Origin of the sequence: Peribacillus sp. FSL H8-0477 (genome assembly GCF_038002765.1) — a bacterium.
Taxonomy (GTDB): domain Bacteria; phylum Bacillota; class Bacilli; order Bacillales; family DSM-1321; genus Peribacillus.
Window position 1 is genome coordinate 575,019 of record NZ_JBBODE010000002.1, and the last position, 115,343, is coordinate 690,361.

Consider the following 115,343-nt stretch of genomic DNA (forward strand, 5'->3'; position numbering starts at 1 on the left):
TGGTTGGCTTTATACATGGTGTGATGAACACCGATAACATGACAATCAGTGGAGAAAGTATTGATTACGGTCCTTGTGCTTTCATGGATTCCTATGACTTGGAAACTGTATTCAGTTCCATAGATGTTCATGGCCGTTATGCTTATGGTAATCAGCCGTATATTGCTGCATGGAATTTGGCACGATTGGCGGAAAGTCTATTGCCATTGCTCGACGATGATCCAGAAAAGGCGGTTGAACTAGCGCAAGCGGAAATATCGGAATTCCATAAAATCTATAATTCTCATTGGATCAATGGGATGAGAGGGAAATTAGGCCTCTTTAACGCAGAGGCAGAGGATGAAGCTCTTATAGAAGAACTTCTCGAACTGATGAAGAAGCATCATGCAGATTACACGAATACATTTCGGGCTTTAACCTTCGAGACTAAAGAGGATTCGGTCCTATTTGGAACTTCAGAGTTTGAACAGTGGCATAGGCGTTGGCTGGCAAGACTTGACCGGCAGCAGGAATCGAATGACTCTTCGAAAAAGCTGATGCAAGACAGTAACCCTGCGGTAATCCCACGCAATCATCGGGTGGAGGAAGCCCTGAAAGCCGCAGTTGAAAAAGGTGACTACAGTGTGATGGAACGACTTCTTGAAGTACTCTCACATCCTTATGCGCATACCGACGAGCAGGCCGAATATGCTACAGTGCCTAAAGAGTGCGGACCTTACCAGACTTTTTGTGGGACCTAATTGATTAAAGAAAAAGTATGCTGCCACACGATTGTGGCAGCATTTTTTTGGAGAAAACAGTTACTTTCGACACACTATAATTATATTAAAAAAGTAAAATATAGAACAGAAGAAGTGTTAATAAAAATAAAATAGTAGGAGTAAAATACTGATTTAGATGATAAAATTAGGATGTGCTAAAAAAACAGAACTTTTTTGTGTAAAATAGACTACTTCTGATTTACTAGAAATGTTTTATAAGAATAATGAGTTCTGTTTAAAAGAAATTGAGAGAAGGTTTTGTTTTTGAAAAGAAATGTTTGGGTAAAAGTTGTTTTTGTGCTGATGTTTTTACTATCAGTCTCTTTAGGAAGTTCAGTACAAGCGGAAAACACGAGTTTTTCTGACGAGGAGATCAAAGCTCCTCAAAGTATTACATTAAGTAAAACAGCTGTATCATTAATAGTATATAAGACGGCTCAGTTAACAGCGACTGTAAATCCAATTGAGACAGCTGATCAAAGTGTTAGCTGGATAAGTACTAACCCGAAAATTGCAACAGTTAATCAAAATGGAGAAATTAAGGCAGTTAAAGTGGGGACAACAATCATTACTGTGGCTTCTAATGATAATCCATTGATTAAGGAAAGTATTAAAGTTACAGTAACGAAAATTGTGCCAACAAGTTTGAAGTTGAGCAAAGCTTCTTTACATATTATAAAAAACCAAACAGTAAATGCTAAGGCGACAATTGCTCCATCGAATGCCGCAAATAAAACTGTTCGATGGAAAAGCTCTAACACTAAGGCAGCAAAAGTAGATTCAAACGGTAATATCAAAGGGATTGCGAACGGTTCTGCAACTATTACTGCAACTGCACAAGATAATAGTAAAGTCTACAAACGAGTAACGGTAAAGGTTTCTACAAAGACAGTAAAAATAAATAAATCAAGCTTAACTGTAACTACAGGAAAAACAGGACAGCTTACAGCAACTGTTTCACCAGCTGATAGCACGAATAAAGGAGTAGTATGGTCTACTTCAAATAAAAAGATCGCAACGGTGAGTAGCAAAGGCAAGGTGACGGGTAAATCGAAAGGTACCGCTACTATTACAGCAACAGTCAAAGGTGCTAAGGCAGTTAAGATTAAAGTAAGTGTTAAATCACCGATTGTTCCAAGTTCGGTAAAGTTAAATAAGACTTCAACTTCAATTGTTCAAGGAAAGACATTAACATTATTGGCAACGGTGAGTCCAAGTAAAGCGGTTAATAAAACAGTGAAATGGTCTTCATCCAATAAAAAAATAGCAACTGTCAGCAGTAAAGGAAAAGTAACAGCTGTTGGTGTAGGTACAGCAAAAATTACCGCTACTACTACAAATGGCAAAAAGACCATGGCAACCATCAAAGTGAAAGCAAAACCTTACGTGAAAACCTTACGTGCAGGTACTTGGAAAGCAGGTAAGGATATAAAAACAGGACGTTACAAAATTACGACAAGTTTCGGCAACGGCAATTTGTTCATCACAGGAAATGATTATTTCGATTCCAATCGCTATATAAATGAAATATTGACTGGCGAAGATGATGGCTTTGGAGTAAAAGTGGTTACAACCGATTTGAAATCCGGAGACGAAATTGAAATATTGAGCTTGGATTCTGTGAAATTCACGCGGATTTCGCACGTTCTATCTAGTACGTTGACGGCTGGTTACCATACAGTTGGGAAGGATATTAAGGCTGGAAAATACAAAATGACAACGCCAAGCGGATCAGGGAATTTAGTTATATACAGGGGAGACAATCTGTTAGTAAATGAAATCCTTTCGAAACAAGCTGATAAATATACCGTTAGAAGTGTGACTAAGACACTTAAAGCAGGAGATCAAATCAATATCTCAAGTTTAGAAAAAGTGGTTTTTACGAAAAAATAAGAAAATAGATAACAGTTTGACCCTATAGAATAGACCGTTGAAAAGTCTACCTATAGGGTATTTTAATCTTAAAAAGGTAAGAAATGAATAAAACAACATTTTTGGAAAAAAGAGCTGCTCTCAAGTCAATTTAGACTTTGAGGACAGCTCTTTTGTTATAAAACTTGCTTCACTTCATCGTATTCTTCATCTGTGAAAACCCGCGAGCGCGTAATGAAATGCTGATCTTCCACGCTATCAAGTGAAAAATCTGGGCCTCTTCCTTCTTGTGCATCGATGATTAGCTGCGTATGCTTCCAATAATCGTATTGGCTTTTATGCATGTAGAAGGGGATAGCACCAATAGTTCCTAGATAGATATCTGAATCGCCTAGTTTAAAGTCTCCTTCTCTATAGCACATTGGAGAAGATCCGTCACAACAGCCGCCAGATTGATAAAACATGATAGGTCCATGTACTTTTTTAATAGTTTCTATTAATCTAAGTGCTTCGTCTGTAGCAATAACACGTTCTATCATGTTTTATCGTATCCTTTCGATTTAGAAGAATCCTTGAGCGTCTTTAGCGTAGCTTACTAGTAGACATTTTGTTTGTTGATAGTGATCCAGCATCATAGCGTGGTTTTCACGGCCGATACCTGACAATTTGAAACCACCGAATGCTGCGCCTGCAGGGTATTGGTGATAAGTGTTAGTCCATACACGGCCAGCTTCGATACCACGTCCTGCACGGTAAGCAAGATCTCCGCTGCGTGACCATACACCAGCTCCTAAGCCGTAAAGAGTATCGTTTGCAATTTCCATCGCTTCATCGAAGTCTTTAAATGTAGTAACAGCAAGAACCGGTCCGAAAATTTCTTCTTGGAAGATGCGCATTTTATTGTTTCCTTTAAATACAGTTGGTTCGATGTAATTACCATTTTCAAGACCGTCAATTTTGTTTTCTGCTCCACCGATTAGTAATTCAGCGCCCTCTTCTTGACCAAGTTGGATGTAAGATAAGATTTTTTCTTTTTGTTGACTAGAAGCTTGAGCTCCCATCATTACTTCAGTATCAAGCGGGTTACCCACTTTAATCGCTTTAACACGTTCTAATGCGCGTTCCATGAATTTATCATAGATTGATTCTTGGATAATTGCACGAGAAGGGCACGTACAGATCTCGCCAGAGTTCAATGCGAACATAACCATTCCTTCGATTGCTTTATCTAAATAAGAATCGTCTTTATCCATAACATCTTCAAAGAATACGTTAGGTGATTTACCACCAAGTTCAAGTGTTACAGGAATGATGTTTTCTGTTGCATATTGCATGATTTGACGACCAACAGCAGTTGAACCTGTAAATGCAATTTTAGCAATACGCGGATTCGTTGCAAGTGGTTTACCAACTTCAACACCGAAACCATTTACAATATTAAGAACACCTGCAGGAAGGATATCTTCAATTACTTCTATTAATACCATAATAGAAGCAGGCGTTTGTTCAGCTGGTTTCATGACGATACAGTTACCTGCTGCTAATGCTGGAGCGATTTTCCAAACTGCCATTAGAATTGGGAAGTTCCAAGGAATGATCTGTCCAACAACACCTAGTGGTTCTTGGAAGTGGTAAGCTACTGTATCGTTATCTAGTTGAGTTGTGCGGCCTTCTTGAGAACGAATAGCACTTGCAAAGTAACGGAAGTGATCGATTGCTAACGGAATATCTGCATTCAATGTTTCGCGGACTGCCTTACCGTTGTCCCATGTTTCCGCTACAGCAAGTTTTTCTAAATTTTCTTCTAAACGATCAGCGATCTTATTTAATAAACGAGCACGTTCAGCTGCAGTAGTTTTTCCCCAAGCTACTTTTGCTGCATGTGCTGCATCTAATGCCAATTCAATATCTTCTGCTGAAGAACGAGCAGCTTTAGTGAAAACTTCTCCAGTTACTGGAGATTTATTTTCAAAGTATTGACCATTTACTGGTGCAACCCATTTTCCCCCAATAAAGTTATCATACTTCTCTTTAAATTGTATAACCGATCCCTCTGTATTCGGATTTGCATAAATCATAGATATTTTATCCCCCAAAATTCTTTTTTGAAACAAACCTACATGTATACGCTCTCATATAATGGTAGTAACGTATAAGGTTTGTTTTCTATTTCTATAATGCCCTCTACCAGGCAAAAATTCAAGAACTATTATGCTAGCATAATTAGTTATGTGTTCAATAATATGGTATCGAACATGTAAGGGGAGTTCGATTTAATGTAGATTTCAGTTAAAATAAATAAATTTGTAACATACCGTACACATGATCCTGCTTATTTTATTGGAATACATATACAAATAGAAGGAATTACTTTACCATTAAAATGTATATTATATAATTTTTTGAAAACCGAATGGAGGAATTTAGCATGAAAAATGTATTTATTCTAGGCGGAACGGGTCTCCTTGGCTACCATACTATTAGAGAATTAGTAAAAAGAGAATATAAAGTTTCTACTGTTTCTTTACCTCCGATGCCGCATCCAGATTTATTACCAACAGGCGTAGACTGTCAGTTAGGTAATATACATGAGATGTCTGATGATGAAGTATTGAAGCTTTTGGAAGGTATCGATATGTTTATCTATGCAGCTGGAGAGGACGAGCGTTCCGTTCCTGCTGAACCAGCTGTTACCTTTTTCTATCAGGCCAATGTCCTGCCTACGCAAAGAATGGCACGCTTAGCTAGAGATGCTGGTGTGAAAAGATTTGTCATCTATGGTTCTTACTTTGCACACTTTGCTGAAAAGTGGACGGAACTGGACTTAAAAGAACAAGCCTACCCTCGAACAAGGCTCTTACAAGAAGAAGTTGCCATATTAGAAGGTAATGGAGAAATGGATGTAATGTCCATTCGACTGCCATATATATTTGGTACGATGCCTGGAAGGCTTCCGTTATGGACGATGTTTCTGCCGCAAATCCAGGGAAAAGAGTTCGTACCAGTATTAGCGGGTGGGACAGCAATGGTCACGGTTCAACAAGTGGCAGAAGCAACCATTGGTGCTTTAGAGTTTGGAAAACATGGAGAGAAATATGCCATTGCGGATACGAATATGAAACACCAAGAATTCTTCCAAATCATTGCGGATTTACTTGGTCAAGAAGACACAATCATTCAAGTTGCTCCATTAGAACAAATGAAGAAAGCTTTAGCGGAGCATGATAAAGAGGTTGCTGCTGCGGGGAAAGAACATGGAATTCATTTAGCCATGACAGCAGAAATCCAAAATCGTGATGCCTTTATCGATCCAAATGACACGATGCCAATCTTAAAATATAAAAAAGACGATGTTCGAGCCGCTATAAAAGAAACGATCGAACTCTGTATAGAGGCTGCAAGGAAGTAAAATTCTAACTTTTCAACAAACAAATAGAATACAAGTATAAGGGAAAAAGTTATGATTTCAATTAATCTATAACTTTATTCCCTTTTTTTGTAAACTTTTACCGATGGTATTCGTCTAGTAAGTAGGAGGGTATGATGAATGTTATAGATGAAAATAACGAGTTAAGTTCAGAGCTTAATATTGTGTATAGATATTTACGGAAATTAGGCATCGCACAGGCAGATGCAGAAGATGCAGTACAGGAAACAGCTTATAAATATTTGTTGTACTATGATACGATTCAAACTTCAAAGATACGGAGCTGGCTGATTCGTGTATCATTAAATTTTTATTATGATCAGTGTCGTAAACAACAAAGATATGAGGTTACTATACCGAAGACAGTAGAGGCGGATATGAACCAGCTTCCTGAGGTGATTTTTCTTGAAAAGGAAAGAAATAATGAGCTTGGATATGCAATTTCTAAGTTAAAACCACATTTTCAAGAGCTTTTACTATTAAAATATCATTCGGGTTTATCGTATAAAGATATTTCTAAATTATTGGAAGTAAAGGTAAGTTCGATTAAGACGAATTTATTCAGGGCAAGAAAACAACTAGCAAAAGTGTATAAGGAGGCAAACCATGAGTGATGATCCAACAAAACCAGCTGAAATTGATTTTTTCACTAATACATCTTTACAAAAGTCTATCAAAAAAACGAAAAAGAAGCAGATTATTATGTATATCTTCATATCGGTTGTTTCTACAACCATCTTGCTGATGGTTGTATTATTAGGAAGTCAATACATACTGAGTAATAGGATTGGAAACCAAGATTCTATTTACTTTCAGATTCACGGAGCAAATATATCGTATGAGAGTACAAGTTATAGCCATAATCTTTTTAGTGTTATTGCAGAGACAACATATAAAAAAAACCTTGGAGATCGTTCAATTACTTGGAATAAAACTACAGAAAAAATTCCTGTATTCGGAAGGAAAGATATGATTGATAATAGCAGTGGAAAGATAGAAGTTAATCATTATAACGAAAAAGCACAACGAACTGTCCGTTATAACAACTTTAATAATGAAAGGAAAATTGATTTTTATTATCCGAAGTTGACCTATGATTATTTACCAGATGAACTTACTATTGCTGTTGGTTTGGATAAGAATCAATTAATTGAAATTGCCCTTTCCTTTAAGGAACCAATTAATGCAGCAGAGCTACAGGAACGGTTAGGGAATGAAAATGTCAATTGGTTATGGGCCGATACAACGACATCAGCTCAAATGGCTAAGATGGAAAAGGAGAACATTGGTGATAGTGTGAAAACGAAGGGTGGCGGGGGTGCTTTAGGATTTAAAGTGGGACAAGAAGCTCCTTATCCCGAGGCATACAGCCAACAGTTCATCAAAAGGTTGGAGGAAATGAGTGTAACCGGCCATCATAAAAATACGATTAAAAATGCTCTGAAAGGAATTGAAGAAAACACTCAAACTTCCAATGGGAAGATTCGTTTTAACGGAGCAGTTGTTACTGGAACTCCAGAAGAACTTAAACGCTTCCAAGATCTTGATTTTATTCGTGCCTCTGTACTTGGTGCTACGATTGATCAATATTAAATTAATGTTACAGAAATTAGAGAATACAGACAGCTGTATTCTCTAATTTTTGTTTTTCCTAAAAATACATTTGTGTTTTTTTAGAATATTTATTATTATAAGATAAGAAAATAAAAAAGAACCACGATTAAGGGACAAATTATTAAATATAAGGGTATATAAGTTTTATAACAAAGAAAATCTATTAGTATAGCGTTTCTTCGCTGCTATTTACCATTCATCTGGAGGAGTTCATCATGTCAAATAAGGAACTAACAAGAGGCCTAGAAGCGCGTCATATTCAAATGATAGCATTGGGTGGAACAATTGGAGTTGGGTTATTTATGGGCTCAGCCAGTACGATAGCATGGACAGGGCCCTCTGTTATGCTAGCTTATGCAATTGCAGGGATTTTTATCTTTTTCATCATGCGTTCGATGGGAGAAATGTTGTATTTAGAGCCAACTACTGGTTCTTATGCTACATTTGCAAGTAACTATATTCATCCATTGGCAGGTTATCTGACTGCCTGGAGCAATTGGTTCCAATGGGTAATTGTCGGAATGTCAGAAATTATTGCGGTTGGGTTGTATATGCAGTATTGGTTCCCAGACTTACCTGCTTGGATTCCAGGTGTAATTGCCATGGTTATGCTAGGGGCTGCAAATCTAATATCAGTAAAATCTTTTGGCGAATTTGAGTTTTGGTTTGCCCTTATAAAGATTATCACAATTATCTTAATGATTATTGCCGGCCTCGGACTCATTTTCTTCGGTTTAGGAAATGGCGGGAATGCAATCGGCTTATCAAATCTTTGGTCAAATGGTGGTTTCTTCACAGGAGGATGGAAAGGTTTCTTTTTTGCTCTTTCTCTTGTTGTAGCAGCTTATCAAGGCGTCGAACTAATTGGTATCACTGCTGGAGAAGCAAAAGATCCTCAGAATACTATTACAAAAGCGATAAAAACCATTATTTGGCGGATACTCATTTTTTATATTGGTGCTATTTTTGTCATTGTTACCGTCTTTCCTTGGGATCAGCTAGATCAAGTAGGCAGCCCTTTTGTCTCGACGTTTGCTAAAGTCGGGATCACAGCAGCAGCGGGTATTATTAACTTTGTAGTGATTACAGCTGCGATGTCTGGATGTAACAGTGGGATTTTTAGTTCTGGACGGATGTTATATACATTGGCACGTAACGGACAAGCTCCAAAAATATTTGCTAAGGTTTCCAAAAATGGCGTACCCGCTTATTGTACAATTGCTGTCCTTATAGGATTAGCAATTGGGGTTGTCTTAAACTATCTTGCACCGCCAGAAATATTTGTGTATGTATACAGTGCTAGTGTCTTACCTGGAATGATTCCATGGTTTGCTATTTTGATCAGTTCGCTGAGATTTAGGAAAGAACGAGCAGCAGACATGAAAGATCATCCTTTCAAAATGCCATTTGCACCTTATACAAACTATGCCACGATTGTTTTCTTACTATTGGTTTTGGTTGGTATGTGGTTTAATCCTAGTACACGTATCTCGCTGATTGTCGGAATTATATTCTTAATTCTGGTAACAGCCAGCTTTTACCTCTTGAAAATGGGAAAAAGGGTACCGCTGGATTCTGATGAGGGATAATTTAGAACAAAAAAGAGGCTGTCCTATTTTAGGACAGCCTCTTTTTCTAATTCTTCTTACTAATAAGACTTACGGTAATCATCACAATGAAATTAACTAACAAGGCAATAATTCCAACATTCAAGTCTTTCGCTGCCTGCGGCAAAAATGGAAGCAGTGTGCCGATTGTGGATTGACTAATCGTTATATAGGTTACAATCGATAATCCAGAGATGATGCCGGTAAGGGCGCCATATTTAGTAACCATGTTTTTTTGTTTTAGACTAAAGAGAAGAGACGGGAAAAGTTGCGTAATAAAGCTATATCCCATAAGAATTAATGCAGACATGGTTTCGCCGCCGTTTAAGGTAAAGTATACAGATACCAGGGCGACGACTGGTACGAGGCATTTAGCTATCCGCATCACGTTTTTATCTGAGGCTCCAGGAAGCAGCTCCTTATATACATTTTTCGCGAGCAGGGTAGAAACACTCATTAACAGCATCGAGCCTGGTACTAAAGCGGTCAGCATCCCAGCAGCGCCAATTATTCCTATAAACCATGGATCGAAGGTTTGTATAGTTAGACGTAATAAGGAAAGATCTGCATCGGCTCCTTGTAATCCAGGTACCTTTAGAATGGCTGCAAATCCTACGAAAAAGACAAATAACAGCATGAGTGTATATAAAGGACTGATGATAGCATTTTTGCGAAATGTTTTTCCGCTCCGTGCAGTATAGACAGCGCTAAAAACTTGCGGCCACATGTAAAAACCAAATACGAGTAAGATAACAGTAGAGATGAACCACGAAACACTAAGCCCTTGATCGGGAAGCTTTAAAAAACCGGGTTTAGCTGAATTAATGGCTTCGAACATCGGTTGAAGACCACCAAAATAATGAATGGGAAGATAGATGCCCAAAAAGGCAATAATGACAATCATCATGATATCTTTAATGACAGCTATCCATGCAGAGCCGTGAATTCCAGAAATCATCACGTAAATAGTCAGGCTGATAGCTCCTAGCCAAACAGCAGTACTCATTGAAATAGCTCCATAAGAAGCTTCTGAAACAATAATTCCTAAACCTTTTAGCTGCACGACAATGACAGGAATCATGGATACGACACCGACAAGGGCCGCCAATATTCCTAAGGAGGAACTCTTATACTTACTTACAAAAAAATCAGACTGTGACATTAATCGATTATCTTTTGCATATTTCCAAATCTCTGGGAGTAACCAATAAGATAGCACATAAGATAATGTAATATATATGAGTACGTATAAAGCAGGTGCACCTTTACTGTAAGCCCAGCCGCTGCCTCCAAGAAATGAAAAGGTGGTGTAAATCTCTCCAGCCATCAATAAAAAGACGAAAATTGTACCAAATCCCCGACCGCCGACTGTCCATTGTTCTAAGTTCATATCTTTGCCTTTTGTAGATCGAATGCCTAGAAAAATGGATAAAATTAAAAATCCTAGAATAATGATCAGTGCGATATTCATTCTTCTTCACCTTCTCGATTTCTTGGATCAAGCTTATACATAACAGCTAAGACGGCGGAAGTAAGGACGACCCACATTGCCATCCAAAACATATAAAAAGGCATTCCTAATACATAGGGTTCAATACGATTAACAAAAGGAAGAAACCCCAAGATTCCGATAAAAGGAACTAAAGTTAGAACATATAAAATCTTCATTTATAAAAACCCCTTTGTCTTAAAATACGCATTTTCTAGTAAAGTAATGTAACGATAATATATAGTAGCTTTCATGATTTGTATAGGAAAAATTTTATTTTAGAAAAATAGGGTACCCCCAGTTTGGGGGTACCCGTATTATCATTTGTTTTTCTGATAATTATATAGAATCACTAAAAGAATAAACCAGAATGGGGTCATCAATAGGGATAAACGTGTAGCTTCTGCAAACAACATTACGATAAGAATAAATAGGAACAACCCTAAAATAACGTAATTGATAAACGGCGTAAAGGGAGCCTTGAATGTTGATACAGCCCTTAAGTCTGGTCGTGTTTTCGTATATCTAATATGAGAAATTAAAATGATACTCCATACCCAAATGAAACAAATGGCAGAGATGGTGGTCACCACTGTAAAAGCTTGTTCCGGGATTATTTTACTGAGCAAAGCGCCAATTGAGACAACAACCGTTGAGGTAATCAAGGCATTACTTGGAACAGCATGTTTATTTAATGCTGCAAATTTACGGGGCGCCTCATTATTGTTACTCAGTGTGAACAGCATCCTGCTGGTAGAGAATAATCCACTATTTCCAGCAGAAGCCGCTGAGGTTAGTACAACAAAGTTAATAATACCTGCAGCAACAGGGATACCAATTAGAGCAAACACCTCAACGAATGGACTGCTCGCAGCATCAAGCTGTGTCCATGGATTTACACAGAGAATGACGAAAATTGCGCCGATATAGAACAATAAGATCCGTACAGGAATTTTATTGATGGCAGAAGGGATATTCTTTTTAGGATTAGCTGTTTCCGCTGCCGTTACACCAACTAACTCCACGCCAACAAAGGAAAAGACAACCAACTGTAAAGAAAGTAAGAATCCAGACATACCATTAGGGAACATACCTCCGTGACTCCAAAGATTGGTGACAGAAACGGTTCCTGTATTTGTTTTGAATCCAATTACTAAAAGGACAACGCCTATAATAATCAAGGCAATAATAGTGACGACTTTAATAAGTGAGAACCAAAATTCCAATTCTCCAAATAACTTAACAGTCAACAGGTTCAAGCATAATAAGATAACCAGGCATCCAAGAGCTGGTATCCATTGAGGAATATCGAACCAATATTGCATATAGACACCAACAGCGATGATATCGGCCATTGCGGTCATAATCCAACAAAACCAATATGTCCACCCTGTTACAAACCCCGCCCATGGCCCAACATATTCAGCTGCGAATTCGGTAAACGAGGTGTACCCTGCATTGGATAAAAGTAACTCTCCTAATGCCCGCATTACAAAAAATAAGGAAATCCCTATAATCAAGTAGGAAAAGATGATGGAGGGACCTGCCAATTGTATGGCCCGTCCAGATCCTAAAAACAGGCCAGTACCAATGGTACCGCCGATGGCAATGAGTTGTACATGCCGGTTTTTTAAATCTCTTTTTAATTCTTGTTTAGCCAATCTGTACGCCTCCGTTGTCAAAAATTCTTAGTTGTAAACTCAAAAAAAAACAATAAAAAAAGAGACTGGAATCTACCAATCTCAAAGGTTTAAGAATAACAAATATTCGTTACTCTTCTGTCCTTTTGCCTGAGATTATGAATCCTTCGGCGCTGTACTTTGTACAGTCTCTCCAGAAGCTGCTCCTGTTATAGTGTAATCCATAACATTCAACGCTTATAGTATGAAGTTGTAAATACTCGCCAGAGATTTTTCTCTCTGAGCAATGAATTATATCGATAAAATATTAATAAATATTATCATTGATTTTAGTTCAGGTCAAATACGATTTAGGATAAAATCTCTAATAAGCCGTTTCGGTTTGCGGGATTATTTAAACAGTCAACAGGAAAAATAAACGTCCAAGGCATACTTACTTCTGGTTCAATGATCAAAGAAGGATGGGTAAATATATGCTCAGCTGCCACATTATCTCCTTCAATATAACGGAGTATAGTGTTATGAAAGGTAAGTGTCTGGTTAGTGAAATTATGAATCAGAACGGTGATTAATAATTCTCCTTTGTAATTCGATGCGTACCAAACAGGAACTAGCTGTGTACGATTAGTATCCGATAGACATGTTTTTGCAAACATTTCTTGGAACATGATTCGATCCTTAGAAGATAGAGCTTTGTCCCATGACGGTTCAAACTTAAGTTGTTGCATATACGGAACCCTCTTTTCTGTGACTACGATTTATTTACTATAATATCACATGCTCTACCAAGACCTGTAAGCAATGCCTTACCCAATCCTCTCCACCTTAATTTTTGAAACGGCTCGAATAGAGGCTTTTTACTCATTTTCGATTTAATAGAGGGAGATAACACCTCTTTTCTGTAAAATAATGTTTTATATTGGTAGAATAGAAAAATATAAGATTATATGTATTGTTTTTCATATTTGAGAAGTATATAATAAGTTTGTGAAATGATTCACAATATACTTTACTGAGGGGGACAATTTAGATGAAAGCAGCTGTAGTAAGTTCAATTAATCCTGGGAAAGTTGAGATAGTAGATAGAGAGGTACCAACAATTGGACCTGGACAAGCACTAGTGGATGTTGAATATTGCGGAGTTTGTCATACTGATTTGCACGTTGTTAAGGGAGATTTCGGTGAGGTTCCTGGACGTGTGCCCGGTCATGAAGGTATTGGAATTGTGAAAGAGATTGCTAATGATGTAACGAGTTTAAAAGTCGGAGACCGTGTAAGTATTGCTTGGTTTTATCAAGGATGCGGAACATGTGAATATTGTTTGACTGGAAGAGAAACGTTTTGTCGAAGTGTGAAGAACGCCGGTTTTAGCGTTGATGGGGCAATGGCGCAGCAGTGTATCGTACAAGCTGATTATGCTGTGAAAGTACCTGATGGGTTAGACCCTGCTCAAGCTAGTAGTATTACGTGTGCTGGTGTAACATGCTATAAAGCAATTAAGGTGGCAGACATAAAACCAGGTCAATGGATAGCGATTTTTGGCTGTGGAGGCTTAGGTAATCTAGCCATTCAATATGCTAAACACGTATTCAATGCAAAAGTAATTGCTATAGACATAAATGATGATAAATTAGAACTTTCAAAAGAAGTGGGAGCGGATCTAGTATGCAATCCTCTTACAGATGGTGATGCTGGAGCATGGATTCAGGATAAAGTCGGAGGAGCCCATGCCGCTGTTGTCACAGCCGTTTCTAAGGTAGCCTTCAATCAAGCTGTAAACAGCGTTCGTGCCGCATCTAAAGTAGTCGCTGTAGGTCTTCCTCCAGAAACGATGGATTTAGAAATTGTAAAAACTGTCCTTGATGGAATTCAAATTGTAGGATCTTTGGTAGGTACACGTAAAGATCTAGAAGAAGCATTTCAATTCGGGGCAGAGGGAAAAGTGGTTCCAATTGTTGAAACAAGATGTCTTCATGAAATAAATGATATTTTCGAAGAAATGGAAGCAGGTAAAATCAACGGCCGTATGGTTATTGATATGCATAAGCATCAATGAAAGCTCTAGATAGAAAAAAACTCATCACTTCCGGCTGGCCGGAATTGATGAGTTTTTTTTTTATAAATATTTTCAAAGAATCTGCACTTTTTAGCAACAATGAGAAAGGATTCGAATATGCATTACCTATACTTAAAATAAAGAAGTGGGGTAATGATATGAGGAACCCAGATAATAAGCAAAACCAGCCTGTAAGTAAACGGAGTGAAAATGGGACCCGGGTCCGTTCAAAAACAAAAAAGAAGGCAACTAACAATAGTATTAAAATTCCAGTGAGACCAGAGGTCTTCCTCTATTTTTTTAAAGACCAAGACTTTGATGGTATAAATAATGTCGAGGTTGCCTTTACTGATGACACGGCAATCATCAGCGGTACAGCCAATAAGTTATTAATGACGATTAATTTTACCTTTGAAGTCAAACCAATAGAGGTAACAGACCGAAAAGTGCTTTTTAAAGTGATTAATATGACACCAGTGAATCAAGACTGGATTAAAAAAGCTATCTTTAAGAAATCTACTTTTCTAACTTATAACCAAGGAAATGTAATCATGGATTTAAATGCCTTTGAGCCTGTGCGGCAGTTTCCTTTTGGAACGTTTACATTATGTGAAATTAAAGATGATATCCTTTGGATAGGAATCAATCTTTAACTTATTTATTCTCCCATATCGATATGTTAAGACCTCCTTCCTTATATAGAAGGAGTTTTTATTTATTGATGAGAAAGAAGGGCAGCTTAACGTGTATACTTTAGATAGAGAGTATGTCCTAGGAGAGTAAAGGAGTGAATTCATGAGAGATCATTATTATGATAAGTTGCTGAATATTAAAACTGGAGGTATTCAGCAGGGATTCAATAAATCGTTTCATCACCATCGTTATGAGCCAACCCCTTTTAGTGCTTTAGAAACGCTATTTGAGGAGTATGAATTAAAAAGCAGTGACCGAATTGTTGATTTTGGGTGTGGAAAAGGGAGGTTAAATTTTTTTATTAATTATGTGTATGATGCAACAGTAGTCGGAATTGATATGAATGAGCTGCTTTATGAAGAGGCTATGGATAATCGGAAAAATTATTTGAAAAAGGTCGACACGGATAAAGAGAAAATTGAGTTTCACTGCTGTTATGCGCAAAAGTACCAAATCAAACCTGAAGATAATCGGTTTTATTTTTTTAATCCATTTTCGGTCCAAGTATTTAATGCGATTGTAAATAACATTTTACTCTCATTAGAAACAACACCTCGTGAGGTAGATTTAGTCTTATATTATCCTTCAGATGATTATATCTATTTCTTGGAAAATCAAACGGTATTCGAATTAAAGAAAGAAATCATTTTACCAGGTTTATATGAAAATAATGTTAATGAACGGTTTTTAATCTACTCACTGTCCTTTGTTTAGATAATCCTCGACGTACATTGGAAATATAATGGTATAATATTACTATTATAGTTACATAGTGAGGTGGAATATCGTTGAAGGCTACATTTACCGATTATGTGAAGCATTTAATGAAAATAAAAACAATTTCAGAACCGACTTTTCTGAAAGATTTTGAACAAGAAAGTCAACAGCTGCATGAGTTAAAAAAGCTTAGCAGAGAGAGCCCAGCTAATAAGAGAACGCTTATCGAACGAGATTTACTTCTCTTAAAACATGGGATTGAAGGGGAAGCTAAGGTTTACTATGAATTAAAAAATTCGTTTATTCCTATGCTTTGTCTGCATGATATTCGCATTCCTTATAAGGATTATTACGCTCAATTTGATTTTGTCATTATAACAAATAAATTGATTTATATTTTGGAAACGAAAAAGCTGAGTGGAGATATAGAAGTGAATGGTGATGGCGATTTTATTCGCATTATCAAGAATAAGCATGGAAATATTATTAAAAAAGAAGGTATGTATAGTCCAATTTCTCAAAGTGAACGACAAGTAAATATATTAAGGGAAGTGTTACTAAGAGAAGAGCTGATTAAAACGTTACCAATTAAATCAGCCGTCATTATTGCGAATCCAAAGTCAATTATTAATAAAACATATAGCCCTAATCGAATTAAAGAGAAGTTATATAAGCACGATCAAATAGGTCAGCTGCTAAAGACTGAGATGGCGAAAGAAAAGGATCGAGATATTTTAGAAAAACAGCAATTTAATATCGCGCGTTTCCTAATGGAAAAACATGAGCCACTTAAGATCGATTATGCCGCAAAATATGCTGTTCATAATATTGAACTGATTCCTGAGGTGGAACTTGCATCCGCTGTTGACACTATTGAACTAGATTCAAAGGAAAAAGATATTTATGCAATGTTAAAGGCTTATCGCTTAGAAACCTCTAGGAAGGGGAATCTAAAGCCTTACTGGGTATTTACGAATAGCGAATTAGATGAAATCGTCGAGCGGAGGCCGAGAAATATAGCCGATCTAATAGCGATAAAAGGATTTGGAGAAACAAAAGCAGCGAAATATGGTGCGGCAATTCTAGAGATTGTGAATAAATAAGCGCGTTCGTGTGAGCTGGTTAAAAGTTCTGAGTATGGAAACACATAGAAACACCTGCGTTGACTTTCAATATTTGGAATACTATACTTTTAGACGAAAAAGAATGAATTAAGTTTATCGGTATTCAAGATGGTTTTATGGATCTTTAGAAGGAGAAAACTATGGAAACTAAAAAAGTGTTACCCGTTCTTTTTTTAGTAATGTTTTTAGTGATGGTTGGATTTGGTATCATCATACCCGTTTTACCATTTTTAGCAGAAAAAGTTGGCGGTAGTCCAACTGAACTTGGAATTTTAATGGCTGTATATTCGTTAATGCAATTATTCTTTGCCCCAATGTGGGGACGTATTTCTGACCGTATCGGACGGAAGCCGGTTATGCTGATTGGAATTGCAGGGCTTGCTCTTTCCTTTTTCATTATGGCAATGGCAGATTCTTTATGGGTCTTATTTGTAGCCAGAATTGTAGGCGGGATTCTTTCTTCAGCAAATATGCCAACGACCATGGCTTATGTAGCAGATATCACGACACCTGAAGAACGAGGAAAAGGAATGGGGATTATTGGAGCTGCTACAGGATTAGGCTTCGTTTTTGGTCCAGCAATTGGCGGGATTTTCTCTAAGGTTAGTTTGAATATGCCTTTTTATATTGCTGGGATTTTCTCGATTATTACATTCTTTTTAGTTGTTCTTTTAGTGAAAGAATCATTGTCAGTAGAAAAGAGAGTAAAACGATCTGATGATAAAACGTCCATGTGGAAGGCCTTTCAGGGACCTGTATCAATCATCTTTATTCTGCAATTAATTATTACACTTTCAATGGCAGGTCTTGAAACGACTTTCGCTTATTTTGCAGCAAAAAGAGCAGGAATTGGTACGGTTCAATTAGGATACATATTTATGATTATGGGATTCGGCAGTGCAATTGTTCAAGGTGGATTAGTTGGACCAATGACGAAAAAATATGGGGAAGGTTCAGTTATACGAGTGGGGATTATTGTGTCAGCTATAGGGTTTATCTTAATATTGTTCTCACATAGCTTCTGGACATCTGCAGCGTTTCTAACCATTTTTGGTTTAGGAAACGGAGTCATTCGTCCTGCCATTTCGTCTCTTTTGACGAAAAACTCAACATCTGGACATGGGAGTGCTACTGGATTGCTTTCCTCATTTGATTCATTTGGCCGTATAGCAGGGCCTCCTATCGGGGGAGCATTATATTCTGTATCAATTGGTTTACCTTATATTTCAGGAGCAATCCTTTCAATATTCGCGTTAGTTCTCTATCAAATTTATCATGCTAAGAACCGTAAGATGAATATGGTCGCTTGAGTGTTTTTAATCTGTGCACATGTGTTCCTTAATCGGACACATGTGTACAGATTTTTTTATTGTGACTATGACTGGAATAATATTGTTAAATAAAGTAGAGATTAATTAAGTACACGTTCTATTCGCAAATATAATGGGGAAAACAAAAACAAAAACATCTGTATAAAGGCTCTAATAGCATAGATTAGACGTGTAGTACTTTTGACGGAATTTTCACGCTCGTCTGATTTAATTCTATTATAAGAATTACCATTGCCGAAACTAAAATTAGAGTGATATAATGTCTCCTATGATTTAAAGTCCAATACAGGAAGTGACTAAATTGTCTAACAATTCAAAAGAAAGTAAATTTGTTCCTTACGTCTCAGCGTCAAAGTCTCTACCAGAGCTAACAGCTACTGCAATTATTCTAGGTATTATTCTTGCTATAGTTTTTGGGGCAGCAAACGCATACTTAGGACTTCTTATTGGACTAACTGTTTCAGCATCAATTCCTGCGGCAGTTATTTCAATGGCAATCTTAAGAGGAGTTTTACGTCGTGATTCAATTTTAGAAAATAATATTGTTCAAACAATGACTACAGCCGGTGAGGCTATTGGAGCCGGAGCTGTATTTACACTTCCTGCCTTATTCATGTGGGATCTAGAAGTGAGTCAATTATTTATTATTTTCGTAGCTCTTACCGGAGGGTTCCTAGGTGTATTTATGATGGTACCCCTACGACAGCTTCTAATTGTGAATGAACACGAAACTTTACCATTTCCAGAAGGAACTGCTTGTGCAGAAGTTCTGAAATCAGGTGAAGAAGGCGGTTCAAATGCAAAATTAATTGGTGTTGGGTTAGTCATCGGTGGTGCGATTAAAGTACTTGGTGATGGTGTTAAACTATTCAAAACAGAAGTTGAAACAAGCATTATAGGATTCAAAAATGCTGTTGTTGGACTTGATGTTTTTCCAGCCTTATTAGGTGTAGGTTATATCATTGGGCCGCGTGTAGCCGGGCAAATGCTTGGCGGCGGACTACTAGCTTGGGTTGTACTTATTCCAGCAATCAGCTTCTTTGGCGGTAATGCTACAGCAGCTATCTTCCCATCGGAAGTTCCAATCAGTGAATTGGATGCATGGGGAATTTGGGATAACTACATCCGTTATATCGGTGCTGGTGCGGTTGCTACAGGGGGATTAATTACCCTAGTTAAAACTTTACCAATGCTCTTTAAATCTGCTATGGATACAGTAAAAGGGTTACAATCCAATAAAGGCCAGCTTAAACCACAGCCTATTCGTACGGAAAGAGATATGCCTGCGAAATATGTTTGGATCGGTATCTTGGCTATCATTCTAATTATTGCTTTTGTACCTGTTACAGATGTTGGATTTATTGGTGCTCTTGCCATTGGAATCTTTGGTTTCTTATTTGTTACTGTAGCTTCTAGGATTGTCGGAATCGTGGGTAGTTCTTCGTCACCGGTTTCTGGAATGACTATTGCGACGTTACTAATTGTTGCTCTTGTCTATTCATCAGTGGGCTACACAGGAATGAACGGTATGGTTGCTGCATTAACAGTTTCAGCAATTGTATGTACGGCTCTTGCGGTTGCAGGAGACGTTTCTCAAGATTTGAAAACTGGCTACATTGTCGGTGGAACACCATGGAAACAGCAAGTGGCTATGATGATTGGTGTCGTTGCATCTGCTTCTGTAATTGGTTTGATCCTTATTCTTATGAATAATGCATATACTATTGGGTCAGCGGAACTGCCGGCACCTAAAGCAGCACTTATGAAAATATTGGCTGAAGGTGTGCTAGGTGGAGATTTACCTTGGACGTTGATCTTTATCGGCGCAGCTATTTCAATCACGCTTGAGTTCTTTGGTTTAAATTCACTGACCGTTGCAGTAGGTATTTACTTACCAGTTCATACTAGTGCGCCAATCATGATTGGTGGATTTGTTCGTTACTTCGTAGAATTCTTTGCTAAAACAAAAGAAATTCTTAAAGAACGTGTAGACAGAGGGGTCCTATTAGCTTCTGGTTTAATTGCTGGAGAATCTTTACTAGGTGTATTAATTGCTGTATTAATTGCTGTTGGAGTGAAAATTCCAGATACAGCCGCAATGGCGAGCAACCTAATACCGCTGATATTATTCTTGGCATTAGCTTTATTCCTTTGGTATGTAGCTAGTAAGAAGAGTAAGAAAAATGTTTAAAAAAAGACGTAAAGAGGAGAAGAACCTATTGAATATGGTTCCTCTTTTGGAGAAACGAGTTACTTTGACTAAGGAGTCCAATGGAGCTTTTTTGATTATCCAAAGGACTAATATAGTAGAGAGATTTACCATTCGTTTCTTCAGACAGCCTGCCGTTCGTCGAATTAAACTCGATAAATTTGGATTATTTGTGATTGAACAGCTTGATGACCACAAGAATGTTCAGCAAATAGCTGAAGAGATGAGTGAACATTTTGGCGAAGAAGCAGATCCTGCCCTGCCACGGCTTGTCAAGTTTTTACAAGTACTGGAAGTTTATGACTGGATTATATGGGAAACAGATGATCCAGTTTTAAAATAAGTTTTCCCCCCATATTCTTTATGGGGGGATTTTTTATGTGTAAGGGATATAATTAGTTTTCTAGAAACATATTGATTTTATAATTATCATTCACTATAATCATTACTGAAAGCGCTTTATTGGTTAAATTTGTAATTGCTATATTTTTTTACTCTTTGTAGAAACCGGTTTCGTTAATTAGAAAGGAGGTTCATAAAACGCTTAATAGAGGGCGATTTCAATAAAACTTATTCTATTTTCGGGGGGAAATATCATGAAATTCAAAAAATGGCTATTAGTCGGTTTTTCATCCTTACTAGTATTTGGAGTTGCAGCATGTTCATCTGATAAGAGTTCAAGTGACGGCGGCAGTAAAGATAAAGAAGTTTCAATTGATTTTTGGGTATTTGGTGCAACTGGTTATGAAGAGCTTGCTAAGGAATATGAGAAAGAAAATAAGAATGTGAAAATTAAAATTAAAAAATCAGAAACGGACGCACATCATAGTAATTTATTTACTGCACTATCTGCTGGAACCGGTGCACCGGATGTTGCGATGCTAGAAGTAGACCAGGTTGACCGCTTCCGGGATGCTCAAGATCGGCTGCTGAATTTATATGATATGAAAGCTGATGAAATAAAGGATCAATACTTAGATTGGAAATGGAAAATCGCTGAAAATGATGGTGGAAAATTTTTAATGGGACTTCCGACAGATATAGGTCCTAAAGGACTTTACTATCGTACTGAGCTATTTGAAGCTGCAGGCCTGCCAACAGAGCCTGAAGAAGTGTCGGCTCTTATCTCTACACCAGAAAGTTTTAAAGAAGCTGCGTTAACCATCAAAGAAAAAACAGGAAAGCCTATGGTTGCGAGTATGGAAATGATGTACCGGGCAAAACTTGATACCTTGGAAGAAAGTTATTTTGATTCAGAAGGAAATCTATTAATTGAAGAATCAGGTAATGGCGTAAAAGGTGCATATGATCAAGCAATTGAAATGAATAAGTTAGGACTAGTAGGCAATTTACCTATGTGGTCGGCAGAATGGGGAAGTGGGGTTCAAAAAGGGGACTTTGCTGTTGAATTAGGCGCAGCTTGGTTTAAAGGTTGGATGGAAGGAAACGCACCAGATGCTGCTGGTAAGTATAAAGTGGCAACATTGCCGACAGAATACAGTGGTAACTGGGGCGGGTCATACATTACCATTCCAAAAGAAACGAAACATCCTCAGGAAGCTTACGATTTTGTAAAATGGTTGGTTTCACCTGACAATCAATTAAAATCATTTAAATCCAGCGGGCTGTTCCCATCTTCGCCGCTAGTGTATGAGATGGATGACTTTAAAGCTTCTACGGATGATTATTTCAGCGGCCAATCGACGCAAAATGTATTTGCTGAATCAGCTCAAAAGATTGGCTATGTCTATAAAGGGAAAAATTATATTACGGTTAATGATGAAATCAATGCCGCATTGACAAATGTTCAAGATGGAAAAGATCCCGAGAAGGAATGGACAGCTGCGATTAAACGTATTAAAAAGGCACTTGATCGCTAATAGGAAAGACCAAATAAAAAATCTGGCGGTTATCATGCCGTCAGATTTGTATTTTTATAGTCTCTGAGGAGGAAGTGAAATGATTCCTTTAGAAGTAAAAAAGGATCCGGTGTCTAGCAAACGTTCTTTATCTGAAAAAACGAAAGATATGATATCAGGCTATTTATATATTTCACCATTTTTTATTATCTTTGCCATTATCGGCCTATATCCAGCGATATTTAGTCTTTTCCTGGCGTTTCAAAAATGGAATGGGATGGGCGAAATGGAGTTTGTGGGGCTTGCTAACTTCAAAGTTATTTTAACAGACCCTTTATTCTGGAAGTCTGTCTATAATACGATTGTGCTTGGAGTTATGGGAACTGCCCCACAGTTGGTAGTAGGATTAGTACTTGCTTTCTTTTTAAATTTAACGTACCTAAGATTCAAAAACTTTTTTCGTATCACGATTTTTATGCCGTACATCACTTCTATGGTTGCGGTTGCTTTAGTATTCAGCGTTTTTTTTAGCAGCAATGATACAGCCTTAGTCAATTACTTAATTGGTTTAATCGGGATTGATCCAGTCAATTGGAAAACATCAGAGTGGGGAGCTAAAATTGCTATATCAACGATGGTGTTTTGGAGATGGCTTGGGTACAATACCATAATTTTCTTCGCGGGAATGCAAAGTATCTCCAATGATTTGTATGAGGCGGCTAAGATTGATGGAGCCAATAAATTACAACAGTTAAGATATATAACGATACCTATGTTAAAGCCGTTTATACTATTGACTGTCTTTTTTTCGACGGTGGGTGCGATGCAGCTATTTACGGAGCCGGCTGTATTTCTTGGTAACGCGGCGTTTTCACGGGATGAGGCACTAACAGTGGTAATGTATTTATACCGTGATGCATTTAGAATTGCTTCATATGGTACGGCGTCGGCGTCGGCTATTATACTGTTAATCTTTATCGTAGGTGCTTCAGCATTGAATATGATGATTACTCAAGGATACGGAAGAAAAAGGGGGAGAAAAGGATGAGTCGAGAGGTCGGAACTAAAAAGTGGGGAATCGGACGTCTGGCCATCTATTTATTCTTAACTGTTATCTCTTTCTTTTCAATCTTCCCGTTTTATTGGATGTTTGTCATGGCTACAAGCCCAAGTTCGGCTTATAATTCGATTCCGCCTACGCTAATTCCAGGAGATCAGTTAGTAGCAAACTTTAAAAAGGTCTTAGAAATGATTCCGTTTTTTCAATCGATGGTGAATACACTGATTGTCTGTCTAGTCGTGACAATTGTTGTGCTGTTTATCAGTTCGCTGGCAGGATTTGCATTTGCGAAATTTAAGTTTCCGGGAAAGAATATTTTGTTTTTTTCCATTTTATTTACGATCGTAATTCCTCCTCAGCTGGGACTCATCCCACAATACTTATTAGTGGCAAAGGCAGGGTTTCTTGATACCTTATTTGCAGCGATGGTTTTGTTCTTTTTAAACCCGTTAGGAATCTTTTTAATGCGGCAATATGTAAATCAATCTGTACCTGATGAATTAATCGAAGCCGCCAAGCTCGATGGATGCTCTAACTTTAGGATTTATCGAAGCGTGGTCTTGCCAATTATCCTTCCGGCTTTTGCAACACTTGGAATTATTGTTTTTACGTCGGTATGGGGAGAGTTCTTATGGCAGTTTACGGTCCTTCGTGATCCGGAATCCTATACCATTCAGGTGGCACTTGCCTCATTAAATAATACCAATAGAGTTGATTTTGGTATGCTTCTGTCAGGGGTGTTCTGGGCGACTGTTCCACTTCTAATCGTCTTTTTAATCTTTAACAAATTATTTATCTCGAGTATTGCTGAAGGTTCAGTTAAGTAGAATGCAGACAAATCAGAAAAACGCTATAGGTAAGCAGCTAGATTTGAGGGAAGCAGGATGACGTTAACAATCCGTGATATAGCACAAATGGCGGGTGTATCAAAAGCAACAGTGTCAAAGGTGATTAATCATTATGAGGGAGTCAACGAACAAACGAAGCGTAAGGTCATGCATATCATTGAAAAGACTGGCTATCAACCTACGTTTTCCGCCAAATCGCTGGCGACCAATAAATCTGGTCTAATTGGTTTGATTTATGCTGGGGAGACGAATGTAAAGTTTAATCATCCTTTTTTTAGTGAAGTTATATCCACTTTTCAAAAGAACATCGTCGGACTTGGCTATGATATTATTATTTTTTCGAATGAACCGTCTGTTCGGAAAAATGTTGATTATTTAGCAAGATGCAGACATTTTCGTCTGGATGGCTGTCTGATTGTAGCTGGTGAAGAGATCGAGCAGGCGGTTATGGAGCTTGATCAGAGTAAAATCCCTTGTGTGGGAATAGATATCAAACTCACTGGAAAGAACTCCGCTTTTGTAATGACAGACAATTTAATGGTCTCTCAATTAGCAGTTGAGCATGTATATGAAGAGGCATGCGGAGAAATCGCTTTTATAGCAGGCAAGAAAACGTCGGAAATATCAAATCTTCGTTTAGAAGGTTTTCTTCGAGCAATGAAGCAACGTAAACAACCCATTCGACCAGAATGGATTGCACATGGAGACTTTTTTGAAAAAAGCGGTTATGAAAGTATGAAGCGCATTCTTCAAAGTCGGGAGATTCCTAAAGCAGTCATTGCAGCTTCAGATATGATGGCACTTGGTGCAATGAGAGCGATTAAAGAAACGGGCAGAAGAATTCCTAGGGATATTAAAGTGGTTGGCTGTGATGATGTGGAGGCATGCCGATATAGTGAGCCTACATTAAGTACAGTCAAACAAGATAAACAAGAGTTAGGCAGGATAGCTGCTAAAAAATTAAATGATCTGATTACTAAAGAAACATGTAGTGAACCATCAATTGTTAAACCGGAACTTGTGATTAGACATTCATCAATGAACAGTATGTGATGATGAATGAGGAGGGTATTCATGTCCACTATTCAATTCCCAAAACAGTTCAAATGGGGAAGTGCTACGGCAGCGTATCAAATTGAAGGTGCAGCAAATGAAGATGGCAGAGGACTGTCAATATGGGATACGTTCTCTAAAATACCAGGGAAGGTATATAACGAAGAAAACAGTGATCGTGCGTGTGATAGTTATCATCGATATGAAGAAGATATACAGCTTCTCGATGAATTAGGAGCAGATATGTATCGTTTTTCCGTTTCGTGGCCGCGAATTTTTCCAAATGGAACAGGAGAGGTGAATCAAAAAGGAGTCGAGTATTATCATAAATTAGTTGATTCCATGATTGAAAAAGGAATTGAACCGATGTGTACTCTCTACCATTGGGATTTGCCTCAAGCCCTCCAGGAAAAGGGAGGTTGGGAAAACCGTGAGACCATTTCGGCCTTTACTGCTTATGCTGAATTTATGTTTAATGAATTTAACGGAAAAATTAAGAAATGGATAACCTTGAATGAACCATGGTGTGCCTCTTTTCTATCAAATTACATAGGTGTTCATGCGCCAGGTAATCAGAACCTTCAGCTTGCGACAGATATAGCTCACCATTTAATGGTTGCTCATGGAAAAGCTGTTCAAAGCTTTCGAAAATCTGGGACAGAGGGAGAAATAGGTTTCGCTCCGAATGTTACTTGGTATGAGCCTTACAGCAGCAAACTGGAAGACATAGAGGCATGTGATCGGGCAAATGGTTGGAATTTAGAGTGGTTTTTTGACCCCGTTTTCAAAGGGGCTTATCCACTATTTATGCTAGAATGGTTTGCAGCAAAAGGTGTAGTACCGCATGTTAAAACAGGAGACATGGAAGCTATTTCTGAAAAAAATGATTTTCTTGGTATTAATTATTACACGGGAAATGTCGCTAGGTATAAAGAAAATGAAGGATTATTTAACTGCGAGAGTATTGATATGGGATACGATCAAACGGACATTGGCTGGTTTATCTACCCGGATGGATTTTATCATGTACTTGTCAAAATTAAAGAATTATATGGTGACGTTCCTATTTATATTACCGAAAATGGTTCGTGTTATAATGATGAACCAGAAAACGGGAAGGTACAGGATAAGAAAAGAATAGACTATTTAAAGCTTCATTTAACAGCGCTGGAAAGATCGATTGAATCGGGTGTAAATGTTAAAGGATACTTGACATGGTCTCTGCTTGATAATTTTGAATGGGCATATGGCTATAGTATGAGATTCGGAATCGTTCACGTCAATTATGAAACGTTAGAGAGAACCAAGAAAGACAGTTATTATTGGCTTAAAGATACAATAGAAAAAGGTTTGTTTGAAGTATAAGCGAGGTCAAGTTAAAACGATGAAAAGTAATTTGAATAAATTTACTTTTCATCGTTAAAGTATGTTATAATTAGACAAACCTTTTAACTGTGTTTTACTTTACTTGGACCAATCACTTTGCTCATTCGTGAGCAAAGTTTTTTTATGTTTATTTTTAAGCATACAAAAAGACAGCCCCTGCAAGCAGGGGCTGTCTATATAATCAGTTAAGATTATGCTTTTTGAACGTTAGTAGCTTGGGGTCCACGTTGACCTTGTTCTACTTCAAAAGTAACTTCTTGGCCTTCATCTAAAGACTTGAAGCCTTCACTTTGGATAGCTGAGAAATGTACGAATACATCGTCTCCGTTTTCGCGTTCGATGAAGCCGAATCCTTTTTCTGCGTTAAACCATTTTACTTTACCTTGTTCCATTTTTGTTGCCTCCTAGTGCTTTCACACATTGTATTACTATCCTTGCTCTCAGTGAACAACGAGACGAAAAGTTAAACTTTTTGTTTTCATTTCTACCGGACAAAAATAATTCTTCTTAAGAATAACATGGATTGTTCTAAAAAGCAAATCAATCAATTATTAATAAGATAGATAGGTAAACAGGCTTAAGATATTTTTGTCGAAAATAGAGGATTTATGGGTCTTAATATGGAAGTCTTTAGGTAGATTATTATTCTTCATTGAACCGGCAGCAATCTAGGAGGTGAATGGAAAAGGTTTTGTTTAATGATATTATTCGTTCCTTTACATTTACGTTTAGAAGAGATGACTAATTACTAGGGGGAAATGATCATGATGAAATTTTTACAGAAAATCGGCCGATCTTTGATGTTGCCTGTTGCCGTATTGCCGGTCGCTGCGATTTTGATGGGGATAGGCTATTGGATTGATCCAAACGGTTGGGGATCTGGCAATGCGTTGGCGGCTTTCCTTATTAAAGCGGGGTCTTCTATCTTAGACCATATTCCGATTCTTTTTGCCGTCGGTGTCGCACTCGGAATGTCTAAGACAAAAGATGGATCAGCAGCTTTAAGCGGACTGGTGGCTTTTTTAGTAGCAACTACGCTGCTGGCACCTGATTCGGTAGCTATGTTAAAAGGAATTGAAGTAGAAAATGTGAACGCTGCGTTTGGTAAAATTGACAATGCGTTTGTAGGAATTATTTCAGGGCTCGTTGCAGCCTTCATGTTTAATCGCTTTAGTCACGTGAAATTACCAGATGCACTTGCCTTTTTTAGCGGAAAACGACTTGTCCCAATCATGACAGCGCTCGCTATGCTTGTTGTTGCCTTATTGTTATTCTTCATTTGGCCGGTTGTTTATACAGGACTTGTTAATTTTGGTGAATTAATTAGTAAATTAGGCGTCCTAGGAGCTGGTCTTTACGGATTCTTTAACAGACTGTTAATTCCAACAGGTCTACATCATGCGTTGAATGCTGTGTTCTGGTTTGATTTAATTGGGATTAATGATATCGGAAACTTCTGGAAAGGCGATGGAATAAAAGGAGTTACAGGCATGTATCAAGCGGGATTCTTCCCTATCATGATGTTTGGCCTTCCGGCTGCCGCATTAGCTATGTATCATACAGCTAAAACAGCAAAGAAAAAGCAAACAGCTTCCTTAATGCTTGCAGCAGGCTTTGCTTCGTTCTTTACAGGCGTAACGGAACCGCTTGAATTTGCCTTTATGTTCCTAGCTCCATTGCTCTACTTAGTTCATGCACTTTTAACTGGCTTGTCCTTAATGATTGCAGCTTTCTTCCATTGGACAGCAGGTTTTACCTTTAGTGCTGGTTTTATTGATTATTTCTTAAGCTTTAATCTTCCGCTTGCCAATCAGCCGTATATGCTGCTTGTTCAGGGGTTAGTATTTGCTGTAATCTATTATTTCTTATTCCGCTTCTTAATCGTGAAGTTTAATTTAATGACACCAGGAAGATCGGATGATATGGAAGAAGAAGAAGAAGTTGTTGTAACAGACAACGCTGCTGCTTCAAGTAATAAATACGCTGATATGGCAGCTCAAATCTATGTGGGCTTAGGCGGACGCGATAATATTACTGCCATTGATAATTGTGTCACACGTTTGAGAATTGAAGTGAAAGACATGGATGTAGTTGACCAAAGAAAAATTAAAGCAACAGGGGTACCAGGCATTAATATTGTCGGTCCTCAAAGTATACAAGTAATCGTTGGTACTCAAGTTCAATTTGTAGCAGATGAAATGGAAAAACTTCATAAATAAATACCAGTGAGAAAAGCCGTTCCTTTTACAGGAACGGCTTTTTCTCTGAATAAAAACGTAAGAGATTTATTATAAACCTTTGGAAACTTTTAGATTTTGATTTAAACTCTTGACTAAAACTGCTATTATCCATATTATATTCACATAACACATAGACTTACTTGGTTTTAAAGAAGGAGAGAAAATTAAATGATACAAATGATCCTAACGGGTTTATTTTGTGGGGCATTACTGGGTTTCGTTATGCAACGAGGACGCTTCTGTCTCACAGGTGGATTTCGGGATATGTATATAGCGAAAGATAATCGTATGTTTTATGCATTATTAATTGCGATAGCGGTTCAAAGTATTGGTGTTTATACGTTAATCCAAATGGATGTTATTCAATTTACAACGGGTGCCTTCCCTTGGGTTGCCGTAATTATAGGTTCTTTTGTATTCGGTATTGGCATCATCCTTGCCGGTGGTTGTGCAACAGGTACATGGTACCGTGCGGGTGAAGGTCTGCTAGGCAGCTGGATAGCGCTTGCTGGGTACATGCTGATGAGCACGATTATGAAATCAGGACCATTAACACCTGTAAACGAATCGATTTCTTCGGTTGTTCTTCCAAAGAATTCAATTGCTGATACAACAGGGATTTCTGTCTGGGTCTTCATTACTATTTTCGCAGCTATTGTTGTCTGGATTATCAGTAGAGAATTAAGAAAGCCAAAGGTTGTAATTCCTTCAATGAAGCCAAAGCGGACTGGGATAGCGCATTTGCTATTTGAAAAACGCTGGCATCCATTCTTCACGGCTATGTTGGTGGGATTAATTGCGATCCTAGCTTGGCCGCTTAGCGAAGCTACTGGCAGAATGTCTGGATTAGGGATTACTACACCTTCTGCAAATATTCTGCAATATTTAGTAACGGGTGATGTTTCTGTTATTAACTGGGGAGTCTTCCTTGTTCTAGGGATTTTCTTGGGTTCGTTCATTGCAGCAAAAGGGAGCCGAGAGTTCCGCTTTAGAATGCCTGATGCTAAAACAGGGATTACGAGCTTTATCGGCGGAATTTTAATGGGCTTTGGCGCTAGTCTTGCCGGCGGATGTTCAATCGGTAATGGTTTAGTTATGACAGCTATGATGACTTGGCAGGGATGGGTGTCCCTGGTCTTCATGATACTAGGAACATGGACTGCATCGTATTTTGTCTTTATACGACCAAATGTAAAAAGAAAAGCGGCAGCTGCACAATCAGCTGTTACTACAGCTTAGGAGGAAGAAAATATGCAAAAAACACTAGAAGTAATGGGAATGGTTTGTCCGTTTCCTTTAGTAGAAGCAAAAAATGAAATGGAATTTCTTAATTCAGGTGATGAATTAATCATTAATTTTGACTGTACACAAGCGACAGAAACTCTGCCGCGCTGGGCTGCAGAAGCAGGACACACAGTAACTAATTACGAACAATTAGATGAAGCGTCTTGGACAATCACTGTTCAAAAAAAATAAATATTAAGTTGGCTCCAGTCTTCGTACTGGAGCCATTTTTTTATTTGGAAAATGAACTGAGGCGTAAATTATGACCTTCTAGACGGGATTATACCCATCACAGACGGGAATAACTAGTTGTGCTCGAATCCAATCAAAATTCTATTTTTGGTCAATATTAAACTGATAAAAAAGGAGACATTATGAAAATCATTTATAGCGAAATCACTCAATTCCGCGGTAGTCACTTTGAATTTGGGTATAAGCAGGGATTAAAGCTGAAAAATTCAATTTCAGTAAAAAATCGTGAAAATCAGTGGAAGGTGCGTTTACCCAGATTCACCATAAAACCAACCGAAGTTGAACAGGTCTTACATGCTTTTGTACCTGGTATTTGGGAGGAGCTGCTCGGTTTGCAGGAGGCTCTTGCTTGGCCTATTGAGAGAGTTTTACAGGAGTTTGGCGGGTACCGTCTGAACTATGTTCATTCTGGCTGTTCTATTCTAACAGGGTCTGATTTTTTAATTCGTAATTATGATTATCATCCGAAAACATATGAGGGGCGTTACACATTATTCCAACCAAGTGATGGGGGATATGCCATGATCGGTCCAAGCCAGAGGGTAACGGGTCGAATGGATGGAATGAACGAAATGGGTCTTGCTATGGGCTATAATTTTATGAACCGAAAAAACCCTGGAGAAGGCTTTATTTGCTGTATGATCGGCAGAATCATTTTAGAAGCTTGTGCAAGTACACGGGAGGCAATCGCGATGTTAAGGGAAATTCCCCATCGACATTCATTCAGCTATGTAGTGCATGATCAAAGTGGAGCAAACTATATAATTGAAACATCCCCACGCGGTGTGGAAGTCCGTCAATCAGATGCATGTACAAACCATTTTGAAATAATGATACATGAAAATCGACGTCATCTTGTTGACTCAAAGCGGAGACTTGAACTATTACAACAAGAGAAGATTACTGAAGCCTATAAGGCCTTTCGATTATTAAATGACACGGACAAAGGAATTTTTTCAGATTTATACAGCAGTTGGGCAGGAACGATACATACCTCAGGTTATCTTACGAAAGAAAGGAAAGTCTGGTTTGCCTTAGGCGGTGATCGCCAGCCAGTGGAATTTGATTTTGCTCATTGGCTTGAAGGGCATGATTTAAAAATGGATAAAGTAACTGGTGAAGTAGAAACTGATCAACCTTTTCTACATATGGAAAAGGCAGATTGGTTTCAATGAAAAGAAGTACGGTATGTAAGAAGGGAATATAAGCTAAACAGAGAATACCTTATATAGATATAATGCTGCCCTTCGCGGGTAAAGGTTGTGAAAGAAATGAAAAACAAGGATGAATATGAACAGGTCGAGCTGGTTGCTGGTCAACTTGATTTGACTAAACCAAGAATTGTGATGTCATATGGGGTAAACATTCAGGGGAAACTGCTGCCATTTACACGTCAGTTGCTTGAACAAATTCAGTCTAAAGAGGTCAATCAAACCGAAGAAGTCATTAATGATTTAAAGAGGCTGATTACTGAACTGGGACAGGATGATGGAATAAACAATCAATCGTTTCTCCGACGATTGTTTAAAAAGAGTGATTCCCTAACCCGTCAGTTGGTTTCTTATCAAAAAGCAAGTGCAGCAGTTGAACAAGCTCGAGTAAAGTTGGATCGGAGTAAAAACTACCTGCTGGCAGATACACTACTTTTAAACCAAATTTTTACTCAGAATAATGAGTTATACCGTGAACTAAATGTCTATTTAACAGCAGGAGAGCTTAAACGACGGGAATTAATTCGTTCTTTGCCCGAACAAAAACGTCTTGAGGACGAGTTTGTAAAACGTCAGGAAGCAGAGCAGCGGCAGCATATTGTCGAAGTTCTTGATAAGCGTTTATACGATCTTAGAGTCAGCATTGAAATTACGAAACAAAATTCAGTTTTGATTAAGCTGATACAAGGCACAAATGAACGCCTTATCGAGAAAATCCAATCGTCTATTTTAACATCTATACCGCTATGGAGGAATCAAGTAGCCCTAAATATAGCTAATCTTCAAAAGCAGGGAATTATAAATTCTGAAAAAAATGCTATAGAACAGCATAATAAAAAGGTACAAGAAACGCAGAAACAGCTGCTTAAAGGGATCCGAGAAGTGATGGATATTCAACAAGATAGTCATGCAAAACGCACTCAAGCTGAACTAGAGCTGTCAACGTTCATGGTCGATGAAAATAGGATGTGACGTATGTATAAAGTGATGATTGTTGAAGATGATGTAAAGATTCGAACGATGATCGGCGTGTTTTTAAAGAAGTGGAACTTTGAATCAATGATTGTCGAAACCTTCGATCAGGTAGACAAGTTGGTGTTACTAGAGAAACCTAATATATTGTTGATGGATATTAACTTACCGAGTTTCGATGGTTTTTATTGGTGTGAAAGAATAAGAAAACAGCAGTGCGCTGGGCTTGACCGTCTGAAATCTCATGGACATTTTTTAAGTATCTCCCCATTTTTGAACCATTTTTTATAGAGAGGGCTTTCACCACTACGAATTACATCGGAATTTAAAAGGGTAGCTGGTAACAAGATGTTTTCTTTTGAAAATCTGAAAGTCTTCTTCCTTCTTTTTTGTATTTGCCTGTAAAAAAATCCCCATTTTACGCACTCCTTAACAGTTGCACGAGACAACTTAGATTTTCTTTTAACTATAAGTAACTATGGTTAAATATACCATAATTTTTCCTTTCATTTTGCAAAGTCAATCTTACATTTTTGTCATAATTGGAGGGTTTAAAGATTAGTAGTTTTAAAGGATTCTGAGTTGTGTAGAGTATGGTCATTTTTAGAAGAAAAGATTTGTCAAATTTTTAGTGAACTCCAATAGAGATTCACAAGTAATTGCTGTATAGTAATAAGTAGTAAAATGGATTAAAGGAGTGAAGAAAATGTATCTCACAATTCAGGAAACTGCAGACTATTTATCACTCCCAAAAGAGTATATTGAAAGTCTTATTATACAAAAGAAAATACGTACTGTTCATGATGGAGAACAGCTGTTAATTTATAAAGATCAATTTAAAACACATTTAGAACAGCTTGAAAAATATAAGATTTTGGCTGAAGAGTGGGCGAATGAGCCAATACCAGAGGATCTAGATATTAAGGACGAGGATTAATAAAGTAAAGGGTGAGCAGGTTAGAATGATAAAAAAAGTTGGTTTGGTTGTTGATGTGGAAACCACTGGTCTAAGTCCAAAAACTGATGAAATGGTTGAAATTGCGGTGAAACTATTTACCTTTGATCAAGATGGCCAAGTGTTGGATATTCTAGATGAGGATGCTTATTTAAGAGAGCCGCTCTCTGCTTCAGCACGAAGAAACTATGAACAGGCATACCATGTTCATGGAATACCATTTGAGGAAGTAGAAGGGAAGAGTTTTTATGATGTTAAGTTAAAAACTTATTTTCATCGGGCGGATGTCATATTTGCTCATAACGCATCTTTTGACCGCAGTTTTATTTATCAGATGTATCCCGAGGTGAATGACCTATCTTGGCATTGTACAATGAGAGGCGTGCCTTGGAAGGAATATGGTTTTAGTAATAGTAAACTATTAACCTTATTACAAGCTCACTATATTACGGATTATCAGTCACATCGTGCAATGGATGATATCACCAATTTGCTAGAGTTAATGAAACAGCAGGCGCCTAGTGGAAAGACTTATCTACAGCAGGTTCTGACAAAGGGACCAATGCGGAAGTATCAACCAGTCTTAAAAGAAAAAGTGTGAAAACGCAAGGAGAATAATTTCTAGTCCATTTCCTAAAAAGTGTGTAAGATAGATGATATAGGAAATAATGATGATGTAAGATTTGGGATAGGAGATAAAGAAGGGATATGACTGAAATCTGGAATTACTTACATAGTAAAGGTTTTTCAAGACTAATTACGCTGCTGATTATAATTGTATTTTTATATAGTATTGGCAATATGATTCATTTGCTTTTGTTTACCTTTATTTTTACTTTCCTAATGGGAAGGCTCCAAAACTTTATATACCTTCAGTTGAATAAATATATTAAAGTCAATCAAAAGTTAGTTATTAGTATTATATATATGATCTTTGTTTCAGCTCTCGGGATCGTTTTATATAAATACTTGCCGGTTATTACACTTCAACTTACGGAGTTAGTAACCCAAATAGCTCATTTCTATATGAATCCCCCAGATATACCGGTGATTCACTTTATTATTGATACGCTTAATAAACTGAACTCTCCGTTAGATATCCCTAAACAAGTTGGGAATGTATACAACTATTTAACTGATATCGGTAAATTGGGACTACAAATCTTCTTATCTCTCTTGCTTAGTTTATTCTTCTTACTGGAGAAGGATAAAATTGCTCGTTTTACTGCTAAATTTAAATATGGGAAATTTAGCGACTTCTTTATTAACATCGAGCATTTTGGCAGTAAATTCATTAACTCGTTCGGTAAGGTTATTGAAGTTCAATTTTTAATTGCTTTGACAAATGCGATACTATCAATAGTTTTCTTGGCGTTAATGGGATTCCCACAATTAATTGGACTAGGAATTATGATCTTTTTCCTAGGGTTAATACCGGTTGCTGGTGTGATTATTTCATTAATTCCATTGTCAATGATTGCCTTCAGCATTGGTGGTATTACGAAGGTCCTTGCTGTTCTGATTATGATTGTAGTCATTCATGCCCTTGAAAGTTATATCTTGAATCCTAAGTTCATGTCAGCTAAAACGAATTTACCAACATTCTTCACTTTCATTGTTCTGTTGTTCTCAGAGCATTTCTTAGGTATTTGGGGTTTAATTATCGGGATTCCGATCTTCATCTTTATCTTAGATATGCTTGAAATTCCAGAAAATATTGAAAAAGTGCCCAAAATAAAATAAAAGAAAAAGATTGCAGAGAAAAAATTCTCTGCAATTTTTTTGTAAGAATTTTGTTGTCTTACAGTTCTGAAAGGACCTTTATACCTTTTTGAAAAGTAAATAAGGGAGATGGTCTTTTCTATCATTAACCAATCTTTAAAGGAATTTGTTGGAATTTTATTGAATATATAATCAAGAATGAGTATAATACCACTTAAGTAAAAAAAGAATTTTCAGAATAATAATTTTATTTTGAAGCCAGGGGGAACATTATGAAGAAGAGATTAGGGCTGTTTTTAGGGATAGCGATATCAAGTCTATTGCTTGTAACGGGATGTGGTAACTCAGAGAAATCCGGCTCAGATGAAAAGGAAAAAACGTTAAAGGTAGTGACCGATGCTGAGTATCCTCCATTTGAATTTAGGGATAAGGGTGAACTCGTTGGTTTCGATGTTGATTTTATTGCTGCTGTTGCAAAGGAAGCCGGTTATAAGTCCGAAGTTGAGCATGTGGCCTGGGAGCCTCTATTCGATGAAATAAAAAGTAAGCGTGCTGATGCAGCTGTTTCAGCTATTACCATTAATGATGAACGTAAACAAACGTATGATTTCTCTGTACCTTACTTTATTTCGACAAATAAAATTCTAGTTCCTAAGGATAGTGCTATTAAATCGGCAGAAGACCTTAAAGGGAAGAAAGTTGCCGTCCAAACGGGAACAACTGGACAAGCTGCAACGGAATCCATTGTTGGTAAAAAGAATGAGAATATCAAGCAGTTTGAGAATAATAATTTAGCCATATTAGAGCTGAAAAGCGGTGGCGCCGATGCTGTGGTGGCGGATAATGCTGTAGTAGAAGAATATGCAAAAAACAATCCGGATGAAGGGTTTACTGTAGTGGAAGATGCAGTGTTTGAAAAAGAATATTATGGTGTTTTATTTCCGAAAGATAGTAAGCTGATGGAAGAATTTAATAAAGCAATTAACACGCTTTATGAAAATGGGACATATGCAAAAATTTATAAAGAGTGGTTTGGCACTGAACCAGATATTGAAACATTAAAATCCCAACAATAATATTCTGATTGCGTAGCTCTCGTCAATTGGTTACGCAATTTTTTGGCTGAAAGGGAGGCAGACAATGGATTTTCGCTGGGATATCATTATGGAATATGCTCCCTATCTTTGGAAGGGAACTTTATTAACAATCGGCTTGTCATTGATCAGTATTTTAATTGGGACAGTTTTAGGATTAGGTATTGGTTTAGGAAAGATGATGAGAAATAAACTTCTATCCTTTCCATTTAAATGCTATATCGCTTTCTTTCGGGGAACACCTTTATTTGTGCAGATTCTTCTCATTCATTTAGGTGTGGTTCCCTTCTTTACAGGAGAAACAAATGGTGTAATCGCTACAATTATTGCTTTGTCTCTCAATGCTGGGGCTTATATTGCAGAGATATTTCGAGCGGGAATCCAGTCCATTGATAAGGGACAGATGGAAGGGGCTCGTTCATTAGGGATGACACACGTACAAGCCATGCGGTATGTTGTATTGCCGCAAGCATCGAAACGGATGATCCCGCCGCTCGGAAATGAATTTGTGGTACTCATTAAGGATTCGTCACTTGCTGCGGTGATAGCTGCACCTGAACTAATGTATTGGGGAAGAGCGATGGCGAGTCAATATTATCGAATTTGGGAACCTTATTTAGCCGCTGCAGTTATCTATTTAATCTTAACCCTATCCATGAGCTTCTTATTAAATCGTTTAGAAAGAAGGCTTGAGACAGAATGATTAAAGTAGAAAATTTAAAAAAGACATTTGGCAAAAATGAGGTCTTAAAGGATATTAATGTTACGGTTTCCCCATCCGAGGTGGTCGTCGTGATTGGTCCATCAGGTTCAGGTAAATCAACCTTTTTACGTTGTATTAATCAGTTAGAAACGATTACAGGCGGAAAGGTCTTTATAGAAGGTACAAATACAACCGATAAAGGCGTAAATATTAATAATATTCGTACAGAAGTTGGAATGGTTTTTCAACATTTTAATCTATTTCCCCATAAAAGTGTGATCCAAAATGTAATGCTTGCTCCATTAAAAGTAAGAAAAATATCAAAGGAAGAAGCCCGTGTAAGAGGGGGAGAACTACTGAAGAAGGTTGGGCTGTCTGATAAGGCAGAAGCCTATCCTAATTCTCTGTCAGGAGGCCAGAAGCAAAGGGTAGCCATTGCAAGGGCATTAGCCATGGAACCGAAAATCATGCTGTTTGATGAACCAACATCTGCTCTAGACCCTGAAATGGTTGGAGAGGTTTTAGAAGTTATGAAGCAGCTGGCGGCTGAGGGAATGACAATGGTAGTTGTTACACATGAAATGGGCTTTGCTAAAGAAGTAGGCGATCGGGTTATATTTATGGATGATGGGGTAATTGTAGAGGAAAATAGCCCAGTAAAATTATTTGAAAATCCACAGAATGAACGAACTAAATCATTTCTAAGTAAAGTCCTATAATTTTAAAAAATCTCAGTTATTTCTGAGATTTTTTTGTTTACTTTATCACTAAAGCCCCAAGTAAAGATTCTGGAGTCTTTCCGAGGACAAGGAGACTAAGTTTAGCATATCCAATTGATTGAAAAGCAGCAAACAATTTCAGTACCTCTGCAGAATCAGGCAAATCTTTAAATTTTTGAATTTCTTGTTGATATAAATCAAGAACGGATGCGGGAACTAAGGACGGATAATACTGGCTAGAATCTTCATCCAATAAAAGAGACCCCATGTAATGATATTTAAATTGTAGTGTGCGAGTAAGATTAATAATGTGAAGTAGTTTTTCAAAAGTAAGCGGATGGTCTAATTTACAAGAATCTAAAGCTTTCTTTGCCTTTATTAATTGCTCAGAGCTAGAAATCGTTATCATGTTTTATCCCCCTTATTATAAATAGGCAAGACACAAAATGTGTCTTGCCTAGTCAATACCTTAGATTAATAATCCCAAGGCTTAGTTAATGGAATTTTAGCAGCAAGTTCTTTGCTTTTTTTCTTTCTTGCTTTACGAACTTCTGCACGTTCTTGTCCAGTGTTAAATAGAAGCTGTTCTTCTTCGGTTTCTGGCTCAACTTGTGGAACTTTAACAGGACGTTTGTCTTCTCCAAGAGCTACAAATGTTAAAAATGCAGTAGCTGCAATACGGCGTTCACCAGTCATCATATCTTCTGCAATAACTTTACAGAAGATTTCCATAGAGCTTGTACCTGTATAAGATACAAATGATTCAACACAGACAGAATCTGTTTGGTGAATCGGGCATAAGAAATCGATTGAATCTGTTGAAGCTGTAACACATTCTTTAACTCTTGAATGTCTACGTGCTGATAATGTAGCAACCGTATCAAGCTTACGCATTAATACGCCGCCGAAAAGAGTATTATAATTATTTAAATCACAAGTTAAAACTTGATCTGTATTAACAATTCGACTTTCTTTTGCTTTTCTTGTATTCATGATATGTTCCTTTCCTGTTACATCATAGGTGAGGACTACTCAAGTGAGTAAAGTTCAAAATTCTTTTACACTAACTAGTTTACCCTCATCAGTAGGGTAAGTAAAATGGTTAAAATTTATACGAGGTATAGCTTTTATCTATGTAATTGCTTTCATGTATGAAAATTTAGAATATTAAAAGACGGCGCTTGTGAGAAGTACGCCGTCTTTCATGAATTATAGCTTATTGACATCACAACTATTAGGAGAAATGGTTTCAATCATAAAGCGAAGCCATTCTTTAGCGGCGTAGGATAAGTATTGCTCTTTACGCCAAATAATACCTAAATTCCAATCTAAAGAAGGGTTCGTTATTTCTACTGCTTGAACTTGATTGGACAATTGCTGGCAAATACTTTCTGGCAGCAGGGCAACTCCCATTTTACACGCAACTAATTCCTCAATAAAATCCCATCTTGAGCTCTCAGACATAATTCTAGGATTAAAGCCTGCTCGATTGCATGAAGAGATGATTAAATCGCGCAAAGCATATTCTTTATTAAACATGATGAAATTTTCATCTTTTAAGTCAGCTAATTGTACTTTTTGTTTGCTGGCGTAGGGATGTGTTGGATGGAGAATTAGTTTTAAATCTTCCTTTATAAAAGAAACGTGATGGAAGAGGTTTGGATTGGTCGGTAACATGATGATTCCAATATCAAGGGAATCGTCCGCAACTGATTCTTCAATCTTTTTTGAACCATCCTCGATAAGCTGGAAGGTAATGTTAGGGTACTTTTGGTGAAAGCGGCCAATGAGCTTTGGGAAAAAAGTGGAGTCAATAATCGGGGGTAAACCAATTCGGATATGTCCTTTTTTTAGTCCTAGAAGATTATCCATCTCGGTTTCAAGATTATTAAATGCTTTATTAATTAACAAAGCTTGTTCATAAACAACTCTCCCTGCATCGGTAAGTGAAAGTTTTTTACCAGAGCGATCAAAGAGTTCGACACCAAGATCATTTTCGAGATTTTTAATCATTTTACTTATCGTAGGCTGCGTAATAAATAAATGGTCGGCTGCACGAGTGAAGCTATTATAGTTCGCTACTTCAATAAAATATTGTAAATGCTTGATATCCACTGTAGTTCCCTCGCTTCTCTATACACTAACCATTATTTTAACCGAATCAGCAGCCCTTTGTAAACGAGTCAGAGTTGACACTAAAAAAAGCCTGGCGGCTGCCAGACTCGAATGTATTATTATTTCACTAGTAATACAGGTACAGGTGAGTTTTGGACAACATAGTGACTAACACTGCCGAGAAATTCCTTAATACCGCTAAGGCCACGGCTGCCCATGACAATTAAATCACAATCATGTCTTTTGGCTTCCTCAAGGATTGTATGAATAGATGATCCTTCTCTTAAAAATACCTCTGTCTTATTTGGGAGAACAGCCAGCTTCTCCTCAGCTTTTGCTAAAATTTCTTTTCCATACACATGTATGGAATCTTTGATTTGAGCAATTAAATGGGCGGAAACAGCATAATTAGCAGGCATTGTGACAGAATGGACGACATATATTTCAATTTCAGGTTTTCCTTTTGCTAAATCAATTGCTTGTTCCAATGATTTAAGAGCCAAATCAGATTCATCAAAGGCAACTAAAATTTTTGTAAAGGTCATTTCCATCACCAGTCCTTTTATTTAGACTTGAGCTTTATATATTAATTATACCATTTTGGAACTGTCGATTGCTGTAGCTCAACCAAGTTTATGGTAACTTTTTGTGTATTTTATATTAAATGGCATAAATAAATTAACTTTCAAGCCGATAGAAAAGATGTTGGATAGTGTATTTCTTCACTTTAACATCTTTTTTTTGTGTGTGAACTAGTCTAAAATACCTTGTTTTTTTACAATATGTTCACATTAGTAGAAAGAAAGATGTAGAAATATGCAGAAGTACAGTATACAATGGAAAAAAATACAAATATATAGGGGGATAACAATGTTTAAGAAAAGTGCAGCTGTTTTATTCGCCCTTTTTCTCTCATTTACGTTCGGTTCGGGCGCATTTGCAGCAGAAAATGGCGATACCCAAAAGGCTTTAGATTTAATTGACCAAGCAAATGTTTTAATTGATGGAGAAATTGATAAGACAGTGGTAGAAGCGGAAACCCTGCTTAATGCGTATATTAAAGATATTAGTAAAGTAAAAGGAACAGCAAAGTTAGGTTCTCTATACTCAGAACAAATGAAGTATGAAGAAAAACTACGTGCTGCAGAAGATGAAAGTAAAAAGACAGAGATTAATCAAAAATTAGACAGGATCTCTTCTGAAATTGCACTTGTAGTTGAAAAGTTAAGCAAGGAATCAACATACTTCTCAGAGCGCACTGCTCAATACCAAAGCGAGCTTGATACATTAATCAATGTTCTAGATATCTTAACAAGACAAATGACAGCTGATGCAATTGCTCAAGCTGCAGAACTAGGTGTAACAGCTGAATGTTCATGGAAATATGTAAAAATCGGTCATAAATGGGTGTGGATTGACCCAATTAAAGTCGTTACTTGACAAGAAAATTATGTAATATTATTCCCTAATAAGGTATAATATATAAAACGAGTTCTTTGCCAAATGGACACGGAACTCGTTTTTATATTGCTGTAAAAGGAGTTCTGGATGTGGAAGGTTTTAAATTGTTTAAAAACGGTTCTTTTGTAGAAAAAATCCATGAATATTCTAATCAGCTTTTTTTATTAGAGCGAAATGATAATGTTGATATTATGCTCCAGACTGTTTATAAAGATAAGTTATTTTATCTTTACCCTAGTGAAGATCCAAAAGTGTTGGAGTTTATTTATATATTACGCGGAGAAATAGAATGTGACCAAGACGGACAAAAAACGATGCTGGGTCCAAATGATTATTATTCAGCTAGAGGGTTGAAAGACCCGGTATATTTTATAGCAAAAACAGATGTCACCTATTTATGGATTAGCACAGAACCAATTTTTCAGCAGCTTAGTGCAGACAGTGCGAATTTAAGAAGTATGGTAAGAAAAGTGGAACAAAAAGATCCATATACTTTCAGACATGGTGAACGAGTTACTATAAACGCTATTAAAATCGCCAAGAAATTAAATCTTAGTACCGAAAGATTACTAGATTTAGATCATGCATCTGAACTTCATGATTTAGGTAAGATTAATACTCCTATTGAAATTTTAAATAAACCTGGGAAGCTTACTAAAGAAGAATTCGAGATAATAAAAAAACATCCTAGTGATGGTGCAAATATAGTTTTGGAAACAACTTATAATTATATAGCACCAATCATTGAACAGCATCATGAACGTTTAGATGGTTCAGGATATCCTCGGGGTTTAAAAGGTCATGAAATTCTGCTTGAGGCGAAGATTATTGCTGTTGCTGATACATTTGATGCGATGACAGAAGACCGTGCTTATCGTAAGGCGTTCCCTCCTCAATTTGCAATGGATGAACTGAAGCGGCTTTCAGGTACGCACTATGAACCAGAAATTGTAGATGCTCTTGAGATTATCTTGAAAGAAGAAGGTATATTATGAAGAGCGCTATCTTCGATAAATTTATATAACAAAGCCCTCTAGTAATTTTAACTAATGCTAGCAGGGCTATTTTTTTATCTTCCATATATGGAATAAATAGGGTGATAAACTTTTTAAAATTTGGTACTATTAGAGTCAAAGTAATACGTTGTCGGTCTTATATTTTTTTTGCAGTATAGAAAGCGCTTACAATAATACAAAGGAGAATGATTGAGTGAAGCATCCGTATCTGACAGAAGAACATCATTTATTTAGAAAATCATTTCGAAAGTTTCTTGAGAAAGAGGCATATCCTTTTTATGAGCAATGGGAAGAAAATCGAATCATCCCGCGGACATTTTGGGAGAAGATGGGTGAGCAAGGCTTTCTATGTCCTGATTTGGATGAGCAGTATGGCGGGTATAGCGCTGACTGGGGATATTCAGTGATTATCAATGAAGAATTAGAAAGAGTCGGCTCAGGTTTAGTTGGGATTGGGCTGCATAGTGATATTGTAGTTCCCTATTTATCTTCCTTTGGGACGAAGGAACAGAAGCAGCGTTGGCTTCCAAAATGTGCTTCAGGTAAGTTGATTTCAGCCATTGCCATGACTGAACCAGGAACAGGATCTGATCTCGCTAACATCAAGACGACGGCTGTACTTGACGGTGAGAACTATATCTTAAACGGCCAGAAAACGTTTATTACCAATGGGATTCATGCTGATTTAGTGATTGTAGCTTGTAAAACAGATTCGAATGTTGTTCCTAAACACAAGGGAGTTAGTCTACTGGTTGTGGAAAGAAGTGCGTTAGGTTTTTCTCGGGGACGAAAATTAAATAAGGTTGGGTTACATAGTCAGGATACAGCAGAGCTTATTTTTGAAGACTGTATGGTTCCCAAACAGAATTTACTTGGTGAAGAAGGTAAAGGGTTTAGTTATTTGATGGAGAAGCTCCAGCAAGAGCGACTAATTGTAGCTATTAATGCTCAAGTATCAGCAGAAGAAATGTTTAATGAAACGATGAAGTATGTGAAAAGCCGTGAAGCGTTTGGAAAGTCTATCAGTGAATTCCAAAATACGCAGTTTAAGATGGCTGAAATGGCAGCGGATATTGAAATGGGCCGCGTGTTTCTTGATCAATTAATTGCAAGGCATTTGGCGGAGGAGAACATCGTGACAAACGTTTCTATGGCTAAATATAAACTTACGGAAACAGCGAGGAAGATTTCTATTGAGTGTATGCAGCTGCATGGCGGATACGGTTATATGGAGGAATATAAAATTGCGAGAAGATATCGTGATATTCCAGTTGCTAGTATCTATGCTGGAACGAATGAAATTATGAAAAAGATTATCGCTAAGAATATTGGCTTGTAAATTAGAAAGAAGGGGAGAGATTAGATGCGTGAAGTAGTAATTGTAGAAGGCTTAAGAACACCTGTAGGAAGAAGAAATGGAGTATTTAAGGACTACCGCCCAGATGATTTAGCTGCAGAAGTGTTAAAGGAACTCGTTAAGAGGACAGGAATTGATTCAGGAATGATAGAGGATGTCATTCTTGGCTGTGTTTCTCAATCTGGGGAACAAGCGGGGGATATCGCTAGGGTAGCAGCTTTGATAGCTGGATACCCAATTGAAGTCCCTGGTACAACCATTGATCGCCAATGTGGGTCAAGTCAACAAGCTGTTCATTTTGCTGCACAGGCAATTCTTGCTGGTGATATGGATGTCGTAGTTGCAGGTGGTGTGGAGAATATGTCAAGAGTTCCTATGGGTTCTAATTATCAAGGAGCTGACCGCAGTCCAAAGCTGAAGGAGAAATACGAACTGATCAATCAAGGTGTTTCTGCGGAACGAATTGCTGAGATGTATAACTTGACTCGTGAAGAGTGTGATCAGTTTTCAGTTGAGAGTCATCAAAAAGCATTGCGTGCTCAGAGTGAAGGCTACTTCCAAAAAGAGATTATTCCAGTATCCATCCTTAATGAAGATGGGGAAAAGGTAGAAGTTACAGAGGACTCAGGACCTAGAGAGGGAACATCGCTTGAAGTTCTGGCGGGGTTAAGAACGGTTTTTAAAGAAGATGGGTTAATTCATGCTGGAAACTCAAGTCAGATTAGTGATGGTGCTGCGGCTTTATTGCTTATGGAACGGAGTAAGGCTGAAGAGTTAGGCTTGAAGCCAAGGTTTAAGGTTCATACTCGAGTAGTTGTCGGTTCTGATCCTACCTTAATGTTAACGGGACCGATCCCAGCAACAGAGAAAGCTCTCCAAAAAAGCGGATTAACGATAGATGAGATAGATATCTTTGAAGTAAATGAAGCATTCGCGCCAGTTCCACTTGCTTGGTTGAAGGAAACAGGAGCGGATCCCGCCAAGCTCAATCCAAATGGTGGAGCTATCGCATTGGGTCATCCTCTTGGAGGCAGCGGGGCACGTCTGATGGTATCTATGATGCATGAATTGGAACGTACAGGCGGACGCTATGGTTTGCAAACTATGTGTGAAGGAAATGGAATGGCAAATGCTACGATTATCGAAAGGTTAAACTAAACTCGGTAAGGGGGAAGCTGAATGTCAGAAACAATCGGGCAGCTATTTGATCAAACGGTAGAAATATTTCCTAACAAGGAAGCATTATATGATGTGCGGAGAAATCGCAGGTACACCTATAGCGAGTGGAATAACAGGGTAAATGCCCTTATTAATGCGTTAGCAGCAGAAGGCGTGAAAAAAGGCGACCGGGTATCTACTTTTCTATTTAATAATGAAGAGCTGGCTACTGCCTTCTTTGCCTGTGCTAAGATTGGTGCGGTCTTTAATCCGATTAACTTTCGATTACAGGCAGAAGAAGTCGGCTTCATTTTGGATGATGCACGCCCTAAAGTGGTTTTATTTGAAGAAGCATTAGCCCCGGTTGTAGCGGGTGTGGAGAAGCGTTTTCCAGAAACGGCCTTTTGGTATATTGATGAGGATGTCCCCGAGTATGCTGCAAGCTATCAGGTGAAAACAGCCTCGGCACCTACTTTTTATCCCCAAGAAGAGATAACAGCTGACGATTTATATGCCATTATGTATACGAGTGGAACCACAGGAAGGCCAAAAGGGGTTATGCATCTTCATAAAGATATGGTTTCTCAGAGTAAAATATTAATCGAAGCGTTTAAGTATAATGAAGAAGATATAGGGTTGATTACAGCACCCATGTTTCATTGTGCAGAACTGCATTGTGCGTTCCTTCCACGGGTTCAGAAAGGAGCAAAGAATGTAATTCTCCATCAATTTAATGCTAAAAAGGTTCTTGAAATTATTGAACAAGAACAAATCAGCATCTTTTTTGCCGCCCCGACGATGTGGAATATGCTTCTTCAAGAGGATTTGGCTAATTATCAATTAGAAAGTTTGAAAAACGGATTATACGGTGCAGCGCCAATGGCACCAAATCTTGTTCTAGCTTGTGAAGAGAAATTAGGGGTTTCCTTGAAACAAGCCTATGGAATGACAGAGATGGGCCCTGCGGTAACGCTGCTTTTGGCAGAGGATCAAATACGCAAAGCAGGTTCTGCTGGTAAGGTCTGTCCAGAACATGAGTTAATTATTGTGCGACCTAATGAAGAAGGCCCTTCTGAGCCGTCAGATGTTTTGTCTGCAGGTGAGACAGGAGAAATTTTGGTTAAAGGCCCTTGTATGATGAGCGGCTATTTTGAACGTAAAGAAGCAAGTGAAAAAGCACTCTATAAAGGCTGGTATCATTCAGGGGATATTGGATACCTTGATGAAGAAGGCTATCTTTATGTGAAAGACCGCGTGGATGACATGATCATATCCGGCGGCGAAAATGTGTATCCCAGGGAAGTTGAAGATACACTTTTTGGTCATGAAGGGGTACTAGATTGTGCCGTTATTGGTCAGCCAGACAGTCACTGGGGTGAAAAAGTGATTGCTTTTGTTGTAAAAAAGAATCCAGCATTAACGGAAGACGAATTAGAATCTTGGTGCAAAAACAGCGATGCCTTAGCTAATTATAAACGCCCAAGAAACTATATCTTTTGTGAAGAGTTGCCGCGAAATGCGAGTGGTAAAGTTCAAAAGTTCATGCTCCGTAAACGTATGGAAGACGTGAGTATTTAAAGACAAATTTAATAACCTATCCACAAACAAACACATGTTAAATTAATGAATTTTCTGAATTATCCACACTGTCCACAGAGTTATCCATAATATACAAATAATAGTAGTGGATAAATAGGCGAGCGTAAGTCTTTAGAACTAATAAACTTCAAACTTATCCACATTACACACAACCGTTAAGGTGTTAATAAAAAAAAACCAGGTGCAAAAGATGCCCTGGTTTTTTCCGTTTATTTCTTTGCACGTTCGTCCGCGGCTTTGGAACGTTGTTGAGCAATAATGTCATCCCGATCAGCTAGTTCTTGAGAAAATTCAATGTCACGTCCATCACTCTTCATACTTGTTGGATCTTTGAGCAATTTCTGTGTGTTCTCAATTCGCTCTAAGTGTATTTTGTTTTGTCCCATTCGACAACACCCCAAACAAGAATTTGAAATGATTGAATCATCTCTTCTTCAATTTCTCCCAAATTGTAGGGTTTTATCACAGGGAATTAAAACCAAGATTTTAGCGGCGTCCTTTTTTCTCGGTAAATCCTCCAGCACGGTCTGCTTTTCTAAATTCGCGATCATAAAGTACAGATTGAGTTGAGTTTAAGGAATTTTTCATTTTATCACGCTTTTTGCTGTCCATCTTTTCATCTCCTTATGTGAGCTAGTCCTAGTAAAAATTGAATCGGGATGTCTTTCTATTCCTATTTTTTCCACAGGTTGGATAATCATACTCAGTTTATTATTTTTTTAGTAAATCATTCAGGGCCCCGTTCAATGTTGGGTAGCGGAAGGGATAATGAGAGTTTTCTAGTACTTGTGGGTGCACCTTTTGTCCTTCCAGCACGAGTATACTCATTTCTCCTAAAACGATCTTTAGAACAAAAGCCGGTACTGGAAACCAGTGAGGTCGATTCAGCGTTTTACTGATGGTATGGCCAAATTCCCTCATTGTTACTTGTTGTGGTGCAGTGAAATTCACAGGGCCAGAGATTTCAGAATGATGAATACAAAACAAAATGGCTCCTGCAACGTCTTGGATATGTATCCATGAGAGTATTTGCCTGCCGTTTCCAATGGTTCCGCCGGCAAATAGCTTGTAAGGCAGTATCATTGTAGGCAGTGCTCCCTGCGTTTGACCAAGAATTAGTCCAAATCTGGTAAAGACGACTCGATGGCTGAAGGCACGTGCTTTTCGAGCCTCTTTCTCCCAAAGTTGAACGGTTCGCGAAAGAAAATCTTTTGCCGTAGTTTCTTTATCTTCAGTAAAAGTTTCTTGCTCCGAAGTACCATAATAACCAATTGCACTAGCATTAATAACTAAGTCTATCTTCTGTTTAAAGGTGCCCAATATGCGATTCATTTCCTTAGTTGTTTCAATACGGCTTTCTACAATTCTCCGTTTTCTATCCTTTGTCCAGCGCCCGCTGTTTAATGATTCTCCTGCGAGATTAATAAAGATATCAAGCCCTTTAAGATCATTCTCTGGTACGGCATTTTTATTAAGCCACTTTATATAGTGAAGATTATTTGTCTGAGTGTATTTTTCTGGGTTACGAGTCAGTATATAAAGGTCATGTTCTTCTTTAAGCAAAGCGTCTATAAGAGCAGTTCCGACAAAACCGCTGCCGCCTGCAATAGCAATTTTCACGCACCATCACTCCTTTATTTGGTAGTAGTTTACTATCATTGATGTTCTATGTCATTTAATTCGATTTAAATCAAGATAACCCTTCTTTAGAATGTGGTAGAGTATCAGTAGGGGGTGATGTTGATGGCAGTCATTTCAAAAATTTCAGTCCAAAAAAAGAGGCTGGACCGATATAATATATTTATTGCTGATAAATATGCCTTTAGTGTAGACGAAGAGGTTTTAATAAAGTTCGATTTAAAAAAAGGTAAAGAAGTAGATGAATTTGATCTTGCAGATATTCAAATGCATGATGATATCCAAAAAGCTTTTACGCAGTCCTTACATTATTTATCACATCGAATGCGCTCTGAATCTGAAGTTCGCATGTATTTACGAAAAAAAGAAGTAGATGATGCGATTATTCAAGAAGCTATTCTTAAGCTCTATCATTATAAATATCTAGATGACCTTGAATTTGCCCGCGCATTTGTAAGAACACATGCGAATGGGGGAAATAAGGGCCCTATCGTTATACGCCAGGAATTAAAGGAAAAAGGAATTAGTGAGAAGCTGATTGAAAAAGCTATCCTTGAATACCCGATTGATCTTCAGATTGAACATGCCCGACAGCAGGCTGAGAAATCAATAAAAAAAGAAAAAAACTTATCTGAGCGATCTCTTCAGCAGAAACTGGATCAAGTTTTAATGCGCAAGGGCTATCCTAGAGATATTATTGTCGCGGCATTGCAAGAGGTGACGGTTGAGAAGGATAGCGAGGAAGAATGGAATTCATTAATTTATCATGGAGAGAAATTAGAACGGCGTTATAAGGCTTACCAGGGCTTTGAATATGAACAGAAGATGAAACAAGCTTTATTCCGAAAAGGCTTTCCCATGGAGCTGATATCGAGGTATTTAAACAGAGATGAGTACTTTGAATAACGTATTGTGCTATATTTTAAAAATGAGGTGAAGAATGAATGGAAGAGAAGAGATATAGTCAGTTGACTCCATATGAATTGCAGCAGGAAATTGCAGGACTTCATGAAAAAGCACGTAAAGCAGAACAGCTCGGAATGGTTAATGAATATGCAGTACTTGAACGTAAAGCCATAATGGCTAAATCCTATTTACTTAACCCCGAGGATTTTAAGCCAGGAGAAATTTATCAAATTGATGGAGATCCTGGTGCTTACTATAAGATTGAATACTTAAATGGGATTTTTGCTTGGGGTTACCGTTTAAGCGGGGGTAGAAATGAAGAAGCCCTTCCTATTTCTATGCTGATTGCTATGAAGGAATTAAAAGAAGCCCAGGAATAATACTGAGCTTCTGAAAAAACTAACCTATTCTGTTCTTTCATTTGAGGCTTTCATTCGTTCTTGTGGATGAGTATTAGTTGATCCATCTGCTCGTTTAGAGGCATAGGCTGGTTTAGCTCGTGGTTCGCCTTCAAATTTATTGGTAGATTGATTAGGGAAGTTTTTAGCTTTGTTCCTCATGGATTACATCCTCTCACGTTTTTTAGTTCTTTGTTTGTACTATTAGTATAAGCAGTAGAGTGGCAACTATGAGAAAAACCGAAGGAAAAATACTGGAAAGAAGAAAGGAGGATTATTGTGAATGACTATCAAGAAAGACTGACCAAACAGTTATTAGACATAAATGATCAGGTATCCTATCAACAGGCATTAACTTGGGTAGAACTCTTATGGGAAGATTTTGAAGCTACTTATGCGAAAGCAGGTTATAAATACGCAGGGGAAGAAATGACATCAAGGGTTGTTTCGCAATGGATTGATAATCATGGGAAAAGCCTTCACGAGTTTTTAGCCAATAACCCTAAATATGAGCACTTATTGAAGCAGCAAGACAAATTTCATTAAAAATGAAAAACAGGGCTGAATCAACGGATTCAGCCCATTAAAATGGAATCAAATTAAGTTTTTTTCGCAGTTTCGCTTCACTGAAAATCCAGCCTGTAAATGAGTTTTTGATACTTAAATCATTACGGTCAAGATGAACCACAGCAACAAACGGATAAAATCCATTACTACGATAGCGCAAATCGATAAAACGAACTTCAACATAATCCTCAAGCATTTCTATTTCCCAACGGTATACTGGTGAAAATGACAGAAAAGCAGCCAAGTTAATATCGGCCTTAGCAGCATGAAGAATCTCGCTTTCAGGCAATGGAATACGATCGAATGTATCGAGAATAGTCACATAGCCATTTTCTGAAACGGCTACGTAATAGTTCTTTTCACTTGTTACAGCAATTCTCCATCGATGATACCGCATCGTCGGTGAAAGAGTAATCTTCCGTGCGTCAGGAATTTGCTGCCGGACAGCTCGTTTAACAAGAGCCTGTTCTCGGAAACGCGCAATATAATAAATAAAAATAAACAAATACATGGTCAAAAATGTGTAAGTGGGCGGGAATCCAAAGCCCCATAATGTTAATCCGGCAACATGAATGCCAAAGATAAAGGGATCAAAGGTATTAATGACCCCTAGAGCCACCCAACGAGAAGAAATGGGTCTCAATGCCTGCGTTCCATATGCGTTAAATATATCCACAAAAACATGGAGAAAGACAGCAAGAAATGTCCATAGCCAAAGATGGAGCAGATTTGATTCTGGAAATAAAACAAAAATGAAACCAGAAATTAGAAGCGGCCAAAGTAATACAGCCGGAATGGAATGAGTAATTCCTCGATGATTACGTATATAAACAGCATTATTTTTTAATTTAAGAATTGTATCAATATCGGGCGCTTGTGATCCGAGAATGGTTCCCAGCATCACTGCCTGTGCAGTAACCGAACTATCTGAGATAACAGGGTCTATGGCAGCAAGCCCTCCAAGTGCAATTCCCATAACAAAGTGAGTGCCAGTATCCAAAAAGAAATAACCCCCTTATCTAGCAGAATTCAACATGTTTCAACATTAATCATATCGCACTATGAAAAACAAACCAAATTAAATTATTATGAATTATTTTGTCCTTGAATTACACTTAATACAAATACACTAAAAATATATCACTTACTGCGATCCCACTTATTAAGGAAACAGTAATTCACCATACTTCTAAACGGGCGGCTTCCGCTTTTCTTTATTCTAGCTACAGCAGCCAAGCTCACTGTGGAAAAGATGAGAGTCCTCAAAAGGCAGAGAACGCCTTTTGGTCCTCTCCCTATTTCCTTTGTGAGCAAAACGGGCGCTTCCGCTTTTCTTATTGTCCAGCTGCAGCGCCTTGCTCCTCGGGTCATAAGCCCATCCTCTCTGCAGGAAAGAACGTCCTGCTCCGAGGCTAGATCTTATGCCTGTCGGAGCAGACCAAGGCGCTTCCGCTTTTCTTTATTGTCTAGCTGCAGCAGCCCAGCTCACTGTGGAAAAGATGAGAGTCCTCAAAAGGCAGAGAACGCCTTTTGGTCCTCTCCCTATTTCCTTTGTGAGTAAAACGGGTGCTTCCGCTTTTCTTTATTATTCCCTATTATGTGGTTAGTTTAACTTCTTGGAGGCAAAAATGTGAATGATCTTGAGTTTTTTTATGCAAAAAATATAAATATAGCTGAATTTCAGAACGATTTGATATCTTGGTTTGAGCGTGAACAGCGTGATTTACCTTGGCGGAAGAATAAAGATCCTTATCGAGTTTGGGTTTCAGAAATTATGCTTCAGCAGACTCGTGTTGATACGGTTATTCCTTTTTATAATCGGTTTATGGAGTGGTTTCCTACTCTTGAGGAGTTTGCAGATGCAGAAGAAGAACGAATTTTAAAGGCGTGGGAAGGGTTAGGGTATTATTCACGGGTTCGTAATCTCCAGACTGCAGCCCGAGAGGTGAGAGCAGCTTATAATGGAGAGGTTCCTGATACGCCAGAAGAAATAGCAAAATTAAAAGGGGTAGGTCCTTATACTGCCGGGGCCATTTTAAGCATAGCTTATGGAAAACCTGAGCCAGCTGTGGATGGTAATGTGATGAGGGTGCTGTCGAGAATTTTATTAATTAAAGAAGATATCGCTAAGCCGAAGACTCGTAAAGTTTTTGAAGCGGCGGTTCGTGAGTTGATTGATCATGGTAATCCTTCATTCTTTAATCAAGCTTTAATGGAGTTAGGGGCATTAATATGTAAGCCAAGTAATCCAGCGTGTTTATTATGTCCTGTACAGCAGCATTGTCAGGCATTTGCAGAAGGTGTTCAGACTGAATTGCCCATTAAGATTAAAGTGAAGAAAAGCCGTACTATTCCACTGGTATCAGCTATTATCACTAATGAGAAGGGCGAATACCTTATCCATAAACGTCCGAGTGAAGGTCTGTTAGCTAATCTATGGGAATTTCCTAATTTTGAAATTCATACATCATTGCTTCCAAAGCGAGAATTTTTCCAGGCAGAATTCAAAGCCTTGCTTGGGGTAAATCCAGTCATTCAACAACATATTACCAAAATTGATCACGTTTTTTCTCATCTTGTTTGGAATGTCGACACCTTTGCTGGGGTGATTGATGCGGAAATGGATGAAAGTAAATTAGTTGAAAATCACTATAAGTGGGTCAATACGGTAGAACTTGATGAACTAGCCTTTCCTGTATCACATCAAAAAATGCTAAAAGCATATTTAGAAAAAAGATAAAGCCTTTTGTGAGGTTTTATCTTTTTTTAGTGTCCATACAGACAAACGACCCCGAAGAAGCTAAAGTGTTTTACCATATCAACTTTGTTTTGTGCGGAACAAAGAGAAAAGTGTGCGGAATGAGAGAGTTTATGTGCGCTTCGGGTTCATTTGTGTGCGGAAATGGCTAAACTATGTGCGCTTCAAGCACTTTTATGTGCGGAATAGTGTATCTGGATAGGAGAAAATCAGGCTTGCTTGGAGTTGTTAAAAAGTTTCAAACCAGGCCTCCTAAAGGACTGATATTGTATCTGGAGGGTCTTCAGTAAAAAAGACTGTCGATGAATCGACAGTCACCAGCTCTTACTTATTTAATCACTGCTTACAACTGTGCCATGGGTGTAATCTGCTTCTTGTCGTTCTAGCCCTCCACGGTTTTCAATTTCTTTAATGATTTCTTTATGAATGCTCTGTCCTTCTTGATTCAAATAGGGTACCATTTGTTGGAGGGAATGATGAAAGTAAGCGAGCTCACTTTTATCCCAATCTGATTTAGGCATCATGGATAATTCCGTCATATCACGTCCTACATACATACGTACCACTCCATTTCTTTTTTCTTATTTTTTACAATAATCGATTCTTTATACTTGGTTTTCCACTATGAAAGGATGAATAAACATGGAACAAAAAGTTGCATTAGTAACGGGAAGCTCTAAAGGGCTTGGTAAAAGGACGGCAATCAAGCTGGCAGAAGAAGGCTATGATTTAGTCATTAATTATGCACGAAGCAAAACGAAAGCGTTAGAGGTGGCTGCAGAAATTGAAGCACTTGGGAGAAAAGCCCTCGTGGTCAAGGCAAATGTGGGTGATGTGACCAAAATAAAAGCTATGTTTGAGCAAATTGATGAAGTGTATGGAAGATTGGATGTATTAGTGAATAATGCAGCTTCTGGAGTCCAGCGTCCTTTAATGGAGCTTGAAGAATCACATTGGGACTGGACGATGGATATTAACGGCAAGGCATTTTTATTTTGTGCTCAAGAAGCAGCTAAGCTGATGGAACGAAATGGCGGCGGTAAAATAGTTGGGATTAGTTCTTTGGGATCGATTCGATATCTTGAAAACTATACAGCCGTTGGAGTTTCTAAGGCTGCTCTCGAAGCGTTAACTCGTTACTTAGCTGTGGAGCTTTCGAAGATGAATATTTGTGTAAATGCTGTGTCCGGTGGAGTGATTGATACGGATGCCCTAAAATCCTTCCCTAATCGTGAAGAAATGCTGGCTGAAGCGGCTTTACAAACTCCAGCAGGGCGAATGGTTGAAGTGGAAGATATGGTTAATACAATCATGTTCTTATTATCTGACGAATCCAGTATGATTCGCGGTCAAACACTAATTGTTGATGGTGGAATTTCACTGTTGGTTTAGTTTGTACCAATATTTAACAAAAATAAAAAGCATATGTTTTCACACTTCAGGTAATCTTAACTAGCGTGGAGGTGATTTCAAATGGCTAAGAAAACAAAATCAGGTACTGATATTGAACAAGTAAAAAAACAAAATGCAGGCCAATATGGTACTGAGTTTGCAAGTCAAACAAACGCTCAGGAAGTAAGAAGCCAAAATCAACAAGCATCAAATTCAAGTCAATCAAGCCAAGGGCAATATGGCACTGAATTTGCAAGTCAGACTGATGTTCAAAAAGTAAAAAAACAAAACCAACAAGCTGAATCAAATAAAGGCCAGTCATAAACTGAATGGTTGAAAGGGCATCCTTTTACAGGATGTCCTTTTTGCTGTTCCATTCATCCTTCGACAAAGGTTCTATTCACTCTACAATATCTCTTAAAGGAAATTCTGATGAATAAAAGAATACATAGCTAAGAGGAAAAAAATGTTTGTGAGGTGCGGGGAATGGAAGAATTTGATCGGCTGATTAGTGAACAGCTTAAGACTATGGATAAACTCTTGCTTCTGCAGTCTGAAATTGAAAAGTGTCAAGAAATTGAACAGCAGTTATATGCACTGCAGGAACTTAAACAAATCCAGTCCATTGGTGAAGAAGTGCAGCGAATGAAAAAAGAACTTTCGAGTATTCAAGATATATTTGAACGGCAAACAGAAGATGTCATTCGCTATTATCAGGAAAGTCAGGAGCCTTCTTTCTGAAAACAGCAGGCAAAAATAAGAAATTGGTCAGCCTCAAAACAAAAGGGAGAAGATAATTCCGAATAGGAAGCGTTGAAATTGACGATTTTATTCGAATTTCGGAGTTTTTTGGAACTTTTTTACTTGGGTCTGACCCTATTTAGTTTTAAATTCAGTAATAAATCGCTATAATAAAGGAATATAGGGAAATGGAAAAAAATATATACCAAAAATAATATCGAATAAGACATTGATTTGTATCATGTCGAAAGAAAGAAGGGGAAAGCAGACTATGGGGATTCCCACCGAAGGAGGAAGAATCCAAATCCAAAGTTATAAACACAACGGTCATATCCACCGAATTTGGGAAGAAACCACCGTTTTAAAAGGGACTCAAAACTTAGTTATTGCGGCCAATGATCGGACAATGGTAACGGAATCAGATGGTAGAACATGGATCACGAGAGAGCCTGCTATTTGTTACTTCCACTCGCAATTCTGGTTTAACGTAATCGGCATGCTGAGAGAAGATGGCGTGTATTATTATTGTAATATTAGTTCTCCGTTTGCGTGTGATACGGAGGCATTAAAATATATCGATTATGACCTGGATATTAAGGTGTTTCCAGATATGACGTTTAATTTATTGGATGAGGATGAATATGAAAAACATCGCAGGGAAATGAATTATCCCGACGCAATCGATAAAATATTAAAGTATAATGTAGATTACCTAATTTATATGATTCGCCAGCGAAAGGGTCCTTTTTCGGCGGAATTTATCGATTCATGGTATGAGAGATTTTTGACTTATCGTTAAATAAACAACACCTGTTGCTGACACAACAGGTTTTTTAAATGTTTTAAGAACTAATTATACTATCGGAGGAAAATCGTGGACAGCGTTAAGAGATATTTACAATTTGTAAAACCTTATAAATGGCAGATTGCTGGAACAATCTTGATTGGTTTATTGAAATTTGCGATTCCACTGTTAATTCCGCTGCTGACGAAGTATATTGTTGATGACATTATCGGCAATGATCAGTTGTCTGCTAACGTGAAAATCGATAAATTATATTGGATAATGGGTATTATGCTCTTCATCTTTGTCGTACTTCGTCCGCCAATTGAATATTATCGACAATACTTTGCGCAATGGACAGGGACAAAGATTCTTTTTGATATTCGCAATCAGTTATTTACCCATATTCAAAAGCTAAGCTTTAAATATTATGCTAATACCAGAGCGGGAGAAGTTATTTCGCGAGTGATTACGGATGTTGAACAAACGAAGAACTTTGTCATAACAGGTCTGATGAATCTTTGGCTGGATATCGCAACTATTGTTATTGCAGTAGCTATTATGTTTACAATGGACGTAAAACTAACGATTGTATCCTTACTTCTTCTTCCTTTTTACGCATTTTCCATTAAGCACTTTTTCGGCAAGCTTAGGACATATACAAGAGTTAGGTCCCAGGCACTGGCAGATTTGCAAAGTCATTTACAAGAACGTGTGCAAGGGATGCCCGTAATTAAAAGCTTCGCTATTGAGGATCATGAGCTAGAGGTATTTTCAAAACAAAATAAGAATTTTCTTGATAAAGCGATGCAGCATACAGGCTGGAATGCAAAGTCCTTTGCTGTCGTGAATACAATCACTGATGTCGCTCCGCTTGTCGTGATCGGCTTCGCGGGTTACCAAGTTATTCAGGGAGACATGACTCTAGGAACGATGGTTGCCTTTATTGGTTTTATTGATCGGTTATATAATCCATTGCGCAGGCTGGTAAACTCATCAACAACAATGACACAAACACTTGCATCAATGGATAGGGTTTTTGAATTTATTGATGAAAAATATGATATTGATGATGAGCCTAATGCAACTGAATTGAAGCATGTAGAGGGTAAAATAACGTTTGATCATGTGGTATTCTCATACGATACAGATGAGATGCCTGTTTTAAAAGACATTTCACTGGAGGTTAAACAAGGAGAGACAATCGCGTTAGTAGGTATGAGCGGCGGAGGTAAGTCGTCCTTAATTAGTTTACTGCCCAGATTTTACGATGTTACGAAGGGAAGAATTCTATTAGACGGACAAGATATCCGTTCCTTTAAAGTACGAAGTCTTCGTGACAAAATCGGAATGGTCATGCAAGATAACATTCTGTTCAGTGACTCAGTAAGAGCTAATATCTTAATGGGGAATCCTGAAGCAACAGAAAAAGAAGTGATTGCTGCTGCTAAAGCGGCAAATGCTCATGATTTTATCATGAACCTGACGGATGGCTACGAGACAAAAGTGGGAGAACGTGGTGTGAAACTATCTGGGGGTCAAAAGCAAAGGGTAGCTATTGCTCGCGTATTTTTGAAAAATCCACCCATACTTGTTATGGATGAAGCTACATCGGCTCTCGATCTCGAAAGTGAACATTCAATTCAAGAGGCGCTTGAAATATTAGCTAAAGATAGAACGACTTTCATTGTGGCTCATCGGTTATCAACGATTACACATGCAGATAGAATCGTATTAATTGATAACGGAGAAATCGCTGAAATTGGCAGTCATAATGAACTGATGAATCAAAAGGGTCATTATTACCGATTGTATCAGGTACAACAGCTTGATAATTAATAAAAAAGGCAGCTCCCTATATTCAGGAGCTGCCTTTTCCTATTATTCTTCATTTTCAACGGTAATATGGTTTTCTTGTTTATGAAACGATTGAAAGCTATGAATCAGTTTTTCTAAATGTTCAAGCTGTTCGTCGTATTCATTAATGGCGGAAATTAATGGGACAGTTCGTGCAAACATATCTCTGTGTTCCCGATCTAATTTTTGCTGCTGTTCAAAGAAAACCATTAATAATTCATGGCGGCTAAAACAATCCCCATTCCATTCCTCAAAGCTAGTAGTGGTCTTGATCTTACCAATATGCTTTAAAAGAAGCTGCTCATGTTTATGAATTAGACGATCAACATGATGCTGAAGCTGACTCTGGAATTCTTCCGGCATGAGATTTACTTCGTTCTCAAATTTATGGATTCTCTTAAGTGTTTCAAAGGCTTTCTTAGTTGTGACAATCATTTGCCGATAGACAACAAATTTACGCGATTTAGGCTGGATGTGCTTTTTAAGGTAGCTTCGCTCTTCCTTGTACATCGAGTAGATTTGTTCAAGCCTTAATAATTCATCTTTGATTCGGCTGATATCTTTCTTTAACAGTGTATGTTCAGAGGCATGACGACTGCTGATTCGAATCCATTTAATAATATCTTCCGTTACATCAGAAAGCTGTGTGTATAGCTTTGCTTCATATTTAGGCGGTATGAAAATTAAGTTGACTAAAAATGAAGATAAGATTCCGAGCATAACAGATGAAAAACGTATAAATGCAAAGGTGAGGAATGCACCTTGCTGGCTTTCCATAATGGCAATAACAGTAACAATCGAGAGTACAATGGTTTTATCCATTTTTAATCGAAGGTTAATCGTAATAACGATAATAACTGCTAATCCAATTATGAAGATATCGTTACCGAATAGTAAGACAAAGATAACAGCTACTAAGGCACCAATGATATTTCCTTGAATCTGCTCAATCATGGTGTGATACGAACGAAGAATCGTCGGCTGAATTGCAAAGATCGCTGCAATTCCTGCAAAAGCCGGAGAAGGAAGGTTTAGCAGCTCTGCTAAGTAAAGAGCTAAAACAATTGCTACTCCCGTTTTAATGATGCGGGCACCAAGCTTCATAAAATATATAATTCCTTTCATAAATGGTTATTCGTCTTTACAGAATTTAGGGTCATATTACTAATATACTTTGTACTTTACACTATTTCTGATAATAGTAAACAAAATAGTAATATAAAACATTTGAATAGTGGTTACAAGGAAAACTTCCTTTTATCAATCAAGAAATAGTGAGAGCCGGTAACCCTAAGTGAGTTTACCGGCTCTTTACTAAGTTTATTCTGTAGAAACAGAAGGATCCGCTTGTTCTTTTACAGGTACGATTTGAAGAAAATGATGGGCTGGATTTTGTAATAATCCTTCGAGTGAGGCAGCCTCTTCTGCTTGGTCTTGTTCTTTGAGTAATTGCACGTATTTCCCTAATAGTTCTGCAATATCCTTGAGACCGGTTGTTGATAAGGGCTCAATGGAGACATTAGCCCCATTCGCAATTCTTCTTTGAATAGCAGCAGGAGTAAGGCCTGAATCGGGCTGTTGTCTTAAGTAAACAACTCCACCGGTCATACCCGCACAAATCCAAGGACCAGGATCACCAAGGACAAGTCCTCGGCCATTGGTCATATATTCGAATGCAAAACCTTTAATATTGGCATGTACAGCAAGATTTCCGTGTTCAATTACATCAATTGGGCGTTTTAACTGTCCACCGATAATCATATCTGCTCCGGAAAGGCGGATACCAGCACGTGCATCTGCGTCTCCTTGGGCAACAAGCAAACCATGTTGCGCACCATAGCCAAACCCTTTACCGACTGAGCCATTATAGAATAAACCGTCCTTACCTGGAGATTTAAAAATAAGAATATTTCCTCCAATAGAGGTTTTTCCAATTCCATCCTGTGCGCCGCCGTTTACCGTAATATCAATCCCCTCGGTATTATAAGCACCAAGGCCATTTCCAGGAATGGAGCCATTATTATAGGACAGCTTTACGGGTTTGAGTAGTTTATAAGAACCGTCTAGACGTCCTCGGACACGATAGCAGGCTACACGGCTTCCGAGTACCCGCTGTTCCGAGGTAACTGAACTGTATTCTCGAGATTCATTCAGCTCAGCAACATGGGAATCTAAATACTCTGCTCCAACGGCAGCTTGCATAGCTCCTGCATTTACTAGAGAGTTGGTATCTCGATGTCCCATTTGACTGATGTCCAGCGTTTTCAATAAGAATGTCAGGTCCATTTGTTCTTTTCCAATGGACTGCTCAAGTAAGTCTGATCGTCCAACAATTTCTTGGAGATTCTTTACCCCTAGAGCTGCTGTTAATACTTGAAGTTCTTTTCCAAAAGCAGTGAAGAGATTGGTCAGCCCTTGAACAGCTAAATCATATTTACGCGGGACAAAACGGCGAAGTCCGTGCTCTTTTGCTTGTGCCTCTGTTTCAATTTGGGTAGCAATCCCGACATGACATGTATCAAGATGGCAGCCTCTGCATGTTGTACAGCCGACAGCAATCATGGACAATGTTCCAAACCCTACGCGATTCGCACCCAGCAGCATAACCTTTAATACATCAAGTGAGCTTTTTAATCCGCCGTCTGCCCAGATTTCGACATTTTGCCGAATGCCAGCTTCCAGTAAAGCGTTATGGGCAGCCTTCACCCCAATTTCAACCGGAAGACCTACATGCTGCAATGCGTGAATCCGTGCCGCTCCTGTACCGCCATCAAAGCCGGAAAGGGTAATTATGTCGGCACCAGCTTTAGCAATTCCAACTGCAATCGTACCAATATTCGGCACGACCGGAACTTTAACGGCAACTCTTGCCTTATCATTGCCGGTTTTCAATTCATGAATCATTTGAGCTAAGTCTTCAATAGAATAGATATCATGATTATTAGATGGTGAAATTAAATCAGAACCAATTGTTGCGTTTCTGGCTTCGGCAATTTTGGCCGTCACTTTAGAACCGGGTAAATGTCCGCCTTCTCCTGGCTTAGCGCCTTGGCCAATCTTAATTTCGAGTAAATTTGAAGAGTTTAATAGTTCAGCATTCACACCAAATCGACCTGATGCAATCTGCTGGCCGCGGGTACGCGGGTATTTCCCAAGCATATCTTTAATTTCGCCGCCCTCACCATTCATACTCACCATATTCAGTCGTTCAGCTGCTTCCGCATAGGATCTAAAGGCAATTTCATTTTGGGAACCAAATGACATCGATGCTATGACAAATGGAAGGTCGTGGTTACCAATAGAAATATCTACGGCTTCAGGATTGAGCGGTGTTTCAGCAAGTTTTAAAGACGTTAGATGCCTAATTGTCGTTGGATTACTTTCTTCCTGTTCACTAATTTTTTCACGGTAGGCCGAGTAATCACCAGTGGATGCTACCTCACCGATTGCCTTCCAAATTCTTGGGAAGAGATGAAAGGTTTTGCCGACTCGTTCTTTCTCATTCTCATAATCTACTGCCCGTTGTATTGAGTCATCCTTCATGGCAGCAAAATTATGCTTGAGGTTGTCTGAACCAAAGAAATTAATGATATTTAAATGACTGGACACTTCCTCGTGCAGGCCGATGCTGGAAAATAAGCGTCCATAGCCTCGCAGCTCATGAATACCGATTGTGGATATGACTTTTTCAAGTCCTTTTGACAATGCCTTGTAGAGGTTAATGGTTGGTACAAGTGTTTCATTTGATAAAGATCGGAACATATAGTAGGGACTAATTAAATTTGCCCCAAAACCATAGGCAATAATTAAATCATGTAAAGTCCGGATGGATGCAGATCGAAGAAGAAGGGAACAATTCCGGCGTTTTTCAGAATGAACTAAAGCGAGATCAACAGCGGATGTAATAAGATGTGGATCCAGCCATAGGTTCCCATTTTGATGGGCTTGTGCATCATCTAAAATCAGCAGTGTTTTTCCATTGTCGACCGCTTGAATAGCTTCGTCTGTTATCCTTTTTAGTGCTTCGGGGATTGTTTCGTCCTCAGTAAATACTACAGGCAGGACATGTGCAAGCTGTTGATCAACGTAATGCTCCACCAATTGTTCATAACTCGGCTGTGTAAGTTCGGCTGTGCAGTCTAATCCAATTTTCCCTTCAATTAAAACGGGACTTAATAGCTCGAGTACGTTACCTGCATCTTCAGCTTCAAATAAAGCTGGGCGTTTACCAATAATTGTTCTTGTCGAAAAATGCTCTGTTTCCCGATCACGGTCAATGGCTGGATTCGTGACGACTGCAACACTTTCCTTAATGTAGTCAGCAATATTTTTGCGCTGTGGGTTTAAGGCAGCAAGAGGAGCATCATGACCTAATGAACGAATAGGCTCTGCACCTTTTTCAGCCATTTGTTCAACAAATTGAATATGGTCCCTTTCCCAGCCAAATGCTTTATATTGTCCATTATGGAGGGGTTCTGATGACATTGCATTTTCAATATCTTTGAATGCTTGAGGCTGTAAACGGAAACGGTCAGATTCCAGCTGGAGTCTACTTGAGAAGCGAGTATAAACTTCTTCTTGATATTTTTTGTAATCAAAAACCTTGATCGTATCTCCTGCCCATTTCAAACCGATTTTTTCACCAGGACCAATGGGTTTTGGCTCACCAGTATATTCAGAGTTTGAAATAATTCCAGGTTCAGAAGAAAAGAGATATGAAGTTTCCGTTTCTATGTTCCAAAGCGGGCGCAGGCCGAGTGAATCGACAGAAAATACAGCTTCATCGCCAAAGCGGGAAATGATACCGGCTGGTCCTTGTGCAAAATGGCCCCAGGCTTCTCTTAAATAAGTATAAAGGTCCTGAAGATGTTCCTGGTAAACCTTTATTTCATTAATGATTGGAGGGAAGACGATGTCGATTGCTTCAAATAATGAATACCCATGACGACAAATAAATGTTTCAATGGTTCGGTTTAAATCTTGAGAGTCACTGCCTTCCTTAGCGATAGGGACTCCAATCATCTTCGCTTCATCACGCAGTTTAGCAATCGTGTTAATTTCACCATTATGACCTAGGACACTAAATGGCTGAACACGGAAAAAGCTAGAGAGCGTATTAGTAGAGTAACGGTTGTGGCCAAGCGTCATGGTAGAGGCAGCTAGAGGATCTGCCAGGTCAGTGAAATAATTCGGCAGGATATCAGCGGCTCCCATAACTTTATACACGACATGAAATTGACTTAATGAAGCAACGTGAACATAATTACTTTCAATTGAAGTCGTTAATTCAAAAAGGGCATTCGTCAATTCTTGCTGTGATAATTCAGATGTACAGCAAATTTGCCAGAATATTGGGTCTTCTTGAATTGCGATGGGTCCGAGAGCGCTTGAATGATAAGATTGGTCACTTTCAAATAGGATGGTCAGGCCTTTTTCCTGTAATTTCGTCCGAATTTCTATAAATACATCTGATACAGTTACTTTTCTGCTAAGAAAAAAATGACCAACTATAAAGCCGTCGGTGTCTACAGAGCTGTTGTCTATTTGATGATCTTTGAGTTTTTTCTTCCAAAGTGTCTTAGGAATGTCCATATGGATTCCAGCCCCATCACCCTCACCATTGATGAAGCCAGTACGATGGTTCATTTTCACTAATGCATCAATACAAGTAAAGATATTTTTATTCGAAGGTATTTTCTTTTTTTCAATACTCGCGATTATTCCGCAGGCATCATGCTCTTCACGGTAAAACTCTTTAAATTGATTTGGACTCCATGGTTGGCTCATATTATTCGGCGTTTTATAAGGATGGATCCTTATTGCTGCCTTTCACCTCCTAAGTGACGTAACAAGTTCTAAAAATAGAGTACGTTTATAAACATCAAAAAATAATTAGTGGTGTCGGTGTTTGATTTAGGGGTTATTTACAAAAAATGAGAATAGTACCATCATAATATCATTTAAATATTCAGAAATCAATTTGAATATACAGCATTTTAGAGAGGGAAGGTGTGTGATAAATAGATGATATTAAGAGGTAATTAATAAGAAATAATAAAAAACCCCAGAAGAATATCTCTTCTGGGAATGAATATATAATGTATTTTTATGCGTTTTTCAGCTGATTAGAAAGTGCTTGGAACGACCGTTCAACAGCATCCAGTGTTTGTTCAACATCTTCATCTGTATGGGAAATCGTTAGGAACCACGCCTCGTATTTCGACGGAGCTAAATTGATTCCTTCATTCAGCATCAGCTTGAAGAATTTCGCGAACAGATCACCATCGGTATTTTCAGCTTGCTCGTAATTAATAACGGTTTCTGTTGTAAAATACACAGTCAACGCGCCTTTAAGTCGGTTAATGGTAATCGGTATATCGTGTGCTTTAGCAGAATTCAGGATACCTTCTTCGAGAATTGCTCCAAGGCGGTCAAGGTTCTCATAGAGGCCTTCTTGTTGAAGAACTTCTAAACAAGCTATTCCAGAAAGGATGGAAGCGGGGTTACCGGCCATAGTTCCAGCTTGATAAGCAGGTCCAAGGGGAGCCACTGTTTCCATAATTTCTTTTTTACCACCGTAGGCACCGATAGGAAGACCTCCGCCGATAATTTTGCCGAGCGCGGTTAAATCAGGTTTAAGTTTTAATAAATCTTGTGCACCACCGTACATGAAGCGGAAAGCGGTAATCACTTCATCAAAAATGACAAGAGCACCTGCTTCATGTGACAGTTCAATCACTTCTTCTAGGAAACCTGGGAGTGGTTCGACGATTCCAAAGTTCCCAACAATCGGTTCAACTAAAACACCGGCAATCTCATTTCCCCACTTAGCGAGAGCTTCCTTAAAGGGCTCGATGTCATTGAAAGGAACGGTTATCACTTCTTGAGCTATGCTTTTTGGAACACCAGCAGAATCCGGAGTTCCAAGTGTAGCTGGACCAGATCCTGCAGCTACTAATACAAGATCTGAATGACCGTGATAACAGCCTGCAAATTTAAGTACCTTATCGCGGCCAGTATAAGCACGAGCAACTCGGATGGTAGTCATAACCGATTCAGTTCCCGAGTTGGTAAAACGCACCTTATCCATATTCGGCATAGCATCCTTGAGCATTTTGGCGAATTTAACTTCATGCTTAGTAGGTGTTCCGTAAAGGACACCTGTTTGAGCAGCCTTTGTAATAGCTTCGGTGATATGAGGATGAGCATGTCCTGTAATAATAGGACCATATGCTGCAAGATAATCTATATATTTATTGCCGTCAACATCCCAGAAATAAGCTCCTTCTCCGCGTTCCATAGCAACAGGCGAACCTCCGCCAACTGCTTTATATGACCGTGAGGGACTGTTTACCCCACCGACGATATGTTCTAGTGCTTCTTTATGTAGCTCTTCAGATTTTGTGAATTTCATTTAAAAATACCTCCTCAAACTAAAAATTGACTCTATTATCATAGCATTATTCCTATCTTTTATCTCGGGATAGTATCAGCTACTTGTTCTTTTTAAAAGTTAGTAAAGCAGTCTGTACATACCCTAAGAGGGTAATAATTGTTTCAGTGCTTTCAAGATTGAATTTTTTTCGGGCGACTTCTCCTTCAGGTTGATAATAAATTATGGTGCCATTTCCTCTTTCTTCATTAATAGAAAGTTGAAAGCTTAAGGGCGTGTCCATAATGGAGCCGGCATCATCTCTTTCAATGATTTGGCCTAACACTTCATTTTCATCATCTTCTTCATATAAAAAGTCGAATCCTTCATGCATAGCAATCACTTCAATTTGTGAGAGCAGTATCTGCTTAAGTGATTTTGAATTTTCCATTCTCTGATTCTCCTTTCTCTTTTTCAGAAATAAATAGACCACGGGTCAGTATACCAATTTTACTGTAAAGTAAGGTGAGATGATAGCCTGGAGGGGAGAGTTTGCTGGGAAACAAAACAGGCTCATGCTAGATAACTAGCTTGAACCTGTTTTGTTTCAATGATGACGCAGTCTGTATCGTTCATTCGCTTCTTGATATTGTTGTTTTTCTTCTTCCGTATGAGGAATGACTTCCGGAACACGGGTTGGTTTGCCATCCTCACCTATCGCGAGCATCGTCAGTCTTGCCTTTGCAGTAAGCTGGCGTTCACCCGTTAATAAATTTTCTCTTTCAACCTTCACAATGACATCCATTGACGTCCGATGCGTACAGACTACATAGGCTTCCAAGTTGATTGCTTCACCAGTTTTAATAGGAGCTAAAAAATCAAAAGAATCGCTTGAAGCTGTGACAACCGGTTTTCGACAATGTCGCATAGCAGAAATACAAGCAATTTTATCTACGTATGCCATTACTTTACCACCAAATATCGTATGGTGATGATTCGTATCATTTGGGAAGACAAGGTCTGTTAAAACCGTTCGTGACTGCTGAATGGGGATAGCAGCTAGGATATCTTGATTTTTAATCATACAGTCACATTTTCACACTGCTGTCTAACCTTTCTAGCAGCTTCAACCATGTTTTTAAGTGAGGCGATAGTTTCTGGTATTCCCCTCGTTTTAAGACCGCAGTCAGGATTTACCCAGAATTGATTTTTATCTAGAACACGTATCCCTTTCTCAATCATCTTGGCCATTTCCTCAACACTTGGTACTCTCGGACTATGAATATCGTACACGCCTAAGCCAATCCCTTTTTCATAGGTTTTTTCTTCAAAGACAGAGGCAAGTTCACCGTGACTCCTTGATGTTTCAATGGATATAACATCGGCATCAAGTGAAGAAACAACATCCATAAAGCTATTAAAATCGCAATAGCACATATGGGTGTGGATTTGGGTGGTATCTTGAACAGTTGCTGTTGTAATAAGAAAAGAAGATACGGCCCAATCCAAATAATCTTGTCTATCACAGACTTTCAGGGGTAATCCTTCTCGAAGGGCAGGTTCATCAACTTGAATCATGGTTATTCCGGCGCTTTCAAGGGCGATTACTTCTTTTTGTAAGGCTAAGCCTAGTTGATAACAAACGTCCTTTTTCGGAATATCGTTACGTACAAACGACCAGTTTAGGATGGTAGCAGGGCCAGTCAGCATCCCTTTTACGGGTTTATCTGTTAGTTGTTGTGCGTAAACACTTTCGCGAACCGTCATTGGTTCTAGGAAGTCTACATCCCCTGAAATAACTGGCGGTTTCACACAGCGAGAACCGTAAGATTGAACCCAGCCATTTTTTAAAAAGACAAAGCCTCCCAATCTTTCTCCAAAATATTCAACCATATCGGTTCGCTCGAATTCCCCATGGACAAAAACATCAAGCCCAATATCTTCTTGAATCTGTATCCAATTTTTGATTTCTTCGTTTATGAAAGATTCATATTCAGAAGCATTCCATTCATTTCGTTTAAAGTGGCTTCGAGCCTTCTTGACTTTGGCTGTCTGTGGAAAACTACCGATTGTCGTAGTAGGTAGAAGAGGAAGCTTAAAAATGGCTTGTTGCTTTTGGTACCGTTCTTTAAATGGGAGGTTCCTGCTGTAGCTTCTAGACTGTGCTGCTTCGGCTTGTTCCTGAACAACGAAATTATTTCTAGTCTCAGAATTTGCTAGTTTGGCTAAAGCGGCCTGCTGAGCGTCGAACTGAAGTCGGACAGAATTGATTCCTTCATTTAATCCTTTAGTAAGAAGGGAAATTTCTTGTAATTTTTGATCGGCAAAGGACATCGCTTCTTTGATTTCTGATGTAAGCAGGGTTTCGTTATCTGTTGTAACCGGAACATGCAGCAGACTGCTGGAAGGTTGAATCCAAAGGTTATCCTTAGAGACAAAGCGGCTGATAGTTGAAAGTAGATCGACTTTAGCTGGTAAATCAGCCCGCCAAATATTTTGACCATCAATCACACCAGCTCCGAGAATTTTATCTTTTGGGAAACCGAACTGTTTGAGACTTTGCAGATTACGTCCATTGTCATAGACAAAATCGAGTCCAATTCCTTGAACAGGGAGTTTAATCAACTCTTCATACCATTCAGCTCTATCAAAGTAGGTTTGCAGCAAGATATGTAAGGATGGGGCAGCTAGTTGTAATTGTTCATAGAGATAGGTAATTGTTTTCATTTCTTCTTTAGCAAGAGAGGTGACAAGAATCGGTTCATCGATTTGTATCCACTGTACCCCTTCCTGTTCAAGCTCCTGTAAAATTTGTTTATATAAAGGCAGGAGACGCAGAATAATGGACGGTAGGTCTTTTTTATTGTAGCCCTTGGACAGCTTAATAAAAGTATAAGGACCTATTAGAACCGGTTTTCCTTCGATACCCAGCTGTTTCTTTGCTTCCCGATAGGCAGCCAGAGGTTTGTTTTCCAACAGTTTGAGCTGACTGTTTTCGATTTCTGGAACAATATAGTGATAGTTTGTATTGAACCATTTTGTCATCTCCGCTGCCACTTCATTTTGATTACCCCTGGCCATTGAATAATAAATGGAAAGAGGTACTTTACCGCCTGTATAGTCAGAGTACCTTTTAGGGACAAGACCGAACATCACAGCTGTATCCAGCATTTGATCATATAGGGTAAAGTCGTTTACGGGTATCCACTCAATGCCGTGGTCTTTTTGTTTTTGTAGATTGGCTAGGCGGATTTCGGTCATTTTTTCTTGAAAGTCACTTTCTGTTAGGCTTCCTGCCCAATATGCTTCCAGTGCTTTTTTCCATTCTCGATTTTCTCCGATTCGCGGATATCCTAGATTTGAGCTTTTCATATTGTTCTCCTCCTATACGATATAAACCGACTTTTTCTATTTTAAAAACAAAAAAGGCATTCCCAGCTCTTTTAGAAAGAGTTAGAAATACCTAAAGAAAGGTATGCAGTTATACCTGTGTCTTCTCATTATCTAACACCTCCCTATCCTTCGTAGGTTAAAAACAGTGTTGTCGAAACAGGCAGGTAACCTGACTTAAGGAAATGTTAGTTAATTTCCAATTACAGTGGCGGGACCGTGCCGGAATTTACCGGACTTCCCTTTTAATCCTTTGATATGAGTATCAGAGGAACCTGTTTCCACATTATAAAATTATTAAAAAAGTTTGAAAATTTAAGTAATGATAGCATGAAATGATTTTACTGGTCAACCCAATCTGGGTGAATGGTGCTTACGGCGCATAGATGAAAAGTAATGACTGGAATTTTTTCTTTCATATAAAGAATGAATAGGTAGTAGACATAAGATATAGGACAGAATGGGAAAAGAGGAAGGACATGATTTTTTATTTATTAATGCTTGCCATTATTCTTTGTATGATTATGAGCGTCCGTACTTTGTTTTTATCTTCCATATATAAAAAAAGGTTATCACTAGAAACCCTGGCATGGGCTACGAATTTATATACCACTATCTTAATTGGCTTTGCAATGATTTATCTATTATTTGAATTGAGAAATCATATGGTGATTCTAGATGGAGGGCATCGTGTGGCAGGTGATTTCTTTCAACAGATGGAAACATCCTTTTATTTCAGTGCGATGACCATGTTTTCTGTAGGTTATGGTGATATCAGCCCTATTGGGATAGGAAGAATGATTGCTACTGTTCAGGCATTTATTGGATATACACTTCCAGTCGCATTTGTTATTCGTACAGTCATTGATTACGAGGAAAAGAATCGAAAAGACCTCTGATAGTTGTTTTTATCTAATGGATTCGGTAATCTTTACCTAGAAGAAAGAGGAGGATGTATGATGAGTTTACAAATTGGAGAGAAAGCTCCAGAATTTACATTGCACGCTAATAATGGACAAGAAGTATCGTTAACCGATTTTAAAGGAAAAAATATTATTCTCTATTTTTATCCAAAGGATATGACACCAGGCTGCACAACGGAAGCGTGTGATTTTCGTGATCAGCATGAAAAGTTTGAAGAATTAAATGCTGTGATCTTAGGTATCAGCCCAGATCCTATTTCCCGGCATGAAAAATTCATTGAAAAGCATGGCCTGCCGTTTTTATTACTTGCAGACGAAGATCATGAAGCGGCTGAACAATATGATGTGTGGAAATTAAAAAAGAATTTTGGTAAGGAATATATGGGAATTGAACGTTCAACATTTTTAATTAATAAAGAAGGAAACCTCGTAAAGGAATGGCGTAAGGTGAAAGTCCAAGGTCATGTAGAGGAAGCTTTGGAATATTTGAGGAAAGAGCAGTAAGCGGAGGGTATTATGAGAGATACTAGGCTTGTTAACTTAGCAAAAATGTTAATTCATCATTCAGTCAAGTTAAAAACAAAAGAGAGGGTCTTAATTCGCGGCCATTATAACGCTAAGCCGCTTATGAAGGAACTCATAGATGAGGTATACCAACTGGGAGCCTATCCGTATATAGAATTACTGGATGATGAACTGGATAAGCATTTGGCACTGGGCTATGAAAAAGAACAATTAGAGACAGCAGCGAAATGGGCTATGCAAAAATACCGAGATATTGATGCCGTTATTATTGCTTATGGTGAGGAAAATGATGCTGAAATGGCAGAAGTGCCTATGGATAAGCATAGACTCCGCGGCCAGGCAATGAAGGAATCGACCTTTTTCTACGTAAATAACCGTCGTTGGGTTCTTCTTAATTATCCAACTCGTGGTCTTGCACAAAAAGCGGGAATGAGCTTTAGCCGGTTCGAAGACTATTTACTAGATGTCAGTTCGGTTGATTATCAAAAAATGAACCAAGCTATGCAGCCGCTGAAAGAACTTATGGAGCGTACGGATAAAGTTCGGCTTGTAGCTCCTGAAACAGATATCCAGTTTTCAATTAAGGGAATCCCGGCCGTGGTCTGTTCAGGAGAAAATAACGTTCCGGACGGCGAAGTATTTACGGCTCCGATTAAAAATAGTGTTAATGGAGTAATTAGGTTTAATACACCATGTCCTTATCAAGGAACCACATTTAACAATGTGTCACTCACTTTTAAAGATGGGAAACTCGTGAAAGCTTTTTCAGATCAACTCGATAAAATGAATGAAATTTTCGATACGGATTCTGGGGCACGCTATATTGGTGAATTTGCACTTGGAGTTAACCCGTTGATTACTGAACCAATGGGCGATATCCTTTTTGACGAAAAAATATGCGGCAGTCTTCACTTTACACCAGGAGAAGCATATGAAGAAGCGGACAATGGGAATCGTTCGTCTGTTCATTGGGATATGGTCTTAATTCAACGTAAAGAATATGGCGGCGGTGAGATTTATTTTGATGACGTATTAATTAGGAAAGATGGCTTATTTATCCTTCCTGAACTAAAAGGCTTAAACCCCGACCAGTTAATCTAACGGCCTATTTTTCTAGTGTTAAGGCTTTTGTCCAACCAATTGTTTTGAAAGTGAATATGCTTAAGTATAGGAATACCTCCTCAAAACTAGCTTACGCGGTGATTCATTGCCGCGTTTTTTTTATGAACTATTAATCTCTACAAACCATGACATTGAAACGGAGGATAAACGAATGATAATCCTTACAACCCTCATTCTACCTGAAGCCTTACAAACAGACCTACACGAAACGTATCCAGAACTTACATTTTATTATCAAGATGGCGTAGATACGGAAGATGAACTTCTAAAGGTAGCAGATGTCATAATTACTTACGGGGAGGACCTCACAGAAAATCATATTGAGAAGGCACTTTCTTTAAAATGGATTATGGTGATCTCTGCGGGCCTAGAAAAAATGCCGCTGAAGGCGATTGCTGCACGTGAGATTTTGCTAACAAATGCAAAGGGGATTCATAAAATTCCAATGGCTGAATATACACTAGGTATGATCCTTCAATATGAAAAAAAGAGTAAGGACATCATGCTTAATAAGCAAAATCAAAAGTGGGACCGAGTATTAGAAATGGGAGAACTGCATGGTAAAACGATATTGATTGTTGGTGCGGGGGCCATTGGAGGAGAAATTTCACGGTTATCGAAAGCATTTGGAATGAAAACATTAGGAGTAAATAGAAGCGGCACTGCGGTAAACTATATCGATACACTTTATCAATTAGATAAACTAAATGAGGCTCTCGAACAATCTGATTATGTAGTTTCGGTTTTACCAAGTACTCCTGAAACAAAGGGGCTGTTTACAAAAAAACAGTTTCAGGCAATGAAGAATACCAGTGTCTTTATTAATATTGGCCGTGGAGACCTTTTTAACGAAAATGTTTTAGTGGAAGCCCTGAACAATGGAGAATTAGCACACGCTATCCTAGATGTGTTTGAACCTGAACCGCTAAATCAATCGCATGTGTACTGGACAATGGAGAATATAACAATTACTCCTCATATTTCTAGCCGAACAACCGAATATCTGCCTAGGGCTTTAGGGATTTTTAAAGAAAATCTGTTCAATTACTTAGAGGGAAACAGAGAACTCAAAAACACCGTAGACCCCTTAAAAGGATATTAACGTGGAGTATGATAATGGAAAAAAAACATATAAAAGGATAATGGTGAGATTTTAAGACTAATTTCACCTATCTTGATAGGTGAAACATTGACAAATACATGGTTTTCCCATTACACTAATTATAAAGATTATAATTTAAGAATTTATACTTAAAGAGAAAAAGAGGTGCATGACGGTGTCCGAAGATATGTTAAAGGAAGCCTTGCATTCATTAAAAGATACTGGAGTTAGAATCACTCCTCAACGTCATGCGATACTTGAGTATTTAATTAACTCCATGTCGCATCCAACAGCTGATGATATTTATAAGGCATTGGAAGGTACGTTTCCCAACATGAGCGTGGCAACTGTTTATAATAATTTACGAGTGTTTCGTGAAATTGGCTTAGTTAAAGAATTAACTTATGGTGATTCATCTGCACGTTTTGATTTTGTTACCACTAATCATTATCATGTTATTTGCCAAGACTGCGGGAAGATTGTTGATTTCCACTATCCAGGTTTGGACGAAGTTGAACACTTTGCTTCTCAAGTAACTGGCTTCAATGTCAGTCATCACCGCATGGAAATTTATGGTGAGTGCGCTGAGTGTTCTGGAACAAAAGAAGTGCATTAAAAAAGTTCCACCTTTACAGGAGGAACTTTTTTTAATTTATCCTATTTATCACTTATCTTTTTACGGTTATATTTTTCATCGAAATCTTTACCTGCAAGATTTTTATCGAGTGTTAGTGACTCGTCGCAATGCATACAGATATCGACACGGCCAAGAATTTTTGTTGGTTTGCCGCAATTCGGGCAAATTACTTGTACTGACCTGGTGGACAGCATACCAATCCAAAAATAAACAACTGTGCTTGCAACTATGAAAAGCAGTCCCAGTATCATGAAAATAGTCATCACTATTGGATGAGATTTAAAGAATATACCGCCGTACATCACAATAAAGCCGATAAAAATCAAACTTAAGGCAAAAGTACGAATTTTATTTATTTTACTAGAATATTTAGCCATTGTTGTCCCTCCTGAGATATAACTATATCATATCTATATGGCAAATATGAACAAAGATAGGCTATAAATTAAGCTGTAATAGTAGGAATAAGCAGGAGTTTGAAATAAAACTGTCGAAAAGAATAACTATATTAACGGTTTTGGGGGAATTAAACTATGGAGGACATCCTTCGTCCGATTTATCAGGAACGCGCCAGTATGAAATCTACCTTAGGTATTTTATTAATTGAAAAGAGAGACAGCAGTACGAGTACGGATTCTTTTGATTACATTCTATTTATCATAGTTAAAGAAGCAGAAGAACCTGTTTTCCTAAAACAATATACATATAGAAACAAAAAAGCATCCATGCATATCGTAGAGGAAGAAAAGCTGAAAGAATGGCTGCTGCTCGGAACGAATCGTAAAATGGTTGATTGGATCCAAAATGGTAAAATCCTTTTTGATAGAAATGAATATGTACATAATTTAAAAACAGAAATTCGAGAGTTCCCCTTCTATGGACGGAAGATTAAAATGGGGATGGAATTTGCAAAGCTCATTAGAAGATATGTAGATGGAAAATCATTCTTCGAAAACGGCCATGCGTTGGATGCGTATAACCATGTTGTTCATTCGCTGCATCATTTGGCTAGACTTGAAATTATCGAACAGGGATTTTATCCAGAGGTGACCGTTTGGAATCAAGTGAAACACATAGAACCTGAGATATTTAAGTTATATGAAGAGCTAGTGACCAGCGGAGAGTCTTTAGAGAAAAGATTAGAGCTATTGTTCTTAGCTAGTGAGTTCCTGATTTACTCGAGAACTAATCTAGGTTCACAGCATCTATTAGAAATCATGAGTACAAAGGAAGACCCTTGGAGTATTGCTGAATTAATGGCACATCCTGAACTTGCTCATTATTCTGTTGATCTAAGTGTTTTGTTAGAATACTTAATAGAGAAGAATGTTATTGATGTTATTAAGGTAGAGACTAAAGGACAAGAGATTTATCACCGGTATTACAGAGTTTGAAATTATTTTAAAAAAGCTATTGACCGATAAAAAGAATGATGGTATATTTATTAACGTTGCTGCGAGACATTCGCTTCGCAGCTAATTAAAACTTCAAAAAAAACTTTAAAAAAGTTGTTGACAGTATAAACGACAACATGGTATGATAATCAAGTCGCTTCGGAAGAAACGACAACGAAATTGCTCTTTGAAAACTGAACAAAACAAAGCGTCAACGTTTTAAAGAAGTGAGTACACACTATAAAAACAACCGAGCAAGTCAAACATTCTACGGAGAGTTTGATCCTGGCTCAGGATGAACGCTGGCGGCGTGCCTAATACATGCAAGTCGAGCGAATTGTTGAGTTTACTCAACAGTTAGCGGCGGACGGGTGAGTAACACGTGGGCAACCTGCCTATAAGACTGGGATAACTTCGGGAAACCGGAGCTAATACCGGATATGTTCTTTTCTCGCATGAGAGAAGATGGAAAGACGGCGTCTCGCTGTCACTTATAGATGGGCCCGCGGCGCATTAGCTAGTTGGTGAGGTAATGGCTCACCAAGGCAACGATGCGTAGCCGACCTGAGAGGGTGATCGGCCACACTGGGACTGAGACACGGCCCAGACTCCTACGGGAGGCAGCAGTAGGGAATCTTCCGCAATGGACGAAAGTCTGACGGAGCAACGCCGCGTGAACGATGAAGGCTTTCGGGTCGTAAAGTTCTGTTGTTAGGGAAGAACAAGTACCAGAGTAACTGCTGGTACCTTGACGGTACCTAACCAGAAAGCCACGGCTAACTACGTGCCAGCAGCCGCGGTAATACGTAGGTGGCAAGCGTTATCCGGAATTATTGGGCGTAAAGCGCGCGCAGGTGGTTCCTTAAGTCTGATGTGAAAGCCCCCGGCTCAACCGGGGAGGGTCATTGGAAACTGGGGAACTTGAGTGTAGAAGAGGAAAGTGGAATTCCACGTGTAGCGGTGAAATGCGTAGAGATGTGGAGGAACACCAGTGGCGAAGGCGACTTTCTGGTCTATAACTGACACTGAGGCGCGAAAGCGTGGGGAGCAAACAGGATTAGATACCCTGGTAGTCCACGCCGTAAACGATGAGTGCTAAGTGTTAGAGGGTTTCCGCCCTTTAGTGCTGCAGCTAACGCATTAAGCACTCCGCCTGGGGAGTACGGCCGCAAGGCTGAAACTCAAAGGAATTGACGGGGGCCCGCACAAGCGGTGGAGCATGTGGTTTAATTCGAAGCAACGCGAAGAACCTTACCAGGTCTTGACATCCTCTGACACTCCTAGAGATAGGACGTTCCCCTTCGGGGGACAGAGTGACAGGTGGTGCATGGTTGTCGTCAGCTCGTGTCGTGAGATGTTGGGTTAAGTCCCGCAACGAGCGCAACCCTTGATCTTAGTTGCCAGCATTCAGTTGGGCACTCTAAGGTGACTGCCGGTGATAAACCGGAGGAAGGTGGGGATGACGTCAAATCATCATGCCCCTTATGACCTGGGCTACACACGTGCTACAATGGATGGTACAAAGAGCTGCAAACTCGCGAGGGTAAGCGAATCTCATAAAGCCATTCTCAGTTCGGATTGCAGGCTGCAACTCGCCTGCATGAAGCCGGAATCGCTAGTAATCGCGGATCAGCATGCCGCGGTGAATACGTTCCCGGGCCTTGTACACACCGCCCGTCACACCACGAGAGTTTGTAACACCCGAAGTCGGTGAGGTAACCGCAAGGAGCCAGCCGCCTAAGGTGGGACAGATGATTGGGGTGAAGTCGTAACAAGGTAGCCGTATCGGAAGGTGCGGCTGGATCACCTCCTTTCTAAGGAAAATTAACGTGACGCTTTTGTTTTGTTCAGTTTTGAATGAGTAATTCATTCAACCTTGTTCTTTGAAAACTAGATAATAGATAGAAGGCAAATTTTGCATCAATTTTTAAAACACCGAATGTTTTTTTAGTAGGTTAAGTTAGAAAGGGCGCACGGTGGATGCCTTGGCACTAGGAGCCGATGAAGGACGGGACTAACACCGATATGCTTTGGGGAGCTGTAAGTAAGCGTTGATCCAGAGATTTCCGAATGGGGAAACCCACTGTTCGTAATGGAACAGTATCTTTACCTGAATACATAGGGTACTGAAGGCAGACCCGGGGAACTGAAACATCTAAGTACCCGGAGGAAGAGAAAGCAATAGCGATTTCCTGAGTAGCGGCGAGCGAAACGGAATCAGCCCAAACCAAGAGGCTTGCCTCTTGGGGTTGTAGGACACTCAATATGGAGTTACAAAGGAACGGGGTAAATGAAGAGGTCTGGAAAGGCCCGTCAAAGAAGGTAAAAACCCTGTAGTTGAAACTTCGTTCCCTCCTGAGTGGATCCTGAGTACGGCGGGACACGAGAAATCCCGTCGGAAACAGGGAGGACCATCTCCCAAGGCTAAATACTCCCTAGTGACCGATAGTGAACCAGTACCGTGAGGGAAAGGTGAAAAGCACCCCGGAAGGGGAGTGAAATAGATCCTGAAACCGTGTGCTTACAAGTAATCAGAGCCCGTTAATGGGTGATGGTGTGCCTTTTGTAGAATGAACCGGCGAGTTACGATCCCATGCGAGGTTAAGTTGAAAAGACGGAGCCGCAGCGAAAGCGAGTCTGAATAGGGCGAATTAGTATGTGGTCGTAGACCCGAAACCAGGTGATCTACCCATGTCCAGGGTGAAGTTCAGGTAACACTGAATGGAGGCCCGAACCCACGCACGTTGAAAAGTGCGGGGATGAGGTGTGGGTAGCGGAGAAATTCCAATCGAACCTGGAGATAGCTGGTTCTCTCCGAAATAGCTTTAGGGCTAGCCTCAAGATGAGAGTATTGGAGGTAGAGCACTGATTGGACTAGGGGCCCCCAACGGGTTACCGAATTCAGTCAAACTCCGAATGCCAAATACTTATTCTTGGGAGTCAGACTGCGAGTGATAAGATCCGTAGTCAAAAGGGAAACAGCCCAGACCACCAGCTAAGGTCCCAAAGTATACGTTAAGTGGAAAAGGATGTGGAGTTGCTTAGACAACCAGGATGTTGGCTCAGAAGCAGCCACCATTTAAAGAGTGCGTAATAGCTCACTGGTCGAGTGACTCCGCGCCGAAAATGTACCGGGGCTAAACGTATCACCGAAGCTGTGGATGGACACCGTAGGGTGTCCGTGGTAGGAGAGCGTTCTAAGGGCGTCGAAGCTAGACCGTAAGGACTGGTGGAGCGCTTAGAAGTGAGAATGCCGGTATGAGTAGCGAAAGAAGGGTGAGAATCCCTTCCACCGAATGCCCAAGGTTTCCTGAGGAAGGCTCGTCCGCTCAGGGTTAGTCGGGACCTAAGCCGAGGCCGAAAGGCGTAGGCGATGGATAACAGGTTGATATTCCTGTACCACCAATTTATCGTTTGAACGATGGGGGGACGCAGGAGGATAGGGTAAGCGCGCTGTTGGATATGCGCGTCTAAGCAGTTAGGCCGGAAACGAGGCAAATCCCGTTTCCATTAAGGCGGAGCTGTGATAGCGAGGGAAATTAAGTACCGAAGTTCCTGATTCCACACTGCCTAGAAAAGCCTCTAGTGAGATAAAGGGTGCCCGTACCGCAAACCGACACAGGTAGGCGAGGAGAGAATCCTAAGGTGTGCGAGAGAACTCTCGTTAAGGAACTCGGCAAAATGACCCCGTAACTTCGGGAGAAGGGGTGCTTTTTAGGGTGAATAGCCCGGAAAAGCCGCAGTGAATAGGCCCAGGCGACTGTTTAGCAAAAACACAGGTCTCTGCGAAGCCGCAAGGCGAAGTATAGGGGCTGACGCCTGCCCGGTGCTGGAAGGTTAAGGGGAGAGGTTAGCGTAAGCGAAGCTTTGAACCGAAGCCCCAGTAAACGGCGGCCGTAACTATAACGGTCCTAAGGTAGCGAAATTCCTTGTCGGGTAAGTTCCGACCCGCACGAAAGGCGTAACGATCTGGGCACTGTCTCAACGAGAGACTCGGTGAAATTATAGTACCTGTGAAGATGCAGGTTACCCGCGACAGGACGGAAAGACCCCGTGGAGCTTTACTGTAACCTGATATTGAATTTTGGTACAGCTTGTACAGGATAGGTAGGAGCCTTTGAAACCGGAGCGCTAGCTTCGGTGGAGGCATTGGTGGGATACTACCCTGGCTGTATTGAAATTCTAACCCGCGCCCCTTATCGGGGTGGGAGACAGTGTCAGGTGGACAGTTTGACTGGGGCGGTCGCCTCCTAAAGAGTAACGGAGGCGCCCAAAGGTTCCCTCAGAATGGTTGGAAATCATTCGTAGAGTGTAAAGGCACAAGGGAGCTTGACTGCGAGACCTACAAGTCGAGCAGGGACGAAAGTCGGGCTTAGTGATCCGGTGGTTCCGCATGGAAGGGCCATCGCTCAACGGATAAAAGCTACCCCGGGGATAACAGGCTTATCTCCCCCAAGAGTCCACATCGACGGGGAGGTTTGGCACCTCGATGTCGGCTCATCGCATCCTGGGGCTGTAGTCGGTCCCAAGGGTTGGGCTGTTCGCCCATTAAAGCGGTACGCGAGCTGGGTTCAGAACGTCGTGAGACAGTTCGGTCCCTATCCGTCGTGGGCGCAGGAAATTTGAGAGGAGCTGTCCTTAGTACGAGAGGACCGGGATGGACGCACCGCTGGTGTACCAGTTGTCTTGCCAAAGGCATAGCTGGGTAGCTACGTGCGGACGGGATAAGTGCTGAAAGCATCTAAGCATGAAGCCCCCCTCAAGATGAGATTTCCCATAGCGTAAGCTAGTAAGATCCCTGAAAGATGATCAGGTAGATAGGTTTGAGGTGGAAGCGTGGTGACACGTGGAGCTGACAAATACTAATCGATCGAGGACTTAACCATTCGTTTTAATTACATGCAAAAAACCTTCTTATTATCTAGTTTTGAAAGAATAAGTAAAATTGTTCTTGAATTTTTAACAAAAAGATATTATAATAATAAATGTCTTTCAAAATGAATAATGTCTGGTAATGATGGCGAAGAGGCCACACCCGTTCCCATTCCGAACACGGAAGTTAAGCTCTTCAGCGCCGATGGTAGTTGGGGGTCTCCCCCTGTGAGAGTAGGACATTGCCAGGCAGATTCATTTAAACCACTATATTATTCCGCAGTAGCTCAGTGGTAGAGCATTCGGCTGTTAACCGAACGGTCGTAGGTTCGAGTCCTACCTGCGGAGCCAAATGGAGAGCTGTCCGAGTGGCCGAAGGAGCACGATTGGAAATCGTGTAGACGGGTAACCCTGTCTCAAGGGTTCAAATCCCTTGCTCTCCGCCATTACTTCACGGCCCCTTGGTCAAGCGGTTAAGACACCGCCCTTTCACGGCGGTAACACGGGTTCGAATCCCGTAGGGGTCACCACATACATATTGGAGGATTAGCTCAGCTGGGAGAGCATCTGCCTTACAAGCAGAGGGTCGGCGGTTCGATCCCGTCATCCTCCACCATATTTTTTAAAAAGTGACGTTAGTAAAATTCCCATTATCGCGGGGTGGAGCAGTTCGGTAGCTCGTCGGGCTCATAACCCGAAGGTCGCAGGTTCAAATCCTGTCCCCGCAATCATAATGGTCCGGTAGTTCAGTTGGTTAGAATGCCTGCCTGTCACGCAGGAGGTCGCGGGTTCGAGTCCCGTCCGGACCGCCATTATTATTATGGCTCAGTAGCTCAGTCGGTAGAGCAAAGGACTGAAAATCCTTGTGTCGGCAGTTCGATTCTGTCCTGAGCCACCATTATAAACTTGATTTCTTAAGTTTACTAGCAGTATTATATATGGAGGGGTAGCGAAGTGGCTAAACGCGGCGGACTGTAAATCCGCTCCTTAGGGTTCGGCAGTTCGAATCTGCCCCCCTCCACCATCTTTACAGGGGCATAGTTTAAAGGTAGAACTGAGGTCTCCAAAACCTCCAGTGTGGGTTCGAGTCCTACTGCCCCTGCCATTTTTAAATTAAATTTAAATACTTTTCTCTTATCATGGCGGTTGTGGCGAAGTGGTTAACGCACCTGATTGTGGTTCAGGCATTCGTGGGTTCGATTCCCATCAGTCGCCCCATTTTTTTTTGAGAAAATATACTTAATATATAGATACTAATGGGCTATAGCCAAGCGGTAAGGCAACGGACTTTGACTCCGTCATGCGTAGGTTCAAATCCTGCTAGCCCAGCCATTAGCGGAAGTAGTTCAGTGGTAGAATACAACCTTGCCAAGGTTGGGGTCGCGGGTTCGAACCCCGTCTTCCGCTCCAATAAATATTGGCGGCATAGCCAAGCGGTAAGGCAGAGGTCTGCAAAACCTTTACCACCGGTTCGATTCCGGTTGCCGCCTCCAATTATTTGCCTGAGTGGTGGAATGGCAGACACGCCGCACTCAAAATGCGGTGCCGTAAGGCGTGCCGGTTCAAGTCCGGCCTCAGGTATTACTAAAAAGACTTCGTATGTCATATACGAAGTCTTTTTTCTGTTTGAATTTTAATGCCATTCATAACGAAATAGGTCTAAACCATTAAAAATAGTCCTAGACGGGAATAAAGCATGTTCAGACGGGATTAGTATTTCCACAGACGGGAATAACTCGTTTGGTGACGGGATTATCGCCATCTCAGACGGGAATAATTCAAAAGCAGCAAGCAAATAGAGAAAACACCCACTCCAAGGCAACGTGTCCACTAAACAGAGATCTCTTCTTTCTAGGCCATTATAAATTTAAAGAATTATTTGATAAAACAAAAAATATATGGAAATCTATTTACAACTTGTATAGAATAGGATAAAAGATTAAAAGTTTTAAGGGTGATAAAGTTAATCTAAGGGGGTGAAGAGAGGCGGGGGCGGGCTTTATAATGAATCAGGGAGAGTCGAGTAAAGCAAATCTTCATTCACAATTGATCGTTGTGTAAAAGCAGGAACAGCCAGGGGTAACTTCAAAAATATTTTGTATTATGATTGTACCTAATTATGTAAGCGTTTACTTGTGACTGTATTCTGTTTTTAAAATGGAGGTATGTTATGACTTTTGTACAAGACGTAACTGCAGTAGGGGGAAGTCTAGGTCTGACTGCGTTAGTTGCTGTTATTCCAATACTATATTTTTTCTGGGCTTTGGCAATTAAAAGAATGAAAGGGTATATAGCAGGTCTGACTACGTTATTGATTGCTTTGATTTTAGCAGTAGCTGCATTTGGAATGCCTGCTCAATTGGCGGTCATGTCAGCTACACATGGTGCAGTATACGGTATAATCCCTATTGGCTGGATTATTATTAGTTCCGTTTTTTTGTATAAACTGACTGTCAAAACAGGACAATTTGATATTATCCGTAATTCAATCATTTCGATTACTGAGGACCGCCGTCTGCAAGCATTATTAGTAGCCTTCTCTTTTGGTGCATTTCTTGAAGGAGCTGCTGGTTTTGGTGCTCCTGTTGCGATATCGGCTGCACTGCTTGTTGGGCTAGGATTTAATCCACTGTATGCTGCAGGATTGTGTTTAATTGCAAATACAGCCCCAGTTGCATTTGGGGCTATCGGCGCACCAATTCTGGCTTTAGAAGGGCCAACGGGAATTCCTGCAATTGAAATTTCAAAAATGGTAGGGCGCCAATTACCGTTTTTATCAATATTTATCCCATTTTATTTAGTTGTTATTATGGCAGGCTTTAAAAAAGCACTAGAAGTAATGCCAGCCATTTTAGTAACGGGTATTACCTTTTCCATAACTCAATTTTTAAGTTCAAACTACCTCGGACCAGAACTTCCAGATATTTTGTCAGCCTTAGTATCTATTCTTGCATTAGGGATATTTCTAAAGTTTTGGAAACCAAAAACTATTTTTCGCTTTTCATCCGAACAAGAATTGGCGTCAACTCTCGCTGTGAATGAAGCAGATGAGGATCAACCACATACAGGCAGACAAGTTCTAAAGGCATGGTCGCCTTTTTTAATTTTAACGGCTATCATTTCCATCTGGGGAATCCCAGTAGTTAAGCAAGCTTTAACGGGACATTATGAGGGCAGCAACCTATTTTTAACTGGACTTAATTCAATAGGACAAGTCTTTACATTTATTCCTAATGTTCCTTTACTGAATAATAAAGTTATAAATGTTGCTGGGGATGCCGTACCGGCATTTTATAAACTTGAGTTTTTAGGAGCTGCTGGAACTGCCGTTCTTATTGCGGCGATTATAACAAAATTTATTTTCCGAATTTCCTGGAAGGATTGGCTGCTTACTTTTACTGAGACATTAAATGAGTTGAAATTCCCAATTATTACGATTGCGTCAGTTGTCGGTTATGCATATGTGACAAATGCTTCAGGCATGAGTACAGCAATGGGGATGGTATTAGCGAAAACAGGATTCCTATTTCCTTTCTTCTCTCCAATACTGGGATGGCTTGGCGTGTTTATTACTGGCTCTGATACTTCATCAAACCTGCTCTTTGGTAATATGCAGCAAGTTACAGCAAATTCTATCGGCATGGATCCAGTGCTTGCTGTATCAGCGAACTCTTCGGGTGGGGTTACCGGTAAAATGATTTCACCTCAATCAATAGCAGTAGCTTGTGCGGCAGTAGGTCTTGCGGGGAAAGAATCAGAGTTATTCCGCTTTACGATAAAGCATAGTATTTTTCTAGTTATCCTTATTGGTATTATGACCTTCTTGCAAAATGGCGTACTATCTTGGATGATTCCTTAATAAAAAGGCAGCAGGTAAAAGTTCTTAATCGACTTTTACCTGTTGCCTTTTTATGTCGAGCATAAAGGAATGTATATGGTGAAGGTTGTCCCAATCGTTAATTTACTTGTAACAACGATTTTCCCTTTATATTTTTGAATAATATTATAACAAACAGTTAAACCAATCCCGGTGCCCCGCTCTTTAAGTGAGTAAAAAGGGGTGCCAAGAACATCGATTTGATTCTTCGTAAGCCCAATTCCTGTATCCGTAATCATTATTTTTGCCATATCCTGATCTTGTTCAGTTTCTATGGTAATAAAGCCTGCTCTATCCATTGATTCAATACCGTTTTTAATAATATTGACTAAAAGCTGTTTAAGCTCGATCGGGTCCATTTTAATATATAAGTCATGATTGGGTTTTAGTACTATGCCTATGTTCCGTTGATTAGCAAAGCTCGTTAACAGATCTGCTGTTTTTTTAATCTCATCATTTAAGGCGATGACCTGAACAATACCTGTTTGATGTTTAGCTAATGATAAATAATCATTAATAATGACTTGAGTATACTCCAGTTCAGTAAGCATAGTCTGGATATAAAATTTTTCTGTTTCGGTCAATTCCTCTTTTTGATCTAATAGTTGAGCAAATCCTTTTACTACTGTAATAGGATTTCTTATTTCGTGTGCTATCGTAGCGGCCATTTGTCCAACAGAATGTAATTGTTTGGCTTGTTGAAGTTCTTGATGAAAGGATTTTGCTGAGGCCATTCTATTATTCGTACTGATAAATACAAATAGCAAAATTACTTGTATAGCAATGAAGTTAAGTGTATTGCCAAATGCGTCTAATGAAACATAAAAATAAGTATATTGTAGATTTGTTTGAGAGATGACATTGATGAAGACCGGACCAAGTATGATATTTAAAGAAAAGACGATGTAAAAACCTATTTTATCAAATAAAAAAATCGGGATTAACGGGGCCATAGCGAATATAGCCAACATAATTGCTGTGTCGGGAAAAGTCCAAAACTTTAAGTAAAAATATACAGTTATTAAAACTATGAATATTGTTTTATAAAGCCTGCCTTCATTTTTTACATAAAAAATCAAAGATATGATAATTCCTGTTATCAATACAACTTGTAAAGACATGTCGAAAGGGTCGTTCTTCCAATTGATTGGAGAAACAGATATACCGACTAAGAGTAAGAAAGAGATCATCCCCATAAAACTTTTAAGAATTAATCGGTATTGATTTTGATAATATTCGTGATTTTTTAACATAATACTCCTTAATAGATTATTTATTTAGATTAATAGTAATCTTTTCTAGTACGAATGTAAATTGTCGCAAACATTATTTTCCAAATCAATAGAAAATCATCTATGTGAATTTAGTTAAAAAATGACATAAATTAATAACGAATGGGTATACAAATAAAAGACTATTTTAATTTAGGAGGATGATTAGATGAAGGCAGTTACTTTTCAGGGGGCAAAGGATATTCAAGTTAAACAAGTAGAAGATCCAAAACTTCAAATGAAAGATGATATTATTGTGCGGATTACTTCGACAGCAATTTGTGGTTCGGATCTTCACATTTATCAAGGTGCGCTGCCTGCGCAGAAGGATTATGTCATTGGTCATGAACCGATGGGAATCGTAGAAGAAGTAGGTCCAGAGGTGACTAAAGTAAAAAAAGGGGACAGAGTGGTTCTCCCGTTCAATATTGCTTGCGGTCATTGTTTTTATTGTGAGCATGATATGGAAAGTCAGTGTGATCATTCAAATAGGAATGAAGATATTGATACAGGTGGATACTTTGGGTTTACGGAACGTTATGGTAATTATCCAGGTGGACAAGCTGAATTTTTACGTGTACCGTATGGAAACTTTATGCCGTTCATAATCCCTGAATCGTGTGAGCTTGAAGATGAGGCAGTTTTGTTTATGTCAGATGTTCTTCCCACTGCCTATTGGTCTGTTGAAAATGCTGGTGTGAAAAAAGGAGATACAGTAGTCGTTCTTGGATGTGGTCCAATCGGATTAATGGCACAAAAATTTGCCTGGATGAAGGGAGCAAAACGAGTTATTGCCGTTGATAATCTTCCTTATCGATTAAATCGTGCCAAGAGTATGAATAAAGTCGAAATATATAATTTCGATGAGTATAACAATATGGGAAGTTACCTTAAAGAAATAACGAGCGGCGGTGCAGATGTTGTTATCGATTGTGTAGGAATGGACGGAAAAAAATCTGTGGTTGAAGCCGTTGAGCAAAAGTTGAAGCTGCAGGGAGGTACGTTAAGTGCAATAGATATTGGATTGAATGCAGTTCGGAAATTTGGAACGATTCAACTGACTGGTGTGTATGGATCTAAATATAACATGTTCCCGCTAGGTAATTTATTTGAGAGAAATATTAATCTTAAAATGGGACAAGCACCAGTGATTCATTTAATGCCGAAGATTTTTAACATGATTACAGCTAAGGAATTTGATCCAACGGAGATTATTTCTCACAAAATTCCACTAGAACAAGCAAGCGAAGCCTACAAAATATTTAATGATCATGAAGATGAATGTGTAAAAGTCGTTTTAAAACCATAAATAGTGTAGGACTTTCCTCAAAGGCAGAATGCTTTTGAGGATTTTTTCTTTCTTGACGGGTTAATGTAGTTTATCATTAAGTTGAGGATTACTGGGGTACATAAGGGGGATGTCAGATATGGTAAAAGCAATCTTTTTTGATTTGGATGATACACTGCTTTGGGATCAACAAAGTGTAGCAAAAGCTTTTGACGCTACGTGCAGGGCAGCTGGTCAAAAATTCGGCATCGATGGCAAGCAGCTTGAAGAAGCGGTGCGGAGAGAAGCACGTGAGCTGTATGCATCATATGAGACGTATGAGTTTACACAATTAATTGGAATAAATCCGTTTGAAGGGCTTTGGGGGAACTTCCTTGATGATGAAGTGAATTTCCGAAAGATGAAGGAAATTGTTCCAGGTTATCGTAAAGATGCTTGGACAGGAGGCTTGCAAGCATTAGGAATCGACAACCCTGACTATGGTAAAGAGCTTGCCGAAATGTTTCCGCTTGAACGAAAGAAAAATCCAATCGTGTATGATGACTCCTATGAAGTTCTGAATCAGTTAAAAGAAGAGTACCAGCTGCTATTGTTAACAAATGGTTCACCGGATTTACAGCATACTAAGCTTGAAATTACGCCAGAATTAGTCCCTTATTTTGATCAAATAGTTATTTCAGGTGATTTTGGCCGCGGTAAACCAGACCCAGGGATTTTTGAGCATGCCCTGAAGCTGATGAATTTGAAAAAAGAAGAAGTGATAATGGTGGGAGACAATCTAATGACGGACATTCTTGGGGCATCCAGAGCAGGGATTTCTTCCGTATGGATTAACCGTCATGAGAAGGAACGTAATCATGTTATACCTGACTATGAAATAATTAATTTACACGAACTTTTCCCTATCTTAGCAAAATTAAAATAATTTTGTCGAAAAGGGTTTAGTTTTGAAAGCAGCGGGTATATAACTAGAATAACCACACCTTTGAAAAGAACGTTTAGGCGTGTTTAAAAAAGCAGCGGATGCCAGAAACATGGGGCATCCGCTGTTTTTTGTGGTATTTAAATCAGGATTAACCATAAAAGTAGTTTATTAGATTAATTTCGCTGAAAAGTCTGTAAATTTGGAAGGATTCGGTATAAAATATAAAGTATACAGAGAGGTGAGGGTTGTATGTCAAGCGCAGTGAAATTCAGAAATTTCTTAGGCAGAGAAAAAATACAAATGGAAGAAAAGCAGAATCAAGACGGGTCAACTTTTTTTAGAGCTGAGCAGAAGCTGAAGGATGGCTGGAAAGTTATTATTGGCTGTGCTTTTAATGAAAGAGGAGACATAGCTGATCTATTCTGTTTCAATGTAGCCGAAATTAAAAATCCAGAAAAGAAGACGGCTATCTATGAGCTTATTAATCAATTTAATACAGATTACCGATATTCTAAGTTTTATGAAGAGGATGGAATAGTATCCATTCGGTATTCTTATTTGGTTGAGGGCGAACTCAATGCAGATGTTGCTTTTAGAAAATTAATTATGCTGCTTGAAACAGCAGAAGAATCGTATCCGAAATTCATGGAAGTCATTTGGTCTTAAGCTTTTAGAAAAGTTCTTTTGCATGCAGAGGAGCTTTTCTTTAGTTTTAGAGAGTCATAAGTCCGATATGTTTGCATAAAAATAAATAGAAAGTCTGATTATGGGGTTGCATATCTTTAGAAAAGGGACTATAATTAATTCTGTTAAGTTTTTCGACAAGATTCAACAATATCTGCGGGTGTAGTTTAGTGGTAAAACCTCAGCCTTCCAAGCTGATGATGAGAGTTCGATTCTCTTCACCCGCTCCATAAAAAAATCATATATGCGGGTGTAGTTTAGTGGTAAAACCTCAGCCTTCCAAGCTGATGATGAGGGTTCGATTCCCTTCACCCGCTCCATAAAAATCATATATGCGGGTGTAGTTTAGTGGTAAAACCTCAGCCTTCCAAGCTGATGATGAGGGTTCGATTCCCTTCACCCGCTCCATACATATCACAACGCAGTTTTTCGTTACATATGAGAACGAAATATTGCGTTTTTTCTTTGTGCATACCATTATGGTGTGTTTTTTTTGTTTTCAATATTTGTAATAAACTTGGATTTTGCCTATAATTTAACTAATTGTTGGGGTGGAGGAAAATGAATGAGTGAGGTAAAGGTGGAACCGAAAGCTAATTGGCGGTCGTTTTTTGTACTATTAAAATCCGAGAAGCTCCCGATTGCAATGATTGTTTTTGTAATCGGATTAAGTCTGTTGGAAACAGGAGCCGCGTTAATTGTCCCCTTGTTTACAAAAGGACTTGTAGATCAGATGTCTGGAAGTGGAATAGAAACAGGCGTGATTATCCTGCTGTTGGCAGCATTTATTATTCAGACAGTCGCAGGTGGGGTTTCCTTTTATTTTTTAATGTACATCGGTGAGAATTTGGTCGCAGGTATTCGTCGGAAGTTATGGGACCATGTGCTGCGGTTACCTGTTTCCTTTTTTGATGCAAATCAATCAGGAGAAACATTGAGCAGAATTACCCAAGATACAACTACAATTAAGACTGTAATAACCAATCATTTGGTTACGTTTATTTCGGGAATTGTCTCTATTATTGGCTCTATAATCATATTATTTATGCTTGATTGGCGAATGACTTCTATTATGCTTGGAATCATTCCAATATCTTTACTAATTTTAATGCCTCTTGGAAGGAAGATGTATAAAGTATCTCGATCAACACAGGACGAGATGGCTTCTTTCAGCGGGAACTTGGGAAGGGTCTTAAGTGAAATTCGATTGGTCAAATCCTATAACGGTGAGGCACTGGAAAAGGAGAAAGGGTTCTCAGGAGTCGGAAAATTATTTCGTTTTGGGTTAAAGGAAGCAAGAATTCAGGCCGTTATTTCTCCCTTTATGACGACTATTATGATGATGATTCTGGTGATATTAATCGGTTACGGCGGAATTAGAGTAGCTTCAGGTGCGTTAACTGCAGGAACTCTTGTGGCTATTATTATTTATATGTTCCAAATTGTCGTTCCTTTCAGCCAGATGGCTTCCTTTTTTACTGCATTTCAGAAAGCGCTGGGGGCTACAGACCGGATTCAGCATCTGCTTAATTTAGAGCAAGAATCATACGCGGGAAAAGAAGGAGTCATGCATGGCGATTTAACCTTTGAACAGGTTATGTTTTCGTACGAACACTCAAAACCTATATTGACTAGCGTGTCTTTTACAGTACCTGCAACTAGTACAATCGCATTAGTGGGTCCAAGCGGTGGTGGTAAAACAACTATTTTTTCACTGATAGAGCGATTTTATCAACCAGACAGCGGAACTGTTACAATAGGCGGTGTGAAAATCTCTGATATAGACCTTTCGTTATGGCGGTCACAAATTGGGTATGTATCACAAGATAGTCCCGTTATGACAGGGACTATTAGAGATAATATCTGTTATGGAGTAGGCAGGGATATTACAGACGAAGAAGTTCGGCACGCGGCAAGTATGGCGAATGCCAACCGTTTTATTGAAAAATTGCCAAACCGTTATGACACAGAGGTTGGGGAACGAGGAGTTAAGCTGTCAGGGGGACAAAGACAGCGTATTGCTATTGCCCGGGCTATCCTGCGGGACCCGCGTATTCTCTTGCTTGATGAAGCAACATCTAATCTGGACAGTGAGTCGGAGCAGTTGGTGCAGCATGCAATTAAGAACTTAATGAAAGGCCGTACGACATTAATTATTGCCCATCGGCTGTCAACGGTTATTGAAGCCGATCAATTATTAGTCCTAGAAGATGGTCGGATTACAGGGCGGGGAACGCATCATCAATTGATAGAGAGCCATACTCTTTATAAGAAACTGGCTTCACAACAGCTGCAATTAGATTTAGCTAGTGTTGAGGACTAAAAACGCCCAAATTAAAAATGGGCGTTTTTTTTCCTTATGCAGCATTCAGCAAGAAAGGACTTGATAGGAACCTTCTCCGCCGTGTACTTGCAAAAACATATTCATGAGTGATTTTGTCAACTGATCGCCTTCCTCAATGGAAATAGACGATTTTAAGTAGATGATTTGAAGGGCTTCAGTCGTTTCTTCTGTTACCTTGGTTCGGATTGAATCGATATATGGACTCCCAAAAGGACCCAAATCATCAGCTGATGTAATCATATTATGTAGGGAATTAGTGCGGCTGTTCAATCCCGTATATTCTTCATTAGGATAACCAATCCTGATGGTGATTCCTGTCTTAAGCTCAGCCAGATCATAAATGCCGATTGGTACTTCATATTGAAGGGAGAAAAAGGTATTTAAATCTATGGCTGAATGGACGGGTAGAAGATAATTCTGTTTTTTAATTCTTCTGTACAAAGCTTCTACAGAAGGTCGGTAACGGGAAGGATCGGTTCCGGCTGCTTTAAAAATTTGGCGCCATTCTCTAAGACCAGAAAAATCGGTCAGTTCTTTATCTAGTAAATCAAAATAAAGGGATTCCTGAAACAATTGAAGTCTCCCTTTGACCATTTGTGGTGATGGGCCTACTTCTATGCCAGAATATTGGATAATGCCAGCCTTAAAACCAGGGACTTTCTTACAGAGTTCAGGATGAATCGAGATTTCCATACGTTACACCTCCAAAAATACTTGAAAGTAGTTTATCATAGATACCAATGGTTTAAAAAGTTGTTGTTCCATTTGGTAGTGATAGTAAGCAACGAAAAGAGGCATAATTCGTGGATTTTCAAGCACTTAAACAAGAATTGATTATATATAGTAAGGAAATTGGCATTGATAAGATTGGCTTCACGACAGCGAATACTTTTGATGAAATGAAAAATAGACTTCTTCGGCAGCAGGAGCTTAACTATCAATCAGGTTTTGAAGAGCCTGATATTGAAAAACGGGTAAATCCTGCTTTGGTAGTACCAGAAGCTCGTTCTATTATCTCAATTGCGCTGGCGTATCCCTCAAAGCTGAAAAATCCTCCTCAAAGTAAGAGGGGAGAGAGGCGCGGAATTTTTTGCCGTGCGTCTTGGGGAACAGATTATCATACGGTGTTACGAAAAAAAATGGCACTGCTAGAAGAATTCCTGAAAGAGAAAGTACCAGAGGTAGTCATTAAATCTATGGTAGATACTGGGGAGTTGGTGGATCGAGCTGTAGCTGAGCGTGCGGGAATTGGCTGGAGCGGAAAAAATTGCTCAATTATTACCCCGGAGTTTGGTTCATATGTGTATTTAGGGGATATCATTACGAGTCTTCCATTTGAACCGGATACGCCCATGGAGGATCGCTGTGGAGAGTGCAATAAGTGTGTGGATGTATGTCCGACTGGAGCACTGGTTCAAGGTGGTCAGCTTGATTCGAGCAAATGCATAGCCTTTTTAACACAAACAAAAGGATTTCTTCCGGATGAATACCGAACTAAGCTTGGTAACCGTTTATATGGATGTGATACATGTCAAACCGTTTGTCCCGAAAATAAGGGGAAGGACTACCATTTTCATGAAGAAATGGAACCTGATCCTGAACTTGCTAAACCACTGCTGCGTCCGTTATTAACGATGAGTAATCGCGACTTTAAGGATAAATTCGGTCATGTATCTGGATCATGGCGAGGAAAAAAACCAATTCAACGTAATGCCATTATCGCTCTTGCTCATTTTAAGGATGAAACAGCATTACCTGAATTAATGGATCTGGTAAGAGAGGATCCACGTCCTGTGATTCGAGGAACTGCGGCTTGGGCCATAGGTAAAATTGGCGGGGATGAAGCATATCTGGCATTAAAGCTAGCTAAGAGTGAAGAACAGGATCAAGAAGTTCTCCAAGAAATTGAAAAAGGATTACAAATGCAGGATAAATAATGATTGGCTGGTCTCTCCGCATAACTTCGGAGAGGCTTTTTTTATGAGATCGATATTTCCTTACCATTTTGAAACTTTTAACAAGCTGTCATTCATACATTGAAGTAAAAGATGACAAGGAGGAAGCAGATTGAAAGAGCAGCTAAAAGATTTACTGGCCGTGCGTGTGCAGCTTTTGGTTATTGATGGGGATGGTGAAAACGGAAGCGATAGGTTAGTGAATAAACGGGCATGCCTTCGAACGAGAGATGCAGAAATTGTGAGGGTCCAAGCAATTGGACGTATTATAAATGATACAGAAAAGGGCGATGAACATTGGTTGGATTACCAGGTGCATTTTAAATATTTAATCAAGCACGGGACATTGTTTTATATTGAAGAGGAGCTGGAGCAGCGAAGAGCGTTATTTCATTCTGGAAAACTGAATGATGATTGGCAAATCCAACCTTCCTATCAAGAACGCGGCCCGGGTGTACCAGCTGTCGAATCAATACCGGAACGACTAAACTACCGATATAGTCGATTAAAGGCAGTTCAATATGCAGAGCGTTGGTGGAATGAATTTAATCCTGCCTATCCAAAATTTACGGACGATTGTTCAAGCTTTATTTCTCAATGTCTTCATGCTGGAGGCATACCTATGTGGGGGAGTCCGAAGAGAAGCACTGGCTGGTGGATGAGCGGAACGGTATGGAGTTATAGCTGGACTGTTGCTAATGCTCTTCAGCAGCTCTTGGATAGGGGGCAGGGGATTCGGACGAAGGAAGTACAACGCCCAGAAGAGCTTGATTTAGGCGATATCATTTGTGTGGATTTTCAGGGTGACGGCCGGTTTGATCATTCGTTGATTGTTACGGCTAAGGACCAAAATGGTATGCCGCTTGTAAATGCACATACAACTAACAGCAGGCATCGTTATTGGGCGTATGAGGACTCTACGGCATACACACCAAATATTAAATATAAATTCTACTTAATATTGGACGGTACCTAAAGAACTTGTTCTGTTTTTTCAACGTTTATTTAGTGATATACTATGTGTTGAAGAAAAAACAAGAGGTGAAAAGAAAGTGTCCATACATGTAGTTTTATACCAGCCGCAAATTCCTGCGAATACCGGAAATATATCGAGGACTTGTGCAGCTACTGATACAACGCTTCATATGATCCGCCCTCTAGGCTTTTCAACAGACGATAAGATGTTGAAAAGAGCAGGACTTGATTATTGGGAACATGTGAAAATTCATTATTATGATTCATTAGAAGAATTTTTTGAGAAAAATGCAGGCGGAGAGTACTTTTATATAAGTAAATTTGGTGAGAAACCACATACCACTTTTGATTTTAGTGATCAAAATAAAGAGCATTATTTCATTTTCGGACGCGAAACCACTGGTCTTCCAAAAGATTTAATTCAAGATAACCTTGATCGTTGTCTGCGCATCCCAATGACGGATAAAGTACGTTCACTTAATTTATCCAATACCGCAGCTATTTTGGTATATGAAGCATTACGGCAGCAAGACTATCGCAATTTAGATATCATAATGAAAGATTGAATCTAACGTTGTGCGAGGAGGTTGGTTTATCTTTGCACAACTGATTCATTAGTGATTCTTTGGGGAACAGAAAAGGGAAGGATACTTCTGGAGGTGATGGTCATGAATAAATTAGTTGAAACGATTTTAGATCATAGATCAATTCGATCATTTGAGGACAAGCTTCTATCAAAGGAACAAATTGAAACGATGGTTCTATGTGCTCAAGCAGCATCCACTTCAAGCTATATTCAAGCGTATACAATCATTGGTGTAACCGATCCTGAGAAGAAGGCCGCTCTTGCAGAAATAGCAGGACCGCAGACATATGTTGCAAAAAATGGCCATTTATTCGTATTTTGTGCTGACTTGCAGCGTCTTCAAAGAGCTGCAGAAATGGAAAATGCTGATGTGACAGAAGCACTTGAAAGTACGGAGAAATTCTTAGTTGCTTCTATCGACGCAGCATTGGCTGCACAAAACGCTGCTATAGCAGCTGAATCAATGGGATTAGGCATCTGTTATATTGGAGGTCTGCGTAATAATCTGTCGGAAGTATCGAAACTTTTAGGAATTCCTAAGAGAGTCATTCCACTATTTGGGTTAGTAGCTGGGTATCCAACGAATCCTTCTGCCAAAAAACCAAGGCTTCCTCTTGAAAACATTTATCATGAAAATGAGTACCAAAGTGACCCTGAAATTTTCAATGAACAGTTAGAACAATTTAACCGGATTATCCGATCGTATTATCTTAAACGGTCAAATGGTTTGCGTAAAGAAAATTGGACATGTCAAATGACGGCTATGCTTGGGAAAAAATCAAGGCTGTACTTGAAGGATTATATCGAGAGCCAAGGGCTGAATAAACGGTAAAGAAAAGAGCTGCCAATAAAGTTGGCAGCTCTTTTATGTATTTATGCGTGTGGCTTATCGTTATAACCTGCAGTGAAGATTGCAGCTAAAAACGTAATAGAAACAGCAACAATAATGACTGTACCCATGTGGCAGCCCCCTTTGTATTGTATTGTCCCAAATTATAGTATAAAAATAGTATACCCCAATTTCCATCTGTTGTGAACGTGAGCAGCAGATTTTCTTTCATATCCAGTCTTTTCTTTTTCATAATAGTTAACTAAACTAGTAATAAATAGAAAAATAAAAGATATGGAGTATACTATGACGAGAATTTTATATATAGAAGATGATGCGGATATAGGGAAATTATGTGAAGATGATTTAGCAGAAAGAGGATATATAGTACATTGGCTTAAATCAGGAGAAGAAGCGCTGTCTTTTGAGGAAAATGTAGAAATAATCATTTTAGATGTGATGCTTCCTGGACTGGATGGGTTTACAGTAGGACAGAGGCTTAAACAAAGGTATCCGCATACCCCGATTCTTATGTTATCAGCTCGTTCAAGTGTGGATGATAAACTGTATGGCCTGCAATTTGCAGATGATTACCTAACGAAACCTTTTCATCCAGATGAATTGGCCGCAAGAATTGAAGTTCTGCTCAGAAGAATAGGCCAGATTACGGAGAGTGACCTAGAAATTGCTCATCTGAAGATTAATCTCCATCAAAATCAAATTCTTGATCGTCGTACCAATCAAGAAATTCTCTTAACAGGAAAACAATTTCGCATCTTTATGTATTTTCTGAGACACCCCAATCAGATTTTATCAAAGGAGCAGATTTACGAGGCGGTTTGGGGTGAAGCATTTATCGTTGGAGATAAGTCAGTGATGGTTCATATTCGACACATCCGTGAAAAAATTGAAGAAAGGCCAGGTTTTCCAAAAATTATTGAAACGATCCGCGGGCTGGGCTACCGGGTACGCCAATGAGATGGTTTCAGTCATTATTAACGAGATATGTACTGATTATTTTTTTAGCAATCATTATTTTGCCCTTTTCGTTTCCGTTGACGTCATTACTGATGCTGCCGTTGAGAGAAGGAGTGTCGACTAGTTATCAAAGCGGATCTACTTTGGAAAAGAACGTAAAAAAAACGGCAAAAGAGCTGGATGGTGCAGACATAGCGGATGTAGACCAACAGGTGAAAAACATTCAAGCGTCTTTCAAAAAGGCAGATATCTTTTGGGTAGATGCTGAAGGAAGGACGCGCCAAAATGCTTATCAGAATGATATTCCTGAGATTTGGTCCGCAGGGTACACTGTTGAGTTTATGAAAAAAAATCGGGGTTCTGATGCAGATCCATATACGCTGGTAACGATGCTGGGGAAAACTAATAAACAGGGATTCATTGTTACGCAGGTTCCGCGGAATCTTATGAAAACCAACGATGAGTTACTATATCAAAAATACAATCTACTCTGGATTATCGGTATTTTTATCATTCTATGCGGCTTTATCTTTATTTCTTTCATTTTCTTCTATCGCATTCGTAAACGGTTACTAAGGGTTCAGAATGCAATGACGATACCGACAGAAAATGGGATTCCTTCGCCGTTGGTCATTGAAAAAAGAGACGAAATTGGTCAATTAGAGGAATCTTTTAATAATATGATTGGTAAGTTGGAAGTGAGTCGTGAGCGAGAAAAAGAGGAAGAGGAATTGAGGAGACAGTTAATTGCAAATCTATCTCATGATTTACGGACACCTTTAACAACAATAAGGGGACATGCTTTTCGCCTTAAAAGAGAGCCATTAACGAATCAAGGACATTCTTCACTAGCATCCATTGACGCTAAGGTGGATTACTTGGGACAATTGATTGAGAACTTAATGAGTTATACACTCCTTTCCTCAGGGAAATATCCGTTTCATCCGGAGCGTATAGATGCAGCGAGGATCGTCCGGTCGTCAAGTGCTGCTTGGTACCCAGTCTTTGAAAAGGAAGGATTTATCATTGAATTAGATATTATCGATACGCCAATATTTTGGACCATTGACCCTCAATGGTTTGAACGAGTACTTGATAATGTATTTCAAAATGTCAATCGTCATGCGGTTTCTGGTAAGTATATCGGGATCACTTTTAATCATTTGGGTCTTAGTGTGAGTGACCATGGAAAGGGAATGGACGGGCAGTCGGCGGCAAAAGGTGCAGGTATTGGCTTATCGATTGTTACTATGATGCTTAAGACTATGAAGTTGGGTTTGACCATTAAAAGTGGTGAATCAGGAACGATGATTACCATTCAACCTCCTCATTGATTTTGAATAAGTACGAGAAGACTGCTGACTCTATTGTGTCGGCAGTCTTTTTTAGTACGTTTACTTGTTTCTTAACCAGAATTTAACCTTTCCAGATATCTCCTTTTAACCTAGGCGTTTTATGATTAATCTAGAGGTGAGATTTGTGGAAAAGTTTATGATTCAAACAAAGGGATTAACGAAGACATTTAAAAAGAGAAAAGTTGTAGAGAACCTTGATTTACAAATTAAACAGGGAGAAATTTATGGTTTTTTAGGGCCAAATGGGGCTGGGAAAACAACTACGATTCGAATGTTACTCGGGCTTGCTAGACCGAGCAGTGGAACGATTGAAATGTTCGGCAAGGACCTGTTGGAAAACAAATCTCATATTTTGAAAAAAACAGGTTCTCTGGTAGAGTCGCCATCTTACTATGGTCATTTAACAGCTTATGAAAACTTAGAGGTACTTCGTAGACTTCTAGAGATACCCAAATCAAGAATCGATGAAGTGCTCTCTATTGTTCGATTAAACAGGGAAGCGAAACGGCCAGTTAAGGGTTTTTCTCTTGGTATGAAGCAACGGCTCGGTATTGCTGCAGCCATGCTTGGAAATCCGGAGCTTTTAATTCTTGATGAACCGACAAATGGACTCGATCCATCAGGAATTCATGAGATCCGCGAATTAATTAAGTCATTGCCGAAGGAGCATGGGACAACGGTTCTTGTTTCGAGTCATTTATTATCAGAAATCGACCTGATGGCTACCCAGCTTGGAATCATTGCGAAAGGACAATTAGTTTTTCAAAACTCTATTGAAGAAATAAGAAAAAGATCGAGGAGTCGAATAGGCTTCCATGTTAACGATCCAGAAGCAGTAAGGATGTTAATCAATAGCAGTTATGCTGTAAATGAAGAAGGGATTGTGTATGTAGATTATCTTGCAGATGCAAAAGTTGCTGCAATGGTTGACGTAATTATCAGCCACAAGTATGAGATATATCGAGTTCAAGAAGAAAAGCAATCTTTAGAAGAGATTTTCCTAACCATTACAAATGGGGAGGCAAGTCTTTAATGATTCGTTTTCTTTTAATAGATACCTTAAAGATGAAGAAAAAGTGGGTATGGTTTCTTGTGTTTCTTGGACCAGCGGGAGTAGTGGGTTTAGAGGCATTTAATTTTCTGCTTAGGTATGATTGGCTGACTAAGCAATATCAGGATGACCTATGGGGCGGGTTAATTGATGAATCAAGGATACTTGCTGTTCCTGCGTTAATGATGGGACTAGCTATTGTTGCTTCTATATTGGCTGGTATTGAGCATCAAACAAATTCTTGGAAACAGATGCTGGCGCTGCCAGTTTCAAAATGTAGTTTGTTTACTGCGAAATTTATGCTGCTTACGTTCTTGCTGTTTATTTCCTGCACATGCTTAGGACTTGGGCTTATTGGTTTAGGAGCAGCGTTAGGTTTTGGAACGAAGATTCCATTAGTATACCTTTTGAAAATCAGCTACTATCCGTTTCTTGCGGCACTGCCTTTTGCAGCTTTGCATACATGGCTTTCCATTGTCGTAAAGAATCAAGCAATTGCACTGACATGTGGGATTATCGGAACCATTCTATCTTTATATGGGGTCATTATGCCTGATTGGGTTCCCTATAAATGGCTCTTTCTTGAAAACAGCTGGGGAAAGGTCGAGTATTCAGCTGCAGCCGGAGTATTAACAGGTCTCTTAGTCTATCTAGTTGGTCTTCTGGATTTTTACCGAAGGGATGTGCTTTAAATGCTTCGGATGTTTTATGCAGAGCTGCTCAAGATGCAGAAATCTTCAATATGGTGTTTAACATTGGTAAGTCCGTTACTTGCTGCGTTAATAGGTCTAGGAATTGGCATCGAAGGTCCTGTTCAATGGGAGCAGTTAATGGCTCATATGAATATCACTCATTCCGTTTTATTTCTGCCGCTTTTAGCGGGAATCTTTTCAAGCAGTACATGCCGATTTGAGCATGAAGAGGGAGGGTGGAAGCAACTGCTTGCAAAGCCAGTATCCCGGGGTGTAGTTTATACAGCCAAGTTTTTGATCGTTGCATTACTCCTGATGCTGACCCAGCTGTTATTCTTGGCCGTTCTATTGATAACCGGTTGGATAAAAGGGTTTCCAGGAGATATTCCTTGGGAATTATTCCTTTTAGGTGTTGGTGGATCACTACTTGCTAGTTTGCCGCTGGCAGCGCTGCAGCTTTTCGTTTCTACTATTTGGTCAAGCTTCGCCGCACCAATGGCATTAAATGTGATTTTTACACTGCCCAACATTTTAATTGTGAATTCGGAAAAATTTGCTCCTTATTATCCTTGGGCACAGCCTTTTCTAGCTGCTTTTTCATGGACAGACAAGGTTGGAGGATTGCCAGTTTTTGATGCAACGTTATATGGGGTGGTTGTGAGTAGTTTTTTTCTCTTTTTCGTTAGCGGTTTTACGTATTTCCAAAGAAAAGAAGTGTAATCTGGCACACCACCATCAACCTTTTTCTGTTACTTATTCATGTTTAGGCAAATCCAAGCATAGATTAAAGTAGTCTCTGAAAGGTAACAGGGGGAGGTACTGAAAATGGATATATTAAAAAAGATTGGCAGGTTTCGAGAAGAAGAGCAAAAGCTAAAATGGGAAGGTACCTTTGCAGAATATTTGGATATTATCCAAAAACAGCCGCTGGTTGCTCAGTCTGCACATTCACGTGTGTATAACATGATCAAAGATGCTGGAATTGAAGAGGTCAATGGCCATAAAAAATACAATTTTTTTAGTGGACAGCTGTTTGGATTGGAAGAATCATTAGAGCGTTTAGTTGAAGAATATTTCCATCCTGCGGCAAAACGTCTTGATGTTCGTAAACGGATTTTATTATTAATGGGACCGGTATCTGGAGGGAAATCAACTCTTGTTTCATTATTAAAACGGGGGTTAGAATCGTATACCCTTCAGAATCAGGGTGCCATTTATGCTATTAAAGGCTGCCCTATGCATGAGGACCCGCTTCATTTAATTCCGCATATACTTCGAGATGATTTCTTTGAAGAATATGGAATTCGAATTGAAGGGAATTTATCACCACTCAATTTAATGAGACTCGAAAAAGAGTTTGGAAATCGAATTGAGGATGTATTGGTTGAACGTATTTTCCTTTCTGAAGATAAACGGATTGGAATAGGTACATTTAGTCCTTCTGACCCTAAGTCTCAGGATATAGCCGATTTGACAGGAAGCATTGATTTCTCAACCATAGCCGAATTTGGTTCTGAATCAGATCCACGAGCTTATCGTTTTGATGGAGAGCTGAATAAAGCCAATCGTGGGATGATGGAGTTTCAGGAAATGCTGAAGTGTGATGAAAAGTTCCTCTGGCATTTATTGTCGCTAACGCAGGAAGGGAATTTTAAAGCTGGCCGATTTGCGTTAATTAGTGCAGATGAATTAATTGTTGCCCATACAAATGAAACTGAGTATAAATCATTTATTTCAAATAAGAAAAACGAAGCCCTTCATTCACGGATTATTGTTATGCCTGTTCCATATAATTTGAAGGTGACGGAAGAAGAAAAAATTTATGAGAAAATGATTCATGAAAGTGATGTTTCTGAGGTTCATATTGCCCCTCACACGTTAAGAGTAGCAGCAACTTTTAGTATTTTAACACGCTTAAAGGAACCTAAAAAGGGTGATATCGATTTAGTTAAGAAGCTCCGTCTCTATGATGGAGAAAATGTAGAAGGGTTCAATTCTTCTGATATTGCTGAATTGAAGAAGGAATACCAGGATGAGGGCATGAGTGGAATTGATCCACGTTATGTCATTAATCGAATTTCATCGACGATCATCCGAAAGGAAATTCCGTCAATCAATGCACTGGATGTATTATTATCTTTGAAGGATGGACTTGATCAGCATCCATCTATCAGTGCAGAATTACGTGATAAATACTTGAACCACATTTCCGTTGCCCGTAAGGAATATGATTCTATTGCGAAGAATGAAGTTCAAAAAGCATTCGTCTATTCGTATGAGGAATCGGCAAAAACAATGATGGATAATTATTTAGATAATGTTGAAGCATATTGCAATAAATCAAGATTACATGACCCGCTGACAGGAGAAGAACTTTCACCTGATGAAAAACTAATGCGTTCTATTGAAGAACAAATTGGCATTTCTGAGAATGCTAAAAAAGCATTTCGTGAGGAAATCTTAATTCGAATCTCTGCTTATGCCCGTAAAGGCAAACGGTTCGATTACAATTCCCACGATCGCCTTCGTGAAGCCATTCAAAAGAAATTGTTCGCTGATCTTAAGGATGTGGTTAAAATCACGACCTCAACTAAAACACCAGATGAACGACAGCTTAAGAAGGTTAATGAAGTAGTCGCACGTCTTATTGAGGAACATGGATACAACTCAACATCTGCCAATGATTTATTGAAATATGTTGGAAGTTTATTAAATCGCTGAGAAAAAAACCTGCCAGAATCCTGGCAGGTTTTTAGCTGTTAAGGAATTTAGATAGCTAAATAACTACCATCCTAAAGGTTATTTATGGTAATATTTTCTTATAAATCTTGTTTGGGGGTAATAGGATGAGTGTGGTAGCTGAATTACATGACTTAGCGAAAAAAATGAACGATAATCCTGTGCATATTCAAGATCAAAAGAATCGAGTATTTCAAGTGGAGTTAGATGAAAGCGGAACCATTCAAATGATTCTGCAAGATGGCCAGGTAGTAGTTGACGAAAATCCGAGCAAAGAGCCCGATGTTACGCTAAAACTCTCTGATAGTAATTTTTCAAAACTCCTAAAGGATGATTTGAATACTACACTTGCCTTCATGACTGGCAAGTTAAAGCTTGATGGTCAAATGGGTCTTGCCATGAAACTCCAAGAAATTTTAAAACAATACCAATAATAAAAAACAGTCCTTTTTTCGAAAAGGGCTGTTAAAGGAAGAACTCATTATTTTTCAGTTCGAACATGTAACCCATTTTGTTCGATTAATACCGTAATAAGCTGTGGTGAAATTTTTTCGGGATGATACTCAATTTTTATTTCGCCGTCATCGACATCAATCATGGCACGTTCTATTCCTTCAGTTTGCTGCAAGATTGTTTGGATATTTTGAATAGGACCGTCAGAGGTGGCTTCTTTCACATACATGGTTGTAGTAAGCATCGTTTTGGTTCCCCCTTTACTGGCTAGTATAGTTATCTATACCCACATATAGAAAAGGTATGTGTTGAAATGAGATAATATTTATTAGGAAAACAAGTCTAAACAGCTATGAATAATTGCCTTGAAATTGGTTAATTTATGGAAATAAAGGGTAGTGAGGAACAGAGGTGATTTTAATGAGTAAAAACGAAGAAGTCCCAGAAAATAGTTCGATGGCTCCAGATATGAAAGAAATGAAAAACCTCGGCAAACAAATGGAGAACTTGCGGACGAACGAGGAATTAAAAGAATGGGGAAAACGTCCAGGTACCGTACAGCATGAAGAAGTCGAAGAAATAGAAGAGAAAGAATGAGTCTCCTTAGCGGGGTCTTTTTTTTTTAGAAAAAACAACAACTGTTTAAAGGGGTAAATCATTATAAAAGCCTGTCCAACTAATCTAGTCGATCACCCATTCTTTAAATAAGTTGTAAATTATCTGAGGAGCTTGCATAAGATAGAGTATTACTTTCTTTAACAACACTGTTGATTACGCAAATAACTATGAGTCTTAATCCAGAAGGTCCATGTCACATTACCATATCGTATGCGGGATAAAAAGAAAGGTGCACACATTTTTTTTAGGGGGGAAAATGTATGACAGAAGAGAACGGTCATCAATTCGTGATATCACAGGAAAATTGGTCCCTCCATCGGAAAGGCTTTGACGATCAGCAGAGACATCAGGAAAAGGTACAAGAAGCAATCAAAAATAATCTGCCTGATTTGATTTCAGAAGAAAGTATAGTCATGTCCAATGGGCGTGATGTGGTGAAGATTCCAATTCGGTCATTAGATGAATATAAGATCCGGTATAATTACGACAAGAATAAACATGTTGGGCAAGGGGACGGCGATTCTGAGTTAGGGGATGTAGTAGCTAGAGACGGTAAACCTGAACAAGGTCCAGGCAAAGGGCCAGGTGCTGGCGATCAAGCTGGGGAAGACTATTATGAAGCAGAGGTATCGATGCTAGAAATAGAAGAAGCTCTCTTCAGCCAGTTGGAGCTGCCGAATCTGCAACATAAGGAACAAGCGGAACATACAATTGAACATATTGAATTCAATGACATTCGCAAAACAGGACTTATGGGGAATATCGATAAGAAAAAAACCATGATGTCTGCATTCAAACGAAATGCGATGAATGGTAATCCAAGTTTTCATCCTATTTATAAAGATGACTTTAAATTTAAGACTTGGAATGAAGTCGTAAAACCGGACTCAAAGGCAGTCGTACTAGCGATGATGGATACGTCAGGTTCAATGGGGTTATGGGAAAAATATATGGCACGTAGTTTTTTCTTTTGGATGAATCGTTTTTTACGTACTAAATATGAAACTGTTGAAATTGAATTTATTGCACATCATACAGAAGCGAAAATTGTTCCGGAAGAAGAATTCTTTACTAAAGGTGAGAGCGGGGGCACCATCTGCTCATCAGTATATCGCAAAGCCCTAGAAGTTATTGACTATAAATATGACCCAGCTAAATTTAACATCTATCCGTTCCATTTTTCTGATGGGGATAATCTAACATCCGATAATGCACGCTGCGTTAAATTAGTTGAAGAATTGATGAAGGTCTCTAATATGTTTGGATATGGAGAGGTAAATCAGTATAATCGACATTCTACCTTAATGACAGCCTATAAAAATATTAACAACGAAAAATTTCGTTACTTTATTTTAAAACAAAAGTCTGATGTATTTCATGCGATGATGAGCTTTTTCCAGAATGATAATCAAAAAAAATATGCTTGAAAAAACCAGCTGTGAAAGCTGGTTTTTCTTTTGGCCAAAGGGCTGAAAGAAGATCAGACAAAAGGAAAATGGGTTCTGCATAAAAACAGCAGCGACCCCTCGTGGGCAGCTGCTATTGTTCTGTTTTATAAATCACGCGTCGAGTCTTGTTCAAACATATATTTTTTCGTTTTCGCAGATATGTTTAGAATCAAACTTAACGCAATTAATGTACCCAAAATGGAACTTCCTCCATAGCTGAGCAGCGGAAGCGGAATGCCGGTAATGGGTACGAGTCCCATTACCATACCGATGTTTTCGAAAATATGGAAGGTAAGCATGGAGACGACTCCGGCAGCAATAAGATTCTCATAAGAACCTTTATTGAGCAGGGCAATGGCTACAATTCGGTAGATTAAAATAAAATATAGGGTTATGACTACACTTCCACCAAGAAATCCATATTCTTCACCAATGGTGGTAAAGATAAAGTCTGAATGCGCCTCAGGAATATATACTTGCCCGCTATAATAGCCTTTTCCATACATCGTTCCTGATCCGATAGCAAGAATAGATTGTGAAAGTTGATAACCGATATCACCCTTATATTGAAAGGGATCAAGCCAAGAATGAATCCTATCTAATTGGTAGGTATCTAGAAAAATCAATAAAAGGTCCGGTGCTTTTGTATAAATCAGGACAAGAACCCCTAGTATAGATGAACCCATTACCCCTAATAAGCCAACGATTTTCCAGCTGATACCCGACAAAAATAACATACCAATCAATATAACGATAATGACCATTCCGGTACCAGCATCAGGCTGCAATAAAATTAAACCTAAAGGAATCGCCGTTGCAGAAAATACTTTAAAAATTAACCGAAAATCAGTTTTCAGTGAACGATCTACGTATTTCTTATTGTGATCAACGATGATTTTTGCTAAAAAGATAATTAAAAAGATTTTCATAAACTCTGAAGGTTGAATAGAACCAAACCCAGGGACTGAAAACCACGATTTAGCGCCCTTTATTTTTCGAGCAATGCTTTCAGGTGACAAGTGGAGTGTAATTAAAACGAGTATCCCAAATATATAGGAAAACAGAGAAATCTTTTTGATTTGTTCGAAATCCAGTACGTATACACAAGCTGATAAAACAATCCCAATGAAATACCAGCGAACTTGTTTGAATGCGTAATGATTTGGTGGATCAGGGAGGTATTTTTCTGAACTATATATAGAAAAACAACTAATAATCATGAATAAGAAAATGATAAATAATAAGTTTGTATCAAAATGATTTTTTCGATATGCATCTCTCATTTGGACAACTCCAGACGTAACTTAAACAATATTCTTATTATAGCAAAAGAACCCATATAGTATCTATTAATTTACAAATTTGGGTATCAAGTACTTATTTTTGGTATGATTGACTTGAAAAATTGTTCAGGGAGGGCATCGTAATGAATATTGAAGAGTTGTCGGCCTTTATTGCAGAAGTAAATAGTCAACCAAAGAACCATACCGGCTATTGTGGAAGTGACAGGAAAGAAATTCAAAAAACACTTGAGGAAGACTTTTCTGATCTTGAGCTTGAAGATTCTTTTATCGTTTTGTCCGAGAACAATCAACTAATCGCTGCGCTTGGTTTTGATATCGATAGTAAAAAACAATCGGCAGAAATCTGGGGTCCATTCATTTTAAACTCATGTCACTGGAGCGAACAGACGAATATGCTTTGGAATGAATTTATGAATAAGATGGAAAGTAGAGAAATAGGTACGTACTTTGCTTTTTATCATGAAGAGAATAAAAAAGGAATTAGATGGATGGAATCTCTAAAAGCGATGGAAACTGGCAAGCATCAAATCTTAGTCAGCAAAACAGAAGGAACGAATGGCGAGATTCTTGAAGAAATTTCGCCTCCATATTATGAAGAAGTCATTAAACTGCACGACGAGTTGTTTCCAGAAACTTATCTTACAGGTGCGGATATGATTTGCGAGTTAAGTGAAGAGAAGCGGCTTTTAATTGTCCCAGATGGTGAGCAGTCTATTCAGGGATATGTATTCCTTGAGGGAGACTGTGTGTTTCAAGAAGGAAACCTTGAATTTATTGCCGTGGCAAGGGAGCATCGAAAAAAAGGCTTAGGAAAAAAACTCGTACAGGCAGGCCTAACTTATTTGTATGAAAACATGAATGTAACCGAGGTTTCTTTATGTGTTAATGAAAATAATGCTGCGGCAATTAATCTTTATAAAAAATCAGGTTTTCATGAAGAAATGAAGCTGGTTTCATTCAAGGTTAGTGTGTAACAGGCTGATTAGCGGGGGAAAGTAAGAAGGAGGTGAAGAATATGTGTGGAAGGTATAATTTGTTTTCCGAAATGCAGGCCATTGCTGAACGTTTTCAAGCAATTGAGCAGGAGGAATTATTGGATGAACCGCGTTATAATATTGCTCCTGGTCAAAACATAACAGTGGTAATATCAGAAGAAAATAAACGTAAGTTGACCGCACTTCGGTGGGGATTAATTCCAAACTGGGCTAAGGATCCTAAAATAGGCTATAAAATGATTAATGCACGAGCGGAGACTATTGATGTAAAGCCTACTTTTAAGGGGTTGTTGAAGCGAAAGCGCTGCTTAATTACAGCTGATGGATTTTATGAATGGAAAAAAGAAAATAAGCAAAAGCAGCCGTATCACATTCATTTGAGTAATAAAGAGCCATTTGCTTTTGCAGGCTTATATGATGAGTGGGAGAATGGGGCGGAAATTATTCGGACGTGCACGATTATCACTACAGAGGCAAATGAACTAATGGCAGAGATTCATGACCGCATGCCCGTCATTTTAACCCGGGAAAATGAGAAAGTTTGGCTTGACGGTGAGATTACGGAAACAGCTGAATTAAAACGTGTATTGGTATCATACGAAGCAGCGTTCATGAATGCCTATCCAATAAGCTCTTTTGTAAACAACGCAAGGAATGAGGGAAAGGAAATACTTAATTCTTTATAATCAACTCAACGCGAAACAAAAGGATTGCCTGTAATCCAATATCGCCAAGGATAGGCAACGGCTTCTCCTGAATTACCAATGCCTATCCGCGGCCCGCATTGAATAGATTCTGGTTTATTGCCTGGAGCGATATAGAGCGGGGGCTCTGTAAAAGTTCCACCATAGTCATCCATGGTAATCCCAAGTGCCTTGGTTAATTTACCTGGTCCGCTTGTTAGCTTTCCCAGATCGGGTAATCCTCGTCGTTCATGCATAAGCGGAATTCCACTGAATGGCTCGACTGCACGTATTAAAATGGCCTCTGGAACATCTTCCACACTACTTACGACATTTACCAATGTATGTGTGTGCATCTTATACGTATAAATGAGACCTGCTTTTCCAAACATAATTTCTGTCCGCTTAGTCCTTCGGTTTCCGAAGCTATGGGCAGCACGATCTAAAGGTCCCTTATAAGCTTCCGTTTCAACAATGTATCCGGATGCAGTGCCTTCTGGCGTGGTCTTGATCAACAGACAGCCGAGTAACTCCTGTGCTAGTTCGAGCGTAGGCAGCTGAAAGAAATCCTCAGGCAATGGTGCTGGTAAATCGTTTATCAAGGTGCTTCCTCCTCTTGTACAAGTTCTTCTTTTAAAATTCCCCAAGTGCAGTCGTTAAAAACATCGAAAAGAAGAATGAGTGAAAAGGTCCAATATGTTGTCTCTATGATGAGGGAACGCAGACGGGAATAATGTACAAATCGTAGTTGAAAACAAGAGAATACCACTGGACCTTGTTTATTTTTAAACAGTTAATAAAATTATACATTCGGTTTTTTCCTTACTTTTATATATAATGACAAAGACGTCAAGAACATATGGGAAGTGGATTAAATGGAGAAGAATATTGGATTCATTGGTGGAGGAAGAATGGCTCAAGCCATGATTGAAGGGATGATCGGAGAAAGAATCGTCTTGCCTGAGCAAATCAAAGCAAGTACGGCTACAGAAGGATCACTCACGAAGTTAATTGATACATATCATATTTTAGGATCGCTAGACAATCAGGAAGTAGCAAGCTTTGCCGATTATCTTTTCTTAGCGGTACACCCTTCGCTCTATCCTGCCGTGATCGAGCAGATAAAAAATACGGTAAAAACAGACGTAATCATCATTACGATTGCTGCTGGCATCAGTATCAAGCAAGTTGAAACATCGTTTGGCAGGAAGATAAAGGTCATTAGAACGATGCCGAATACTCCTTCCCTTGTTGGAGAGGGAATGACTGCACTGAGTCCAAATTCAATCGTTAATGAAAAAGATTTAGCTGAGGTGCTTGAATTATTAAACAGCTTTGGAAAGACGCAAGTGTTTCAAGAACAGTCGATGGATGCTGTTCCGGCAATTAGTGGATCATCGCCTGCCTATGTATATATGTTCATCGAGGCTTTGGCTGATGGCGGTGTTAGAGATGGTATTCCTCGAAAAGACGCATATAAAATGGCCGCGCAGGCTGTGTTAGGTGCAGCTAAGATGGTACTTGAAACAGGTAAGCATCCTGGAGCTTTGAAGGACGATGTATGTACGCCAGGAGGTTCTACAATCGAAGCAGTGGCTGCGCTTGAATCGTCTGGTTTTAGGAAGTCCATATTAGACGCAATGAAAGCTTGTACAGATAAGAATAAAGAGATGGGAAATAAATAATGTGCCTTCCATTAAGCTGATGAGAAATTCTCGTCGGCTTTTTTGCTATTATGAAGGGTTATAAATTTTGATTTATTTTAATTTTCTTTTAATTAAGGTAAGATGATAATAGAGATTAATAGAGAAGGGTGGAACCAAGATGATTTCGTATACAAATGAGTTAAAGCGCTTACTTAGTGAGGATAGAGTAACGATCAATGAAACGGTTCTAGAACAGCATAGCCGGGATGAATCGTATCACCAGCCTAGTCTTCCTGATGTGGTCATATTTCCGAAATCAGCTGAAGAAGTCAGCGCTGTGTTAAAGTTTGCGAACGAGAACGATATACCGGTTATTGCTTTTGGACTAGGTTCTAGTCTTGAAGGCCATGTTATTCCGCAACGCGGCGGTATTTCAATGGATACCTCATTAATGAATTCTATACTTGAAATAAGAGAACGGGATTTTCTTGTCAAAGTTCAACCGGGAGTTACACGGTCACAACTTAATAAAGAATTAAAGAAATATGGTTTGTTCTTTTCCGTTGATCCAGGAGCAGATGCAACGTTGGGCGGAATGGCCGCAACCAATGCAAGCGGTACGACGTCAGTGAGATACGGAATAATGCGGGATAATGTCAGGGACCTAGAGGTTGTCCTGGCTAACGGTGATATCATTCATACAGGTAGTTTAGCAACAAAGTCTTCATCAGGACTACATTTAAATGGTTTATTTATAGGATCTGAAGGCACACTTGGTGTATTTACTGAATTAACGCTGAAAGTATATGGGATACCTGAAGTCACTATGGCAGGCAGAGCTACGTTTCCTTCCGTAGAACAAGCCGTAGAGGCGGTTAATGGCATTATGCTGGCTGGTATCCCCATTGCTAGAATAGAATTGGTAGATGCCCTTTCTATTAAACAAGTGAATCGGTCAATTAATACATCCTTTGAAGAGAAACCAACATTATTTTTAGAGTTTCATGGAAATGAAGCTGGTCTCAATCAAGATGTAGCGTTTGCCCGCGAAATCGTTGCCGATCAAGGATGTAAGGATATTCAGTTTGAAACGGATTCTATTGCTAGGAGTGAATTATGGAGCGCGCGGCATAATCTAGCGTATTCGTTCATTCATTCGTCTCCAGGTAAGAAATTAATGGTGACAGATGCGAGTGTACCGTTGGATCGTTTAACAGAAGCCATTCTTGATACCCGAAAAAAAGTGGATGCTTCGAGTATTGAGGGCGCTATTGTTGGTCATGTCGGTGATGGGAATTATCATGTTATGTTCATGATTGATTTGAAAAATCCTGAGGAAGTTTCTGAAGCAAAACGTTTAAATGAGGAAATTGTTACTTATGCACTAAATGCAGGCGGTACTTGTACAGGCGAGCACGGTGTCGGCATAGGGAAGGCTAAGTATCAGCGCCTTGAGCATGGAAAAGCCTATGATGTGATGGCGGGTATTAAGAATACACTCGATCCAAAAGGAATTCTCAATCCAGGAAAAATATTTACAGAGGAAACGTTAATTACACAATAACGTTATGGGGTGAAGTAGATGAAGGTTATTGAGTTGCCAGAGAGTTATCATCGAGAAGCTGTTCGATTATCAGAATATGCGTTTCAATATCAGGTCTCTGAAGAAAGGTTAGAAAACACCTTGCAAAAAATGAAGGACTTTCAACAAGTATTAGGTATTCTGGATGAAGAAAAGCTCGCTGCGAAACTTCAACTACTGCCCCTGAACATTAACATAGGAGATAAGCGTTTTAAGATGGGGGGCATTGCGGGTGTTGCTACTTATCCTGAGTATCGGAGAAATGGCTATGTGAAGGATTTACTTCATCATACTTTAATCATGTTGAGGGAAAAAGGCTTCAGTATCTCAATGCTGCATCCTTTTTCTGTTCCTTTTTACCGCAAGTATGGATGGGAATTATTTTGTGATCGTCTTGTATGTGAGATAGATAGTGAAAATCTAATCATGCAGGAACGAGTATATGGACGAATAAAACGATGTACGAAAGAGTCCCATAATGGAGATATTGAGGACATTTATCAACAATATGCCTCTTCGTTCAGCGGCATGCTCGTCCGGGACGCTAACTGGTGGTCATACTCCGTTTATCGGGATTATCTTGGGGCTGTTTACTATGATCCAATGCATAGGCCAACAGGATATATTCTGTACAAAATAAAAGATGGAGAAATGACGGTCGCTGAGTTCGTCCCATTGAATGCTGAAGCAAGAAAGGGATTGTGGAATTTTATTAGTCAGCATGATTCGATGATTACCAAGCTCACGATTACTACCCATAAGGATGATTCATTGTTTTATACGCTTAAAGAACCGAGGGTAAAGGCAAAAGTGACACCCTATTTTATGGTTCGTATCGTTGATGCAGAGAAATTTATTAAACAGTATCCTTTTAACTGGAGCAGTAGTGGAGAAACGGTGACTTTGACGATTACTGATAGTTTTGCTTCATGGAATAATAAAACCTTTATCCTGAAAAATAAACAGATCCAAACAATAGAGAAAAGAGATACTGGAATAGAAATGACGATCAATGAGCTATCTGCCATCCTATTCGGCTACAAAAAGATTGAAACGCTTTACAAGTTAGAGCAAGTAAAGGGGAATGAACAGGAGATTCATTCTTTCTCCGCAATCATCCCAGAACAGATGCCATTCTTTTACGATTTTTTTTAATAAAAAGCAACAATACAAAAAAGTGCTGATTTAAAATCAGCACTTTTTTTGTTTAAACATTAATATTTTCGTTATCAAGTGCTTCTTCAACGCTGACATAGTCATAGCCTAAGTCGTCCGCTACCGCTTTAAAGGTGATGCTACCTTTAGCCACGTTAACTCCCTTGGCAAGGGCTGGATTAGATAGAATTGCTTTAACAGCACCTTTATTAGCTATCTGAAGAGCGTAGGGAACGGTCACATTTGTTAATGCAAGAGTAGCAGTTTGTGGAACAGCTCCAGGCATATTAGCAACTGCGTAATGCACGACACCATGCTTTTCATATGTGGGATTATCATGCGTTGTTATGTGATCAACAGATTCAAAGATACCACCTTGGTCAATAGCTACATCAATAATAACGGAGCCGGGCGACATGGCTACTACCATTTCATCCGTAATTAGTTTTGGTGCCTTTGCACCTGGTATTAATACGGCACCGATGACAAGATCCGATTCAGCTACAGCGTGTGCAAGATTATAAGGATTAGAAATCAAGGTTGTTAGTTGGTTGCCAAAAATGTCATCTAATTGACGAAGGCGGTCAGGGTTTAAATCAAGAATAGTCACGTCAGCTCCAAGACCAATGGCAATTTTGGCTGCGTTCGTACCAACTACGCCGCCGCCGATTACTGCGACTTTCCCCCGTTTAACACCTGGTACTCCGCTTAATAAAATCCCTTTTCCACCCTTAGGTTTCTCTAAAAACTGAGCGCCGATTTGAGCCGCCATTCTGCCGGCAATTTCACTCATTGGTGTTAATAAAGGAAGCGTTCCATTTACTGATACGGTTTCATAGGCAATGGCTAAGACTCCACTGTCTTTTAGAGCTTTTGTTAAAGTAGAATCAGCTGCTAAGTGGAGATAGGTGAATAAGATTAAATCTTTACGAAAATATTGATATTCTTCGGGAATGGGTTCTTTTACCTTCATAATCATTTCAGAGCTTTCCCATACACTGCGCGCATCTTCTACTATTAAAGCACCTGCTGTCATGTAACCATCATTAGTAAAATTACTTCCTGTGCCTGCATCTTTTTCAATAAATACTTCATGTCCCGCTTTGACTAAGGCAACCACTCCAGCAGGAGTAATCGCAACTCGATTTTCATTATTTTTTATTTCCTTTGGAATTCCAATACGCATATAAATAATCCCCCTCAAATAATCCCTTTGTATTAAAGTATACCCGTTAATGAATCACCAACGTTTGTGGTAATCAGAAAATTCAAAAAGGAGTATTTGTGAGATTTCACAAATACTCCTTAAGTTTAAGGTTTAAAAGCATTATTTACTTGTTGTAGCTCCTGGATTTTTTCATAGATACGGCGTTTTCGGTAAAGCATCGTTCCGGCGTCTGCAATATCAGAAATCATGCCGCGATTAGTAATGGCTCCAAAGACCATACCTGCAATTGGTACCATTTGAAATAGTTTTTTTATTCCAAAGTGATCACGATAGGTATAGACAACTTCACGCCAACCCTGAATCTGAGAAATCATTTCCTTTTTACCAGCCGGCTTGTCTTGGTAAAAGGAATTAAGATCATCTAAAATGGTTTTTTTACCTACTATATCTGACGTGGCAAATTGGAGGCACTTTACAATAAATATTCGTTCATCACGGTCTCGTGGATTATATCCATATGTCAGGGCAAGATCTTGAAGGGTTTTCAGCGACATACCAAGTAAGATTGGGATGTCGATAGCAAGTGTGAAAAGACCGCCAAAACCGGTTGTTGCTCCTTGAGCGGTTGCTGCTCTGCTCTCGGATTGTTTAATGTCTTCACTTACTTGATCCATGATTTTCAGGGGCAAGGAGCTGACATCTTCAAGAGTAAGTTCTTTTTGTTCCGGCAGTTCATTGCTTAACTTATTGAGAATCGTCTGTTCACGAGTTAAGTATTGGCCTCCTGTTTGAATAAAGCTTCCTATGCCGTCTAATAGCGACCCAATCTTCGTTTGGATAAATGTCGGAGTTAGTTTATCCAACACTTTAAAAGGAAGGCGTCCTAACCGTTCCCAGAACCAAAGACTATTCTGGTCTTTTTCCCACTTTTCAATCTTAGTTAATTCCAATCGTAGATATTCTTCTGACTCCATGAATTCGCATCCTTTCTTGTCCTAAGTCTAGCTTTTACTCTGATATTCACGGTATTCCCTTAATTTTAATTCAAGAAACAATGCTGTTTTTTGGATAATGTCTTTTAAATTGACTTCACCAACTTCAGTGATGCGCTTTAATCGATAGTTAAGTGTATTAACATGAATATGCAGATGGCGAGCCGCATCATTTTGGCTGCAATCTTTTTCTAAGTAAACCTTTAATGTATGCAGTAAATCAGATTGATGTTTCTGGTCATAGCGTGCCAATTTTGTTAGTGTATGATGTTCGCGGCGGCGAGGGGATCCAGAATCAATCGCCTCAAGACTTTGAAATACGCCTAAACCATCATAGGTAATGATAGGTCCTGTCTCTTCAGGGAAAATCGATTTGATTTTCAAGGTATAAAGGGCTTCCTCGTAACTGTAACGCCCATCTAACAAGGAGGTTAAGCTATTTCCAGAAGCACCATTTATAGTAGAAACTTCAAATCGATTTTTCATTTCAGAAATAAAGGTGGGAATAAATGTTTTAAATGATATCGTTAGTTCTTCATCAGTTTCTGAACCTGCGAGTACAATTAATTTATTTTGATCGATCGTAGTAAGCAGGATATTTATTTTTTGAGTAACGGTAAGCATGTAGGAGATATTACGCTCAATACTTCCGCTAATTTCTTCAGCAAATTCAAATACACCAATCGCACATACAGCAGGCAAATGGATAGAAAAACGTTTGAGATGCTCCTTAATATCTGTCTCTTTTTGATAATGACCGGTTAATAACCGCCAGAGAAACTCCTGAGTTCCTGCTTCTCTCTGTTTCTTTTTTAATTGCAGCTGCTGCAGTTGATTTTTGGCTTCCTTAGCAGCAAGCTGTAAAAAGGCTAAATCTTCATCGGTAAACGGCTTTTTACCTTCAAGAGCCCAGATAAAACCAAGCACTTCATTGTTTTTTCGAATCGAAACAGCGGCTCGGTTGCCGAGTCCAACATTTTCGATTGCTTCCACTTTAATCGGGGTGTTATCCTCCAAAAGGGAAGGAATAATTCCTGCTTTCCAGAGACTGTTAACAACTTTCTCTGGGACCCGGCGGCCGATAATAGTTGATATTCTAGCCTGATCAGTTGTGTCGTCATGCATACTATAAGCAAGCAGTCGATGGTTTCCGTCTTCAATGGTGACTGGACCACCGACAATACTGCTGATTCGATCTGAAAATTCCATCAGATCTCCATAAATCCCCTTAAACAAATCTCTATTTAGGTTTTCACTCGGCATAGGCATTCCCCTTATTAAACGGCTATACTAAAAATAGTAAGCTATTTTGGAAGAAATAGCATGTTTTACTGCTTTGTAATAGACAAAAAAACCCTTTCCGAAATGGAAAGGGTTTCAGTTTGTCGAAAAAAGGAGATTGGGATTAAAAAATTCCGAATCCCTTTTGAAATACTTGGGCATCTACCTCTGAATACCTATCTTTCACCAAGTCATAAATGAAGGGAAGTCAATGGCCGCCTCCATTTTACGAATCCAATGGTCTGTGGCTCAAGTTGATCTAACCTAACATTTCAAGTAGATCTCGCTGACTAGAATCATGTTTAGAAAGCATCTTTATCCCCTCAAGTTTTAATTCTTTTATTTTCAAACAAAGTTGATTAGAACGGAAGGTACGAGACTCCTGCGGGAAAAGCGTGTCTAGGGGAGATCCCGAAGGCGATAGGAGGCTCCCCGACCGCCCGCGGAAAGCGAGTGCCTGAAGTAAAAATCAACGTTCAAGTTATACAAGTCATAAAAAAATAGACAAACTCAGTTTTCACCCGAGTTTATCTACAGTCTGAAACCCTTTCCTAAACGGAAAGGGTTTTTCTTAGAAAATAAAATTTAATATATAGTAGATTAAACCAGCAACGGTTGCGGAAATAGGAAGTGTGATAAACCACGTAATAATCATTCTTTGCGCAGTTCCCCATTTTACACCTTTAATTCTGTGGGCAGAACCTACACCTAGAATCGAAGATGAAATGACATGAGTTGTACTTACTGGTAAGTGAATCAACGTTGCTCCAAAGATAATCGCAGCTCCTGTTAAATCAGCTGCAACTCCATTGATTGGACGGATTTTCATGATCTTTCCGCCAACGGTTTTAATGATTTTCCAGCCGCCGATTGATGTTCCAAGTCCCATTGCTAATGCACAGGAAACTTGTACCCAAAGCTGTATATCGGTACTCTCTGTATATCCATTGGCAATCAATGCAAGGGTGATGATACCCATTGCTTTTTGAGCGTCATTCGTTCCATGTGCATAGGATTGAACAGCTGCTGTTAGAATTTGAATTCTGCGGAACTGTTTATTCGTTTTGGTTAAGTTGTTATTTTTAAAGACAATTTTAATAATGGTGTAAACGAGATAACCGACCCCAAACGCTAAGATTGGAGAAAGAATAAGAGCTTCAATGATCTTAAGGAAACCAGTCCATTTAATTGAAGAAAATCCAGCAGCAGCAATCGCAGCTCCGGCAATTGAACCGATTAGTGCATGCGATGAACTACTTGGTATGCCGAAATACCAGGTAACTAAATTCCAGATAATCGCTGAAATTAAGGCAGCCATTATGACAATGGATCCGTTAGGCAATGTAAATGGATCGACAATATCCTTCGTAATCGTCTTGGCAACACCTGTAAAAGTCATTGCTCCAACAAAGTTCATCACAGCGGCTAATATAATAGCGTGACGAGGTTTTAATGCCTTTGTTGAAACAGAAGTAGCTATGGCATTT

Annotated in this window: 106 protein-coding genes, 17 tRNA genes, 3 rRNA genes and 2 riboswitches (2 of these 128 cut by a window edge); of the genes, 93 read left to right on the top strand and 33 right to left on the bottom strand. The window is 39.0% G+C overall.

Features of this window, described 5'->3' with window-relative positions; genetic code table 11:
• Positions 1–740, top strand: the 3' portion of a protein-coding gene (locus tag MHI18_RS14465; RefSeq protein WP_340848339.1) for a protein adenylyltransferase SelO. Its footprint begins 724 nt before the window's first position; only the last 740 of its 1,464 coding nucleotides appear in the window; its start codon lies beyond the left edge, outside the window; the stop codon is at positions 738–740.
• Positions 741–1,025: 285 nt separating this feature from the next.
• The gene (locus MHI18_RS14470; protein WP_340848340.1) at positions 1,026–2,654 is read left to right on the top strand and encodes an Ig-like domain-containing protein; all 1,629 of its coding nucleotides are present in this window, start codon (positions 1,026–1,028) and stop codon (positions 2,652–2,654) included.
• Between the two features lie 155 nt (positions 2,655–2,809).
• Here the strand turns inward: MHI18_RS14470 and MHI18_RS14475 are convergent, their stop codons facing one another.
• Positions 2,810–3,172, bottom strand: coding sequence for a DUF779 domain-containing protein (locus MHI18_RS14475; protein WP_340848341.1), 363 nt, complete (start codon positions 3,170–3,172; stop codon positions 2,810–2,812).
• A gap of 21 nt (positions 3,173–3,193) precedes the next feature.
• The gene (gene exaC / locus MHI18_RS14480; RefSeq protein ID WP_340848342.1) at positions 3,194–4,711 is read right to left on the bottom strand and encodes an acetaldehyde dehydrogenase ExaC; all 1,518 of its coding nucleotides are present in this window, start codon (positions 4,709–4,711) and stop codon (positions 3,194–3,196) included.
• A gap of 350 nt (positions 4,712–5,061) precedes the next feature.
• On the opposite strand from exaC, the gene MHI18_RS14485 reads away from it, so the two are divergent.
• The 4 genes from MHI18_RS14485 to MHI18_RS14500 all read left to right on the top strand — a co-directional run bounded on the left by MHI18_RS14485 (position 5,062) and on the right by MHI18_RS14500 (position 9,263).
• Positions 5,062–6,042, top strand: a complete 981-nt coding sequence (locus MHI18_RS14485) for an NAD-dependent epimerase/dehydratase family protein (RefSeq protein WP_340848343.1) — start codon at positions 5,062–5,064, stop codon at positions 6,040–6,042.
• 134 nt (positions 6,043–6,176) lie between these two features.
• The gene (locus MHI18_RS14490) at positions 6,177–6,674 is read left to right on the top strand and encodes an RNA polymerase sigma factor (RefSeq protein WP_340848345.1); all 498 of its coding nucleotides are present in this window, start codon (positions 6,177–6,179) and stop codon (positions 6,672–6,674) included.
• Positions 6,667–7,653 (top strand): anti sigma factor C-terminal domain-containing protein, encoded by a 987-nt coding sequence (locus MHI18_RS14495; protein WP_340848346.1) that lies wholly within the window; start codon positions 6,667–6,669, stop codon positions 7,651–7,653. Before MHI18_RS14490 ends, MHI18_RS14495 begins: the two co-directional genes overlap by 8 nt.
• Before the next feature lie 236 nt (positions 7,654–7,889).
• A complete protein-coding gene (locus tag MHI18_RS14500) occupies positions 7,890–9,263 on the top strand; it encodes an amino acid permease (protein WP_340848347.1) in 1,374 nt (457 codons plus the stop codon).
• Positions 9,264–9,309: 46 nt separating this feature from the next.
• Here MHI18_RS14500 and MHI18_RS14505 read toward each other — a convergent pair whose 3' ends face one another.
• The 4 genes from MHI18_RS14505 to MHI18_RS14520 all read right to left on the bottom strand — a co-directional run bounded on the left by MHI18_RS14505 (position 9,310) and on the right by MHI18_RS14520 (position 13,138).
• Positions 9,310–10,752, bottom strand: a complete 1,443-nt coding sequence (locus MHI18_RS14505; protein ID WP_340848348.1) for a sodium:solute symporter family protein — start codon at positions 10,750–10,752, stop codon at positions 9,310–9,312.
• Positions 10,749–10,949, bottom strand: a complete 201-nt coding sequence (locus MHI18_RS14510; protein WP_340848349.1) for a DUF3311 domain-containing protein — start codon at positions 10,947–10,949, stop codon at positions 10,749–10,751. Before MHI18_RS14510 ends, MHI18_RS14505 begins: the two co-directional genes overlap by 4 nt.
• 141 nt (positions 10,950–11,090) lie before the next feature.
• The gene (locus tag MHI18_RS14515) at positions 11,091–12,431 is read right to left on the bottom strand and encodes an amino acid permease (RefSeq protein WP_340848350.1); all 1,341 of its coding nucleotides are present in this window, start codon (positions 12,429–12,431) and stop codon (positions 11,091–11,093) included.
• 107 nt (positions 12,432–12,538) lie between these two features.
• A riboswitch (glycine riboswitch) is annotated at positions 12,539–12,617 on the bottom strand.
• 143 nt (positions 12,618–12,760) lie between these two features.
• Entirely contained in the window at positions 12,761–13,138 is a 378-nt protein-coding gene (locus MHI18_RS14520) for an SLAP domain-containing protein (RefSeq protein WP_340848352.1), read from the bottom strand.
• 302 nt (positions 13,139–13,440) lie between these two features.
• Between MHI18_RS14520 and adhP the strand changes: the two genes are divergently transcribed.
• From adhP to MHI18_RS14580, 12 genes are all read left to right on the top strand, one after another.
• Positions 13,441–14,466, top strand: a complete 1,026-nt coding sequence (adhP, locus tag MHI18_RS14525; RefSeq protein ID WP_340848353.1) for an alcohol dehydrogenase AdhP — start codon at positions 13,441–13,443, stop codon at positions 14,464–14,466.
• 158 nt (positions 14,467–14,624) lie between these two features.
• Positions 14,625–15,119, top strand: coding sequence for a hypothetical protein (locus tag MHI18_RS14530; RefSeq protein WP_340848355.1), 495 nt, complete (start codon positions 14,625–14,627; stop codon positions 15,117–15,119).
• A 142-nt stretch (positions 15,120–15,261) separates the two neighbouring features.
• On the top strand, positions 15,262–15,873 hold the full coding sequence (locus MHI18_RS14535; RefSeq protein ID WP_340848357.1) for a methyltransferase: 612 nt from the start codon (positions 15,262–15,264) through the stop codon (positions 15,871–15,873).
• Between the two features lie 74 nt (positions 15,874–15,947).
• A complete protein-coding gene (locus MHI18_RS14540; RefSeq protein WP_340848359.1) occupies positions 15,948–16,979 on the top strand; it encodes an NERD domain-containing protein in 1,032 nt (343 codons plus the stop codon).
• Positions 16,980–17,140: 161 nt separating this feature from the next.
• A complete protein-coding gene (locus MHI18_RS14545; RefSeq protein WP_340848360.1) occupies positions 17,141–18,310 on the top strand; it encodes an MFS transporter in 1,170 nt (389 codons plus the stop codon).
• Positions 18,311–18,632: 322 nt separating this feature from the next.
• A complete protein-coding gene (locus tag MHI18_RS14550; RefSeq protein WP_340848362.1) occupies positions 18,633–20,522 on the top strand; it encodes an OPT family oligopeptide transporter in 1,890 nt (629 codons plus the stop codon).
• Entirely contained in the window at positions 20,515–20,883 is a 369-nt protein-coding gene (locus MHI18_RS14555) for a PqqD family protein (RefSeq protein ID WP_340848364.1), read from the top strand. Before MHI18_RS14550 ends, MHI18_RS14555 begins: the two co-directional genes overlap by 8 nt.
• 253 nt (positions 20,884–21,136) lie before the next feature.
• Positions 21,137–22,420 carry an ABC transporter substrate-binding protein gene (locus MHI18_RS14560; protein WP_340848366.1) on the top strand — a complete coding sequence of 428 codons (1,284 nt, stop codon included), beginning with the start codon at positions 21,137–21,139 and terminating at the stop codon, positions 22,418–22,420.
• A 79-nt stretch (positions 22,421–22,499) separates the two neighbouring features.
• Positions 22,500–23,447 (top strand): carbohydrate ABC transporter permease, encoded by a 948-nt coding sequence (locus tag MHI18_RS14565; RefSeq protein WP_340848367.1) that lies wholly within the window; start codon positions 22,500–22,502, stop codon positions 23,445–23,447.
• Complete coding sequence (locus MHI18_RS14570; RefSeq protein ID WP_340848370.1) at positions 23,444–24,286, top strand: carbohydrate ABC transporter permease; 843 nt, start codon at positions 23,444–23,446, stop codon at positions 24,284–24,286. Before MHI18_RS14565 ends, MHI18_RS14570 begins: the two co-directional genes overlap by 4 nt.
• Positions 24,287–24,343: 57 nt before the next feature.
• The gene (locus tag MHI18_RS14575) at positions 24,344–25,360 is read left to right on the top strand and encodes a LacI family DNA-binding transcriptional regulator (RefSeq protein WP_340848371.1); all 1,017 of its coding nucleotides are present in this window, start codon (positions 24,344–24,346) and stop codon (positions 25,358–25,360) included.
• A gap of 21 nt (positions 25,361–25,381) precedes the next feature.
• Positions 25,382–26,725, top strand: a complete 1,344-nt coding sequence (locus tag MHI18_RS14580; protein ID WP_340848372.1) for a GH1 family beta-glucosidase — start codon at positions 25,382–25,384, stop codon at positions 26,723–26,725.
• A gap of 212 nt (positions 26,726–26,937) precedes the next feature.
• On the opposite strand, the gene MHI18_RS14585 is transcribed toward MHI18_RS14580, so the two are convergent.
• Positions 26,938–27,138 (bottom strand): cold-shock protein, encoded by a 201-nt coding sequence (locus tag MHI18_RS14585; RefSeq protein ID WP_029714163.1) that lies wholly within the window; start codon positions 27,136–27,138, stop codon positions 26,938–26,940.
• A gap of 372 nt (positions 27,139–27,510) precedes the next feature.
• Here MHI18_RS14585 and nagE point away from each other — a divergent pair, with 372 nt between their 5' ends.
• The 12 genes from nagE (at position 27,511) to MHI18_RS14645 (ending at position 37,898) form a co-directional block, all read left to right on the top strand.
• A complete protein-coding gene (nagE, locus tag MHI18_RS14590) occupies positions 27,511–28,965 on the top strand; it encodes an N-acetylglucosamine-specific PTS transporter subunit IIBC (RefSeq protein WP_340848375.1) in 1,455 nt (484 codons plus the stop codon).
• A gap of 189 nt (positions 28,966–29,154) precedes the next feature.
• Positions 29,155–30,225: a YeeE/YedE family protein gene (locus tag MHI18_RS14595; RefSeq protein WP_340848377.1), complete on the top strand. Its 1,071-nt coding sequence runs from the start codon at positions 29,155–29,157 to the stop codon at positions 30,223–30,225.
• Between the two features lie 12 nt (positions 30,226–30,237).
• On the top strand, positions 30,238–30,462 hold the full coding sequence (locus tag MHI18_RS14600) for a sulfurtransferase TusA family protein (protein ID WP_340848379.1): 225 nt from the start codon (positions 30,238–30,240) through the stop codon (positions 30,460–30,462).
• A gap of 182 nt (positions 30,463–30,644) precedes the next feature.
• Positions 30,645–31,697 (top strand): C45 family autoproteolytic acyltransferase/hydolase, encoded by a 1,053-nt coding sequence (locus MHI18_RS14605; protein ID WP_340848381.1) that lies wholly within the window; start codon positions 30,645–30,647, stop codon positions 31,695–31,697.
• A gap of 96 nt (positions 31,698–31,793) precedes the next feature.
• A complete protein-coding gene (locus MHI18_RS14610; RefSeq protein ID WP_340848383.1) occupies positions 31,794–32,705 on the top strand; it encodes a toxic anion resistance protein in 912 nt (303 codons plus the stop codon).
• 3 nt (positions 32,706–32,708) lie between these two features.
• Positions 32,709–32,996: a response regulator gene (locus MHI18_RS14615; protein WP_340848385.1), complete on the top strand. Its 288-nt coding sequence runs from the start codon at positions 32,709–32,711 to the stop codon at positions 32,994–32,996.
• 415 nt (positions 32,997–33,411) lie between these two features.
• Entirely contained in the window at positions 33,412–33,642 is a 231-nt protein-coding gene (locus tag MHI18_RS14620) for an excisionase family DNA-binding protein (protein ID WP_340848387.1), read from the top strand.
• A 25-nt stretch (positions 33,643–33,667) separates the two neighbouring features.
• A complete protein-coding gene (locus tag MHI18_RS14625; RefSeq protein WP_340848389.1) occupies positions 33,668–34,261 on the top strand; it encodes an exonuclease domain-containing protein in 594 nt (197 codons plus the stop codon).
• 107 nt (positions 34,262–34,368) lie between these two features.
• Entirely contained in the window at positions 34,369–35,403 is a 1,035-nt protein-coding gene (locus MHI18_RS14630; RefSeq protein WP_340848390.1) for an AI-2E family transporter, read from the top strand.
• Positions 35,404–35,654: 251 nt separating this feature from the next.
• Complete coding sequence (locus tag MHI18_RS14635) at positions 35,655–36,458, top strand: basic amino acid ABC transporter substrate-binding protein (protein ID WP_340848392.1); 804 nt, start codon at positions 35,655–35,657, stop codon at positions 36,456–36,458.
• A gap of 64 nt (positions 36,459–36,522) precedes the next feature.
• Positions 36,523–37,179: an amino acid ABC transporter permease gene (locus MHI18_RS14640; protein WP_340848393.1), complete on the top strand. Its 657-nt coding sequence runs from the start codon at positions 36,523–36,525 to the stop codon at positions 37,177–37,179.
• Positions 37,176–37,898: an amino acid ABC transporter ATP-binding protein gene (locus MHI18_RS14645; RefSeq protein WP_340848395.1), complete on the top strand. Its 723-nt coding sequence runs from the start codon at positions 37,176–37,178 to the stop codon at positions 37,896–37,898. The genes MHI18_RS14640 and MHI18_RS14645 overlap by 4 nt, the downstream gene beginning before the upstream one ends.
• A gap of 37 nt (positions 37,899–37,935) precedes the next feature.
• Here the strand turns inward: MHI18_RS14645 and MHI18_RS14650 are convergent, their stop codons facing one another.
• The 4 genes from MHI18_RS14650 to MHI18_RS14665 form a co-directional block, all read right to left on the bottom strand.
• Positions 37,936–38,307 carry a hypothetical protein gene (locus MHI18_RS14650; RefSeq protein ID WP_340848397.1) on the bottom strand — a complete coding sequence of 124 codons (372 nt, stop codon included), beginning with the start codon at positions 38,305–38,307 and terminating at the stop codon, positions 37,936–37,938.
• 65 nt (positions 38,308–38,372) lie between these two features.
• Positions 38,373–38,891, bottom strand: a complete 519-nt coding sequence (locus tag MHI18_RS14655) for an acyl-CoA thioesterase (RefSeq protein WP_340848399.1) — start codon at positions 38,889–38,891, stop codon at positions 38,373–38,375.
• A 216-nt stretch (positions 38,892–39,107) separates the two neighbouring features.
• A complete protein-coding gene (gene cidR / locus MHI18_RS14660) occupies positions 39,108–40,013 on the bottom strand; it encodes a cidABC operon transcriptional activator CidR (RefSeq protein WP_340848401.1) in 906 nt (301 codons plus the stop codon).
• 119 nt (positions 40,014–40,132) lie between these two features.
• Positions 40,133–40,558, bottom strand: coding sequence for a universal stress protein (locus tag MHI18_RS14665; RefSeq protein ID WP_040373973.1), 426 nt, complete (start codon positions 40,556–40,558; stop codon positions 40,133–40,135).
• A gap of 325 nt (positions 40,559–40,883) precedes the next feature.
• Here MHI18_RS14665 and MHI18_RS14670 point away from each other — a divergent pair, with 325 nt between their 5' ends.
• The 5 genes from MHI18_RS14670 to MHI18_RS14690 all read left to right on the top strand — a co-directional run bounded on the left by MHI18_RS14670 (position 40,884) and on the right by MHI18_RS14690 (position 46,583).
• Positions 40,884–41,453: a hypothetical protein gene (locus MHI18_RS14670; protein WP_340848403.1), complete on the top strand. Its 570-nt coding sequence runs from the start codon at positions 40,884–40,886 to the stop codon at positions 41,451–41,453.
• A gap of 110 nt (positions 41,454–41,563) precedes the next feature.
• Complete coding sequence (locus tag MHI18_RS14675) at positions 41,564–42,469, top strand: HD-GYP domain-containing protein (protein WP_340848405.1); 906 nt, start codon at positions 41,564–41,566, stop codon at positions 42,467–42,469.
• A 214-nt stretch (positions 42,470–42,683) separates the two neighbouring features.
• Positions 42,684–43,829 (top strand): acyl-CoA dehydrogenase family protein, encoded by a 1,146-nt coding sequence (locus tag MHI18_RS14680; protein ID WP_340848407.1) that lies wholly within the window; start codon positions 42,684–42,686, stop codon positions 43,827–43,829.
• 24 nt (positions 43,830–43,853) lie between these two features.
• Positions 43,854–45,005 carry a thiolase family protein gene (locus MHI18_RS14685; protein WP_340848409.1) on the top strand — a complete coding sequence of 384 codons (1,152 nt, stop codon included), beginning with the start codon at positions 43,854–43,856 and terminating at the stop codon, positions 45,003–45,005.
• A 21-nt stretch (positions 45,006–45,026) separates the two neighbouring features.
• Complete coding sequence (locus tag MHI18_RS14690) at positions 45,027–46,583, top strand: fatty acid--CoA ligase (protein WP_340848411.1); 1,557 nt, start codon at positions 45,027–45,029, stop codon at positions 46,581–46,583.
• Positions 46,584–46,813: 230 nt separating this feature from the next.
• Here the strand turns inward: MHI18_RS14690 and MHI18_RS14695 are convergent, their stop codons facing one another.
• The 3 genes from MHI18_RS14695 to MHI18_RS14705 all read right to left on the bottom strand — a co-directional run bounded on the left by MHI18_RS14695 (position 46,814) and on the right by MHI18_RS14705 (position 48,224).
• Positions 46,814–46,990 (bottom strand): YfhD family protein, encoded by a 177-nt coding sequence (locus MHI18_RS14695; RefSeq protein WP_340848414.1) that lies wholly within the window; start codon positions 46,988–46,990, stop codon positions 46,814–46,816.
• Between the two features lie 100 nt (positions 46,991–47,090).
• Positions 47,091–47,216 (bottom strand): YfhE family protein, encoded by a 126-nt coding sequence (locus tag MHI18_RS14700; RefSeq protein WP_081704814.1) that lies wholly within the window; start codon positions 47,214–47,216, stop codon positions 47,091–47,093.
• A gap of 99 nt (positions 47,217–47,315) precedes the next feature.
• Positions 47,316–48,224, bottom strand: a complete 909-nt coding sequence (locus tag MHI18_RS14705) for a TIGR01777 family oxidoreductase (RefSeq protein ID WP_340848417.1) — start codon at positions 48,222–48,224, stop codon at positions 47,316–47,318.
• Positions 48,225–48,347: 123 nt separating this feature from the next.
• Between MHI18_RS14705 and recX the strand changes: the two genes are divergently transcribed.
• Positions 48,348–49,148, top strand: coding sequence for a recombination regulator RecX (recX, locus tag MHI18_RS14710; RefSeq protein ID WP_340848419.1), 801 nt, complete (start codon positions 48,348–48,350; stop codon positions 49,146–49,148).
• A 38-nt stretch (positions 49,149–49,186) separates the two neighbouring features.
• Positions 49,187–49,528, top strand: a complete 342-nt coding sequence (locus MHI18_RS14715; RefSeq protein WP_340848420.1) for a YfhH family protein — start codon at positions 49,187–49,189, stop codon at positions 49,526–49,528.
• A 24-nt stretch (positions 49,529–49,552) separates the two neighbouring features.
• On the opposite strand, the gene MHI18_RS14720 is transcribed toward MHI18_RS14715, so the two are convergent.
• Positions 49,553–49,708: a small, acid-soluble spore protein K gene (locus tag MHI18_RS14720; RefSeq protein WP_040373957.1), complete on the bottom strand. Its 156-nt coding sequence runs from the start codon at positions 49,706–49,708 to the stop codon at positions 49,553–49,555.
• 117 nt (positions 49,709–49,825) lie between these two features.
• Here MHI18_RS14720 and MHI18_RS14725 point away from each other — a divergent pair, with 117 nt between their 5' ends.
• Positions 49,826–50,092 carry a YfhJ family protein gene (locus tag MHI18_RS14725; RefSeq protein ID WP_340848424.1) on the top strand — a complete coding sequence of 89 codons (267 nt, stop codon included), beginning with the start codon at positions 49,826–49,828 and terminating at the stop codon, positions 50,090–50,092.
• 37 nt (positions 50,093–50,129) lie between these two features.
• Here MHI18_RS14725 and MHI18_RS14730 read toward each other — a convergent pair whose 3' ends face one another.
• Positions 50,130–51,113 (bottom strand): metal-dependent hydrolase, encoded by a 984-nt coding sequence (locus tag MHI18_RS14730; RefSeq protein ID WP_340848426.1) that lies wholly within the window; start codon positions 51,111–51,113, stop codon positions 50,130–50,132.
• Between the two features lie 630 nt (positions 51,114–51,743).
• Here MHI18_RS14730 and mutY point away from each other — a divergent pair.
• Complete coding sequence (gene mutY, locus MHI18_RS14735) at positions 51,744–52,853, top strand: A/G-specific adenine glycosylase (RefSeq protein WP_340848428.1); 1,110 nt, start codon at positions 51,744–51,746, stop codon at positions 52,851–52,853.
• Between the two features lie 350 nt (positions 52,854–53,203).
• On the opposite strand, the gene MHI18_RS14740 is transcribed toward mutY, so the two are convergent.
• Positions 53,204–53,428 (bottom strand): hypothetical protein, encoded by a 225-nt coding sequence (locus MHI18_RS14740; protein ID WP_340848430.1) that lies wholly within the window; start codon positions 53,426–53,428, stop codon positions 53,204–53,206.
• An 85-nt stretch (positions 53,429–53,513) separates the two neighbouring features.
• Between MHI18_RS14740 and fabL the strand changes: the two genes are divergently transcribed.
• From fabL to MHI18_RS14765, 5 genes are all read left to right on the top strand, one after another.
• Complete coding sequence (fabL, locus tag MHI18_RS14745; RefSeq protein ID WP_340848432.1) at positions 53,514–54,263, top strand: enoyl-[acyl-carrier-protein] reductase FabL; 750 nt, start codon at positions 53,514–53,516, stop codon at positions 54,261–54,263.
• 81 nt (positions 54,264–54,344) lie between these two features.
• Entirely contained in the window at positions 54,345–54,587 is a 243-nt protein-coding gene (locus tag MHI18_RS14750) for a gamma-type small acid-soluble spore protein (RefSeq protein WP_340848434.1), read from the top strand.
• A 162-nt stretch (positions 54,588–54,749) separates the two neighbouring features.
• Positions 54,750–55,004 (top strand): YgaB family protein, encoded by a 255-nt coding sequence (locus MHI18_RS14755; RefSeq protein ID WP_340848436.1) that lies wholly within the window; start codon positions 54,750–54,752, stop codon positions 55,002–55,004.
• Positions 55,005–55,275: 271 nt separating this feature from the next.
• Positions 55,276–55,803, top strand: a complete 528-nt coding sequence (ntdP, locus tag MHI18_RS14760) for a nucleoside tri-diphosphate phosphatase (protein WP_040376095.1) — start codon at positions 55,276–55,278, stop codon at positions 55,801–55,803.
• Between the two features lie 75 nt (positions 55,804–55,878).
• On the top strand, positions 55,879–57,627 hold the full coding sequence (locus tag MHI18_RS14765) for an ABC transporter ATP-binding protein (RefSeq protein ID WP_340848439.1): 1,749 nt from the start codon (positions 55,879–55,881) through the stop codon (positions 57,625–57,627).
• Between the two features lie 42 nt (positions 57,628–57,669).
• On the opposite strand, the gene MHI18_RS14770 is transcribed toward MHI18_RS14765, so the two are convergent.
• From MHI18_RS14770 to metE, 6 genes are all read right to left on the bottom strand, one after another.
• Positions 57,670–58,770 (bottom strand): FUSC family protein, encoded by a 1,101-nt coding sequence (locus tag MHI18_RS14770; RefSeq protein WP_340848440.1) that lies wholly within the window; start codon positions 58,768–58,770, stop codon positions 57,670–57,672.
• 195 nt (positions 58,771–58,965) lie between these two features.
• Positions 58,966–63,432, bottom strand: a complete 4,467-nt coding sequence (locus MHI18_RS14775; RefSeq protein ID WP_340848442.1) for a glutamate synthase-related protein — start codon at positions 63,430–63,432, stop codon at positions 58,966–58,968.
• Positions 63,433–63,751: 319 nt separating this feature from the next.
• Positions 63,752–65,059: a glutamate-1-semialdehyde 2,1-aminomutase gene (locus tag MHI18_RS14780; RefSeq protein ID WP_340848444.1), complete on the bottom strand. Its 1,308-nt coding sequence runs from the start codon at positions 65,057–65,059 to the stop codon at positions 63,752–63,754.
• A gap of 79 nt (positions 65,060–65,138) precedes the next feature.
• Entirely contained in the window at positions 65,139–65,468 is a 330-nt protein-coding gene (locus MHI18_RS14785; protein ID WP_340848446.1) for a hypothetical protein, read from the bottom strand.
• A gap of 156 nt (positions 65,469–65,624) precedes the next feature.
• On the bottom strand, positions 65,625–66,101 hold the full coding sequence (locus MHI18_RS14790; RefSeq protein WP_340848448.1) for an acyl-CoA thioesterase: 477 nt from the start codon (positions 66,099–66,101) through the stop codon (positions 65,625–65,627).
• Positions 66,098–68,389 carry a 5-methyltetrahydropteroyltriglutamate--homocysteine S-methyltransferase gene (metE, locus tag MHI18_RS14795; protein ID WP_340848450.1) on the bottom strand — a complete coding sequence of 764 codons (2,292 nt, stop codon included), beginning with the start codon at positions 68,387–68,389 and terminating at the stop codon, positions 66,098–66,100. Before metE ends, MHI18_RS14790 begins: the two co-directional genes overlap by 4 nt.
• A gap of 163 nt (positions 68,390–68,552) precedes the next feature.
• Positions 68,553–68,701: riboswitch (cobalamin riboswitch) on the bottom strand.
• 185 nt (positions 68,702–68,886) lie between these two features.
• Between metE and MHI18_RS14800 the strand changes: the two genes are divergently transcribed.
• From MHI18_RS14800 to perR, 5 genes are all read left to right on the top strand, one after another.
• On the top strand, positions 68,887–69,306 hold the full coding sequence (locus tag MHI18_RS14800; RefSeq protein ID WP_340848452.1) for an ion channel: 420 nt from the start codon (positions 68,887–68,889) through the stop codon (positions 69,304–69,306).
• 60 nt (positions 69,307–69,366) lie between these two features.
• A complete protein-coding gene (bcp, locus tag MHI18_RS14805; protein WP_340848453.1) occupies positions 69,367–69,834 on the top strand; it encodes a thioredoxin-dependent thiol peroxidase in 468 nt (155 codons plus the stop codon).
• A 12-nt stretch (positions 69,835–69,846) separates the two neighbouring features.
• Complete coding sequence (locus MHI18_RS14810; RefSeq protein WP_340848455.1) at positions 69,847–70,956, top strand: aminopeptidase; 1,110 nt, start codon at positions 69,847–69,849, stop codon at positions 70,954–70,956.
• Between the two features lie 172 nt (positions 70,957–71,128).
• Positions 71,129–72,079 carry a D-2-hydroxyacid dehydrogenase gene (locus tag MHI18_RS14815; RefSeq protein WP_340848457.1) on the top strand — a complete coding sequence of 317 codons (951 nt, stop codon included), beginning with the start codon at positions 71,129–71,131 and terminating at the stop codon, positions 72,077–72,079.
• A 169-nt stretch (positions 72,080–72,248) separates the two neighbouring features.
• The gene (gene perR, locus MHI18_RS14820; protein ID WP_445669999.1) at positions 72,249–72,695 is read left to right on the top strand and encodes a peroxide-responsive transcriptional repressor PerR; all 447 of its coding nucleotides are present in this window, start codon (positions 72,249–72,251) and stop codon (positions 72,693–72,695) included.
• 41 nt (positions 72,696–72,736) lie between these two features.
• On the opposite strand, the gene MHI18_RS14825 is transcribed toward perR, so the two are convergent.
• A complete protein-coding gene (locus MHI18_RS14825) occupies positions 72,737–73,093 on the bottom strand; it encodes a YgzB family protein (RefSeq protein ID WP_040376082.1) in 357 nt (118 codons plus the stop codon).
• A 156-nt stretch (positions 73,094–73,249) separates the two neighbouring features.
• Between MHI18_RS14825 and MHI18_RS14830 the strand changes: the two genes are divergently transcribed.
• The 19 genes from MHI18_RS14830 (at position 73,250) to MHI18_RS14920 (ending at position 82,841) form a co-directional block, all read left to right on the top strand.
• Entirely contained in the window at positions 73,250–74,110 is an 861-nt protein-coding gene (locus MHI18_RS14830) for a nucleotidyltransferase-like protein (RefSeq protein WP_340848461.1), read from the top strand.
• A gap of 267 nt (positions 74,111–74,377) precedes the next feature.
• Positions 74,378–75,924: ribosomal RNA gene (locus tag MHI18_RS14835) — 16S ribosomal RNA — on the top strand.
• Positions 75,925–76,063: 139 nt separating this feature from the next.
• Positions 76,064–78,996, top strand: a 23S ribosomal RNA gene (locus MHI18_RS14840).
• 121 nt (positions 78,997–79,117) lie between these two features.
• Positions 79,118–79,233: ribosomal RNA gene (rrf, locus tag MHI18_RS14845) — 5S ribosomal RNA — on the top strand.
• The 16S, 23S and 5S rRNA genes sit together here with 14 tRNA genes alongside, the layout of an rRNA operon.
• A gap of 25 nt (positions 79,234–79,258) precedes the next feature.
• A tRNA-Asn gene (locus MHI18_RS14850) sits at positions 79,259–79,333 on the top strand.
• A 3-nt stretch (positions 79,334–79,336) separates the two neighbouring features.
• Positions 79,337–79,428 (top strand) — tRNA-Ser (locus tag MHI18_RS14855).
• Positions 79,429–79,437: 9 nt separating this feature from the next.
• A tRNA-Glu gene (locus MHI18_RS14860) sits at positions 79,438–79,512 on the top strand.
• A 10-nt stretch (positions 79,513–79,522) separates the two neighbouring features.
• A tRNA-Val gene (locus tag MHI18_RS14865) sits at positions 79,523–79,598 on the top strand.
• Between the two features lie 38 nt (positions 79,599–79,636).
• Positions 79,637–79,710 (top strand) — tRNA-Met (locus tag MHI18_RS14870).
• A 7-nt stretch (positions 79,711–79,717) separates the two neighbouring features.
• Positions 79,718–79,794: transfer RNA gene (locus tag MHI18_RS14875), tRNA-Asp, on the top strand.
• 10 nt (positions 79,795–79,804) lie between these two features.
• Positions 79,805–79,880: transfer RNA gene (locus MHI18_RS14880), tRNA-Phe, on the top strand.
• Between the two features lie 42 nt (positions 79,881–79,922).
• Positions 79,923–80,006: transfer RNA gene (locus MHI18_RS14885), tRNA-Tyr, on the top strand.
• Positions 80,007–80,013: 7 nt separating this feature from the next.
• Positions 80,014–80,087: transfer RNA gene (locus tag MHI18_RS14890), tRNA-Trp, on the top strand.
• Positions 80,088–80,124: 37 nt separating this feature from the next.
• Positions 80,125–80,200 (top strand) — tRNA-His (locus MHI18_RS14895).
• A 39-nt stretch (positions 80,201–80,239) separates the two neighbouring features.
• Positions 80,240–80,314, top strand: a tRNA-Gln gene (locus MHI18_RS14900).
• Positions 80,315–80,317: 3 nt separating this feature from the next.
• A tRNA-Gly gene (locus tag MHI18_RS14905) sits at positions 80,318–80,392 on the top strand.
• A gap of 9 nt (positions 80,393–80,401) precedes the next feature.
• Positions 80,402–80,475, top strand: a tRNA-Cys gene (locus MHI18_RS14910).
• Positions 80,476–80,482: 7 nt separating this feature from the next.
• Positions 80,483–80,563, top strand: a tRNA-Leu gene (locus tag MHI18_RS14915).
• A 589-nt stretch (positions 80,564–81,152) separates the two neighbouring features.
• The gene (locus MHI18_RS14920) at positions 81,153–82,841 is read left to right on the top strand and encodes an L-lactate permease (RefSeq protein ID WP_340848463.1); all 1,689 of its coding nucleotides are present in this window, start codon (positions 81,153–81,155) and stop codon (positions 82,839–82,841) included.
• A 50-nt stretch (positions 82,842–82,891) separates the two neighbouring features.
• Here the strand turns inward: MHI18_RS14920 and MHI18_RS14925 are convergent, their stop codons facing one another.
• Entirely contained in the window at positions 82,892–84,112 is a 1,221-nt protein-coding gene (locus tag MHI18_RS14925; RefSeq protein WP_340848464.1) for a HAMP domain-containing sensor histidine kinase, read from the bottom strand.
• A 187-nt stretch (positions 84,113–84,299) separates the two neighbouring features.
• Between MHI18_RS14925 and MHI18_RS14930 the strand changes: the two genes are divergently transcribed.
• The 7 genes from MHI18_RS14930 (at position 84,300) to MHI18_RS14960 (ending at position 89,350) form a co-directional block, all read left to right on the top strand.
• Positions 84,300–85,439 (top strand): zinc-dependent alcohol dehydrogenase, encoded by a 1,140-nt coding sequence (locus MHI18_RS14930; protein WP_040372651.1) that lies wholly within the window; start codon positions 84,300–84,302, stop codon positions 85,437–85,439.
• 118 nt (positions 85,440–85,557) lie between these two features.
• The gene (locus MHI18_RS14935; RefSeq protein WP_340848468.1) at positions 85,558–86,343 is read left to right on the top strand and encodes an HAD family hydrolase; all 786 of its coding nucleotides are present in this window, start codon (positions 85,558–85,560) and stop codon (positions 86,341–86,343) included.
• A 249-nt stretch (positions 86,344–86,592) separates the two neighbouring features.
• On the top strand, positions 86,593–87,009 hold the full coding sequence (locus tag MHI18_RS14940; RefSeq protein ID WP_340848469.1) for a YbjN domain-containing protein: 417 nt from the start codon (positions 86,593–86,595) through the stop codon (positions 87,007–87,009).
• A gap of 174 nt (positions 87,010–87,183) precedes the next feature.
• Positions 87,184–87,257, top strand: a tRNA-Gly gene (locus tag MHI18_RS14945).
• A gap of 16 nt (positions 87,258–87,273) precedes the next feature.
• Positions 87,274–87,347, top strand: a tRNA-Gly gene (locus MHI18_RS14950).
• Positions 87,348–87,361: 14 nt separating this feature from the next.
• Positions 87,362–87,435, top strand: a tRNA-Gly gene (locus MHI18_RS14955).
• Positions 87,436–87,592: 157 nt separating this feature from the next.
• A complete protein-coding gene (locus tag MHI18_RS14960) occupies positions 87,593–89,350 on the top strand; it encodes an ABC transporter ATP-binding protein (RefSeq protein ID WP_340848471.1) in 1,758 nt (585 codons plus the stop codon).
• 45 nt (positions 89,351–89,395) lie between these two features.
• Here the strand turns inward: MHI18_RS14960 and MHI18_RS14965 are convergent, their stop codons facing one another.
• A complete protein-coding gene (locus MHI18_RS14965) occupies positions 89,396–90,064 on the bottom strand; it encodes a B3/B4 domain-containing protein (RefSeq protein WP_340848473.1) in 669 nt (222 codons plus the stop codon).
• 110 nt (positions 90,065–90,174) lie between these two features.
• Here MHI18_RS14965 and queG point away from each other — a divergent pair, with 110 nt between their 5' ends.
• From queG to MHI18_RS15020, 11 genes are all read left to right on the top strand, one after another.
• Positions 90,175–91,308: a tRNA epoxyqueuosine(34) reductase QueG gene (queG, locus tag MHI18_RS14970; protein ID WP_340848474.1), complete on the top strand. Its 1,134-nt coding sequence runs from the start codon at positions 90,175–90,177 to the stop codon at positions 91,306–91,308.
• Between the two features lie 130 nt (positions 91,309–91,438).
• A complete protein-coding gene (locus tag MHI18_RS14975; RefSeq protein ID WP_340848475.1) occupies positions 91,439–92,302 on the top strand; it encodes an amidase domain-containing protein in 864 nt (287 codons plus the stop codon).
• Positions 92,303–92,378: 76 nt separating this feature from the next.
• Entirely contained in the window at positions 92,379–92,867 is a 489-nt protein-coding gene (gene trmL, locus MHI18_RS14980) for a tRNA (uridine(34)/cytosine(34)/5-carboxymethylaminomethyluridine(34)-2'-O)-methyltransferase TrmL (protein WP_340848476.1), read from the top strand.
• Between the two features lie 102 nt (positions 92,868–92,969).
• On the top strand, positions 92,970–93,719 hold the full coding sequence (gene nfsA, locus MHI18_RS14985; RefSeq protein WP_340848477.1) for an oxygen-insensitive NADPH nitroreductase: 750 nt from the start codon (positions 92,970–92,972) through the stop codon (positions 93,717–93,719).
• 303 nt (positions 93,720–94,022) lie between these two features.
• Positions 94,023–94,694 (top strand): response regulator transcription factor, encoded by a 672-nt coding sequence (locus MHI18_RS14990; RefSeq protein WP_340848478.1) that lies wholly within the window; start codon positions 94,023–94,025, stop codon positions 94,692–94,694.
• Positions 94,691–96,028, top strand: coding sequence for a HAMP domain-containing sensor histidine kinase (locus MHI18_RS14995; RefSeq protein ID WP_340848480.1), 1,338 nt, complete (start codon positions 94,691–94,693; stop codon positions 96,026–96,028). The genes MHI18_RS14990 and MHI18_RS14995 overlap by 4 nt, the downstream gene beginning before the upstream one ends.
• Positions 96,029–96,185: 157 nt before the next feature.
• Positions 96,186–97,082 carry an ABC transporter ATP-binding protein gene (locus MHI18_RS15000; protein ID WP_340848481.1) on the top strand — a complete coding sequence of 299 codons (897 nt, stop codon included), beginning with the start codon at positions 96,186–96,188 and terminating at the stop codon, positions 97,080–97,082.
• Positions 97,082–97,792, top strand: coding sequence for an ABC transporter permease (locus MHI18_RS15005; protein WP_340848483.1), 711 nt, complete (start codon positions 97,082–97,084; stop codon positions 97,790–97,792). Before MHI18_RS15000 ends, MHI18_RS15005 begins: the two co-directional genes overlap by 1 nt.
• Positions 97,793–98,512, top strand: coding sequence for an ABC transporter permease (locus tag MHI18_RS15010; RefSeq protein ID WP_340848486.1), 720 nt, complete (start codon positions 97,793–97,795; stop codon positions 98,510–98,512). It abuts the gene before it with no gap.
• A gap of 105 nt (positions 98,513–98,617) precedes the next feature.
• Complete coding sequence (locus tag MHI18_RS15015; RefSeq protein WP_340848488.1) at positions 98,618–100,513, top strand: PrkA family serine protein kinase; 1,896 nt, start codon at positions 98,618–98,620, stop codon at positions 100,511–100,513.
• A 125-nt stretch (positions 100,514–100,638) separates the two neighbouring features.
• Positions 100,639–100,965, top strand: a complete 327-nt coding sequence (locus tag MHI18_RS15020; protein ID WP_340848489.1) for an SCP2 sterol-binding domain-containing protein — start codon at positions 100,639–100,641, stop codon at positions 100,963–100,965.
• 47 nt (positions 100,966–101,012) lie between these two features.
• Here MHI18_RS15020 and MHI18_RS15025 read toward each other — a convergent pair whose 3' ends face one another.
• Entirely contained in the window at positions 101,013–101,228 is a 216-nt protein-coding gene (locus MHI18_RS15025; protein WP_340848491.1) for a hypothetical protein, read from the bottom strand.
• Between the two features lie 176 nt (positions 101,229–101,404).
• Here MHI18_RS15025 and MHI18_RS15030 point away from each other — a divergent pair, with 176 nt between their 5' ends.
• Both MHI18_RS15030 and yhbH read left to right on the top strand, forming a co-directional pair.
• Entirely contained in the window at positions 101,405–101,581 is a 177-nt protein-coding gene (locus MHI18_RS15030; protein WP_340848493.1) for a hypothetical protein, read from the top strand.
• Positions 101,582–101,862: 281 nt separating this feature from the next.
• Complete coding sequence (yhbH, locus tag MHI18_RS15035) at positions 101,863–103,029, top strand: sporulation protein YhbH (protein WP_340848494.1); 1,167 nt, start codon at positions 101,863–101,865, stop codon at positions 103,027–103,029.
• 125 nt (positions 103,030–103,154) lie between these two features.
• On the opposite strand, the gene MHI18_RS15040 is transcribed toward yhbH, so the two are convergent.
• Positions 103,155–104,333, bottom strand: a complete 1,179-nt coding sequence (locus MHI18_RS15040) for an FtsW/RodA/SpoVE family cell cycle protein (RefSeq protein WP_340848495.1) — start codon at positions 104,331–104,333, stop codon at positions 103,155–103,157.
• Positions 104,334–104,476: 143 nt separating this feature from the next.
• Here MHI18_RS15040 and MHI18_RS15045 point away from each other — a divergent pair, with 143 nt between their 5' ends.
• Positions 104,477–105,328 (top strand): GNAT family N-acetyltransferase, encoded by an 852-nt coding sequence (locus MHI18_RS15045; RefSeq protein ID WP_340848497.1) that lies wholly within the window; start codon positions 104,477–104,479, stop codon positions 105,326–105,328.
• A gap of 41 nt (positions 105,329–105,369) precedes the next feature.
• Positions 105,370–106,035, top strand: coding sequence for an SOS response-associated peptidase (locus MHI18_RS15050; protein WP_340848498.1), 666 nt, complete (start codon positions 105,370–105,372; stop codon positions 106,033–106,035).
• Between the two features lie 5 nt (positions 106,036–106,040).
• On the opposite strand, the gene MHI18_RS15055 is transcribed toward MHI18_RS15050, so the two are convergent.
• Complete coding sequence (locus tag MHI18_RS15055; protein ID WP_340850298.1) at positions 106,041–106,631, bottom strand: DNA-3-methyladenine glycosylase; 591 nt, start codon at positions 106,629–106,631, stop codon at positions 106,041–106,043.
• A gap of 276 nt (positions 106,632–106,907) precedes the next feature.
• Here MHI18_RS15055 and proC point away from each other — a divergent pair, with 276 nt between their 5' ends.
• The 3 genes from proC (at position 106,908) to MHI18_RS15070 (ending at position 110,415) form a co-directional block, all read left to right on the top strand.
• Positions 106,908–107,717: a pyrroline-5-carboxylate reductase gene (gene proC / locus MHI18_RS15060; RefSeq protein WP_340848499.1), complete on the top strand. Its 810-nt coding sequence runs from the start codon at positions 106,908–106,910 to the stop codon at positions 107,715–107,717.
• 139 nt (positions 107,718–107,856) lie between these two features.
• On the top strand, positions 107,857–109,242 hold the full coding sequence (locus tag MHI18_RS15065) for an FAD-binding oxidoreductase (RefSeq protein WP_340848500.1): 1,386 nt from the start codon (positions 107,857–107,859) through the stop codon (positions 109,240–109,242).
• An 18-nt stretch (positions 109,243–109,260) separates the two neighbouring features.
• Positions 109,261–110,415, top strand: a complete 1,155-nt coding sequence (locus tag MHI18_RS15070; protein WP_340848501.1) for a GNAT family N-acetyltransferase — start codon at positions 109,261–109,263, stop codon at positions 110,413–110,415.
• A 52-nt stretch (positions 110,416–110,467) separates the two neighbouring features.
• Here MHI18_RS15070 and ald read toward each other — a convergent pair whose 3' ends face one another.
• The 4 genes from ald to MHI18_RS15090 form a co-directional block, all read right to left on the bottom strand.
• A complete protein-coding gene (gene ald / locus MHI18_RS15075) occupies positions 110,468–111,601 on the bottom strand; it encodes an alanine dehydrogenase (protein WP_340848502.1) in 1,134 nt (377 codons plus the stop codon).
• 125 nt (positions 111,602–111,726) lie between these two features.
• Positions 111,727–112,557 (bottom strand): EcsC family protein, encoded by an 831-nt coding sequence (locus MHI18_RS15080; protein ID WP_340848503.1) that lies wholly within the window; start codon positions 112,555–112,557, stop codon positions 111,727–111,729.
• 27 nt (positions 112,558–112,584) lie between these two features.
• A complete protein-coding gene (locus tag MHI18_RS15085) occupies positions 112,585–113,838 on the bottom strand; it encodes a helix-turn-helix domain-containing protein (protein ID WP_340848504.1) in 1,254 nt (417 codons plus the stop codon).
• Between the two features lie 589 nt (positions 113,839–114,427).
• Positions 114,428–115,343, bottom strand: the 3' portion of a protein-coding gene (locus MHI18_RS15090; protein ID WP_340848506.1) for an inorganic phosphate transporter. Its footprint extends 83 nt past the window's final position; only the last 916 of its 999 coding nucleotides appear in the window; its start codon lies beyond the right edge, outside the window; the stop codon is at positions 114,428–114,430.

Coding starts and splice junctions, on each gene's coding strand:
- MHI18_RS14475 (WP_340848341.1), bottom strand. CDS start 3,172: ATGATAGAACGTGTTATTGCTACAGACGAAGCACTTAGATTAATAGAA.
- exaC (WP_340848342.1), bottom strand. CDS start 4,711: ATGATTTATGCAAATCCGAATACAGAGGGATCGGTTATACAATTTAAA.
- MHI18_RS14485 (WP_340848343.1), top strand. CDS start 5,062: ATGAAAAATGTATTTATTCTAGGCGGAACGGGTCTCCTTGGCTACCAT.
- MHI18_RS14490 (WP_340848345.1), top strand. CDS start 6,177: ATGAATGTTATAGATGAAAATAACGAGTTAAGTTCAGAGCTTAATATT.
- MHI18_RS14495 (WP_340848346.1), top strand. CDS start 6,667: ATGAGTGATGATCCAACAAAACCAGCTGAAATTGATTTTTTCACTAAT.
- MHI18_RS14500 (WP_340848347.1), top strand. CDS start 7,890: ATGTCAAATAAGGAACTAACAAGAGGCCTAGAAGCGCGTCATATTCAA.
- MHI18_RS14505 (WP_340848348.1), bottom strand. CDS start 10,752: ATGAATATCGCACTGATCATTATTCTAGGATTTTTAATTTTATCCATT.
- MHI18_RS14510 (WP_340848349.1), bottom strand. CDS start 10,949: ATGAAGATTTTATATGTTCTAACTTTAGTTCCTTTTATCGGAATCTTG.
- MHI18_RS14520 (WP_340848352.1), bottom strand. CDS start 13,138: ATGCAACAACTTAAGTTTGAACCGTCATGGGACAAAGCTCTATCTTCT.
- adhP (WP_340848353.1), top strand. CDS start 13,441: ATGAAAGCAGCTGTAGTAAGTTCAATTAATCCTGGGAAAGTTGAGATA.
- MHI18_RS14530 (WP_340848355.1), top strand. CDS start 14,625: ATGAGGAACCCAGATAATAAGCAAAACCAGCCTGTAAGTAAACGGAGT.
- MHI18_RS14535 (WP_340848357.1), top strand. CDS start 15,262: ATGAGAGATCATTATTATGATAAGTTGCTGAATATTAAAACTGGAGGT.
- MHI18_RS14545 (WP_340848360.1), top strand. CDS start 17,141: ATGGAAACTAAAAAAGTGTTACCCGTTCTTTTTTTAGTAATGTTTTTA.
- MHI18_RS14555 (WP_340848364.1), top strand. CDS start 20,515: ATGTTTAAAAAAAGACGTAAAGAGGAGAAGAACCTATTGAATATGGTT.
- MHI18_RS14560 (WP_340848366.1), top strand. CDS start 21,137: ATGAAATTCAAAAAATGGCTATTAGTCGGTTTTTCATCCTTACTAGTA.
- MHI18_RS14565 (WP_340848367.1), top strand. CDS start 22,500: ATGATTCCTTTAGAAGTAAAAAAGGATCCGGTGTCTAGCAAACGTTCT.
- MHI18_RS14570 (WP_340848370.1), top strand. CDS start 23,444: ATGAGTCGAGAGGTCGGAACTAAAAAGTGGGGAATCGGACGTCTGGCC.
- MHI18_RS14575 (WP_340848371.1), top strand. CDS start 24,344: ATGACGTTAACAATCCGTGATATAGCACAAATGGCGGGTGTATCAAAA.
- MHI18_RS14580 (WP_340848372.1), top strand. CDS start 25,382: ATGTCCACTATTCAATTCCCAAAACAGTTCAAATGGGGAAGTGCTACG.
- MHI18_RS14585 (WP_029714163.1), bottom strand. CDS start 27,138: ATGGAACAAGGTAAAGTAAAATGGTTTAACGCAGAAAAAGGATTCGGC.
- nagE (WP_340848375.1), top strand. CDS start 27,511: ATGATGAAATTTTTACAGAAAATCGGCCGATCTTTGATGTTGCCTGTT.
- MHI18_RS14595 (WP_340848377.1), top strand. CDS start 29,155: ATGATACAAATGATCCTAACGGGTTTATTTTGTGGGGCATTACTGGGT.
- MHI18_RS14600 (WP_340848379.1), top strand. CDS start 30,238: ATGCAAAAAACACTAGAAGTAATGGGAATGGTTTGTCCGTTTCCTTTA.
- MHI18_RS14605 (WP_340848381.1), top strand. CDS start 30,645: ATGAAAATCATTTATAGCGAAATCACTCAATTCCGCGGTAGTCACTTT.
- MHI18_RS14610 (WP_340848383.1), top strand. CDS start 31,794: ATGAAAAACAAGGATGAATATGAACAGGTCGAGCTGGTTGCTGGTCAA.
- MHI18_RS14615 (WP_340848385.1), top strand. CDS start 32,709: ATGTATAAAGTGATGATTGTTGAAGATGATGTAAAGATTCGAACGATG.
- MHI18_RS14620 (WP_340848387.1), top strand. CDS start 33,412: ATGTATCTCACAATTCAGGAAACTGCAGACTATTTATCACTCCCAAAA.
- MHI18_RS14625 (WP_340848389.1), top strand. CDS start 33,668: ATGATAAAAAAAGTTGGTTTGGTTGTTGATGTGGAAACCACTGGTCTA.
- MHI18_RS14630 (WP_340848390.1), top strand. CDS start 34,369: ATGACTGAAATCTGGAATTACTTACATAGTAAAGGTTTTTCAAGACTA.
- MHI18_RS14635 (WP_340848392.1), top strand. CDS start 35,655: ATGAAGAAGAGATTAGGGCTGTTTTTAGGGATAGCGATATCAAGTCTA.
- MHI18_RS14640 (WP_340848393.1), top strand. CDS start 36,523: ATGGATTTTCGCTGGGATATCATTATGGAATATGCTCCCTATCTTTGG.
- MHI18_RS14645 (WP_340848395.1), top strand. CDS start 37,176: ATGATTAAAGTAGAAAATTTAAAAAAGACATTTGGCAAAAATGAGGTC.
- MHI18_RS14650 (WP_340848397.1), bottom strand. CDS start 38,307: ATGATAACGATTTCTAGCTCTGAGCAATTAATAAAGGCAAAGAAAGCT.
- MHI18_RS14655 (WP_340848399.1), bottom strand. CDS start 38,891: ATGAATACAAGAAAAGCAAAAGAAAGTCGAATTGTTAATACAGATCAA.
- MHI18_RS14665 (WP_040373973.1), bottom strand. CDS start 40,558: ATGACCTTTACAAAAATTTTAGTTGCCTTTGATGAATCTGATTTGGCT.
- MHI18_RS14670 (WP_340848403.1), top strand. CDS start 40,884: ATGTTTAAGAAAAGTGCAGCTGTTTTATTCGCCCTTTTTCTCTCATTT.
- MHI18_RS14685 (WP_340848409.1), top strand. CDS start 43,854: ATGCGTGAAGTAGTAATTGTAGAAGGCTTAAGAACACCTGTAGGAAGA.
- MHI18_RS14690 (WP_340848411.1), top strand. CDS start 45,027: ATGTCAGAAACAATCGGGCAGCTATTTGATCAAACGGTAGAAATATTT.
- MHI18_RS14695 (WP_340848414.1), bottom strand. CDS start 46,990: ATGGGACAAAACAAAATACACTTAGAGCGAATTGAGAACACACAGAAA.
- MHI18_RS14700 (WP_081704814.1), bottom strand. CDS start 47,216: ATGGACAGCAAAAAGCGTGATAAAATGAAAAATTCCTTAAACTCAACT.
- recX (WP_340848419.1), top strand. CDS start 48,348: ATGGCAGTCATTTCAAAAATTTCAGTCCAAAAAAAGAGGCTGGACCGA.
- MHI18_RS14715 (WP_340848420.1), top strand. CDS start 49,187: ATGGAAGAGAAGAGATATAGTCAGTTGACTCCATATGAATTGCAGCAG.
- MHI18_RS14720 (WP_040373957.1), bottom strand. CDS start 49,708: ATGAGGAACAAAGCTAAAAACTTCCCTAATCAATCTACCAATAAATTT.
- MHI18_RS14740 (WP_340848430.1), bottom strand. CDS start 53,428: ATGTATGTAGGACGTGATATGACGGAATTATCCATGATGCCTAAATCA.
- fabL (WP_340848432.1), top strand. CDS start 53,514: ATGGAACAAAAAGTTGCATTAGTAACGGGAAGCTCTAAAGGGCTTGGT.
- MHI18_RS14750 (WP_340848434.1), top strand. CDS start 54,345: ATGGCTAAGAAAACAAAATCAGGTACTGATATTGAACAAGTAAAAAAA.
- MHI18_RS14755 (WP_340848436.1), top strand. CDS start 54,750: ATGGAAGAATTTGATCGGCTGATTAGTGAACAGCTTAAGACTATGGAT.
- ntdP (WP_040376095.1), top strand. CDS start 55,276: ATGGGGATTCCCACCGAAGGAGGAAGAATCCAAATCCAAAGTTATAAA.
- MHI18_RS14770 (WP_340848440.1), bottom strand. CDS start 58,770: ATGAAAGGAATTATATATTTTATGAAGCTTGGTGCCCGCATCATTAAA.
- MHI18_RS14775 (WP_340848442.1), bottom strand. CDS start 63,432: ATGAGCCAACCATGGAGTCCAAATCAATTTAAAGAGTTTTACCGTGAA.
- MHI18_RS14780 (WP_340848444.1), bottom strand. CDS start 65,059: ATGAAATTCACAAAATCTGAAGAGCTACATAAAGAAGCACTAGAACAT.
- MHI18_RS14785 (WP_340848446.1), bottom strand. CDS start 65,468: ATGGAAAATTCAAAATCACTTAAGCAGATACTGCTCTCACAAATTGAA.
- MHI18_RS14790 (WP_340848448.1), bottom strand. CDS start 66,101: ATGATTAAAAATCAAGATATCCTAGCTGCTATCCCCATTCAGCAGTCA.
- metE (WP_340848450.1), bottom strand. CDS start 68,389: ATGAAAAGCTCAAATCTAGGATATCCGCGAATCGGAGAAAATCGAGAA.
- MHI18_RS14800 (WP_340848452.1), top strand. CDS start 68,887: ATGATTTTTTATTTATTAATGCTTGCCATTATTCTTTGTATGATTATG.
- bcp (WP_340848453.1), top strand. CDS start 69,367: ATGAGTTTACAAATTGGAGAGAAAGCTCCAGAATTTACATTGCACGCT.
- MHI18_RS14810 (WP_340848455.1), top strand. CDS start 69,847: ATGAGAGATACTAGGCTTGTTAACTTAGCAAAAATGTTAATTCATCAT.
- MHI18_RS14815 (WP_340848457.1), top strand. CDS start 71,129: ATGATAATCCTTACAACCCTCATTCTACCTGAAGCCTTACAAACAGAC.
- perR (WP_445669999.1), top strand. CDS start 72,249: ATGACGGTGTCCGAAGATATGTTAAAGGAAGCCTTGCATTCATTAAAA.
- MHI18_RS14825 (WP_040376082.1), bottom strand. CDS start 73,093: ATGGCTAAATATTCTAGTAAAATAAATAAAATTCGTACTTTTGCCTTA.
- MHI18_RS14830 (WP_340848461.1), top strand. CDS start 73,250: ATGGAGGACATCCTTCGTCCGATTTATCAGGAACGCGCCAGTATGAAA.
- MHI18_RS14920 (WP_340848463.1), top strand. CDS start 81,153: ATGACTTTTGTACAAGACGTAACTGCAGTAGGGGGAAGTCTAGGTCTG.
- MHI18_RS14925 (WP_340848464.1), bottom strand. CDS start 84,112: ATGTTAAAAAATCACGAATATTATCAAAATCAATACCGATTAATTCTT.
- MHI18_RS14930 (WP_040372651.1), top strand. CDS start 84,300: ATGAAGGCAGTTACTTTTCAGGGGGCAAAGGATATTCAAGTTAAACAA.
- MHI18_RS14935 (WP_340848468.1), top strand. CDS start 85,558: ATGGTAAAAGCAATCTTTTTTGATTTGGATGATACACTGCTTTGGGAT.
- MHI18_RS14940 (WP_340848469.1), top strand. CDS start 86,593: ATGTCAAGCGCAGTGAAATTCAGAAATTTCTTAGGCAGAGAAAAAATA.
- MHI18_RS14960 (WP_340848471.1), top strand. CDS start 87,593: ATGAGTGAGGTAAAGGTGGAACCGAAAGCTAATTGGCGGTCGTTTTTT.
- MHI18_RS14965 (WP_340848473.1), bottom strand. CDS start 90,064: ATGGAAATCTCGATTCATCCTGAACTCTGTAAGAAAGTCCCTGGTTTT.
- nfsA (WP_340848477.1), top strand. CDS start 92,970: ATGAATAAATTAGTTGAAACGATTTTAGATCATAGATCAATTCGATCA.
- MHI18_RS14990 (WP_340848478.1), top strand. CDS start 94,023: ATGACGAGAATTTTATATATAGAAGATGATGCGGATATAGGGAAATTA.
- MHI18_RS14995 (WP_340848480.1), top strand. CDS start 94,691: ATGAGATGGTTTCAGTCATTATTAACGAGATATGTACTGATTATTTTT.
- MHI18_RS15000 (WP_340848481.1), top strand. CDS start 96,186: ATGATTCAAACAAAGGGATTAACGAAGACATTTAAAAAGAGAAAAGTT.
- MHI18_RS15005 (WP_340848483.1), top strand. CDS start 97,082: ATGATTCGTTTTCTTTTAATAGATACCTTAAAGATGAAGAAAAAGTGG.
- MHI18_RS15010 (WP_340848486.1), top strand. CDS start 97,793: ATGCTTCGGATGTTTTATGCAGAGCTGCTCAAGATGCAGAAATCTTCA.
- MHI18_RS15015 (WP_340848488.1), top strand. CDS start 98,618: ATGGATATATTAAAAAAGATTGGCAGGTTTCGAGAAGAAGAGCAAAAG.
- MHI18_RS15020 (WP_340848489.1), top strand. CDS start 100,639: ATGAGTGTGGTAGCTGAATTACATGACTTAGCGAAAAAAATGAACGAT.
- MHI18_RS15025 (WP_340848491.1), bottom strand. CDS start 101,228: ATGCTTACTACAACCATGTATGTGAAAGAAGCCACCTCTGACGGTCCT.
- MHI18_RS15030 (WP_340848493.1), top strand. CDS start 101,405: ATGAGTAAAAACGAAGAAGTCCCAGAAAATAGTTCGATGGCTCCAGAT.
- yhbH (WP_340848494.1), top strand. CDS start 101,863: ATGACAGAAGAGAACGGTCATCAATTCGTGATATCACAGGAAAATTGG.
- MHI18_RS15040 (WP_340848495.1), bottom strand. CDS start 104,333: ATGAGAGATGCATATCGAAAAAATCATTTTGATACAAACTTATTATTT.
- MHI18_RS15045 (WP_340848497.1), top strand. CDS start 104,477: ATGAATATTGAAGAGTTGTCGGCCTTTATTGCAGAAGTAAATAGTCAA.
- MHI18_RS15050 (WP_340848498.1), top strand. CDS start 105,370: ATGTGTGGAAGGTATAATTTGTTTTCCGAAATGCAGGCCATTGCTGAA.
- proC (WP_340848499.1), top strand. CDS start 106,908: ATGGAGAAGAATATTGGATTCATTGGTGGAGGAAGAATGGCTCAAGCC.
- MHI18_RS15065 (WP_340848500.1), top strand. CDS start 107,857: ATGATTTCGTATACAAATGAGTTAAAGCGCTTACTTAGTGAGGATAGA.
- MHI18_RS15070 (WP_340848501.1), top strand. CDS start 109,261: ATGAAGGTTATTGAGTTGCCAGAGAGTTATCATCGAGAAGCTGTTCGA.
- ald (WP_340848502.1), bottom strand. CDS start 111,601: ATGCGTATTGGAATTCCAAAGGAAATAAAAAATAATGAAAATCGAGTT.
- MHI18_RS15080 (WP_340848503.1), bottom strand. CDS start 112,557: ATGGAGTCAGAAGAATATCTACGATTGGAATTAACTAAGATTGAAAAG.
- MHI18_RS15085 (WP_340848504.1), bottom strand. CDS start 113,838: ATGCCGAGTGAAAACCTAAATAGAGATTTGTTTAAGGGGATTTATGGA.